This is a genomic window from Streptomyces sp. NPDC090077 (assembly GCF_044747545.1).
GTDB lineage: Bacteria > Actinomycetota > Actinomycetes > Streptomycetales > Streptomycetaceae > Streptomyces.
Window position 1 is genome coordinate 1 of sequence record NZ_JBIVEG010000008.1, and the last position, 111,874, is coordinate 111,874.

General features: G+C 74.5%; 100 protein-coding genes and 2 pseudogenes (1 of these 102 cut by a window edge). 68 read left to right on the forward strand and 34 right to left on the reverse strand.

Annotated features, from left to right (window positions below):
* Positions 1 to 148: 148 nt before the first annotated feature.
* From ACIPW5_RS15605 to dhaK, 3 genes are read right to left on the reverse strand one after another with little or no spacing between them, the layout of a single operon-like run.
* Positions 149 to 559 carry a PTS-dependent dihydroxyacetone kinase phosphotransferase subunit DhaM gene (locus ACIPW5_RS15605; RefSeq protein WP_401244890.1) on the reverse strand — a complete coding sequence of 137 codons (411 nt, stop codon included), beginning with the start codon at positions 557 to 559 and terminating at the stop codon, positions 149 to 151.
* Complete coding sequence (gene dhaL / locus ACIPW5_RS15610; protein WP_401244892.1) at positions 556 to 1,164, reverse strand: dihydroxyacetone kinase subunit DhaL; 609 nt, start codon at positions 1,162 to 1,164, stop codon at positions 556 to 558. The genes ACIPW5_RS15605 and dhaL overlap by 4 nt, the downstream gene beginning before the upstream one ends.
* 37 nt (positions 1,165 to 1,201) lie before the next feature.
* Complete coding sequence (gene dhaK / locus ACIPW5_RS15615; RefSeq protein WP_401245343.1) at positions 1,202 to 2,200, reverse strand: dihydroxyacetone kinase subunit DhaK; 999 nt, start codon at positions 2,198 to 2,200, stop codon at positions 1,202 to 1,204.
* Positions 2,201 to 2,415: 215 nt separating this feature from the next.
* Between dhaK and ACIPW5_RS15620 the strand changes: the two genes are divergently transcribed.
* Entirely contained in the window at positions 2,416 to 3,447 is a 1,032-nt protein-coding gene (locus ACIPW5_RS15620; RefSeq protein WP_401244894.1) for an MBL fold metallo-hydrolase, read from the forward strand.
* Between the two features lie 12 nt (positions 3,448 to 3,459).
* Here the strand turns inward: ACIPW5_RS15620 and ACIPW5_RS15625 are convergent, their stop codons facing one another.
* Entirely contained in the window at positions 3,460 to 3,924 is a 465-nt protein-coding gene (locus ACIPW5_RS15625; RefSeq protein ID WP_401244896.1) for a MarR family winged helix-turn-helix transcriptional regulator, read from the reverse strand.
* 120 nt (positions 3,925 to 4,044) lie between these two features.
* On the opposite strand from ACIPW5_RS15625, the gene ACIPW5_RS15630 reads away from it, so the two are divergent.
* Genes ACIPW5_RS15630 through ACIPW5_RS15640 form a run of 3 tightly spaced genes read left to right on the forward strand, consistent with a single transcriptional unit; the run spans position 4,045 to position 6,979 of the window.
* Positions 4,045 to 4,608, forward strand: a complete 564-nt coding sequence (locus tag ACIPW5_RS15630; RefSeq protein WP_401244898.1) for a DoxX family membrane protein — start codon at positions 4,045 to 4,047, stop codon at positions 4,606 to 4,608.
* 34 nt (positions 4,609 to 4,642) lie between these two features.
* On the forward strand, positions 4,643 to 5,152 hold the full coding sequence (locus ACIPW5_RS15635) for a MarR family winged helix-turn-helix transcriptional regulator (protein WP_401244900.1): 510 nt from the start codon (positions 4,643 to 4,645) through the stop codon (positions 5,150 to 5,152).
* Positions 5,153 to 5,185: 33 nt separating this feature from the next.
* Entirely contained in the window at positions 5,186 to 6,979 is a 1,794-nt protein-coding gene (locus ACIPW5_RS15640) for a glycoside hydrolase family 15 protein (RefSeq protein WP_401244902.1), read from the forward strand.
* Positions 6,980 to 7,036: 57 nt separating this feature from the next.
* Here ACIPW5_RS15640 and ACIPW5_RS15645 read toward each other — a convergent pair whose 3' ends face one another.
* Together ACIPW5_RS15645 and ACIPW5_RS15650 are read right to left on the reverse strand one after the other, a co-directional pair.
* Positions 7,037 to 8,443 (reverse strand): APC family permease, encoded by a 1,407-nt coding sequence (locus ACIPW5_RS15645; RefSeq protein WP_401244904.1) that lies wholly within the window; start codon positions 8,441 to 8,443, stop codon positions 7,037 to 7,039.
* Positions 8,444 to 8,941: 498 nt separating this feature from the next.
* Positions 8,942 to 9,241: a hypothetical protein gene (locus ACIPW5_RS15650; RefSeq protein ID WP_401244906.1), complete on the reverse strand. Its 300-nt coding sequence runs from the start codon at positions 9,239 to 9,241 to the stop codon at positions 8,942 to 8,944.
* A gap of 217 nt (positions 9,242 to 9,458) precedes the next feature.
* On the opposite strand from ACIPW5_RS15650, the pseudogene ACIPW5_RS15655 reads away from it, so the two are divergent.
* A pseudogene (locus ACIPW5_RS15655) lies at positions 9,459 to 10,142 on the forward strand (DUF6193 family natural product biosynthesis protein); the annotation flags it as partial.
* 42 nt (positions 10,143 to 10,184) lie between these two features.
* Here the strand turns inward: ACIPW5_RS15655 and ACIPW5_RS15660 are convergent.
* Positions 10,185 to 11,258: an RNA polymerase sigma factor gene (locus tag ACIPW5_RS15660; protein ID WP_401244908.1), complete on the reverse strand. Its 1,074-nt coding sequence runs from the start codon at positions 11,256 to 11,258 to the stop codon at positions 10,185 to 10,187.
* Positions 11,255 to 11,464, reverse strand: coding sequence for a hypothetical protein (locus ACIPW5_RS15665; RefSeq protein WP_401244910.1), 210 nt, complete (start codon positions 11,462 to 11,464; stop codon positions 11,255 to 11,257). The genes ACIPW5_RS15660 and ACIPW5_RS15665 overlap by 4 nt, the downstream gene beginning before the upstream one ends.
* A gap of 321 nt (positions 11,465 to 11,785) precedes the next feature.
* Between ACIPW5_RS15665 and ACIPW5_RS15670 the strand changes: the two genes are divergently transcribed.
* From ACIPW5_RS15670 to ACIPW5_RS15680, 3 genes are read left to right on the forward strand one after another with little or no spacing between them, the layout of a single operon-like run.
* Positions 11,786 to 12,622 (forward strand): heavy metal-binding domain-containing protein, encoded by an 837-nt coding sequence (locus ACIPW5_RS15670; protein ID WP_401244912.1) that lies wholly within the window; start codon positions 11,786 to 11,788, stop codon positions 12,620 to 12,622.
* 1 nt (position 12,623) lies between these two features.
* Complete coding sequence (locus ACIPW5_RS15675) at positions 12,624 to 13,481, forward strand: heavy metal-binding domain-containing protein (protein WP_401244913.1); 858 nt, start codon at positions 12,624 to 12,626, stop codon at positions 13,479 to 13,481.
* Positions 13,474 to 13,884: a hypothetical protein gene (locus tag ACIPW5_RS15680; RefSeq protein WP_401244915.1), complete on the forward strand. Its 411-nt coding sequence runs from the start codon at positions 13,474 to 13,476 to the stop codon at positions 13,882 to 13,884. Before ACIPW5_RS15675 ends, ACIPW5_RS15680 begins: the two co-directional genes overlap by 8 nt.
* 189 nt (positions 13,885 to 14,073) lie before the next feature.
* Here ACIPW5_RS15680 and ACIPW5_RS15685 read toward each other — a convergent pair whose 3' ends face one another.
* Together ACIPW5_RS15685 and ACIPW5_RS15690 are read right to left on the reverse strand one after the other, a co-directional pair.
* Complete coding sequence (locus ACIPW5_RS15685) at positions 14,074 to 16,263, reverse strand: SpoIIE family protein phosphatase (protein WP_401244917.1); 2,190 nt, start codon at positions 16,261 to 16,263, stop codon at positions 14,074 to 14,076.
* Positions 16,264 to 16,267: 4 nt separating this feature from the next.
* Entirely contained in the window at positions 16,268 to 17,680 is a 1,413-nt protein-coding gene (locus ACIPW5_RS15690; protein ID WP_401245344.1) for an MFS transporter, read from the reverse strand.
* Between the two features lie 273 nt (positions 17,681 to 17,953).
* Here ACIPW5_RS15690 and ACIPW5_RS15695 point away from each other — a divergent pair, with 273 nt between their 5' ends.
* Together ACIPW5_RS15695 and ACIPW5_RS15700 are read left to right on the forward strand one after the other, a co-directional pair.
* A complete protein-coding gene (locus ACIPW5_RS15695) occupies positions 17,954 to 18,871 on the forward strand; it encodes a LysR family transcriptional regulator (protein ID WP_401244919.1) in 918 nt (305 codons plus the stop codon).
* Positions 18,872 to 18,975: 104 nt separating this feature from the next.
* Positions 18,976 to 19,692, forward strand: coding sequence for a class I SAM-dependent methyltransferase (locus ACIPW5_RS15700; RefSeq protein WP_401244921.1), 717 nt, complete (start codon positions 18,976 to 18,978; stop codon positions 19,690 to 19,692).
* Between the two features lie 29 nt (positions 19,693 to 19,721).
* On the opposite strand, the gene ACIPW5_RS15705 is transcribed toward ACIPW5_RS15700, so the two are convergent.
* Positions 19,722 to 20,633 (reverse strand): alpha/beta hydrolase fold domain-containing protein, encoded by a 912-nt coding sequence (locus ACIPW5_RS15705; protein WP_401244923.1) that lies wholly within the window; start codon positions 20,631 to 20,633, stop codon positions 19,722 to 19,724.
* A 227-nt stretch (positions 20,634 to 20,860) separates the two neighbouring features.
* Between ACIPW5_RS15705 and tdh the strand changes: the two genes are divergently transcribed.
* From tdh to ACIPW5_RS15730, 5 genes are all read left to right on the forward strand, one after another.
* The gene (gene tdh, locus ACIPW5_RS15710; protein WP_007262513.1) at positions 20,861 to 21,889 is read left to right on the forward strand and encodes an L-threonine 3-dehydrogenase; all 1,029 of its coding nucleotides are present in this window, start codon (positions 20,861 to 20,863) and stop codon (positions 21,887 to 21,889) included.
* Positions 21,890 to 22,307: 418 nt separating this feature from the next.
* On the forward strand, positions 22,308 to 23,516 hold the full coding sequence (locus ACIPW5_RS15715; protein ID WP_401244924.1) for a glycine C-acetyltransferase: 1,209 nt from the start codon (positions 22,308 to 22,310) through the stop codon (positions 23,514 to 23,516).
* A gap of 12 nt (positions 23,517 to 23,528) precedes the next feature.
* Complete coding sequence (locus ACIPW5_RS15720; RefSeq protein ID WP_401244926.1) at positions 23,529 to 24,443, forward strand: LysR substrate-binding domain-containing protein; 915 nt, start codon at positions 23,529 to 23,531, stop codon at positions 24,441 to 24,443.
* A 58-nt stretch (positions 24,444 to 24,501) separates the two neighbouring features.
* Positions 24,502 to 25,059, forward strand: coding sequence for a chloramphenicol phosphotransferase CPT (cpt, locus tag ACIPW5_RS15725; RefSeq protein ID WP_401244928.1), 558 nt, complete (start codon positions 24,502 to 24,504; stop codon positions 25,057 to 25,059).
* A gap of 47 nt (positions 25,060 to 25,106) precedes the next feature.
* Positions 25,107 to 26,096, forward strand: coding sequence for a beta-propeller fold lactonase family protein (locus ACIPW5_RS15730; protein ID WP_401244930.1), 990 nt, complete (start codon positions 25,107 to 25,109; stop codon positions 26,094 to 26,096).
* 60 nt (positions 26,097 to 26,156) lie between these two features.
* On the opposite strand, the gene ACIPW5_RS15735 is transcribed toward ACIPW5_RS15730, so the two are convergent.
* Positions 26,157 to 27,029, reverse strand: a complete 873-nt coding sequence (locus ACIPW5_RS15735) for a LysR family transcriptional regulator (RefSeq protein ID WP_401244932.1) — start codon at positions 27,027 to 27,029, stop codon at positions 26,157 to 26,159.
* 71 nt (positions 27,030 to 27,100) lie between these two features.
* On the opposite strand from ACIPW5_RS15735, the gene ACIPW5_RS15740 reads away from it, so the two are divergent.
* The gene (locus ACIPW5_RS15740; RefSeq protein ID WP_401244934.1) at positions 27,101 to 27,469 is read left to right on the forward strand and encodes a nuclear transport factor 2 family protein; all 369 of its coding nucleotides are present in this window, start codon (positions 27,101 to 27,103) and stop codon (positions 27,467 to 27,469) included.
* Between the two features lie 38 nt (positions 27,470 to 27,507).
* Here the strand turns inward: ACIPW5_RS15740 and ACIPW5_RS15745 are convergent, their stop codons facing one another.
* On the reverse strand, positions 27,508 to 28,296 hold the full coding sequence (locus ACIPW5_RS15745; protein ID WP_401244936.1) for a DeoR/GlpR family DNA-binding transcription regulator: 789 nt from the start codon (positions 28,294 to 28,296) through the stop codon (positions 27,508 to 27,510).
* A 175-nt stretch (positions 28,297 to 28,471) separates the two neighbouring features.
* Between ACIPW5_RS15745 and ACIPW5_RS15750 the strand changes: the two genes are divergently transcribed.
* From ACIPW5_RS15750 to ACIPW5_RS15780, 7 genes are all read left to right on the forward strand, one after another.
* The gene (locus tag ACIPW5_RS15750) at positions 28,472 to 29,374 is read left to right on the forward strand and encodes an SIS domain-containing protein (protein WP_401244938.1); all 903 of its coding nucleotides are present in this window, start codon (positions 28,472 to 28,474) and stop codon (positions 29,372 to 29,374) included.
* Positions 29,371 to 30,213: a class II fructose-bisphosphate aldolase gene (locus tag ACIPW5_RS15755; protein WP_401244940.1), complete on the forward strand. Its 843-nt coding sequence runs from the start codon at positions 29,371 to 29,373 to the stop codon at positions 30,211 to 30,213. The genes ACIPW5_RS15750 and ACIPW5_RS15755 overlap by 4 nt, the downstream gene beginning before the upstream one ends.
* Before the next feature lie 152 nt (positions 30,214 to 30,365).
* Positions 30,366 to 31,538, forward strand: a complete 1,173-nt coding sequence (locus ACIPW5_RS15760; RefSeq protein WP_401244942.1) for an LLM class flavin-dependent oxidoreductase — start codon at positions 30,366 to 30,368, stop codon at positions 31,536 to 31,538.
* Positions 31,535 to 32,608, forward strand: coding sequence for a zinc-binding dehydrogenase (locus ACIPW5_RS15765; RefSeq protein WP_401244944.1), 1,074 nt, complete (start codon positions 31,535 to 31,537; stop codon positions 32,606 to 32,608). Before ACIPW5_RS15760 ends, ACIPW5_RS15765 begins: the two co-directional genes overlap by 4 nt.
* A gap of 384 nt (positions 32,609 to 32,992) precedes the next feature.
* Entirely contained in the window at positions 32,993 to 34,072 is a 1,080-nt protein-coding gene (locus tag ACIPW5_RS15770) for a hypothetical protein (protein ID WP_401244946.1), read from the forward strand.
* Between the two features lie 101 nt (positions 34,073 to 34,173).
* Positions 34,174 to 35,904: an Ig-like domain-containing protein gene (locus tag ACIPW5_RS15775; protein WP_401244948.1), complete on the forward strand. Its 1,731-nt coding sequence runs from the start codon at positions 34,174 to 34,176 to the stop codon at positions 35,902 to 35,904.
* A gap of 140 nt (positions 35,905 to 36,044) precedes the next feature.
* Positions 36,045 to 37,235 (forward strand): acyl-CoA dehydrogenase family protein, encoded by a 1,191-nt coding sequence (locus tag ACIPW5_RS15780; protein WP_401244950.1) that lies wholly within the window; start codon positions 36,045 to 36,047, stop codon positions 37,233 to 37,235.
* Here the strand turns inward: ACIPW5_RS15780 and ACIPW5_RS15785 are convergent.
* From ACIPW5_RS15785 to ACIPW5_RS15795, 3 genes are all read right to left on the reverse strand, one after another.
* Positions 37,192 to 38,421, reverse strand: coding sequence for a class I SAM-dependent methyltransferase (locus ACIPW5_RS15785; protein WP_401244951.1), 1,230 nt, complete (start codon positions 38,419 to 38,421; stop codon positions 37,192 to 37,194). The two genes, ACIPW5_RS15780 and ACIPW5_RS15785, sit on opposite strands and share 44 nt — an antisense overlap.
* Before the next feature lie 138 nt (positions 38,422 to 38,559).
* Positions 38,560 to 39,231 (reverse strand): pyridoxal 5'-phosphate synthase, encoded by a 672-nt coding sequence (locus tag ACIPW5_RS15790; RefSeq protein ID WP_401244953.1) that lies wholly within the window; start codon positions 39,229 to 39,231, stop codon positions 38,560 to 38,562.
* Positions 39,232 to 39,379: 148 nt separating this feature from the next.
* Positions 39,380 to 40,741, reverse strand: a complete 1,362-nt coding sequence (locus ACIPW5_RS15795) for a phosphatase PAP2 family protein (RefSeq protein WP_401244955.1) — start codon at positions 40,739 to 40,741, stop codon at positions 39,380 to 39,382.
* A gap of 231 nt (positions 40,742 to 40,972) precedes the next feature.
* Between ACIPW5_RS15795 and ACIPW5_RS15800 the strand changes: the two genes are divergently transcribed.
* From ACIPW5_RS15800 to ACIPW5_RS15840, 9 genes are all read left to right on the forward strand, one after another.
* Positions 40,973 to 41,803, forward strand: coding sequence for a DUF2182 domain-containing protein (locus tag ACIPW5_RS15800; RefSeq protein WP_401245346.1), 831 nt, complete (start codon positions 40,973 to 40,975; stop codon positions 41,801 to 41,803).
* Between the two features lie 159 nt (positions 41,804 to 41,962).
* Positions 41,963 to 42,625 (forward strand): DUF1326 domain-containing protein, encoded by a 663-nt coding sequence (locus ACIPW5_RS15805; protein WP_401244957.1) that lies wholly within the window; start codon positions 41,963 to 41,965, stop codon positions 42,623 to 42,625.
* Between the two features lie 285 nt (positions 42,626 to 42,910).
* Positions 42,911 to 43,756 (forward strand): class II aldolase/adducin family protein, encoded by an 846-nt coding sequence (locus tag ACIPW5_RS15810; protein WP_401244959.1) that lies wholly within the window; start codon positions 42,911 to 42,913, stop codon positions 43,754 to 43,756.
* Positions 43,757 to 43,805: 49 nt separating this feature from the next.
* Complete coding sequence (locus ACIPW5_RS15815) at positions 43,806 to 44,807, forward strand: ABC transporter permease (RefSeq protein WP_401244961.1); 1,002 nt, start codon at positions 43,806 to 43,808, stop codon at positions 44,805 to 44,807.
* A 44-nt stretch (positions 44,808 to 44,851) separates the two neighbouring features.
* Entirely contained in the window at positions 44,852 to 46,396 is a 1,545-nt protein-coding gene (locus tag ACIPW5_RS15820; protein ID WP_401244963.1) for an FAD/NAD(P)-binding protein, read from the forward strand.
* Entirely contained in the window at positions 46,393 to 46,830 is a 438-nt protein-coding gene (locus ACIPW5_RS15825; RefSeq protein WP_401244965.1) for a tyrosinase family oxidase copper chaperone, read from the forward strand. The genes ACIPW5_RS15820 and ACIPW5_RS15825 overlap by 4 nt, the downstream gene beginning before the upstream one ends.
* Positions 46,831 to 46,858: 28 nt before the next feature.
* Positions 46,859 to 47,725: a tyrosinase family protein gene (locus ACIPW5_RS15830; protein WP_401244966.1), complete on the forward strand. Its 867-nt coding sequence runs from the start codon at positions 46,859 to 46,861 to the stop codon at positions 47,723 to 47,725.
* A 65-nt stretch (positions 47,726 to 47,790) separates the two neighbouring features.
* Positions 47,791 to 48,246 (forward strand): MoaF-related domain-containing protein, encoded by a 456-nt coding sequence (locus ACIPW5_RS15835; protein WP_401244968.1) that lies wholly within the window; start codon positions 47,791 to 47,793, stop codon positions 48,244 to 48,246.
* A 71-nt stretch (positions 48,247 to 48,317) separates the two neighbouring features.
* Positions 48,318 to 49,715 carry an amino acid permease gene (locus tag ACIPW5_RS15840; RefSeq protein WP_401244970.1) on the forward strand — a complete coding sequence of 466 codons (1,398 nt, stop codon included), beginning with the start codon at positions 48,318 to 48,320 and terminating at the stop codon, positions 49,713 to 49,715.
* 59 nt (positions 49,716 to 49,774) lie between these two features.
* Here ACIPW5_RS15840 and ACIPW5_RS15845 read toward each other — a convergent pair whose 3' ends face one another.
* Positions 49,775 to 50,641 carry a LuxR C-terminal-related transcriptional regulator gene (locus tag ACIPW5_RS15845; protein WP_401244971.1) on the reverse strand — a complete coding sequence of 289 codons (867 nt, stop codon included), beginning with the start codon at positions 50,639 to 50,641 and terminating at the stop codon, positions 49,775 to 49,777.
* 260 nt (positions 50,642 to 50,901) lie between these two features.
* Between ACIPW5_RS15845 and ACIPW5_RS15850 the strand changes: the two genes are divergently transcribed.
* Genes ACIPW5_RS15850 through ACIPW5_RS15865 form a run of 4 tightly spaced genes read left to right on the forward strand, consistent with a single transcriptional unit; the run spans position 50,902 to position 55,921 of the window.
* The gene (locus ACIPW5_RS15850) at positions 50,902 to 51,282 is read left to right on the forward strand and encodes an SgcJ/EcaC family oxidoreductase (RefSeq protein ID WP_401244973.1); all 381 of its coding nucleotides are present in this window, start codon (positions 50,902 to 50,904) and stop codon (positions 51,280 to 51,282) included.
* 36 nt (positions 51,283 to 51,318) lie between these two features.
* Positions 51,319 to 52,269: an oxygenase MpaB family protein gene (locus tag ACIPW5_RS15855; RefSeq protein ID WP_401244975.1), complete on the forward strand. Its 951-nt coding sequence runs from the start codon at positions 51,319 to 51,321 to the stop codon at positions 52,267 to 52,269.
* Positions 52,251 to 54,332, forward strand: coding sequence for a tetratricopeptide repeat protein (locus ACIPW5_RS15860; RefSeq protein ID WP_401244977.1), 2,082 nt, complete (start codon positions 52,251 to 52,253; stop codon positions 54,330 to 54,332). Before ACIPW5_RS15855 ends, ACIPW5_RS15860 begins: the two co-directional genes overlap by 19 nt.
* Positions 54,329 to 55,921: a phytoene desaturase family protein gene (locus ACIPW5_RS15865; protein WP_401244979.1), complete on the forward strand. Its 1,593-nt coding sequence runs from the start codon at positions 54,329 to 54,331 to the stop codon at positions 55,919 to 55,921. Before ACIPW5_RS15860 ends, ACIPW5_RS15865 begins: the two co-directional genes overlap by 4 nt.
* 13 nt (positions 55,922 to 55,934) lie before the next feature.
* Here ACIPW5_RS15865 and ACIPW5_RS15870 read toward each other — a convergent pair whose 3' ends face one another.
* Positions 55,935 to 56,381: a nitroreductase family deazaflavin-dependent oxidoreductase gene (locus ACIPW5_RS15870; RefSeq protein ID WP_401244981.1), complete on the reverse strand. Its 447-nt coding sequence runs from the start codon at positions 56,379 to 56,381 to the stop codon at positions 55,935 to 55,937.
* 47 nt (positions 56,382 to 56,428) lie between these two features.
* On the reverse strand, positions 56,429 to 57,613 hold the full coding sequence (locus tag ACIPW5_RS15875; protein ID WP_401244983.1) for an FAD-dependent oxidoreductase: 1,185 nt from the start codon (positions 57,611 to 57,613) through the stop codon (positions 56,429 to 56,431).
* Between the two features lie 81 nt (positions 57,614 to 57,694).
* Between ACIPW5_RS15875 and ACIPW5_RS15880 the strand changes: the two genes are divergently transcribed.
* The 4 genes from ACIPW5_RS15880 to ACIPW5_RS15895 all read left to right on the forward strand — a co-directional run bounded on the left by ACIPW5_RS15880 (position 57,695) and on the right by ACIPW5_RS15895 (position 59,888).
* Positions 57,695 to 58,339, forward strand: a complete 645-nt coding sequence (locus ACIPW5_RS15880) for a TetR/AcrR family transcriptional regulator (protein WP_401244984.1) — start codon at positions 57,695 to 57,697, stop codon at positions 58,337 to 58,339.
* Positions 58,340 to 58,348: 9 nt separating this feature from the next.
* Positions 58,349 to 58,732 (forward strand): VOC family protein, encoded by a 384-nt coding sequence (locus ACIPW5_RS15885; protein ID WP_401244986.1) that lies wholly within the window; start codon positions 58,349 to 58,351, stop codon positions 58,730 to 58,732.
* On the forward strand, positions 58,729 to 59,361 hold the full coding sequence (locus tag ACIPW5_RS15890) for a DinB family protein (RefSeq protein WP_401244987.1): 633 nt from the start codon (positions 58,729 to 58,731) through the stop codon (positions 59,359 to 59,361). Before ACIPW5_RS15885 ends, ACIPW5_RS15890 begins: the two co-directional genes overlap by 4 nt.
* Positions 59,362 to 59,525: 164 nt before the next feature.
* Positions 59,526 to 59,888: a DUF4180 domain-containing protein gene (locus ACIPW5_RS15895; RefSeq protein WP_401244989.1), complete on the forward strand. Its 363-nt coding sequence runs from the start codon at positions 59,526 to 59,528 to the stop codon at positions 59,886 to 59,888.
* Between the two features lie 55 nt (positions 59,889 to 59,943).
* On the opposite strand, the gene ACIPW5_RS15900 is transcribed toward ACIPW5_RS15895, so the two are convergent.
* A complete protein-coding gene (locus tag ACIPW5_RS15900) occupies positions 59,944 to 61,914 on the reverse strand; it encodes a serine hydrolase (protein WP_401244990.1) in 1,971 nt (656 codons plus the stop codon).
* A 274-nt stretch (positions 61,915 to 62,188) separates the two neighbouring features.
* Here ACIPW5_RS15900 and ACIPW5_RS15905 point away from each other — a divergent pair, with 274 nt between their 5' ends.
* The 4 genes from ACIPW5_RS15905 (at position 62,189) to ACIPW5_RS15920 (ending at position 67,701) form a co-directional block, all read left to right on the forward strand.
* Entirely contained in the window at positions 62,189 to 63,295 is a 1,107-nt protein-coding gene (locus ACIPW5_RS15905; RefSeq protein WP_401244992.1) for a nitronate monooxygenase, read from the forward strand.
* Positions 63,296 to 63,317: 22 nt separating this feature from the next.
* Positions 63,318 to 64,877 carry an acyl-CoA synthetase gene (locus ACIPW5_RS15910; protein ID WP_401244994.1) on the forward strand — a complete coding sequence of 520 codons (1,560 nt, stop codon included), beginning with the start codon at positions 63,318 to 63,320 and terminating at the stop codon, positions 64,875 to 64,877.
* Positions 64,878 to 65,024: 147 nt separating this feature from the next.
* Positions 65,025 to 66,140, forward strand: a complete 1,116-nt coding sequence (locus ACIPW5_RS15915) for a calcium:proton antiporter (protein ID WP_401244996.1) — start codon at positions 65,025 to 65,027, stop codon at positions 66,138 to 66,140.
* A 61-nt stretch (positions 66,141 to 66,201) separates the two neighbouring features.
* A complete protein-coding gene (locus tag ACIPW5_RS15920) occupies positions 66,202 to 67,701 on the forward strand; it encodes a fatty acyl-CoA synthetase (protein WP_401244998.1) in 1,500 nt (499 codons plus the stop codon).
* Between the two features lie 15 nt (positions 67,702 to 67,716).
* Here the strand turns inward: ACIPW5_RS15920 and ACIPW5_RS15925 are convergent, their stop codons facing one another.
* Entirely contained in the window at positions 67,717 to 68,577 is an 861-nt protein-coding gene (locus ACIPW5_RS15925; RefSeq protein WP_401245000.1) for a YhjD/YihY/BrkB family envelope integrity protein, read from the reverse strand.
* Between the two features lie 100 nt (positions 68,578 to 68,677).
* Positions 68,678 to 70,003 carry a phenylacetate--CoA ligase PaaK gene (gene paaK / locus ACIPW5_RS15930; protein WP_401245002.1) on the reverse strand — a complete coding sequence of 442 codons (1,326 nt, stop codon included), beginning with the start codon at positions 70,001 to 70,003 and terminating at the stop codon, positions 68,678 to 68,680.
* Positions 70,004 to 70,143: 140 nt separating this feature from the next.
* Between paaK and ACIPW5_RS15935 the strand changes: the two genes are divergently transcribed.
* Entirely contained in the window at positions 70,144 to 70,998 is an 855-nt protein-coding gene (locus ACIPW5_RS15935) for an alpha/beta fold hydrolase (RefSeq protein ID WP_401245004.1), read from the forward strand.
* 203 nt (positions 70,999 to 71,201) lie between these two features.
* On the opposite strand, the gene ACIPW5_RS15940 is transcribed toward ACIPW5_RS15935, so the two are convergent.
* Positions 71,202 to 72,839, reverse strand: coding sequence for an acyl-CoA synthetase (locus ACIPW5_RS15940; protein ID WP_401245006.1), 1,638 nt, complete (start codon positions 72,837 to 72,839; stop codon positions 71,202 to 71,204).
* A gap of 174 nt (positions 72,840 to 73,013) precedes the next feature.
* On the opposite strand from ACIPW5_RS15940, the gene ACIPW5_RS15945 reads away from it, so the two are divergent.
* The 8 genes from ACIPW5_RS15945 to ACIPW5_RS15980 all read left to right on the forward strand — a co-directional run bounded on the left by ACIPW5_RS15945 (position 73,014) and on the right by ACIPW5_RS15980 (position 82,977).
* The gene (locus ACIPW5_RS15945; protein ID WP_401245008.1) at positions 73,014 to 73,814 is read left to right on the forward strand and encodes a crotonase/enoyl-CoA hydratase family protein; all 801 of its coding nucleotides are present in this window, start codon (positions 73,014 to 73,016) and stop codon (positions 73,812 to 73,814) included.
* Between the two features lie 1,065 nt (positions 73,815 to 74,879).
* Positions 74,880 to 75,848 carry a Zn-ribbon domain-containing OB-fold protein gene (locus ACIPW5_RS15950; protein ID WP_401245010.1) on the forward strand — a complete coding sequence of 323 codons (969 nt, stop codon included), beginning with the start codon at positions 74,880 to 74,882 and terminating at the stop codon, positions 75,846 to 75,848.
* Positions 75,845 to 76,906: a thiolase domain-containing protein gene (locus ACIPW5_RS15955; RefSeq protein ID WP_401245012.1), complete on the forward strand. Its 1,062-nt coding sequence runs from the start codon at positions 75,845 to 75,847 to the stop codon at positions 76,904 to 76,906. Before ACIPW5_RS15950 ends, ACIPW5_RS15955 begins: the two co-directional genes overlap by 4 nt.
* Entirely contained in the window at positions 76,903 to 78,096 is a 1,194-nt protein-coding gene (locus ACIPW5_RS15960) for a thiolase domain-containing protein (protein ID WP_401245014.1), read from the forward strand. Before ACIPW5_RS15955 ends, ACIPW5_RS15960 begins: the two co-directional genes overlap by 4 nt.
* Positions 78,097 to 78,220: 124 nt before the next feature.
* A complete protein-coding gene (locus tag ACIPW5_RS15965; protein WP_401245016.1) occupies positions 78,221 to 78,460 on the forward strand; it encodes a DUF397 domain-containing protein in 240 nt (79 codons plus the stop codon).
* 146 nt (positions 78,461 to 78,606) lie between these two features.
* Complete coding sequence (locus tag ACIPW5_RS15970) at positions 78,607 to 79,068, forward strand: hypothetical protein (protein WP_401245018.1); 462 nt, start codon at positions 78,607 to 78,609, stop codon at positions 79,066 to 79,068.
* A gap of 365 nt (positions 79,069 to 79,433) precedes the next feature.
* Positions 79,434 to 82,109 (forward strand): ATP-binding protein, encoded by a 2,676-nt coding sequence (locus tag ACIPW5_RS15975; RefSeq protein WP_401245020.1) that lies wholly within the window; start codon positions 79,434 to 79,436, stop codon positions 82,107 to 82,109.
* A gap of 34 nt (positions 82,110 to 82,143) precedes the next feature.
* Positions 82,144 to 82,977, forward strand: a complete 834-nt coding sequence (locus ACIPW5_RS15980; protein ID WP_401245022.1) for a maleylpyruvate isomerase family mycothiol-dependent enzyme — start codon at positions 82,144 to 82,146, stop codon at positions 82,975 to 82,977.
* 13 nt (positions 82,978 to 82,990) lie between these two features.
* On the opposite strand, the gene ACIPW5_RS15985 is transcribed toward ACIPW5_RS15980, so the two are convergent.
* From ACIPW5_RS15985 to ACIPW5_RS16000, 4 genes are read right to left on the reverse strand one after another with little or no spacing between them, the layout of a single operon-like run.
* Complete coding sequence (locus ACIPW5_RS15985) at positions 82,991 to 84,412, reverse strand: pyridine nucleotide-disulfide oxidoreductase (RefSeq protein WP_401245023.1); 1,422 nt, start codon at positions 84,410 to 84,412, stop codon at positions 82,991 to 82,993.
* Complete coding sequence (locus ACIPW5_RS15990; RefSeq protein ID WP_401245025.1) at positions 84,409 to 85,605, reverse strand: MAB_1171c family putative transporter; 1,197 nt, start codon at positions 85,603 to 85,605, stop codon at positions 84,409 to 84,411. The genes ACIPW5_RS15985 and ACIPW5_RS15990 overlap by 4 nt, the downstream gene beginning before the upstream one ends.
* Before the next feature lie 2 nt (positions 85,606 to 85,607).
* Complete coding sequence (locus ACIPW5_RS15995) at positions 85,608 to 86,138, reverse strand: toxin-antitoxin system, toxin component (RefSeq protein ID WP_401245348.1); 531 nt, start codon at positions 86,136 to 86,138, stop codon at positions 85,608 to 85,610.
* Positions 86,139 to 86,152: 14 nt separating this feature from the next.
* The gene (locus ACIPW5_RS16000) at positions 86,153 to 86,764 is read right to left on the reverse strand and encodes a hypothetical protein (RefSeq protein WP_401245027.1); all 612 of its coding nucleotides are present in this window, start codon (positions 86,762 to 86,764) and stop codon (positions 86,153 to 86,155) included.
* A gap of 448 nt (positions 86,765 to 87,212) precedes the next feature.
* Between ACIPW5_RS16000 and ACIPW5_RS16005 the strand changes: the two genes are divergently transcribed.
* Complete coding sequence (locus ACIPW5_RS16005; protein WP_401245028.1) at positions 87,213 to 87,710, forward strand: hypothetical protein; 498 nt, start codon at positions 87,213 to 87,215, stop codon at positions 87,708 to 87,710.
* A 38-nt stretch (positions 87,711 to 87,748) separates the two neighbouring features.
* Here the strand turns inward: ACIPW5_RS16005 and kstD are convergent, their stop codons facing one another.
* Together kstD and ACIPW5_RS16015 are read right to left on the reverse strand one after the other, a co-directional pair.
* The gene (gene kstD, locus ACIPW5_RS16010) at positions 87,749 to 89,566 is read right to left on the reverse strand and encodes a 3-oxosteroid 1-dehydrogenase (protein WP_401245030.1); all 1,818 of its coding nucleotides are present in this window, start codon (positions 89,564 to 89,566) and stop codon (positions 87,749 to 87,751) included.
* A gap of 200 nt (positions 89,567 to 89,766) precedes the next feature.
* Positions 89,767 to 90,891 (reverse strand): aminoglycoside phosphotransferase family protein, encoded by a 1,125-nt coding sequence (locus ACIPW5_RS16015; RefSeq protein ID WP_401245032.1) that lies wholly within the window; start codon positions 90,889 to 90,891, stop codon positions 89,767 to 89,769.
* 231 nt (positions 90,892 to 91,122) lie between these two features.
* Between ACIPW5_RS16015 and ACIPW5_RS16020 the strand changes: the two genes are divergently transcribed.
* Positions 91,123 to 92,616 carry a hypothetical protein gene (locus ACIPW5_RS16020; RefSeq protein WP_401245034.1) on the forward strand — a complete coding sequence of 498 codons (1,494 nt, stop codon included), beginning with the start codon at positions 91,123 to 91,125 and terminating at the stop codon, positions 92,614 to 92,616.
* Positions 92,617 to 92,746: 130 nt separating this feature from the next.
* Here the strand turns inward: ACIPW5_RS16020 and ACIPW5_RS16025 are convergent, their stop codons facing one another.
* Both ACIPW5_RS16025 and ACIPW5_RS16030 read right to left on the reverse strand, forming a co-directional pair.
* On the reverse strand, positions 92,747 to 94,171 hold the full coding sequence (locus ACIPW5_RS16025; RefSeq protein ID WP_401245036.1) for a PP2C family protein-serine/threonine phosphatase: 1,425 nt from the start codon (positions 94,169 to 94,171) through the stop codon (positions 92,747 to 92,749).
* Positions 94,172 to 94,454: 283 nt separating this feature from the next.
* The gene (locus tag ACIPW5_RS16030; protein WP_401245038.1) at positions 94,455 to 94,703 is read right to left on the reverse strand and encodes an SCO4226 family nickel-binding protein; all 249 of its coding nucleotides are present in this window, start codon (positions 94,701 to 94,703) and stop codon (positions 94,455 to 94,457) included.
* A gap of 299 nt (positions 94,704 to 95,002) precedes the next feature.
* Here ACIPW5_RS16030 and ACIPW5_RS16035 point away from each other — a divergent pair, with 299 nt between their 5' ends.
* Positions 95,003 to 97,234: a molybdopterin cofactor-binding domain-containing protein gene (locus ACIPW5_RS16035; protein WP_401245040.1), complete on the forward strand. Its 2,232-nt coding sequence runs from the start codon at positions 95,003 to 95,005 to the stop codon at positions 97,232 to 97,234.
* 18 nt (positions 97,235 to 97,252) lie between these two features.
* Positions 97,253 to 97,708, forward strand: coding sequence for a (2Fe-2S)-binding protein (locus tag ACIPW5_RS16040; RefSeq protein WP_401245042.1), 456 nt, complete (start codon positions 97,253 to 97,255; stop codon positions 97,706 to 97,708).
* Positions 97,709 to 97,753: 45 nt separating this feature from the next.
* Here ACIPW5_RS16040 and ACIPW5_RS16045 read toward each other — a convergent pair whose 3' ends face one another.
* Positions 97,754 to 98,113, reverse strand: coding sequence for an SHOCT domain-containing protein (locus ACIPW5_RS16045; protein WP_401245350.1), 360 nt, complete (start codon positions 98,111 to 98,113; stop codon positions 97,754 to 97,756).
* A gap of 236 nt (positions 98,114 to 98,349) precedes the next feature.
* Between ACIPW5_RS16045 and ACIPW5_RS16050 the strand changes: the two genes are divergently transcribed.
* Positions 98,350 to 100,284 carry an APC family permease gene (locus ACIPW5_RS16050; RefSeq protein ID WP_401245044.1) on the forward strand — a complete coding sequence of 645 codons (1,935 nt, stop codon included), beginning with the start codon at positions 98,350 to 98,352 and terminating at the stop codon, positions 100,282 to 100,284.
* Here the strand turns inward: ACIPW5_RS16050 and ACIPW5_RS16055 are convergent.
* The gene (locus ACIPW5_RS16055) at positions 100,208 to 101,455 is read right to left on the reverse strand and encodes a helix-turn-helix domain-containing protein (RefSeq protein WP_401245045.1); all 1,248 of its coding nucleotides are present in this window, start codon (positions 101,453 to 101,455) and stop codon (positions 100,208 to 100,210) included. The genes ACIPW5_RS16050 and ACIPW5_RS16055 overlap by 77 nt on opposite strands.
* Before the next feature lie 137 nt (positions 101,456 to 101,592).
* Here ACIPW5_RS16055 and ACIPW5_RS16060 point away from each other — a divergent pair, with 137 nt between their 5' ends.
* From ACIPW5_RS16060 to ACIPW5_RS16090, 7 genes and pseudogenes are all read left to right on the forward strand, one after another.
* Positions 101,593 to 102,156: a TetR/AcrR family transcriptional regulator gene (locus ACIPW5_RS16060; protein WP_401245047.1), complete on the forward strand. Its 564-nt coding sequence runs from the start codon at positions 101,593 to 101,595 to the stop codon at positions 102,154 to 102,156.
* A gap of 227 nt (positions 102,157 to 102,383) precedes the next feature.
* A complete protein-coding gene (locus ACIPW5_RS16065; RefSeq protein WP_362467359.1) occupies positions 102,384 to 102,779 on the forward strand; it encodes a hypothetical protein in 396 nt (131 codons plus the stop codon).
* On the forward strand, positions 102,776 to 103,570 hold the full coding sequence (locus ACIPW5_RS16070; RefSeq protein WP_401245049.1) for a transcriptional regulator: 795 nt from the start codon (positions 102,776 to 102,778) through the stop codon (positions 103,568 to 103,570). Before ACIPW5_RS16065 ends, ACIPW5_RS16070 begins: the two co-directional genes overlap by 4 nt.
* Positions 103,571 to 103,668: 98 nt before the next feature.
* Positions 103,669 to 104,130, forward strand: a complete 462-nt coding sequence (locus ACIPW5_RS16075) for a roadblock/LC7 domain-containing protein (protein ID WP_401245352.1) — start codon at positions 103,669 to 103,671, stop codon at positions 104,128 to 104,130.
* Positions 104,131 to 104,218: 88 nt separating this feature from the next.
* A complete protein-coding gene (locus tag ACIPW5_RS16080) occupies positions 104,219 to 104,590 on the forward strand; it encodes a hypothetical protein (protein WP_401245050.1) in 372 nt (123 codons plus the stop codon).
* A gap of 185 nt (positions 104,591 to 104,775) precedes the next feature.
* Positions 104,776 to 108,339 carry a CDP-glycerol glycerophosphotransferase family protein gene (locus ACIPW5_RS16085; RefSeq protein ID WP_401245052.1) on the forward strand — a complete coding sequence of 1,188 codons (3,564 nt, stop codon included), beginning with the start codon at positions 104,776 to 104,778 and terminating at the stop codon, positions 108,337 to 108,339.
* A 70-nt stretch (positions 108,340 to 108,409) separates the two neighbouring features.
* Positions 108,410 to 108,787, forward strand: a pseudogene (locus ACIPW5_RS16090) (VOC family protein); the annotation flags it as partial.
* A gap of 10 nt (positions 108,788 to 108,797) precedes the next feature.
* Here ACIPW5_RS16090 and ACIPW5_RS16095 read toward each other — a convergent pair.
* On the reverse strand, positions 108,798 to 109,520 hold the full coding sequence (locus ACIPW5_RS16095; RefSeq protein WP_401245054.1) for an SIR2 family NAD-dependent protein deacylase: 723 nt from the start codon (positions 109,518 to 109,520) through the stop codon (positions 108,798 to 108,800).
* A gap of 142 nt (positions 109,521 to 109,662) precedes the next feature.
* Between ACIPW5_RS16095 and ACIPW5_RS16100 the strand changes: the two genes are divergently transcribed.
* The 3 genes in view from ACIPW5_RS16100 to ACIPW5_RS16110 are tightly spaced (at most 42 nt apart) and all read left to right on the forward strand, a layout consistent with a single transcriptional unit that may run on beyond the window.
* Positions 109,663 to 110,124, forward strand: coding sequence for a hypothetical protein (locus ACIPW5_RS16100; RefSeq protein ID WP_401245056.1), 462 nt, complete (start codon positions 109,663 to 109,665; stop codon positions 110,122 to 110,124).
* A gap of 16 nt (positions 110,125 to 110,140) precedes the next feature.
* Positions 110,141 to 111,016, forward strand: a complete 876-nt coding sequence (locus ACIPW5_RS16105) for an ATP-grasp domain-containing protein (RefSeq protein ID WP_401245058.1) — start codon at positions 110,141 to 110,143, stop codon at positions 111,014 to 111,016.
* Positions 111,017 to 111,058: 42 nt separating this feature from the next.
* Positions 111,059 to 111,874: the 5' portion of a GNAT family N-acetyltransferase gene (locus tag ACIPW5_RS16110; protein ID WP_401245060.1), read on the forward strand. The gene runs 36 nt beyond the window's last position; the window shows 816 of its 852 coding nt (coding positions 1-816); the start codon lies at positions 111,059 to 111,061; the stop codon falls past the right edge of the window.

The window sequence follows — 111,874 nt, forward strand, 5'->3', positions numbered from 1 at the left end:
GCCGGCGGGGCTGATTAAGCCTCGCCGGCGTTTGAGGCGCGGGGGTCTGGGGGCGGAGCCCCCAGGGAACGGGCGAAGGGCGGGTAGGGGACCTCGCCCCGCGCAGCGGCACTCGCGCACCCCCCCCGCGGCAGCGGCAGGGGCACGGTCACCCCTTGCGGTACCCGTACGCCTCCTCGGCCGCCGCCACCACACCCTCCAGCGGGGCCCCCGCAGACGCGGCGACCACCGCCGCCACCGCGCCCTCCAGGAACGGGGCGTCCACCAGACGCGATCCGGGCGGGAGTTCCCCGTCCTCCAGGAGCGCCTTCACGGTCAGTACCGAGCTGCCCAGGTCCACCAGCAGCGCGACCCCGGCCCCCCGGTCCACCGCCGCCGCGGCCGCCGTGATCAGCTCCGCGCTCGTGCCCAGCCCGCCGTCGGGGGTGCCTCCCGCGGGGGACACCGGGGCCACCGCACCGCCCGCGGCGATGCCCCGGGCCAGCTCCGCCACCGACTCCGCGACCCCGGCGCTGTGCGACACCAGCACGATCCCGACCACCGGCGCCCCGCCGCTCACGCGGCCCCCTCCGCGGTGTCGGCCAGTGCGCCCAGCAGCAGGGCGGCCGAGGCGGCTCCCGGGTCCTGGTGCCCGATGCTGCGCTCCCCGAGGTAGCTGGCGCGGCCCTTGCGGGCCAGTATCGGAACCGTCGCCAGCGCCCCGCCCTGCGCCGCCTCCCCGGCGGCACGGTAGGACGTACCCAGCGCCGCGACCCCCGGGACCAGCGCGTCCAGCATCGTCTTGTCGCCCGGGGCCGCCCCGCCCAGCCGGGCCACCGCGTCCACGCCCGCGTCCAGGGCCCCGCGCAGCTCCTCGTCGGAGACCGCGGCGGCTTCCCCGAGCTCCTTGCCGGTGCGCCGCAGCAGCGTGCCGTACAGCGGTCCGGACGCGCCGCCCACCGTGGAGATCAGGGTGCGGCCGGCCAGCTGGAGCAGTGCCCCGGGCGCGGCCTCCGGGTCCGCCCCGGCCAGCGCCGCGCGCACGGCCGTGAAGCCGCGCAGCAGGTTGGCTCCGTGGTCGGCGTCCCCGATGGGGGAGTCGAGCTCGGTGAGCCGGTCCGCCTCCCGTTCCACCGCCGTCGCGGCGGCCTCCATCCAGCGCCGGAAGAACTCCGCGTCCCGCATCCCGTCTCCTCCGCCTTCCCGTACGTCCGCCATGTGCTCAGCAGCCCCAGCGCAGGGCGGCCGTCCGCACCGGCGCGTCCCACAGCCGCAGCAGCTCCTCGTCCGCCCGGCACACGGTCACCGAACAGCCTGCCATGTCCAGGGAAGTGACGTAGTTTCCGACGAGCGCCCGCGCCACCGGCACGCCCCGGGCGGCCAGGACCGCGGCCACCTCCGCGTGGAACCCGTACAGCTCCAGCAGCGGGGTCGCGCCCATGCCGTTGACCAGCAGCAGCACGGGACCGGCCGGCGGCCCCGACTGCGCCAGGTCGTCCAGTACGGCCGCCACCGCCACCTCCGCGATCTCCCGCGAGGTCATCATCGCGCGCCGCTCCCGGCCGGGTTCGCCGTGGATGCCGACGCCCAACTCCAGCTCTCCGTCGGGGAGGTCGAAGGTCGGGCTGCCCTTCGCGGGGGTGGTGCAGGCGCCGAGCGCCACCCCGAAACTGCGGGAGGAGGCGTTGACCTGCCGGGCGAGGGCGGCGACCCGTTCCAGCGGGGCGCCCTCCTCGGCGGCCGCTCCGGCGATCTTCTCGACGAAGAGGGTGGCGCCCGTGCCGCGCCGGCCGGCCGTGTAGAGGCTGTCGGTGACGGCGACGTCGTCGTCGACGAGCACCTGCTCCACCCGCAGGCCGTCCTCCTCGGCCAGCTCGGCGGCCATCCGGAAGTTCAGCACGTCGCCGGTGTAGTTCTTGACGACGAACAGCACCCCCTGACCGGCGTCGACGGCGCCGGCCGCGTACAGCACCTGGTCGGGCACCGGAGAGGTGAACACGGCGCCGGCGCAGGCGGCCGAGAGCATCCCGGGGCCCACGAACCCGGCGTGCAGCGGCTCGTGCCCGGACCCGCCCCCGGACACCAGCCCGACCCGCCCGCCGGCCCGGGCGTCGCGCCGCACGACGACCTGCCGCTCCACGTCGACGTCGAGCTCGGGGTGCGCGGCGGCCATGCCGCGCAGGGCGTCGGTGACCACGGTGTCGGGTGAGTTGAGGAGCATCTTCACGGAAACCTCCCGGTGCGATGGGGGTCGTGTCGCGACCTGCTGCCGACCGTAGGGCAGAGGACCCCGCCGAGGTGGCGGAACGCGGATGCGGCGGCCGCCTTTACCGGAGCCGGGCCGGGCGGCGCGGCGGGCGGGGGCGGGAGGCGCGGGGGCGGCGTAGCCTCGGCGGCGGGGCCCGTTGCGCCCGCGACGGCTCCGCGGGAGGAACCGTGGCCGCGCTGGGTGATCCGATCGGGATCGACGAGAGGACCGTACTGGTCGCCGGGCAGGAGCTGGACCTGGTCCACGGGCGGCCCGACGTGGCCAACGCCCTCGTCCACCGGACCGGCGAGACCCTGGTGCTGGTCGACACCGGTGTCACGGAGCCCTTCCGCGAGGCGCTCCGGGAGGCGGCCGGGCGGGTCGGCCCCTGGTCCCGGGTGCTGCTGCTGACCACCCACGGGCACCCGGACCACGTCGGCAACAACGACCTGGCCGACCTGCTGGGCGTACCGGCGGAGCACTACGTCCCCGCCGCCGACCTCGGCCAGATGCGGGACCCGGTGGCGTACTGGGTCCGGGCCTTCGAGCGCGTCGCCGGGCTGGGCGTGCTGCCCGCGCCGCCCCGGGAGGCCGCCGAGCACATCGTCTCGCTCTTCCGGCCGCTGCGGCCCTTCGGCGCGACGACCCGGACCTACGAGGAACGGCCGCCGGAGCGGATCCGGATCGGCTCGCTGCGCTTCGGCGGCTGGACCTTCGCCGACGGCGCGGTCCGGGTGCTGCGCAGCCAGGGCCACTGCGCCGGGCACGTGATCGTGCACCTCCGGGACTCCGGCGTCCTGCACCTCTCCGACGAGGCCAACGGTCCCTGCGGCCCCATGCCCGACGCCGACCAGCTCAAGATCCAGTCGGCGCTGGGTTCCGCCGCCCGCCTCCTGGAGGAGGGCGCGGCGGCCGTCCTCACCGACGGGCACACCTTCGCCCTGCGCCGGGGCCCCGGGGCGGTGTCCCATCTGGACCGGATGCTGGACCAGGCGGCCGCCCTGCACGCGGCGGCCCTCGCGCTGGCCGGCGGCCCCGGCCCGGTCCGGCCGGACGCGTTCACCGAGGGCTGCGCGGAGGCCGCCACCGCACTGGGCGTCACGGGCGCCAACCCGAACCCGCTGTTCACCGCCATGATGGCGGTCAACCTGCTGCGGGAACTGGGGCTCCGCCCCGGCTCCGACGCCCCGGGAGCCCCCTGGTCCAGGCCCAGGCCCTAGGAGCCGAGCCCGTCAGGCGCCCTGGGCGCGCAGGCGGCGGCCGACCTCGCCGAGGCCGTCGGCGAGGGCGTCCAGCTGGTCGGGGGTGAGGACGTCCACGAGGGCCTCGCGGACCGCCGTGACGTGGCCGGGGGCGGCTTCCTCCAGACGGGCGCGGCCCGCGTCCGTGAGGACGGCGAAGACGCCCCGGACGTCCGAGGGGCAGCTGCGGCGCCGGACCAGGCCGGCCTTCTCCATCTGGCCGACCTGGTAGGTCAGGCCGCTCTTGGAGTTGATCAGCCCGTTGGCGAGTTCCGTCATCCGCAGCTCCTGGTCCGGCGCCGCGGCGAGCCGCACGAGGATCTCGTACTGGGGGTGGGAGAGTCCGGAGTCGTCCTTCAGCTGCTGGTCGAGCCGTCGGTTCACCAGTGCGGAGGCGGCCAGGAAGGCCCTCCAGGCCCGCATCTCGCGGTCGTCCAGCCATCTCGTTTCACCCATGGCGCCAGGGTACACGGATCGTTCGAATTTGAATCAACGGCTCATCCGTGACTAGGGTCGGACTCAAGCAGGTTCGAATTTGAACCAAATCCCTCGGGCCGCCCGACCGGAAGGACCCCCATGAGCAGCGCCACCGTCACCGCGACGAAGACCCCCGCCGCATCCCCGGCCGTCCCCGTCCCCGCCGCCGACACCTCCGCCCACGACGCCGGACTGCTCCTGCTGCGCGTCGTCCTCGGTCTCACCGTGGCCGCCCACGGCACCCAGAAGCTCTTCGGCTGGTTCGGCGGCGGCGGGATCGGCGGAACCGGCCAGTTCTTCACCGCCAGCGGCTACCCGGCGGGCGACGCCATGGCCGTCCTCGCCGGCCTGACCGAGACCCTCGGCGGCCTCGGTCTCGCCCTCGGCCTGCTCACCCCGCTCGCCGGCGCGGCCGTCACCGGCACGATGATCAACGCCGTGGCCGTCCACGGCGCCGGCGCCTTCTTCGCCCCGAAGGGCATGGAGTACGAGCTGCTGCTCGCCGTGGCCGCCGCCGCCCTCACCCTGACCGGCCCCGGCCGCCACGCCGTCGACCGGCTGCTGCCCGTCCCCGCCCTGCGCGCCCACCGCCTCGCTCTCGGCGCCCAGGCCCTCGCCCTCGGCGTGCTGCTCGCCGTCGTGACCCTGATCATCCGCGGCTGAGGCCACCGGGCGGGCCGCCTGTAGCGTCGTGATCATGAAAACGCCCACCGGCAACACCACCGACCAGGCACCCGCCGACCCGGCCGCCTCCGACGACGCGCTCGCCACCCAGCCCATCGGCTACTGGAGCGGGCTCGCCCACGAGGCCGTCACCCGCCACCTGCGCGACGCCATGGCGCGTATCGACGTCACGCAGCCCCAGTACTGGGTGCTCAACCGGGTGAACGGCGGAGCCGGCGCACCCGTCCGCGAGGAGGTGGCCGCCCAGCTGACCCCCCTCGCGGACGGGCCCCACGAGATCGCCCGCGTCGTCGACCAGCTGCTCCACCGCGGCTGGCTCCACGCCGACGAGGACGGCCGCCTCCGCCTGACCGGCGAGGGGGAGGCGGCCCGGGTGCGGCTGCGCGCCCTCGTCACCGAGCAGCGCGCCGTCGTCCACGAGGGCATCGACGACGCGGAGTACGTCACCGCGCTCAAGGTGCTGCGCCGGATGGCCGCCAACGTCGAGGCCGCCCGCACCGCCACCGACCCCCAGGCGGGCTGATTGGCCCCCCGCGTTTGGGGGAAAAGCGGATGAATGACACAACCCATCGAAGACTACGCACTCATCGGCGACCTGATGACCAGCGCGCTGGTCGGCCGTGACGGGTCCATCGACTGGCTGTGCCTGCCGCACTTCGACTCCGCCGCCTGTTTCGCCGCCCTCCTCGGCAACAAGGAGAACGGCCACTGGCGCATCGCCCCGGCCGCCGCCGAGAACGGCGAACGGTGCACGCGGCGGGCCTACCTGGACGGCTCCCTGGTCCTGGAGTCCTACTGGGAGACCGACGAGGGCACCGTCAAGGTCGTCGACTTCATGCCGCAGCGCGACGAGGCCCCCGAGGTGATGCGCATCGTCGAGGGGGTCACCGGCCGCGTCACCGTCCGCAGCACCCTGCGGCTGCGCTTCGACTACGGCCACGTCGTTCCCTGGGTCCGGCGCAGCGAGGAAGACCGGGTCGCGGTCGCCGGACCCGACTCGGCCTGGTTCCGCAGCGAGCCGCCCGTACGGACCTGGGGCGAGGACCGCAGCACCCGCTCGGAGTGCACCGTCGGCCCCGGCGAGAAGGTCGCCTTCGTACTGACCTGGCACCCCTCGCACGAACCGCGCCCCGAGCCCGTCGACCCGTACGAGGCCCTGGAGCAGAGCCTCGCCGACTGGCGCGCATGGAGCGGCCAGTGCCGTTACGAGGGCCCGTACGAGGAGGCCGTCACCCGCTCCCTGATCACCCTCAAGGCCCTCACCTTCGCCCCCACCGGCGGGATCGCGGCCGCCGCCACCACCTCGCTGCCCGAGGAGATCGGCGGGGTCCGCAACTGGGACTACCGCTACTGCTGGCTCCGCGACGCCACCCTGACCCTCGGGTCCCTCCTGTCCACCGGCTTCCTCGACGAGGCGCGGGCCTGGCGCGGCTGGCTGCTGCGCGCCGTCGCGGGCGACCCGGCCGACCTCCAGATCATGTACGGCATCGCCGGCGAGCGCCGCATCCCCGAGACCGAACTGCCCTGGCTGCGCGGCTACGCGGGTTCCGCCCCGGTCCGGGTCGGGAACGCCGCCGTGGACCAGCTCCAGCTGGACGTGTACGGGGAGGTCCTGGACGCCCTGTACCTGGCCCGGGCCTCCGGCCTGGCCTCGGAACGGCACTCCTGGAAGATCCAGCTGGCCCTGCTCGACTTCCTGGAGCGCAACTGGCACCGCCCGGACGAGGGGCTGTGGGAGGTGCGCGGCCCGCGCCGGCACTTCACCCACTCCAAGGTCATGGCCTGGGTCGCTGCCGACCGGGCCGTGCGGACCCTGGAGAACGCCCCGCAGCTGCCGGGCGACGTCGAGCGCTGGCGGGCCATGCGGGACGAGGTGCACCGCGACGTGTGCGACAAGGGGTACGACCCCGAACGGGGCACCTTCACGCAGTACTACGGCTCCCGGGAGCTGGACGCGGCCACCCTGCTCATCCCGCGCGTCGGATTCCTCCCGCCCGACGACCCCCGCGTGATCGGCACCGTCGACGCCGTCCGGGCCGAACTGGGCAGCAGCGGCCTGGTCCGCCGCTACAGCACCGAAGGGCCCTCCGTCGACGGGCTGCCCGGCGACGAGGGCGCCTTCCTGGCCTGCTCGTTCTGGCTGGTCGACGCCCTGCACATGACCGGCCGGACCAAGGAGGCCCGGGAGCTCTTCGAGAAGCTGCTGGCGGTGCGCAACGACGTGGGCCTGCTCGCCGAGGAGTACGACACCCGGGCCGGGCGCCAGCTCGGCAACTTCCCGCAGGCGTTCAGCCACGTCGGCCTGGTCAACACCGCGATCGCCCTGTCCGACGGCGGAGCCGGCGGCTGACCCCCGGACGGCCCGGGGGGCCGCCGCGGATCGCGACGGCCCCCCGGTGCGGTGCGGCTACGCCGCCTCCGCCTCCTCCGTGTCGGGGATGCTCACCAGCCAGCGCGAGTCCGTGCGCGGCCGCAGGTACAGCGCCCAGTAGAGGGTGGCCACGGCGGTGATCCCGCCGGTCCACAGCAGGTACCGGGTCTCCTGCTGGGTCAGGATGTACGCGAACACGAGGATCAGCACGACCGGCACGGCCGGCCACAGCGGCATCCGCCAGGCGGCCTTCTCGCCGTGCGCCCCGCGCCGGCTGAACAGCGCGGCCACCGCGACCAGCAGGTACATGCCGGTCACCGACACCCCGGTCACCCCGTAGAGGGTGTCGAGGTTGACGAAGCACATCGCCGCGCCCGGCAGGCCGACCAGCAGCGTGGCCACCCACGGGGAGCCGAAGCGGCCCAGCCGCGACAGACCGCGGTTGACCGGCTCGGGCCAGGCCTTGTCGCGGGCCGAGGCGAAGAGCACCCGGGAGTTCTGGATGACCATGACGATGCCGGCGTTGACGATGGCCAGGGCCACGCACAGGCTGACGAAGGTGCCGACGGCCGAGTTCGACCAGGCCGTCACCATCGCGCCGAGGTCGCCGGAGGTCAGCGCCTCCAGGTCCGGGGCGCCCATGGTGATCGCGATGACCGGGACGAGGATGACGGCGGAGGAGATCGCCAGGGTCGCGAGCACCGTCCGCGGGACGTTGCGGCGCGGCCGCTCCAGCTCCTCGGAGAGGTAGACCGCGGTGGAGAAGCCCTGGGTGACGAACAGCGCGATCGCCAGCCCGGAGACCACCATCATCGCCGTCACCGTGGAGACGCCGCCGCCCTCGGCGGCCACCGAGCCGTGCACCAGGGCGTCGGCGCCCCGCTCGCTGTGGGCGAAGCCGAGCACGGCGACCAGCGCGGCGGCGACCACCTCCAGCACGAGGAAGATGCCGGTGATCCAGGCGTTGGCCCGCAGGTCCAGCAGGCCGGCGAGGGTGGCGAGCAGCATCACGCCGGCGCCGGCCACCGGGGCCGGTACGTCGACCACCGGGGAGAGGTAGTCGGCGGTGCCCATGGCGATCACGGGCGGCACGATCATCACCACGAGCAGGGACAGCACGAACACGAGCCAGCCGGCGAGCCGGCCCGCGAGGGTGGAGACCATGGCGTACTCGCCGCCGGCGCTGGGGATGAGGGTGCCCAGCTCCGAATAGCAGAACGCCACGCCTATGCAGAGCAGCGAGCCGATGGCGATGGTGAGCGCGGTCCAGGTGCCGAGACCGGAGAAGAGGTCGGGAACGACGACGAAGAGGGTCGAGGCGGGCGTCACGCACGACAGCGTGAGCAGGGTCCCGCCGACGACGCCGATGGAACGCTTGAGCTTCTGCGGGGTGGGACCGGTGGCCGGGGCGAGGGCCTGGGGTGCGCTGATCGTGTCAGTCATCGGTGCGGTGTTCCGATCGGCAGTGTGGTGAAGGAATGCGGGAGCGGTATCGCCTCCGTGGCGGTGGTGGGCACTTCGTTCGCGTGGCTCCCGGGCCGCTATGCAAGCTCCACGAGATCCGCAGGTCAAGAGATGTTCACCTGCGGAATCCATCGTGGACCACCCCTCCGGCGCACGGGTGCCGGCGTCAAGGCCGCGTAAATATTGGCCGGAGGGCCGGTGCGGGAACCGCACCGAGATCCAATGAATTTCCCTCCGCTTTGCCCGGAGGGCCACCTACGCCGGGGACGCGGTCCCCGCGGTCCTCGACGAGGCCCTCGCCGTGCACGAGCCCCGCGACGTCGTACGTGCACCCCGTCCCGTCTGCTCCTGAAAACCCCCGCTGCTCCGGCCGGCCGCGCGCCCGGGCCGGCCGCTGGGGGAGCCGGCGGCCCGGGCTGCTGGTGGCTACGCCGGGCAGGCCCGCAGCGGGTCCCGGGCGCCGGGTGTGAGGGTGGCTCAGTTACCGATGCCGGCGGTGCCGACCCCCGTGTTGCCGATGCCGTGGCTGCCGATGCCGGTGTTGGCGACGCCCGCGTTGCCGAGGCCCCAGTTGGCGAAACCGGCGTTGCCGATACCGCCGTTGATGACGCCCGCGTTGCCGATGCCTTCGTTGCCGACGCCCGCGTTGCCGACCCCCGTGTTCCCGACGCCCGAGCTGCCCACGCCACCGTCGGCGCAGGCCGCACCGGCACCACAGAGCGACAGCGCGGCAGCAGCGCCCACGGCGGTCACCACACGGAGAAGAGTCGTGCGCATCAGTACATACCTCCTATTTTCGGCGATATTGGCACGCTATCCCTAGCACGACCTTGCGCATCCGACGCGGGGAAGCGGGCACGCGGTCGTCGTGTCGCACGCGAGTAGGGCCAGATGACGGTTCCGAGCAGCTCGCGCGTCGCCGGGCATGGACACCGTGTCGGCCACCGAGCAGAGCTGACGGGGGCCCGTGATCGCGTCCGGGGATACTGGGGTGATGGGATTCGGGGTGGGATCCGACGGGGCCGGCTGGGGCGAGGACGGCTTTCTCCGGGCCGCGTTGGGGCGTACGGCCGAGGAACTCGGGATCGTGCTGCCCGAGTCGGACGCGGACTGGGGTCGTCTCGCGGTGTACGCCGACGCGGGGAAGGGCCGGCGCGTGGTGGTGTACCCGCCGGGTGAGGGGCGTACCTTCCAGGTGGCCTTTCAGCGCGACCGTACGCGCCTGGCCTGCGGGTGGACCCCGGACCTGGCCGAGGCCGTCAGGGCGACGGCTGCGTGGACCGGCGGCGCGGGCCTGGAGGAGACGCGGGCGCGCGCCCCGTTCGTACGGTTCAGGCCCTGGGCCCTCGCCCATGAGCGGGATCCGTTCGGCGCCGTCGAGTTGGCGTGGTGGTCGAGGCTCGACGCCGTCCACATGCCGCCCTACGACCGGCATCCGCGCGCCCATGCGCTGCTGGCGGCGGCGTACGCCCAGCCGCTGCTGCGGCGGTTGATGCCCGGCACCAGCCACCACAGCCTCTGGTTCTCCACGCGCGTCGAGGAGCCGTGGAAGGCCCGCCTCGGGTACCTCGTCCGCCCCTACGACGAGGGGTTCTACGGGGTGTGGATCGACGGCGAGCGGGTCGCGCGGACCGAGACGCCGGAGGAGGCCGTGGCACTCGTGGCGGCCGCCCTCGCGGAACAGCGGGGCGGCCTCACCCGTTCGGGGCCGCACGCGTCCTCAGCGGAGCGGGGTGCCGGGTGGCCTCCGGCAGTCCCTGACGACCTGGTTGGCGGAGCCGCTGCGGGGGCGCAGGCCCGTGACGCGGAGGGCCGGCTTCAGCATGATCCGCAAGGGCACCAGGCCGTCTTCGCATCCGTCGAGCTCCGGCTGGGGGACGTGTCCCTGCCGGAGGACCTGCTCGTCGATCCAGTCCTTCCCGACGCGCAGGTGCCGCGCGTAGTCGCCCGCGTCGGGGAAGTCCTTTCCCGTACGGGCCCTGACCTCGTCCTGGACCCGGAGGAGTGCGCCCAGGACGAGATCCTGACGAGCGGCGCGGAGGGTCAGCCCTGAGGTCTTGACCTGCCGTTGGACCACCACGACCAGGAGCAGGAGCGCGGCCAGGACCACCACCACGACGGGAAGGGTTCCGGGAGGGAGTTCCGGCAGGTTCCCGTTGCCCCCGGCAGGGCTGCCGGGATCCTCGTCCGTCCCTCCGGCGGCGTAGGCGGCCATGACGAGGAAGACGGTGGCGAAGGTGGGGCCCAGGGCGGCCAGGAGGGCCCGGGTCGCCCGTGAGACGTGCCGTGCGATGGTTCCCCTGTGGAGGCGGTTGGCCCGGGCCAGTTCCTCGTGGGAGAAGCCGACCCCCTTCGAGAGCAGGAGCAGCCGGCGTTGTTGAGGGGACATCTGCCGCAGGGCCCTTTCGACGTCGAGGCGACCGTCGACGTCCTGGGCCGGGTACGCCCACAAGACCGTACGCGGGCCGGTCGTCTCGGAGGCGCCGGCCGTGTCGAGCGGGTGGGTCACGCCCTTGCGCCTGGCCTCGTCACGGACCTGGTTCGCGATGACCGCGCAGACGTAGGCCGGGAGGTCGTCGATGGGCGTCCTGGCGTGGTTGACCAGGGCGATCACGATCGCGTCCTGGACGACGTCTTCGGCGCTCACCCGAGAAGCGGGAACGCGCCGGTGGTTCAGGCACTGCTGGGCGTACCTCACCAGCACCGGGCCCTTCGCCCGGTACATGGCGACCACCTCGTCCTCGAAGGCAGTCGGATCCGGCCTCGGGCCCTGCGCCGCTTCCCCCGCCGTCATCGCACCGTGCCCTTGCTCCGCGCCGCTCCGGCCGTACGCGCCCGGATGATCTCGGCCCTGCCCGCCGCCTCCATCATCACGGCCTCCGCGCGGGCCCTGATCAGGACGGCTTCGCCGTGCGCCCTGTTGCGATCGGCCGCGCTCTTCAGCAACTTCTTCGTGCACGAGAACACCGTCAACGCCAACACGGCCACCATGACCTCCATGCCCGGTCTCCTCCGATCCTGCCCCGGTGGTCCCTCCGCCGGGGCCGTTCGGTCAAGAAGGGGCGCCGACAGCCCGGTTGCATGACAGCCGGGCACCGGATTCTCCGGACCGAAGGGACCGGGGGCGAGGTGAAGCGGCCTTCCTCACGGACCTCGCGCGCCCGGCCTGGGCCGTTTCCTTCAGATCATCACGATCGGGCGGGCACATCAGCACGCCGCTCGCCGGACTCCACATCGCCGCCGTCTTCATCTGGTCAGCAAGGTGATCCGAAGGAAGCCCCCTGGGTGCATCCACTCGCACCTCGTATACGCTTCCGGGCGATGACGTACCAACAGGCCGACTCCACCTGGGACTCGACGCTGTCGGCCCGGGAGTTCGCGGCGGTCACCGACGTCGGGTTCGAGCCGGTCGGGCAGGTGATGGGCACGGCCGTCTTCTACCTGGGCAACACCGGTGCCTGGGGCTGCCCCGGCGCCTGGACGGCCGCCGGCGGCCCCTCGGGGCCCTCCTCGCCCTGGAGCCCGTCCCTCACCCCCTTGACGAGGGCCGTGCACGCGGCGCGCAGGCTGGCGGTGAGCCGCGCGGTGGCCGAATGCGGCACCCTGGGCGGCGACGGGATCGTCTCCGTACGACTGGCGGAACGCCCGTTCTCCCTCGACGCGACGGAGTTCACCGTCACCGGCACCGCGGTGCGGGCGCGCTCCCGCGTCCGTCCGCGGCAGCCCTTCACCTCGCACCTCGGCGGGCAGGACTTCGCGCGGCTCCTGCGCTCCGGCTGGGTGCCCACGGCGCTCGCGTTCGGTGTCTCGCACGCGATCCGGCACGACGACTGGCGCGCCGCCGGTCCCCTCGTCCGCAGGTTCGCCGACAACCAGGAGGTCGACGGCCACACCCGCCTGATCGCCCACGTCCGCCAGGACGCCCGCACCCGCCTCGCCCTCGACGCCCGCGAGCACGGCGGCGGCAGCGACGGGGTCGTCGTGGACGAGGCCGACCTGCGGCTGCGCAGGACCGAGTGCCCCGACTCCAGCGGAACCGCGCGCGACCTCATCGCGGAAGCCGTCTTCACAGGTACCTCCATCACCCGGTTCGGCCGCGGCCGGCGGCCCGCCACGGCCGGACCCCTGACCATCATGAGACTGGAGCGCGAGTACTGAGATGACCGGGCGAACGGAACACGCACCAGGATCCGCACCAGCCGAACCGAACCTGTCCGAGGACGCGATGCGGCGGCTGGCGCAACTCCGGCCGGACGACGGCGGGGGCTCCATGTTCACCTCGGACCTGACGGTGAACGAGTTCCTGCTGGTGCGCGAGGCCGGCTTCCGTCCCCTCGGCCTGGTCCTCGGGTGCTCCGTCTACCACGTCGGCTTCCAGATCGGCCGCTGGTCGAAGAACCAGGAGCTGACCAAGCTGTCGCAGGCCATGTACGACGCCCGCGAGCTCGCGATGAGCCGCATGGAGGCCGAGGCCGCCGCGCTGGGGGCGGACGGGATCGTGGGGGTGCGGCTGGACGTCGAGTTCAAGGAGTTCGGTTCGGACATCGCCGAGTTCATCGCGGTGGGCACCGCCGTCAGGGCGGACGGCGCCGATCCGGGACCGGCCGGGACCTGGCTCAACAACAAGGGCAAGCCGTTCACCTCGGACCTCTCCGGCCAGGAGTTCTGGACCCTGGTCCGCGCCGGGTACGCCCCGCTGGACCTGGTGATGGGCTCCTGCGTCTACCACGTGGCGCACCAGGGCTTCGTCCAGGCTCTGGGCAACACGGGCCGCAACGTCGAGATCGAGCCGTTCACCCAGGCCCTGTACGACGCCCGCGAGCTCGCGATGAGCCGGATGCAGGCGGAGGGGAGGGCCTTGGGGGCGGAGGGGATCGTGGCGGTGCGGCTGAAGCAGCACACGCACGGCTGGGGGTCCCACACCACCGAGTTCTTCGCCATCGGGACGGCGGTGCGGCCGCTGCGCGAGGACCACGTCATCGACCGGCCGACCATGGTGCTGGGCCTCGATGACTGACGGACGGGGGGCGGTTCCGGTGGACGTGGCACTGCTGGCAGCGGCACTGCGCCGGGACTGCGCCGACGTGGAGCTCTACGCCGGGGTGCTGTCGGCGAGCCTCGCGGACTCGCTGCCGCCCGGCGCCGTCCGGGTCAGCCGCAGGCGCTCCCTGGCGCGCCGGCTGGCCGGGCGGGAGGGGACGGTCGACGGGCTGGACGTCGTGCTCGGGGAACGGCGGCTGTCCCTCCGGACGGACGGGGGCCGGACCACCGGGGAGGTCTGCCACGAGGTCCGGGGGGTCGTGCTCTCGCGGCGCCGGGTGGGCATGGACGAGTGGATCGGCGCGCTGGCCGGGGCCCTGGCGGACGCCGCGGCCTCGAACGCCCGCGCCCGCGAGGCCCTCGAACGGTTCCTGTCCTAGGTCGTCTCTTCCGGATCTGGCTCCCCCAGCTACCGCTGGGAGGTGCCCCCAGACCCGCGCCGCCCGGCACCGCACCTCGCCGCGTTGGCGGAGCACCCGAGTACGTCCAGTACAAGGGCGCCGCGCCAACGCGCCGATGCACGGCACCGGACGACGCGGGCTTAACCGGCAAGATCCGGAAGAGACGACCTAGGCCGGCCGGGCTTCGCGGGAGGCCAGCAGCAGGGCGATGTCGTCCGGGCGGTCCGGGGTGCGGGCCGCCTCGGCGACCAGCCGGTCGGCCGTCTCCGTCAGGGGGGACGGCCGGGCCGCCGCCAGCGCCGCCCGCAGCCGCTCCACGCCGTCGTCGATGTCCGCCCCCGGCGTCTCCACCAGTCCGTCCGTGTACAGGGCCAGCACCTCGCCGGGCGCCAGCGCCAGTTCCGTCACCGGGTACCGCGCCCCGGGGTCGATGCCGAGCACCACGCCGCCCGCCAGGTCCAGCACCTCCGCCCCGCCGTCGGCGTGCCGCAGCAGGGGCTGCGGGTGTCCGGCGCGGGCGGCCAGGGCACGGCCGGAGCCCGGGTCCAGCAGGACGTAGCAGCAGCTGGCGAACTGGCCCGGGTCCAGGTCGATCAGCAGCTGGTTCGTGCCCCGCACCACCTCGTCCGGGGCGTTGCCGCTGAGCGCGAAGGCCCGTACCGCGCTGCGGAGTTGCCCCATGGTCGCGGCGGCCGCCACCCCGTGGCCCTGGACGTCCCCGATGACCAGCGCCAGCCGGCCCGCGTCCGTCTCGATGACGTCGTACCAGTCGCCGCCCACCTCCATGCCGTCCGTCCCGGGCAGGTACCGGCCCACCGTGGTGACCTCCCCCCGCACCGGCAGCCGGTGCGGCAGCAGGGCCGCCTGGAGCCCCCGGGCCAGTGCCGCCTCGCTGTCGTAGCGCCGGGCCCGCTCCAGGGCCTGCGCGATCAGGCCGGCCAGCGCCGTGAGGACCGTACGCTCCTCGGGGCTGAAGCCGCGCCGCTGGTCGAAGCCGAGGATGCAGGTGCCGACCGGGCGGCCGGAGGCGATCAGCGGCAGGAAGGCGCGGGCCCCCACCTCGGCGTCCAGCGGGATCCCCGGATAGGCCGCGGCCAGGTGCTCCATCGACTCGAAGAACAGCGGCCGGCCCGAGGTCAGGGTCTCCACCCCGGGCAGCCGCTCGTGGAGCGAGACCCCGTCGAAGCGGCCCAGGAACCCCTTGGGGAAACCGGTCTCCCAGGAGAGGTACAGGTGCCGCTCGTCGAGCATGTAGATGGCCAGCTGCCGGCCGCCGAACGCGGGCAGCAGCTCCTGGGTGACCACCGCCGACACCTGGCGCGCGGTGACCGCCTCGGTCAGAGCGATGGCCAGGGCCACCGGCCGGTACAGGGTGGAGGCCCGGTCGGCCGGCGAACCGAGGCCGGCGCCCGGCAGGGTCACCGACCCGGGCGCGTAGGCGGGCGCCTCGGCGGCCTCCAGGGTCACCGTCACTCCCGTCGGGCCCGGATACAGGCCCACCGACAGCCACTCGGCGGCCGGTCCGACGCCGGTGTCGTCCCCCGTGCCGTCGCCCGTGCCGGCCCCGGGGCCCGCGGGTGGCCGCCGGGCCGTGAAGCGCACGGGCTCGCCGGAGATGAACACCCCGCGGAAGTGGTCCTCGTAGGCGGAGTGGCCGAGCCACGGCATCACCTCCCACAGCCCGCGCCCGCGCAGCAGCGCGGCGGGCCGCCCGAGCAGCTCCCCGGCGGAGGCGTTGGCGAAGGTCACGGCACCCTGCCGGTCCACGGACAGCACCACCGTCCCGAGCCGGTCCACGGCCTCCCGGGCCTCCTCCGCGGCGGCCGCGGGCCAGGGCACGCACAGCGGGTCGCCGTCCCACAGCACCGGTTCCCCGGCGGCGCGCAGTGCGGCCAGCTCCCGGGCCAGCCCGGTGGCGACCCCCCGCAGCCGCTCCCGCTCGGCGGGCCCGAGCACCGCCCCCGGCGTCGCCGGCCGCAGCACCAGCAGCACCCCGAAGCGCTCGGGCCCTTCCCCGACCGGCTCGAAGAAGGAACCGAAGGGGAAGGGCAGCCCGGCCATCAGCTGGGGGAAGCGCCGCATCGCCGCCTCCGCGTCGGGCAGGTGCACCGCCTGCCCGGTGCGGTACGCCTCGGCGACCGGGTACGGCCGGTTGACCTGCATCCGCCACCAGGGCCGGAACAGGCTCCCCGGCAGGCCCGTGAGCACCGCCATCCGGAGCAGCCCGTCCGTGCCCGAGCGCAGGTAGACCCCGCCCGCGTACCCGCCGACGGCCTCGACGGCGCCCACCGCCGCCCGCGCGAGCGCCCGGCCCCCGGCGACGGGGACGGGGCCGACGCTGTCCGCACTCGCCGTCACACAGTCAGGATGCGCCCTCGCCCCCGGCGGCTGCACCCGTTCGCCCCGGGGCGCCCCCGCGGTACCCCCGGACCACCGCCGCCGCGGCGAGGAGCAGTACGGCCGCGACCGTGCGCAGGGCCGTCCCCATGGCGTCGGTGAAGGCGGCCGCCTGCGCGGGATCCGCCGGGTTCCCGTGGAAGCGGGAGGCCAGCACCGTGCCGACCACCGCCACGCCCAGCGCCGCGCCGATCTCCCGGGCGGCGGTGTTCAGCCCCGAGCCCAGCCCCGCCTGGTGCGGCGGCAGCTGCGAGACCACCGTCAGCGTCAGCGAGGGCGCGCACAGCCCGGTACCGACCGACAGGACCAGCAGGTAGCCGCCGTAGACGGCGTACGGGGTGTCCGCGTCGGTGGTGGACACCAGCAGCAGCCCGGCCGCGATCAGGACCAGCCCGGCGCCGACCGGCAGCCGGGGCCCGGTCCGCCCGGCGAGCCGGGCGCCCAGCCGGGGCACCACCGCCATCCCGACGGTGAGCGGGACGATCGCGAGTCCGGCCAGGGCCGGCGAGAAGCCCTTCGCGTACTGGAGGTACTGGGCGTTGACGAAGAACAGGGAGAACAGCCCGAAGAAGGCGGCGCCGATGCCCAGGGTCCCCGCGCGCAGCCCGCGCGAGGCGAAGACCCGCGGGTCCAGCAGCGGGCGGGAGGCGCGCAGCGCGTACCCGGTGAAGGCGGCCAGCAGCACCGCCCCGGCCCCGAAGGAGCCCAGGACGCGGACCGAGGACCAGCCGTACGAGGGCCCCTCGATGATCCCGTGGACCACCGCGAACAGGGCGCCGGCCAGGACCACGGCCCCGAGCGGATCGACGGCCGCGTCGGCGCGCGACGGCGTGCGCGGGACCGCGACGGCCACGGCGACGGCGAGCAGCACGGCCAGCGGGACGGCCCCCCAGAACAGGGCGCGCCAGGTCAGGAACTCCCCGGCCAGCCCGCCCGACACGTTGCCCGCCAGGCCCCCGAGGCCGGCGGACAGGGTCCAGGTGGCCAGCGCCTGCGCGCGCCGCTCGGGCGGGGTCAGCCGGACCAGCACGGACATGGTGGCGGGCATGACGAGCGCCGCTCCGGCCCCGGACAGTCCGCGTCCGGCGATCAGTACGGCCGGGGCGGTGGCGAGGGCGGTGACGGCCGCGCCCGCGGCGAACAGGCCGAGCCCGGCCAGCAGGGCGCCCTTGCGTCCGTAGCGGTCGCCGAGGGCCCCGGCCGGGATCAGCAGGGCGGCGAAGACGATCACGTACGCGTCGACCGTCCACAGCAGCTGGCCCGGGGTCGGGTGCAGTTCGGAGGCGGCGAGCTGGGGGATCAGCAGGTTCACGGCGGCGACCATGCCCTGCGCGACGAGCACGCAGGCGCACAGCACCAGCAGGGCGGGACGGGACAGGCCGGGCGCGGACGGGCCGGGTCCCGACTGGCCGGCGGCGGACGGGCCGGCGGCGGACGGGCCGGGCGCGGTGGCGCCGTCCGTGCGGTCCGTGGCTCCCCTCCGTGCGGGCGGGGACGGGGTGCGGGCATGGCGGAGCACGGCTCCTCCTCGGAGTCGGTGAAGGGCGGTGGATGAGGGGGTGCGGGGGAGGGCCGCTGCGGCCCGGTCGCCCCGGAAACCACCGTAGGGTTGGCGTGACCTGCTTTCCAGTGCAAGTTCTGCAAGGGATGAATGCGCGTGACGCAATCCGGATCCGGGCTGTCCGGAGTGGACCTCAACCTGCTCGTCGCCCTGGACGTCCTCCTGGAGGAGTCGAGCGTCTCCCGGGCCGCCGCCCGCCTGCACCTCTCCGAACCCGCCATGAGCCGGACCCTGGGCCGGATCCGCAAGGCACTCGGCGACCCCGTCCTCGTCCGCGCCGGCCGCACGATGGTCCCCACCCCGCACGCCCTCTCCGTCCAGGGGGAGGTCCGGGCCGTGGTGGAACGCGCCCGCGCCCTGTTCCTCACGGGCGGCCGGGTCGACCTGGAGACCCTGACCCGCACCTTCACCGTCCTGGCCCACGACTCCTTCGCCGCCGCGTTCGGCGCCGCCCTCTTCCGGCGCACCGCCCGCGAGGCGCCCGGGGTGCGGCTGCGGTTCCTGTCCGAGAGCCACGTGGACCTCCCGATGCTCCGCGAGGGCGTCGCGGACCTGGAGTTCGGCGTCATCGACGCCCGCTCGCCCGAGGTGCGCACCGAGCACCTCTTCGACGACCGGGTGCTCGGCGTCGTCCGCAGCGGGCACCCGCTGCTGAGCAGCCGGATCACCCCGCGCCGGTTCGCCGCCGGGGAACACCTGACCGTGTCCCGGCGCGGCCGGCTGGAGGGGCCGGTGGACGACGCCCTCGCGGAACGGGGCCTGTCCCGCCGGGTGGTGGGCAGCATGGCCTCGTTCTCGGCCTCCCTCTTCGTGCTGCGGCAGACCGACCTGATCGGCCTCGCCGCCTCCCGGACCGTCCCGCAGACCGAAGCACTGGGCCTCGTCACCTTCGAGGTCCCCCTGGAGCTTCCGCCGCTGCCGATCGGCCTGGCCTGGCACCCCCGCCACGACGCGGACCCGGCGCACGTCTGGCTGCGCGCCTGCGCCCGCGAGCTGCTGCCCGGCTGACGGCCGCGGCCACCCGGAAGCCGATCCGCCGAACGCTTCCCCGAAGGGGGGAACGGGCCGCCGGGCACGCCGTCGGCCGCGCCCCCGCCGGGGAGGCATCCGGCATGCGACACCAGTACGACGACACGCACCCGGCCCCCCGCGCGGCCTTCACGGCGGCCGACGCCTACACCCTCCGCACGGCCCTCGACGCCCTCGGCGGGGTCCGCGACCTCGACACCCTCGACGTGGCCTGCGGGCACGGTGGCACCGCCGCGCTGCTGGCCGGCGGCGGCGCCCGGCGCACCGTCGGCGTCGACAACTGCCCGGACCGGGTCCGCCGGGCCAGAGCGGCCGCGCCCCCCTCCGCCCCCGTCGAGTACGTGGTCGCGGACGCCGCCGACATGCCGCAGCTCGGCCCCTTCGACCTGGCCACCGCCGTCTACCTGTTCAGCCACGCCCCCGACCGGGCGGCCCTGCACGCCATGTTCCGCGGCATCCGCGCCAACCTGCGCCCCGGCGGACGGCTGCTGTCGCTCGTGCGCAACCCCGGGGCGTACCCGCGGGTGGACTGGTCCCCGTACGGGATGCGCATCCTCGACCGGCTGCCGGACGGCGACGCCCCGCTGCTGAAGGCGCAGTTCCTGACCGAGCCCCCGCAGCACTTCGAGTACCGCGAATGGGCGCACGCCGACTTCGCCGAAGCCGCCGTCGACGCCGGCTTCAGCACCGTCGGCTGGCAGCCCTCCCGGACCCCGCCCGCCGACGCCGCGCGCGACGAGGCCTACTGGACGGCGTACCGCGCCTGGCCGGTCAGCTCGCTCATGACGTGCACCGCGTAGGTCGCGTCCGCGGAGGACACGGCCCGGTGTCAGTCCTGGTCGGCGGCCTCACCGATCAGCGCGACGATCCGGTCGCGGGCCGCCCGCCCCTCCGGGACCGGCAGCAGCGGGTACCCGTGCGGCATGCCCGGCTCCTCGTGCCACTCCACCTGCGCCCCGGCCGCCCCGGCCCGCCGCCGCAGCTCGTGGCTGTCGGTGGCCAGCACGTCGCGGGTCCCGGTGAACACCGTCAGCGGCGCCAGCCCCTCGAACGAGCCGTGCAGCGGGCTCACCCGGGGGTCGTCCGCCGCGAGGGTCCCCGCGTACAGCCGCCCCGCCTCCGCCAGCCCGGCCCGGGCGAGCACCGGATCGGCCGCCTCCAGCGCGGCCTGGCCCGGGTGGCTCATGCTCAGGTCCAGCCAGGGGGAGATCAGCACGATCCGGGACGGCTGAGCCCCGGTCCGCTCCCGCAGCCGCTGCGCGGCGGCCAGCGCCAGCCCGGCGCCCGCGGAGTCCCCGATCAGCACCGTCCCGCCGGCCCCGCCGCCCTCGATCAGACCGCTCAGCAGATCGGCGGCCACCGGGACGTTCCGGTCGGCGGTGCCGCGCGGGGCGAGCACGTACGCCGGGACGACCACCCGGGCCCGGGCCCGGGTCACCAGGGTCCGGATCAGCGACCAGTGCGGCCGGACCAGCTCGTCGATGTACGCGCCGCCGTGCACGTACAGCACCCGCGCCACGGGCTCCTGCCCGCGCGGCGAGGCGTCGTACACCGGCCAGGCCCCCACGAAGGTCCGCGACAGTTCCGCGACCCGGCCCAGCGAGCGCGGCGGCAGATGCGAAGCGGGCCTGCGGGCCGACTGGGCCACCGCCGCACGGACCGCCTCGGCGGTCGCGAACCGTCTTCGCCGCCCCGTCGCCACCAGTGCGGCCGAAAGCGCCCTGCTGCGCAGACTCGGCACGCCCCTCACCTCCCCTTTTCCCCGGTCACGGACCCTAGCGTGCTTCCGCCCCCGGGCGCCGTCCCCGTCCAGGGAGGAGCATAGGCGTGAAGCTGTGCTGTCGACCCGCTTAAGAAAGTCTCGATGGACTGATCACCGCGCCGATCGGCAGATTGGTGCCCGTCACCGACGCCACTCGTGTCACAGCGGGGGGCGGCACCACCTTTCGCATGCCTGGAGCCACCGCCATGAAGGCACTCGTCAAGCACAAGGCCGAGCCCGGGCTGTGGCTCATGGACGTCCCCGAGCCCGAGTACGGCCCCGGCGACGTGCTGATCAAGGTGCTGCGGACCGGTATCTGCGGCACCGACCTGCACATCCGTGCCTGGGACGGCTGGGCGCAGGGCGCCGTCAAGACGCCGCTGGTGCTCGGCCACGAGTTCGTCGGCGAGGTCGCGGCGGTCGGCGCGGACGTCCGTGACATCGAGACCGGCGCCCTGGTCAGCGGCGAGGGCCACCTGGTGTGCGGCAAGTGCCGCAACTGCCTGGCCGGCCGCCGCCACCTGTGCCGCTCCACGATCGGGCTCGGGGTGGGCCGCGACGGCGCGTTCGCCGAGTACGTGGTCCTGCCCGCGCAGAACGTGTGGGTGCACCGGACCGCCGTGGACCTCGACGTGGCGGCCATCTTCGACCCCTTCGGCAACGCGGTGCACACCGCGCTGTCCTTCCCGCTGGTCGGCGAGGACGTGCTGATCACGGGGGCCGGCCCGATCGGCATCATGGCGGCCGCCGTCGCCAAGCACGCCGGTGCGCGCAACGTGGTCATCACCGACGTCAGCCCCGAGCGGCTGGAGATCGCCCGCAAGGCGGGCGCCACGCTCGCGGTGAACGTCGCCGAGTCCTCGATCGCCGAGGCGCAGACGCGGCTGGGGCTGCGCGAGGGCTTCGACGTCGGCCTGGAGATGTCGGGCCGCGCGGAGGCGATGCGCGACATGATCGACAACATGACGCACGGCGGCAGGATCGCGATGCTCGGCCTGCCGGCCCAGGAGTTCCCGGTGGACTGGGCGAAGGTCGTCACGTCGATGATCACCATCAAGGGGATCTACGGCCGCGAGATGTTCGAGACCTGGTACGCGATGACGGTGCTGCTGGAGGGCGGGCTCGACCTGTCCCCGGTCATCACCGGCCGCTACTCGCACCGCGACTTCCAGGCCGCCTTCGACGAGGCCGCGACCGCCCGCAGCGGCAAGATCATCCTCGACTGGACCGCGTAGCCCGAACCTCCGGCGGCAGAGCGGCCGGCCCCCGGCGGGGCCCGGACCTGACCCAGAGCGGCCCCACCCCGGACCCGGGACCGGACCGGACCCATGCCGGGCCGGGACCTGCCCGGACCCGGGCCCCGGACCGGCCCCACCGGGCCGGACCGCCCCACCGGGCCGGGCCGGGAGCCCCGGGCAGGCCTGGCGACGGACCCCGTCCGGGACCCGACGGCGCGGGCGGCCACGTACGGCACGCCCCGACCCGCCGCCGGCCGCTACCGTCGTCCCGTCCGGGAGCCGCCGGCCGCAACCACAAGACCATCTCCCTCCGGGCCGGGCCCCGCACACCCTCCCCCCTCCGCGGGGCCCGGCCCCACCTCCCGTCGTGCGGCAGCCGCCGGACGGCGATCCGCACAAGGAGAATTCGAAGCCCATGTTCGAGTCCGTACGCGAAGACCTCCGCACCACCCTCGACGAGATCCGCGCAGCGGGCCTGCACAAGCCCGAGCGCGTCATCGGCACCCCGCAGAACGCCGCCGTCGCCGTCACCGCGGGCGGCGCCCCCGGCGAGGTGCTGAACTTCTGCGCGAACAACTACCTCGGGCTGGCCGACCACCCCGACGTGGTCGCCGCCGCCAAGGACGCCCTCGACCGCTGGGGCTACGGCATGGCCTCGGTCCGCTTCATCTGCGGCACCCAGGAGGTGCACAAGGAGCTGGAGGCGCGGCTGTCGGCCTTCCTCGGCCAGGAGGACACGATCCTCTACTCCTCCTGCTTCGACGCCAACGGCGGCGTCTTCGAGACCCTGCTCGGCGCCGAGGACGCGGTGATCTCCGACGCCCTCAACCACGCCTCGATCATCGACGGCATCCGCCTCTCCAAGGCCCGCCGCTTCCGCTACGCCAACCGCGACATGGCCGAGCTGGAGGCGCGCCTCAAGGAGGCCGCCGAGGGCGGCGCCCGCCGCAAGCTCATCGTCACCGACGGCGTGTTCTCCATGGACGGCTACGTCGCCCCCCTCCAGGAGATCTGCGACCTCGCCGACCGCTACGACGCCATGGTCATGGTCGACGACTCGCACGCCGTCGGCTTCGTCGGCCCCGGCGGCCGCGGCACCCCCGAGCTGCACGGGGTCATGGACCGGGTCGACATCATCACCGGAACCCTCGGCAAGGCCCTCGGCGGTGCCTCCGGCGGCTACGTCGCCGCCCGCACCGAGATCGTCGAGCTGCTGCGCCAGCGCTCGCGCCCGTACCTCTTCTCCAACTCCCTCGCCCCGGTCATCGCCGCCGCCTCCCTGAAGGTCCTCGACCTGCTGGAGTCCGCCGGCGACCTCCGCGAGCGGCTCGCGGACAACACCAAGCTGTTCCGCACGAAGATGACCGAGGCCGGCTTCGAGATCCTGCCCGGCGACCACGCCATCGCCCCCGTCATGATCGGCGACGCCGCCGAGGCGGGCCGGATGGCGGAGCTGCTGCTGGAGCGCGGCGTGTACGTGATCGGCTTCTCGTACCCGGTCGTTCCGCTCGGCGCGGCCCGGATCCGCGTCCAGCTCTCCGCGGCCCACTCGACGGCCGACGTGGAGCGCGCGGTGGCCGCCTTCGTGGACGCCCGCGCGGCGCTTTCCGCTGCTCAGGGCTGACATCATGGGGGTGTGATCGACCCCCGCCGGCTGCGCATCCTGCGGGCCGTGGCGGACCACCGTACGGTGACCGCCGCGGCCGCAGCGCTCTACCTCACCCCCTCCGCGGTCTCCCAGCAGCTCGCCGCGCTGGAACAGGAGACCGGCCACGCGCTGCTCACCCGCAGCGGCCGCGGCGTACGGCTCACGGCGGCCGGGGAGATCCTGCTGGCCCACGCCCACGAGGTGCTGGCCCAGCTGGAGCGCGCCGAGGCGGAGCTCGCCGCCTACGCGGGCGGCTCCGCCGGCGAGGTCACGGTGGCGGCCTTCGCCACCGGCATCGCCGAGGTGCTGGCCCCCGCCATCGCCCGGCTCGCCCTGGAACACCCGGGCATCCGGCTCCGGGTCCGCGACGCCGAGGGAGACCAGAGCCTTCCGCTGCTGCTCGACGGGGAGGCGGACCTGGCCCTCGCGGTGGAGTACCGGGGCGCTCCGGGCGCCGACGACGGCCGGCTGTCGGTGCTCCCGCTGTACGCGGAACCCTTCGACGCGGTGCTGCCCGCCGGGCACCCGCTCGCCGACCTGCCGGCCGTGGCGCTGGCGGACCTCTCCGACGCGGACTGGGTCGGCCAGTACCCGGGCAACCCCTGCTACGACGTGACCCTGCTGGCGTGCGAGCTGGCCGGCTTCCAGCCGCGCTTCGTGCACTCCTCCGACGACTTCCGGGCGGTGACCGCGCTGGTCGGCGCGGGCGCGGGGGTCGCCCTGGTGCCGCGTTCGGCGCTGCGCGGGATGGACCTCAAGGAGGTCCGGGTGCGCCCGGTCGAGGGCCCGGCCGCCACCCGCCGGGTCTTCGCCGCCACCCGCCGCGGCGCCGAGTCCCACCCGCTGATCGCCCCGGTCCTGGCGGCCCTGACCCGTGAGGCCCAGCGGGTCCCGGCGCACTGAGCGGGCCGGAGCCGAAACCCGCTGTCCGCCGGGGGGCGGACCGTCCTACGGTGGCCGGATGACCATTCGCGTGATCGTTCTCAACGGCGCGTCCAGCTCGGGGAAGTCCGGGATCGTGCGCTGCCTCCAGGCCGAGCTGCCGGAGCCGTGGCTGGCGTACGGCTGCGACTCCTTCGTCGACTCCCTGCCCGCGCGGATGCGGGACGCGGACGGGGGGATCGTGTTCGCCGAGGACGGCCGGGTGAGCGTCGGGGCGGACTTCCGGGCGCTGGAGGCCGCCTGGACGGAGGGCATCGCGGCGATGGCCCGGGCCGGCGCCCGGATCGTCGTCGACGAGGTGTTCCTCGGCGGGGCGGAGTCCCAGGGGCGCTGGCTGAGGGCCCTGGACGGCCTGGACGTGCTGTGGGTCGCCGTCCGGTGCGACCCGGACGTCGCGGCGGGCCGGGAGACCGCCCGCGGCGACCGCACCCCGGGCATGGCCGCGAGCCAGGCGGCCGTGGTCCACGAGGGCGTCTCCTACGACCTGGAGGTCGACACCACGCACACCGAGTCCCTGGCCTGCGCCCGCGCGATCGCCGCCCGGCTGAGCCAGGTGGTCGCCGTCCGGCCGGCCTGAGCGCGGGCCTCCCACGGCTTTCCGGTCCGGAGGCCTAGCGTGCCCCTGTGACGAGCAATCAGGACAGGGGACGGCGGGCGGCCGTGGTGCTGTGCGTGGCGGCGGCGATGCTGGGACCGGTGGGACCCGGTTCCACGGCGGGGGCTTCCCCGCGGCCCGGTGCCCTCGTCTACGTCGCCGACCTCCACTCCGACACGGTGTCCGTCGTCGACGCGGGCTCCGGCACGGTCGTGGACCGTGTGCCGGTCGGGGACGGGCCGGACAGCGTGGCCGTCGCGCCGGACGGCTCCCGCGTCTACGTCACCGATTCCGCGGCGGACACCGTGTCGGTGATCGACGCCCGTACCGGGCGGGTCGTCGCCACCGTCCCGGTCGGGGACGAACCGAGCAGGGTCACGGTCTCGCCCGACGGCAGGAACGTCTACGTGGCCGACGTCGGGTCGGACGAGGTGTCGGTGATCAGCACCCGCACCCTGGCCGTGACGGACACCATCGCCGTGGGCGATGCCCCGCTGGGCGTGGCGGTGTCACCCGACGGGTGCACCCTGTACGTCGCCAACGCCGGGTCCGGCACCGTCTCGGTGGTCCGCACCGCCACCGGAACGGTGACCGGCGGCATCCCCGTCGGCGGCGGACCGACCGCCCTGGTGCTCGGCCCGGACGGCCGTCACCTGTACGTCTCCAACCTGACCTCGGACGACGTGTCGGTGGTCGACGTCCACGCCGGCGCGGAAACGGACCGCATCCCGGTGGGGGACCAGCCCGCGGGGATCGGGGTGCGCCCGGACGGCCGAGAGGTGTACGTGGCCGACATCGGGTCCGACACGGTGTCCGTGATCAGCACCCGCGCCCGTGCCGTCACGGACACCATCGCCGTGGGAGACGGCCCGAACGGCCTCGCCGTCGCCCCGGACGGCTCCCGGGTGTACGTCAGCAACTTCGACTCGGACACCCTGTCGGTCATCGACACCGCGACGGCCCGCGTGACGGGCACGGTGGCCGTGGGCGACGGGCCGACCGGCGTGGCAGCGTACTAGGGGGTGACCGTGAAGTGGCGCCGTCCGCCCGCTGGGCAGGCGAGACCTTGCGGACACCCCCTAGGACCGCAGCGCCGCGAGGAGGCTGGTCCGCAGGAACCGTACGGCCGGGGAGTGCTGGTCGGTGCGGGCGACGAGGCCGAGCCGGGCGTGTGTGGCGGCGTCGGTGAGCGGGACCGTCCGCAGGCCGGCGCCCTGCGCGGAGGAGGCGCTGAGGACGGCGACGCCCGCACCGCGCTCGGTGAGGCGGAGCAGGGCGGCGGGGGAGCTGGCGTCGAGGTCCACCCGGGGGTCGAGGCCGAGCCGGCGGCAGGAGTCCTCGTACGCGGCGCGGATGCCGGTGCCCCGGGAGAGGCAGAGGACCTTCTCCCCCCGGAGGCCGGCGAGCCGCAGTTGCGGCCGGTCGAGCGGGTGGCCGGCCGGGACGACGGCGGCGAGGGGCTCGTCGATGACGACGTCCGCCTCCAGTCCCGGGGCGGCGTCGCCCGCGTAGCCGATGAGCGCCAGGTCGAGGGAGCCGGCCAGGACCTGGGCCTGGAGGGCGTCGGAGTGGTCCTCGTGCAGGCTCAGTTCGATGCCGGGGTGGGTGCGGCCGAGGTCGGCGACGGTGTCCAGGAAGGGTCCGATCGAGCAGCCCGCGATCATGCCGAGCCGGACCCGGCCGCGGACGGCGTCGGCGAACTCGGCGGCGGTGTGCCGGATGGCGTCGAGGGTGGCGAGGGCGTTCCTCGCGAGGGGGAGGACGGCCTCCCCGGCCGGGGTGAGTTCCACCCGGCGTCCGCCGCGGTCGAGCAGCTGCTGCCCCAGCTCGCGCTCCAGCTTCGCCACTTGGGTGCTGATGCCCGACTGGCTGACGTGCAGGCGATGGGCGGCGCCGGTGAAGGTGCCCTCGTCGACGACGGCGGTGAAGTAGCGCAGCTGGTGCATCTCCATATTTCCGGATGATAGATCCCATCGCAACCATCTGTTGGACGGATGGCGGAGCCCGGCCGGAGGATGGGGGCATGACGACGACGAAGACCCCGCGAGAGCTTGCCGAGACCTACTTCACCGCCTGGGAGGCGGGCGACTTCGAGACCCTGCGGGGGCTGCTGGCCGATGACGTCGACTTCGTCGGGACGCTGGGGACGGCCTCGGGGGCGGAGGAGGCCCTCGCCGGACTGCGGCGGATGGGCCGGGTCCTGGAGCGGATCGACGTGAAGGCCCGGGTGGCGGAGGGTGCCGACGTGATCACCTGGTTCGACCTGTGCAGCAGCATCGCGCCGCCGGCGCCCACGGCGAACTGGATGCACGTCGAGGACGGGAGGATCGCCCGGATCCGGGTCACCTTCGACCCGCGCGAACAGCTGGCGGGGTTCGCGAAGCAGGGCTGAAGGGGGGGCGTACCTCCAGGTGCCCCTCCTGCGCCGCGTCAGACGCGTACGACCTCCACGCCCGCGTCCCGGAAGGGCCGGGCGGCGGCCTCCGTCAGGGCGGTGTCCGTCACCAGGACGTCCACGGCGGAGGTGGCGCAGATGCGGGCGAAGGCGCGGACGCCCAGCTTCGTGGAGTCCGCCGCGACGACCAGGCGCCGGGCCCGCTCGCAGAGCAGGGCGTTGACGGCGGCCTCGTCCTCGTGGCGGGTCGCCGCCCCGTCGGCCGGGTCGAAGGCGTCGACGCCGAGCACGGCGGTGTCCAGCGAGAGCTGACCGAGCGTCTGCTGCGCCAGCGGCCCGGTCAGTTCGTACGACTGGGGGCGCGCCACCCCGCCCGTCAGGACGATCTTGAACTGCGGCCGGATCACCAGCTCGCCCGCGATGTTGAGGGCGTTGGTGACCACGGTGAGGGCGGGGGAGCCGCCGGCCGGCGCGGCGAGGTCGGGGCGGGCCGCCAGGGCGCGGGCGACCTCCGTCGTGGTGGTGCCGCCCGTCAGGCCGATCACCTCGCCCGGCGCGATCAGGGCCGCGACCGCCTCGCTGATCCGCCGCTTCTCGGCGGCCCGGCGGGAGGTGCGGTAGCGCAGGGGCAGCTCGTACGAGACCCCGTGCGGCACCGCCCCGCCGCGGGTGCGGACCAGCAGCTGCTGCTCGGCGAGCTGGTCGAGGTCGCGGCGGATGGTCGCGGCCGAGACGCCGAGCGCCTCGGCGGCGGCCTCCACCTCCAGCCCGTCCCGCTCCACCAGCAGGTCCAGCAGTCTCTGCCAGCGTTCCGTGCGGGTCATCGCGCCCCTCCTGTCGTCCCCCGGCGTGCCGCCGGGCCCCGCCGTCGAGATTAACCCAGCGGATCACCCCGGAGATGCTTGAAGTTGCGCGAAACGGACCGCTACCTTGCAGGAACACGCAGGCGCGTCCGGTCGGTTCGCAGCCGACGTACGCATCAACGCGCAAGGAGCCCGCATGAGTCACGTCGCGTACGAGTTGGCCACGCAGCCCGACAGCTGGGAGCGGGCCGCCGAACTGGCCCCGGCCCACCGGGCGGTGCTGCCGGGGCCCGGTGAGCGCACCGCCGTCGTCGGCTGCGGGACCTCGTACTACATGGCACAGGCCGCCGCCGCCCTGCGCGAGGAGGCCGGACACGGGGAGACCGACGCCTTCCCCGCCTCGGAGTTCCCCCGCCACCGCCGCTACGACCGGGTCGTCGCCCTGACCCGGTCCGGGACCACCACCGAGGTGCTGGACCTGCTGGCCGGACTGCGCGCGGCCGGGATCCCGACCACCGCCGTCATCGGCGACCCGGACACCCCGGTGACCGGCCTCGCGGACGACCTCGTCGTCCTGGACTTCGCCGACGAGCGGTCCGTCGTCCAGACCCGCTTCGCCACCACCGCCCTCACCCTGCTGCGCGCCCACGTCGGAGCCCACACCCAGGCCGTCGTCGCCGACGCCCGCACCGCCCTCGACCTGCCGATGCCGAACGGTCTGGAGGCGCGCGGCCAGTTCACCTTCCTCGGCCGGGGCTGGAGCGTCGGACTCGCCCACGAGGCCGCCCTCAAGATGCGCGAGGCCTCCCTGTCGTGGGCCGAGGCCTACCCCGCGATGGAGTACCGGCACGGCCCCGTCAGCGTCACCGGCCCCGGCTCCGTCACCTGGTCGCTGGGCGGCACCCCCCACGGCATCGCCGAGCAGGTCCTCGGGACCGGAGCCGAGTGGGTGGACGGGGAACTCGACCCGCTGGCCGAGCTGGTCCGGGTGCAGCGCCTCGCCGTCGCCGTCGCCGCCCACCGGGGGCTGGACCCGGACGCGCCCCGCAACCTCACCCGCTCGGTGATCCTCACCGCGGCCGAGGGGGCGGTCCGATGACCCTCGCCCCCGCCGGGACCCTCGTCGCCGAGGCGGCCGCGGCCGGCGGCGCCGTGGCCGCCTTCAACATCATCACCCTGGAGCACGCCGAAGCCGTGGTCGAGGGCGCCGAACGGGCCGGGCTGCCCGTCATCCTGCAACTCAGCGAGAACGCCGTGAAGTTCCGCCGCGGAGCCCTCCTGCCCATCACCCGGGCCGCAGCCGCCTGCGCGGAAGCGGCCCGGGTGCCCGTCGGCCTGCACCTCGACCACGTCAAGAGCCCCGACCTGCTGCGGCGGGCCGCGGACGCCGGCTTCGGATCCGTGATGTACGACGCCGCCCACCTGCCCTACGCCGAGAACCTGGAGTCCACCCGCTCCGCCGCCGACTGGGCCCACGCCAACGGGCTGTGGATCGAAGCGGAACTGGGCGAGGTCGGCGGCAAGAACGGGGCCGCGCCGCTCGACCCGCACGCGCCGGGCGCCCGCACCGACCCGGACGAGGCGCGCCGGTTCGTCGCCGACTCCGGGGTCGACGCCCTGGCCGTGGCCGTCGGCAGCAGCCACGCCATGACCACCCGGACCGCCTCCCTCGACCACGCCCTGCTGGCCCGGCTCGCGAAGACCCTGGAGGTGCCGCTGGTCCTGCACGGCTCCTCCGGCCTGCCCGACGCGGAACTCGCGGCCGCGGTCGCGGGCGGGATCCGCAAGGTCAACATCGGCACCGCCCTCAACCTGGCCATGACCGGGGCCATCCGCGCCCACCTCACCCCGGCCGACCCCCGCCCCTACCTCACCGCCGCCCGGACGGCGATGGCGGAGACGGCGGAGGCGATGATCGGGGTCCTGGCCGGGCCCTGACACCGGAGCCGGGAGCTGGGGGCCGGGCCGGTGCCGAGGGCGGGATTTCCCGCTGAGCGGGAGGACCGCGCCGCCGCCGTTGAAGGCGCGGCGCACGGGGTGTTGGGTCGGACGGCGAAGGCTGGCTTCGCCGTCCGAAGGGGGCACCGCACATGCCGCAGCCGTACCTCCCCTCCCGCTTCGGGGTGTTCCTCGCCCCCTACCACCGGCCCGACCGCGACCCCGCCCTCCAACTGCGCCGCGACCTCGACCTCGTCGTCGCGCTGGACCGGCTCGGGTACGAGGAGGTGTGGGCGGGGGAGCACCACTCCGCCGGGTACGAGATCATCGCCTCTCCGGAGCTGTTCCTGGCGGCCGCCGCCGAACGGACCTCCCGGATCATGCTCGGCACCGGCGTCAACTCCCTCCCGTACCACCAGCCGCTGATCCTCGCCGACCGCATCTGCCAGCTGGACCAGCAGTCGCGCGGCCGCGCCGTGCTCGGAGTCGGCCCGGGACAGCTCCCCTCCGACGCCCACATGACCGGCGTCGACCCCCTGGAGTCCCGGGCCATGACGGCCGAGGCCCTGGACGCCGTCACCCGGCTGCTGCGCGGCGAGACCGTCACCGCCGCCACGGACTGGTTCACCCTGCGCGAGGCCCGGCTCCAGCTCGGGCCCTACCGGGGCCGGGAACTGGAGGTGGCCGTCGCCTCCGCCGTCTCCCCGACCGGCGCCCTCCTCGCCGGCCGGCACGGCGCCGGGATGCTCTCGCTGGCCGCGGCCGACCCCGCCGGGTACGCCACCCTCGACACCAACTGGGCCGCCCACGAACGGGCCTGCGCCGAGAACGGCCGGACCGCCGACCGGGCCGGCTGGCGACTGGTCACCCCCGTCCACCTGGCCGAGACCCGGGAAGAGGCCCTGGAACAGGCCGAATTCGGCACCCCCGACCTGGTCGCCTACATCGAGGCGCTCGGCGGCACCCGGCTCGACGGCTGCGCCACCGCCGCCGGGGCCGTGCGCCGCTGGACCGGGGAGGGGCTGCCCACCTTCGGCCGCGCCGTCATCGGCACCGCCGACGACGCCGTCGAGCGCATCCGGCAACTCGCCGATAAGACCGGCGGGTTCGGAACCTTCCTGATCCTCCAGACGGACGTCGCCGAGCCCGCCGCCACCCTGCGCAGCCTGGAGCTCTTCGCCGAACGGGTCGTCCCCCGCCTCACCGGCACCACCGACGCGCGCACGGCCAGCCTCCACTGGGCCGCCCGCAACAGCGAGCGCTTCACCGGGGCACTGCGGCAGGCCACCACGGAGGCCATCGCCCGCAAGGGAGAGGTGCGTTGAGGGCGGCGGTCTGGGCCGACGGCCGCTTCACCGTCGCCGAACACCCCGACCCGGTGCCCGGACCCGGGCAGGCCCTCGTGCAGACCGAGGCCTGCGGGATCTGCGGCTCCGACCTCAGCGCCGTCGCGCACACCGCCGACTTCCTGCGCGCCTCCCGCGACAGCGGCACCACGAGCTTCCTCTTCGACCCGGCCCGCCCGCTGGTGATGGGACACGAGTTCGCCGGCCGGGTCCTCGGCTACGGGCCCGGCGCGAGCGGCCCCGAACCGGGCACCGGAGTGGTCGCCCTGCCCTGGGCCGTCGACCCCGGCGGAACGGTGCGCACCGTGGGCTACAGCAACGCCTTCCCCGGCGGCTTCGGCGAGCGGATCGTCGTACAGGCCGAGGCCCTGCTGCCCGTGCCGGACACGCTGGACCTCGCCCTCGCGGCCCTCACCGAGCCGCTCGCCGTCGGCTTCGGCAACATCGCCCGCAGCACGGCCGGTCCCGGTACCCCCGCCGTGGTCGTCGGCTGCGGGCCGGTCGGGCTCGGTGCCCTCGCCGCCCTGCTGGAACGCGGCGCCGGCCCGGTCGTCGCCTCCGACCCCTCGGCGCTGCGCCGCGCTGCCGCGGCCCGGCTCGGGGCCCACGCGGTGGTGGACCCCGTCGGAGGGGAGGACCCCGTACGGCGCTGCGCCGAACTGGCCGGACCCCGCCCGCTCCCGACGGTGGTGGTCAACTGCGTGGGCGCCCCCGGCATGCTGGACCGGCTGCTGCACACCGTGCCGCGCGGCACGGAGATCCTGCAGATCGGCGGGGTGATGACCGAGGACGTGATCCGGCCGGTGGTCGGCATCTACAAGGACGTCACCATCCGGATGTGCCTGACGTACCCGCCGCGGGAGTTCGGCGCCACCCTGGCCCGGCTGGCCGACGGCCGCATCGACCCGGGCGCCCTCGTCACCGGCGAGGCCGGCTTCGGCGGCCTGGAGGCGGCCTTCGCCTCCCTGCGGCGCCCGGAGGAGCACATCAAGGTCCTGGTCCGGCCGGGCCTCCCGGGGACCGCGGTCATTCCGGCCGCAGCCGTGTAGCCCGGCCCGGGAGCCCGTCGGCGACCGGCGCAGCGCTACTCACGAGTACCGCATCTGCGAGGTCCTGGAGCGATTTCGGGCTTACATGCAGCCTTATCTGACTGCTACATTCCGCACGTGCCATCCGCGTGTCAGGCGGGTGGGGCGGGCCACGACCTGGTCCGCCCCACCCTCGGCACACGGCGCCCCACCTCCGCGAGGCCCCATCCGTCCGCTGATCCAGCGAGAGCCCGCCACGGCACCCCGGCCCGCACCGCCACGGCGGTCCTGCCCGGCCCGAACAGAGCGAAGCCCCCAGCGCCGTACCGGACACATCGTCCGGCGTCCGGTGCTGCCCGCGCGCGCTTCCGCTCCCCGATCCACCTCTCCGAAAGGGAGAACCCGATGCGTACGTTCCTCCTGCGGCGCCCCGTCGCCGGCAAGGCCCTGATCCTGGGCGCCCTGCTGGCGCTCGCCGTACCTGGAACCGCCCAGGCCAACACCGTCGGCGTGACGGTGAAGACCCCCGGCGCCACCTCCGGCCCCGGCTCCGCCTTCTCCGAGATCTCCACCAGCGCCCACTGCGCCAGCGGCCTCGTCTCCGGCGGCGGCATCAACCAGGCCATCGGCACCGGCACCTCGTCCAACGGCAACAAGATCAACGGCACCTCGCCCAGCCCCGACGGCAGCACCGAGTACACCGGCTCCACCGGGGTCGTCGGCACCGACCTCACGTACTGGCTCGGCATCGGCGGCAGCGGCGGCGCCGTCAACGCCTCCTTCTCCAGCACCCCGTACGCGATGTGCTTCACCAGCAACCTCATCAACCACACCCAGGTGGTGATGAACAAGGTCGCCGGACCCACCACCGCCTCGACGGTCGGCCTCGTCACCGCGACCTGCCCCTCGGGCACCCGGCTGCTCGGCGGCGGCGCCCGCATCACCCCCGCCGCCGTCGGCAGCCTCAAGCCGATCGCCAGCTTCCCCACCTTCAACGACTCCGCCCACGCCTACGGGCAGAAGGCCGCGGCCGACGGCGAGACCAACCCCGACTCCTGGACCGCCGTGGGCTGGAACGGCGGCGGCGGAGACAGCGGCAACACCACGTACGCGTACGCCGTCTGCAGCGGCAACGGCATCAACATCAGCGGCACGACCGTGAAGGTCCGCTTCTCCGAGGTCAGCGGCCCCACCGCCGGCACCAGCGGGGCGACCGTGACCGTGGGCTGCGGCCAGAACGACGGCAAGCTGGTCAGCGGCGGCGCCGCGATCAGCGGAGGCAGCGTCACGACCGTGAACTTCACCGGCCCCGGCTCCCAGGGCGACCACCTCAACGGCAGCTACCCCAGCGACTCCGGCGGCAGCCCGGTCGCGGACGGGGCCACCACCGCCTCGTACTGGTCCGCCTTCACCCACACCGGAGCCCCCAGCTCGCCGAACACCTACTCCGACGTCTGGGCGCTGTGCGCCGACGACGGAGTCTGAGCCGGCCGTAGCCCCGTAGCCCCGTCGCCGTGGCCGGCCGCACCCGCGGCCGGCCGCGGCCCGCACGCCCCGTCCCGCAAGCACCGTCGTTTGGACCCCCCTTGAGCACGTACCGATCGAAGATCCTGAAGGCGGCCGGTGCGGCCTGCCTCGTGGCCGCCGCGATGACACCCCTTCCCGCGGCGGCCGGCCCGGCCGCCGCCCACCCCTGCGGCACGGGCGGCGTCTTCAACGCCGCCACCCCCACCTGCACCTACACCGACGTCGGCACGGACACCTTCACCGTCCCGGCCGGGGTGACCTCCGTGACGGTCGACCTCTTCGGCGCCGAGGGCGGCAGCGCGGCCGGCTTCATCCTCCCCAGCCCCCCGAACGAGGGCGCCCCCGGCGGTCTGGGCGGCGAGACCCGCGCGGACCTGGCCGTCACTCCGGGCCAGACCCTCCAGCTCACCGTGGGCGGGGTCGGCAGCTCGGGAACCTCCCGCAAGGGCGAGTTCGCCCGTCCCGGCGGCACCGGCCACGGCTCCGGCGGTGGCGGCGCCCACGGCGGCGGCGGTTCCGGCGGCGGCGGCACCGACCTGCGCACGGGCGCCTTCGACGGCACCGACCGGGTCCTCGTCGCCGGCGGCGGAGGCGGCGCGGGCAACGGCGGACCACTGCTGCGCGGCGGTTCCGGCGGCGGCCTCGAAGCCGACCCCGGCGGCCAGGCAGCCGCTCCGGAGGGCTCCGGCCTCGCGGGCGGCGGCGGAACCCAGTCGGCCCACGGGGCGGGCGGCCTCCGCAACAACACCGTCGGCGCTCCGGGAGCCCCGGGCGCCGACACCGACTCCTGGGGCAGCAAGCCCAACCCCGGCAGCGGCGGCTCCGGCGGCAACGGCGGTGGCGGCGGCTCCGGCGCGGGCGGCGGTGGCGGCGGGTACTTCGCCGGCGGCGGCGGCTCCGGCGGCGGCCGGTCCGGCCCCGGCGCGCCCGCCAACCTCCCCGCCGCCGGCGGCGGCGGGGGCAGCAGCTACGCGGCCCCCACGGCCACCGGCGTCTCCCTCCTCAAGGGCGTCAACCGGGGCAACGGCAAGGCGGTGGTCTCGTTCCGGTACGGGACCTCGGTCACCGTCGCCGCGGACACCACCACCCCGCTGTTCGGACGGGGCGTCACCCTGACCGCCACGGTCGCCCCGGCCGACCCCGACGCGGGCACCCCGACCGGCGAGGTCACCTTCTTCGACGGCACCACCCCGCTGGCCACCGTGCCGCTCACCGACGGCCGCGCCACCACCGCCACCGGCGTCCTCCAGCCCACCACCGGCCACCCCGTCACCGCGCGCTACAGCGGGGACCCGGCGTTCACCCCGGGCACGACGGCCGGACCCGCCGACCTCACCGTCGCCTTCACCGAACCCTGCCTGACCACGGCCCACGCCGGCCCGCTGACGGTGGGCCCCGGCGAGGCCCGGTGCATCGCCGCCGGCGGCAGCCAGACCGGCCCGGTCACCGTCCGGCCCGGCGGGGCGCTCGCCGTCACGGACGCCACCCTCACCGGCCCGGTCTCCGCCGACGGAGCCCTCGCCCTCACCGTCTGCCGCTCCTCCCTGACGGGCCCGCTGTCCGTGGAGCGGAGCACCGGGCCGCTGCTCCTCGGCTCCGGTCGCGCCGAGGTCTCCTGCTCCGGCAGCACGGTCCGCGGCCCGGTGACGCTGACCGCCAACACCGGCGGCGCCGAGGTCTTCGCCAACACGGTCAACGGCCCGCTGCGCTGCGAGGGGAACACCCCCGAGCCGCTGGTGTCGGGCACCACCGGCACGGGCCCCCGCACCGGGCAGTGCCGCAAGAACTGACCCGAAGGGCACCTCAAGGGCACCACCAGGGCCGGGAGTTCCGCAGGGAACTCCCGGCCCTTCCCAATTCCTGTAACGGGTTCTACTCTGACCGCCGCCACCACAGCGACCGGCAGCGCCGCCAGACCTCCGGAGGGCCCGTGCACCTCGAATACACGCCTGAGCAGCAGCAGTTGCGCGCCGAACTGCGCGCCTACTTCGCCGAGCTCGTGCCGGAGGACGTCTACGCCCGCTACGAAGACCCCGCCGCGCAGAAGCGCTTCTACCGGGAGACCATCCGCCGCCTCGGCGCGGACGGCTGGCTCGGCGTGGCCTGGCCGCAGGAGTACGGCGGCCGCGGCATGTCGGCCATGGACCAGTTCATCTTCTTCGACGAGGCCGCGCAGGCCGTCGTTCCGCTGCCGCTGATGGCGCTGAACACCGTCGGACCGACCCTCATGCAGTTCGGCACCGACGAGCAGAAGGCGTACTTCCTCCCGAGGATCCTCTCCGGGGAGATCGACTTCGCCATCGGCTACAGCGAGCCCGACGCCGGCACCGACCTGGCCGCCCTCAAGTGCAAGGCCGTCCGCGAGGGCGACGAGGAGACCGGCACCTACGTGGTCAACGGCCAGAAGATCTGGACCACCAACGGCGACACCGCCGACTGGGTCTGGCTCGCGGTCCGCACCGACCCGGACGCCCCGGCCCACAAGGGCATCACGATGCTCCTGGTGCCCACCTCCGACCCCGGCTACTCCTGCACCCTGATCAACACCCTCGCCTCGCACGACACCACCGCCAGCTACTACGAGGACATCCGGGTCCCCGCGAGCCGCCGCGTCGGGCAGGAGAACAAGGGCTGGCGCCTGATCACCAACCAGCTCAACCACGAGCGCGTCACCCTGGCGGCCCACGGCACCATGGCCATCCGCGCCCTGCACGACGTCCAGCGCTGGGCCGCCTCGACGAAGCTCGCCGACGGGCGCCGCGTCATCGACCTGCCCTGGGTCCGCGGCCGCCTCGCCCGCACCCACACCCGCCTCGACGCGATGAAACTGCTCAACTGGCAGATGGTCAACGCCGTCGAGTCCGGCACCCTCACCCCGCAGGACGCCTCCGCCGTCAAGGTGTACGGCTCGGAGGCGCGCAGGGACGCCTACGCCTGGCTGATGGAGGTCGTCGGCGCGGCCGGCTCCCTCAAGGACGGCTCCGCGGGCGCGGTCCTGCACGGCGAACTGGAACGCGGCTACCGCAGCGCCGTGATCTTCACCTTCGGCGGCGGCAACAACGAGATCCAGCGCGAGATCATCTCCTGGATCGGCCTCGGGATGCCGAGGGTCCGCCGCTGACGGCCCGTGCCAGGAAGTGGCCGGCGGCGTCCTCGTACTCGGCCAGGGTCCAGCCCGTGGCCACCAGGGCGGAGCGCAGGTTGGGCTCCGCCAGGAGGTCGCGCGCGTCGAGGGGGCGGCCGTGGCGGGCCGCGCGTTCGGCGCGGCCCGACGGGTGGAAGAGCAGCAGGGTGCCGCCCGGGGCACTGACGCGGGCCCACTCGCGCAGGGCGGACCGGGGGTCGGGGAGGTGGTCGAGGAGTCCGGCGCTGAAGATGCCGTCCAGGACGGCGGAGGGCAGCGGCAGCCTGGTGCAGTCGGCGGCGAGCAGGCTCCCGTGGCGGGCGCGGCCGTGCCGGGCCGCGGCCACCAGCATGGCCGGGGTGACGTCGATGCCGAGGACGCTGCCGGTCTCCCCGACGTGCGCGCGCAGCGCGGGCATCGCCCGGCCGGTGCCGCAGCCGAGGTCGGCGGCCCGGTCGCCCGGCGCCAGCCGCATCCGGGCGACGGCGGCCGCGTAGGCCGGGGTCTGGTGGGCGAAGCGCTCCTCCCAGGCGTCCGCCCGGTGCGTGAAGAAGGCCCGGGCGGCGGTGTGCTCGGCGCGCACGGCCACCAGCGCGGAGAACCGGTCGAGCGTGCGCCGCCACCAGGGCGCGAGTCCGCCGTCGTCCCCGAGCCGGAAGTCCACGCCCCAGGCGCTGCCGCCGATGCGGAACGCGTGGGCGGCGTGCAGGTCGCAGGAGACGAGGGCGACGGCCTCGGACGGCAGTTCCCGGAAGCCTGCGGCCGGCCGGGGCCCGCAGACCGGCGGGGCGGCTTCCGTCAGCAGCGGGTCTCCTTCGGCGGCCGGGGTGAACCCGGTCCGTCCGCACCCGCCCCGGCCGCCCTGCCCCTCCGGGTCCACGGAACCGGCCGCCACGGCCAGCACGCACGCCCCGGGGCCCGCCGCCAGCAGCGGCACCTCGGCGGCGAGGGCGTCCCGGAGCAGGGCGGCGCCGGCACCGGGGCCGCCGCGGTCCGGGTCCGCCGCGCCGGCTCCGGCACGTCCCAGGACGATCAGCCCCTCGATGCCCGTGAGGTCCGCGGGCGGCGGCTCGCCGTCCCACAGCCGGATCGTGCGACTGCTCAGGCCCGCCGTGGTGACCGCGCCGTCGATGGCTGATGCCAGGTCACCCTGGGGCGTGTACTCGAGGACGGCTACGGGCAAGGGTGACTCCTCGGAATCGAGCCACTTCGGTGGATTCACGTGGCATCCATGCAAGGATGCCCGCTTCGTCGGCGCATATGCGAGGTGCGTTCCAGTGGGTGAGACCCGCTCCGGCTCGCCGCGGCCCGGTCCTGCGGGTCACGACCAGAGCCGGTGCCGCTCCCAGCCGCCGTCCACGCGCTCGTAGCGCAGCCGCGTGTGGACCCGGCTCTCGACCGCCTGCCAGAACTCCACCTCGACCGGTGCGAGGGTGTAGCGGGTCCAGGCGGAATCGACGAGGGTGGGCTCCCGCTCGACCAGGGCCAGGGACTTCTCCAGGGCCTGGTCCCGCTCCGCGGTGTCCGCGAGGTACTGGCTCTGGCGGGCGAGCAGGGCCTCGGCGCGCGCGGAGGCCGGGCGGGCGAGGAAGTCCGTGCCGTTCTCCCGGGCCGACCCGGGCGCCACCGGGCCGCGCAGCCGCACCTGCCGGCCGTGCTCGGGCCAGTAGAAGGTGAGCGCCGCCCGCGGGTGCACGGCCAGCTGGTGGCCCTTGGGGCTGAACGCGTGGCCGGCGAACTGCCAGCCCGAGGCGTCGACCCCCTTGAGGATCAGCACCCGGGCGTCGGGGTCGCCGGTCTCGTCGACCGTGGACAGGACCATCGCGTGCGGGTCGCGCAGCCCGTCCGCCACGGCGTCCGACAGCCAGGACAGGAAGAGCCGTACGGGGTCGGCGGGGGCGTGCTCCGGCAGGAACTCCGGGAGCGGTCCCTCGAAGACCGCGAGGCCCCGCAGCCATGCGCGGACGGGGCCGCCGCCCATGTCGTCACCCATCAGCCACCTCCTCGGGAACCAACAGGGCTCATCTTGCATCTGCCGTCGTTGTTCGACAATCGTCTGGCAGATGCTTGGCGGAAGTGCCGAAGGGCCTGGTGTGTGCCGGGGTCGTGTTTGGAGGTGGCTACGAGGCGCGGACGCCCCGTCAGACCAGCTCGGGCTCCTGCGCGCGGCGCTGGGCGGGCACCCGGGCCGCCGCCGGCCGCCGGTCCCACAGCCTGGTGGTCCGTACGTAGCCGTAGACGACCGAGGCCGTGGCCAGGAGGGCCAGGGGCCCGAACACCCACGGGTGTCCGGCCATCTCCATCGACAGGTACCGGTACGACAGCAGCAGGGCGACGAAGACCGCGGTGCCGTGGCCGACCAGCAGGGTCGCCCGCCGGTCCCAGCCGCGGGCCTGCGCCCGCAGGGCCGCCTCGATCGTGAGGGTGAACACCACGCCGGAGATGATGTCCGCCCCGTAGTGGTACCCGAAGCCGAGCGTCGCGCCGAGCGTGGCGACCAGCCAGAACGCGCCGAGGAAGCGCAGCGGCCAGGGTCCCTTGCGGGAGTGGATGAAGATCGCGGTGGCCCAGGCCGTGTGCAGGCTGGGCATGCAGTTGCGCGGGGTGAACTCGTCGAACGGCATCGGCTGGGGGACGCCGAGCGGCGGCGCGGTGTGCGGCCACAGGTCGGCCAGCGCCCACTGCCCGCCGTCGGCGCCGTAGGCCAGGATCGGTCCGACCACCGGGAACACCATGTAGATGCCCGGCCCGAGCAGGCCGACGAGCAGGAACGTGCGCACCAGGTGGTGGGCCGGGAAGCGGCGCTCGGACGCCACGTTGCGCAGCTGGTAGAGGGCGACGAGGACCGCGCCCACCGCGAGCTGGATGTAGACCCAGTCGAGGACGTGGTGGCCGATCGCTCCGGTGGCCTCCACGATCCGGCCGGCCACCCAGGAGGGGTTGCCCAGGGCGTGGTCGGCGGCCGCCACGTACTGGTCGAGGACCATCGGGCGGGTCTTCGACGTGATCAGCAGCCAGGTGTAGCCGGTCTTGCGGCCGGCGACCAGCAGCAGGGCCAGGCCGACGCCCTTCAGGAGCAGGGCGCGTTCCGGTCCGGTGCGGCGGACGAGCGCGAAGACGGCACAGCCGAGGGTGACCCACAGGGCGCCGCTGCCGAACATGTTCTCGGCGCCGGCCGCCGACCGCACGATCCAGAGGAGCAGGTCGATGCCGACCGCGGCGCCGAGCGCGACGAACCGCTGCCGCCAGGTGAGCACGACCATCATCAGCGCCATGCTCGCGTACAGCACGGTCCCCGACCGGGGGGCGAAGACGACCTCCCGCGCCTGGCTGACGAGGGGACCCGCGACCCCGTAGCGGCGTGCGGCGATCTCCAGGCCGACGAGGAACCCGAGGCCCGTCACGCTCACCGCGGCCCACAGGAGGACGCGTGGCCGGCGCCAGGTTCCGGACGCGGGTGCGCTGGTCGTGCGCGGAAGCGCTCGTCGTTCCTCAGGTATCAATTTTCAGCCGATGTTCATATTTCAACCGGTCAGTGTTGGCTCGAACATGTTAGCTGAGGGGGCCGCGCCGACCGGAAGAGTGAGCGAACCGGCGCCCTCCCGCCAGGGCGGGAGGGCGCCGGACATGATCGTCACCCTAGTGCGGAGCCGGGGCGCGGAGCCGCCCGTTCCGTGCTGAGCTGGAAGGGTCCTCGGGCCACCGCGTCCCCCGGGAGGCGTACCGTGCCGCACCTGCGCCCGGGCCCGCGCGCACCGGACCCGCCGCCGGTCCTGCTGTCCCGGCGCGAGCTGGCGGTGGGCTGGACGCTGATGCTCCTGATCGCCGTACTCGCCTGGGCCGTCACCGTCACGCAGTCCCGGCGGATGGGGACCGGGCCCGGCACCATGGGCCTGGCGCCGCCGCTCTTCCTGGCGCTGTGGGTGGTCATGATGGCGGCGATGATGCTCCCCTCGGTGGCGCCCGTGGCCATCACCTGGGTCCGCGGCATCGGCCGCCGCTCGGCCGGCCCCGCCCGGGTGCTGCGCACCGCCGGGTTCGTGAGCGGCTACCTGCTGGCCTGGACCGCCTTCGGACTGCTGGTCTACGCGGTGCTGACGGTGACCGCGAGCCTGGTGGGGGAGAGCCCCGGCGCCGCGCGCTGGATCGGTGCCGGGGCCTTCCTCCTCGCGGGGATCCAGCAGTTCGGGCCGCTGAAGCGGATCTGCCTGCGGCACTGCCGCAACCCGATGTTCCAGCTCGCCCGGTACGCCCGCTACCGGCGGTGGGCGAAGGACCTGCGGGTCGGCGCCCACCACGGCCTGTACTGCGTCGGCTGCTGCTGGGGCCTGATGGCCGTGCTGGTCCCGCTCGGGGTGATGAACGTGGCCGCGATGGCGGCCGTGTCCGTGGTGATCTTCCTGGAGAAGCTCTGGAGCCGGGGCCCCTGGCTGGCCCGGGCCGTCGGCATCGCCTTCCTCGTCCTCGCGGTCCTGGCCCCCTTCCAGGACTGGCTGCTCCCGGGCCTGGGCAGCACACCGATGGGGGACATGGACCCGATGGGTGACACCGCCCCGGCGGGGTGACGGCTCCGGCGGGGACACCGCACCGCTTCCGCCGGAGCGGCGGCGGGAGGAGAATCGAGGTGACGACCCGAGCCGCCGAACGCCGCGGCGAGTCCCGCCGGGGCAGTGCCGGCCATGTGCGACCCGCCGCGCGGCGCGGGGTCACGTGGAGGCGACGAGATGTCCGAGACCACAGCGACCGTCCCGGCCTGGCACGCGGCCGGGGACTGGTTCGACACGTGCAGGTGCGACGTCCCCTGCCCCTGTTCCTTCGCCCAGCGGCCCACCTACGGCGCCTGCGACGGGGTCCTCGCCTGGCACGTACGGGAGGGCAACTACGGCGAGGTGGTGCTGGACGGCCTGAACGTCCTGATGCTCGGCTCCTTCGTCGGGAACGTGTGGGCGGAGCACAGCGACACCTACGCGGCGGTCTTCCTCGACGAACGCGCCGACGACGCGCAGCGCCAGGCCCTCATGATGATCTTCGGGGGCCAGGCGGGCAGCTGGCCGGCCGAGATGGTGGCCATGATGGGCGCGGAGATGCGGGGTATGGACTTCGCGCCCGTCCGCATCGAGGTCGACGAGGACCTCGGCGGCTGGCGGGCCACCGTCCCCGGCCGGGTCGAGGCCGGCGCGGTGGCGCTCACCGGTCCCACCACCCCGGCGGGCGCGCGCGTCCAGTCGACGAACCTGCCCGGCTGCGAGACCGGACCGGGGCAGGTCGCCACGTGGGGCCGCTCGACCGTGGACCGCGCCGACGCCTTCGGCTTCCACTGGAGCCGGGAGGGGCAGTCCAGCAAGCACATCACCTTCGACTGGACCGGCCCCGACGGCCGGTCCTGACCCCCGGCCGGGCCGGTCTGTGGCGCTATGCCCGTAATCGGGCGCGCTGCGCAAAGGTGAAACGCACGCTTATGAAGCCGCGAGGAGCCGTCGGAGGCCGAAAAGCCACCCCTCCGTGGGACAGGATTCAGGTGCAGGAGCTGACGCCCTCCTCGCCGCAACACCCCGACTGACCAGGGGTTTCGGCATCATTCCCCCGACCCGCAGCGGGCTTCGCGCTGCCCTGGCGCGGGTGGGGGAGTGGGGGACGGGCGGGCCCGAATCCGACCTCCCAGGAGACCCGACGTGTCCACCACCGCACCCGAAACCACCGCACCCGAAACCCTCGCCCCCGACTCCACCGCCCCCGAAGCCTTCCTCGCCGACACCCACACCGGCCTGCCGATCCCGGCCGACCCCGTGTTCGCCTCCGCCGACGCCGAACGGCGCCACCGCAAGCAGCGCCTGGCCGCCGCGATGCGCCTGTTCGGCAAGGCGGGCTACGCCGAGGGGATCTCCGGCCACATCTCGGTCCGCGACCCCGAGGACCTGGACACCTTCTGGGTCAACCCGTTCGGCGTCTCCTTCAACCGCGTCCGCGTGGCCGACCTGATCCGCGTCGACGCCACCGGCCGCGTCGTCGACGGCACCGGCAAGGTCAACCCGAGCGCCTTCACCATCCACTCCAAGATCCACGAGCGCCCCGAGGCCAACGCCATCGCCCACGGCCACACCGTCCACGCCCGCGCCCTCGGCGCCCTGGAACGGCTGCTGGAGCCCTACGACCAGGAGTCCGCCGCCTTCTACCAGGACCAGGTCCTCTACGGGGACTACGACGGCCCGGCCATCAAGATCGAGCACGGCCAGGACATCGCCGACCGCCTCGGCGCCAAGCGTGCCATGCTGCTGCGCCACCACGGCCTGATCACCGTGGGCGGCTCCCTGGAAGAGGCCGTCCACTGGTTCTTCACCTACGAGAGCTGCGCCCAGGTCCAGTTGCTCGCCCTCTCCGCCGGACGCCCCGTCCCGATGTCCCACGAGCAGGCCCTGCTGGCCCGCGACGGCTTCGGCGACGAACAGCTCGGCCGCTACAGCTTCCAGATCATGTGGGACGAGATCACGGCCGAACAGCCGGACCTGCTCGACGAGTAGCCGCCCGCGCCCCCACGCCCCCGGCCGCACCGGATCCCAGGAAGCAATCATGAGTTCAACTGCCTCACCGCGCGCGGAAGCGCGCACCATCCTCGTCATCGTCGCGCTCGTGCAGTTCGTGATCGGCGGCTGGTTCTCCTGGACGGCGTCCCACGCCGCGCCCCGGGACCTGCCCGTGCTCGTCGTCGCCGCACCCGGCGCCCCGCAGAGCGCCGGACAGCTCGCCGACCGGCTGCGCGAGGCCCACCCCGGCGCCTACGCGGTCGAGACCGCCGCCGGAGTCGAGGAGGCCGACGCGGCCCTGCGCGACCGCAAGGCGTACGGGGCCCTCCTGCCCACCGCCGGCGGGCTCGAACTGCGCCTGGCCTCCGCCGCCTCGCCCACCGTCGCCCAGACGCTGACCGGGCAGGCGCAGGCGCTCGCCGGCGGCCCGGTGCTCGTCACCGACGTGGTGCCCGCCGACGCCGACGACCCGCACGGCGCCGGCCTGTCCACGGGCTTCCTGCCCCTGCTGATCACCGCCGTGATCGCCGCCCTGCTCTTCGTCCTCAAGGTGCGCGCCACCGGAGCCAAGTTCCTCGGCGTCATCGGCTTCGCCGTCGCCTCCGGACTCCTCAGCTCCCTGATGCTGACGCACTTCAGCGGGGTGGCCCCCGGCAACTACTTCGTCAACGCCGGGATCGTGGCCCTGCTGGAGCTGGCCATGGTCTCCGTGATCACCGGGCTCGGCTCGCTGATCGGCCCGCCCGGCATAGCCGTCGGCGCCGTCCTGATGTTCGTCGTCGGCAACCCGCTCTCCGGACTGGCCTCTGCCCCCGAGATGCTGCCCCAGCCGCTGGGCGCCATCGGCCAGTTCCTCCCGGCCGGCGCGGGCGCGACCCTGCTGCGCACCTCGGGCCCCTTCGACGGCGCCGGCGCGGCCGGCCCGGTCCTGGTGCTCGCCGTCTGGGCGCTCATCGGCCTCGGCCTGCTCTACGCGAGCTCCCGCCGCCGCCCCGCCGCCGCTCCCACGGCCCCCGTCGCCGAGCCGCAGCCCGCCGCCGCGCACTGACGGGGCCGGCCCCTCCCGCCGACTCCTCTCACGAAAGGCCGACCATGACCACCGACACGAACCACCGCCCGCCGACCCGCATCGGCCTGGTCGGCGGAGGGGCCGCGGCCGTCTGCCTGCTGGACCGGCTCTCCCGCACCCCGGGCCGCGGCCGGGGCTCGGTCACCGTCTTCGAGCCCTCCGGCAACCTCTGGCGCGGCCGCGCCTACCAGCACGACACCGACGCCGTCCTCGCCAACATCATCCCGGCGGAGATGAGCGCCCGCACCGGCGCCCCCGACGACTTCCTCGACTGGCTGCGCGCCGCCGGACTCCCCTACGGAGAGGGCGACTACGCCGCCGACGGGTACTTCCCGCCCCGCCACGTGTTCGGCAGCTACCTGGAGCGCACCGCCGAGAACGCCGTCGGCGAACTCTCCCTCGGCGGCTGGCCCGTCGACCTCGTCCGCGACACCGTCGTCGCCGCCCGAGAGGCGGACGGGGAGGTGGTGCTGACCACCCGCGACGGCCGCACCCGCACCTTCGACTACGTGATCTGCGCGGTCGGCGCCGGCCGGCCCGCCGACCACTACGAACTCGCCGGGAACGAAGGCTACTTCGGCGACCCCTACCCGCTGCGCGACACGGTGGCCGCGATCCCCGCCGACGCGGACGTCACCGTCCTCGGCACCGGCCTCGCGGCGGTGGACACCGTGGTCTCCCTCGCCGCCCGCGGCCACCGCGGCCGGATCACCATGGCCTCCCGCAACGGCGCCCTCCCGGCCGTCCGGCAGCGGCCGGTCTTCCCCGAGATCCGGCACTTCACCCCCGCCGCCCTGCACGCCCGTGCCGCCGCCGCCCACGACGGCCGGCTCGCCCTGGACGACGTACTGGAGCTGCTGGAACGGGAGCTGGCCGCACACGGTGCCGACCCCTCGGCGGTGGTCGCCGAACTGACCTCCCTGGGCGGGGAATCCCCCCTGGAGCGGCTGCGCCGCCAGTACGACCGCATCGACGAGGCCGACACCGGCATGCGGGTCATGCAGCACGCCGTACCCGAGAGCGGACCCGATGCGTGGACCCTGCTGCGCGCCGCCGACCAGGACTTCATCCGCGACCACCACTACCGGGCCGTGATGAGCCTGTGCTGCCCGATGCCCCCGGCCAACGCCCGCCGGCTGCTCGAGCTGCACGATGCGGGACGGCTGCGCGTCCTGCGCGGCCTGTGGAACGTCAAGCCCCTGGCCGGCGCCGGGTTCCACGTCGCGGCCGACGGCGGCGAGTACGAGAGCGACGTCGTCGTCAACGCCGTCAGTGCACCCTCCCACCGGGTCCCCGCCCAGGCCCGCCCGTTCGTCGACTCCCTCGTCGAGGACGGCATCGGCGAGTACCACCCCTACGGCGGCCTGCACATCGAACCGTCCACCAGCCGGGCCGTCGGCGGCGGCCGGGCCCACCGCCGGATGCACGCCATCGGCGACATGGGCGCCGGGACGCTCTTCTTCACCTCCGGCATGCCCTCCGTCCTCGAACGGGCCGACGACATAGTCCGGGCGGTCGTCCAGGACGTCACCGCCCCGGCCGCCGCACCCCAGGAGCAGCACGCGTGAACACGATCACCCGCAGGGACATGATGCGGGCCGCCCTGACCACGGCCGTCGTCGTCGGCACCAGCGCCGCCGTCGCCCCGATCGTGCTGGCCGACCCCGCCCGCCCCGAGGCCTCCGCCGGAGCCGGCACCGCCGCCGGGCCGGGCCCGCTCCCCGGCTCCTTCGACGAGGTCTACCGGGGCCGCCGCATCCAGGGGGGCCCGGTGGCCGTGCGCTACGCCTCCGCCCGGGGCGCCGCCGCCCCGGCCTCCGGGCCCGGCATCGAGATCAGCATCGACGGCCGCCCGCTGCACGTCATGCGCCGCGCCGACGGCAGCTACCTGAGCCTGGTCAACCACTACCAGTCCTTCCCCACCCCGCTGGAGGTGGCGCGGGCGGCGGTGGACGAGATCGGCACCGCGCAGCTCTCGACGGCCCGGCTCCACCACCACTGACGTCCGACGACCCGAGGAACCAGCACACGTGTACACGCGCAAGAACCAGAAGGACCTGGACGCCGGCGAGCGCGCGAGGTTCGTCGCCGCCCTCCTGGAGGTCAAACGGCGGGGCGTCTACGACGAGTTCGTCCGGCTGCACGGCCAGTACTTCGTCTCCGACGGCGAGGGCGGGCAGCGGGTGGGGCACATGTCCCCCTCCTTCTTCCCCTGGCACCGCCAGTACCTGCTGGAGTTCGAACGCGCCCTCCAGCAGGTCGACCCGCGGGTGACCCTGCCCTACTGGGACTGGACCGCCGACCAGTCGCCCACCGCCGGCCCGTGGACCGACGACTTCCTCGGCGGCAACGGCCGCCCCGGCGACCGCCGCGTGATGACCGGCCCGTTCGCCTTCGACCGGGGCGACTGGCCGGTGAACGTGGGCGTCACCGAAGAGAAGTACCTCATGCGCGACTTCGGCCGCCCCGCCGACCCGGTCGCCCTGCCCACGCCCGCCGAACTGGCACGGGCGGTCGACGACCCGGTGTACGACGCCGCCCCCTGGGACTCCACCTCCACCACCGCGGGCTTCCGCAACAAGATGGAGGGCTGGACCGTCGGGGAGAAGGAGGGCTGGCACAACCACAACCGGGTCCACCTGTGGGTGGGCGGCCAGATGACCGGCGGGACCTCTCCCAACGACCCGGTCTTCTGGCTCCACCACACCTTCATCGACCTCGTCTGGGCCCGCTGGCAGCGCGCGCACCCCGGCTCGGTCTACGAGCCGCGCCGGCCCCTGCCCGCCTCCGACCCCCAGCACGGCCGGGTCATCAGCCTCGACGAGCCGATGTCCCCGTGGCAGGTGCGGCCCTCGGAGCTGCTCGACCACACCCGCTTCTACCAGTACGCGCAGTGACGCGCCCCGCGCGCCCGCTGCCCGTACCCCGTCACCGGCACCACCACCACAGAGAAGGAACAGCCATGCGCCTGCGCACCACCGTCCCGGCCCTCGCCGCCGCGGCCCTGATCGCCCTCGCCGCCGCCCCCTCCGCCCAGGCGGCGGGCCCGGCCCCGGCTCCCGTCCCGGCCGCCGCCTCCGCGGCCGCTGCCGTCCCGGCCTTCGCCGGCCACACGTACGTCCTCACGCTCGACAACGGCGCCGTCCTGCGCAACTCCTACTCCGCGGACGGCACCACCCTCGACTGGACCGCCCTGGAAGGCCCGATGGCCGGCCGCAGCGGCCAGGAGAAGCTCTCCGTCCGCGCGGTGGGCGAGGGCCTGTACTTCGTCAACTGGGTCGAGGCCTCCGGCATGACCGTCAGCCACGTGATGGACCTCGGCCACGGCACCGTCAGCGTCTACTGGACGTACGGCACCCCCGACGGCGGCCGCGCCGGCGAACTGCACACCGCGACGCTCCAGCGCGTCTCTTCTTGACCTGCACGGTGACGCGGGGCCGGCGCCACGGACGCCGGCCCCGCGCACCTCTGTCCACGGGGGAACCGCACATGCCCGCTCCACTCACCCAGACACCCCGAACGCCCGCGGCGCCCGCCCCGGCCGACGGGGAACTCGCGGGCGCCCTGCGCCCCCGCCACCTGACCATGCTGGCCCTCGGAGGCGTCATCGGAGCCGGACTGTTCGTCGGCTCCGGGACCGGCCTGCGGATCGCGGGCCCCGCCATCATCCTGTCGTACGCCCTCGCCGCCGCCCTGGCCCTGCTGGTCATGCGGATGCTCGGCGAGATGGCCGCGGCCATGCCGGCCAGCGGCTCGTTCTCCGTCTACGCCGACCGGGCCCTCGGCCGGTGGGCCGGCTTCACCGCGGGCTGGCTGTACTGGGCGGTGACCGTCATCGCGATCGCCATCGAGCTGATCGCGGCCGCGACGATCCTGCACCAGTGGATGCCGGCCGTGCCGCAGTGGGCGATCGCCCTCGTGGCACTGGCCGTCTTCACCCAGTCCAACATGCTCTCGGTCTCCTCCTTCGGGGAGGCCGAGTTCTGGTTCGCGGGCATCAAGGTCGCCGCCATCATCGCCTTCCTCGCCCTCGGGGTCGCCGCCGTGTGCGGGGCGGTGCCCGGGGTCGACCCGCCCGGGATGGACAACCTCACGGGGCGCGGCGGCTTCCTCCCGCAGGGCTGGGACAGCGTCGTGGCCGGTCTGCTGACGGTGGTGTTCGCCTTCGGCGGCATGGAGGTCGTCACCATGGCCGCCGCCGAGTCCGGCGACCCCGCCCGCTCCGTCACCAAGGCGGTGAGCAGCGCGATCTGGCGGATCAGCCTCTTCTACCTCGGCTCCATGGCGGTGATCGTCACCCTGCTGCCCTGGGACGCGGCCACCCCCGGACGCAGCCCCTACGTGGCCGTCCTCGACCGGCTCGGGATCCCGGGCGCCGGGCGGCTGATCGAGGTCGTCGTGCTCATCGCCCTGCTGTCCGCGATGAACGCCAACCTGTACGGGGCCTCGCGCATGGCCCACTCGCTGGCCGCCCGGGGCGAGGCCCCGAAGGTGCTGCTGCGCACCTCCGCCCGGGGCGCGCCGCGCGCCGCCGTCGCCGCGTCGGCGGCCTTCGGCTTCGTCGCGATCGCCCTCGACCACCGCTGGCCGGAGCGGATCCTGCCGTTCCTGGCCAAGGCCATGGGCGGTTCCATGCTGTACATGTGGCTGGCGGTCGCGGCCGCCCACCTGGTGCTGCGGCGCCGGCTGGAGCGGGACTCCCCGCACCTGCTGGTGGTGCGGATGCGCGGCTTCCCGTACCTGTCGTGGCTGGCGGCGGCCGGCATCGTGGCCGTGCTGGTGCTGATGGCCTTCGACCCGCAGGCGCGGGCCCAGCTGGGCTGGTCCACCCTGCTGGTCGTGGTGCTGCTGGCGGCGGCCGGGGTACGGGCCCTGCGCGCCCGCTGAACGGCGAGCCCGGCCGGGGAGGTTCCCGGCCGGGCCTTCGGGTGCGCGGAGGGGCGGGGTCAGGCCGACAGCGGGCCGCAGTCCGTCTCGGCGGGCTCGTCCACGGGCAGCAGCCCGCCGGTGGCGATGAGGTAGCCGAGCTGGGCCCGGCTGCGGCTCTGCAGGGCGGCGGCGATCCGGCTCACGTGGGCGGCGACGGTCCGCCGGCTGGTGCCCAGCCGGCGGGCGATGGCCTCGTCCGTGTGGCCGGCCACGAGCAGCCGCATCACGGCCCGCTGGATCTCGTCGGCGATGTCGGGTTCGACGGTGCGCGAGGCGCCGGGGTCGATGACCGATCCCCGTTCCCAGGCCTCCTCGAAGACCTGCACGAGGAAGGAGACGATGGAGGGCTGCCTGATCTCCAGTACGGAGGTCCGGGCCTCGCCGGGGCCCGGTACGTAGGCCACGGCCCGGTCGATGACGATGAGGCGGTCGAAGACGTGGTCGAGGGTGCGGACCTCGCAGCCGGCCTCGGTGAGCCGTTCGATGTGGCGCAGCGTGGCCGCGTGGGTCCGGGCCGCGTGCGGGTAGAGGGTGCGGTGCCGGGCGGGGCCGCGGACGTGGTCGAGCTCGTCCAGGTCGTAGGAGACGCGCGAGCCGCCGGGCTGCACCGTCATCAGTTCCGCCCGGCATTCGCGGACCGCGTGCGCCAGGGTGGAGTGGACGACCTTCTCGCCGTCGATCGCGGTGGCCCAGCCGGTGTGTTCGCGCTTGGCGGCGGTGTAGATGGCGGCCACCGGCACGAAGCTGCCGGCGATGGCGTGCGCGTCCAGCCGCTGCCGCTCCAGCGACTGCTCGATGGGACGGACCAGTTCGGCCTTGGCCACTTCCGGTGCCACGGGCACGAGGACGGTCGGGTCGTCCGGCGGGGCGACGAGCAGCCCCATCCGCAGGAGACAGGCGGGTGCGCCCTCCCTGGGCGTACACCCCTTCACCACGGCCTGGCGGTAGACCGTCAGGCCCTTACCGCATGCGCCGCCCCCCTTGTCTGCAGAGTCGTCACGTTCACAACATTCCCCCGGGTACTGCCTTGCATGATCCTGCATGACCCAATTATGCACTTGGAAAAGTAGCCGGTTTCGGTACTTAGGCTGCCAACATGGTGTCTTAACAAGGTATTGACCATGGAACCGGAGGTAACGGGCGCATGTCGAACGGATACGGAGTACTGGCCGACGTCCTGGAGCAATGGCGCGAGGCCTTCGACCGGCGCCGCGTGGACGACCTCGTCGGCCTCTTCGCCGAGGACGCCCTCTTCCAGGGGCTGTCCCCCCGGCTGCTGAACGGCCGCGCCGAGATACGCACCTACTACGAGAACGTCCCGCCCGGCACCACCGCCGCCGTGGAGGTCCTGCACTCCCGCCCCCTCGCTGCCGAGGCCCTCGCCGGGTTCGCCACCGTCACCTTCCGCACGCCCACCCCCGAGGACCCCGCCGGGACCCCGCTCCCCGTCCGCCTCTCCCTCATCGCCCAGCACACCGGCGCCGGCTGGCTGATCCGCCAGTACCACGTCTCGCGGCTTGGCTGACCCCCGCCGGGGTAGGTACCCCGGCGGGAGGTCCCGATGAGCTACGAGGACGCCGACCCCGGGCTCTACGGCCCCGGGTCGGTCACCTGGCACTGCCACGGCGACCCGGTGATGTGGATCGCCGGGGTCCGCGCGCTCTACCTCCAGGCCCTGCACCCGCGCGCCGTCCGGGCCGTCCGGGAGAACTCCACCGCCTTCGAGGGCGAGCAGGGCGGCGGCGACGCCTGGGGCCGCCTGCTGCGCACCGCCGACTTCGTCGGCACCCTCACCTACGGCACGGCCGGGGCCGCCGAACGGGCCGGGGCCCGGGTCCGCGCCATCCACCGGAAGCTGTCCGCCACCGACCCGGACACCGGGGAGACCTACCCCGTCGACGACCCCGAGCTCCTGCTGTGGGTGCACTGCGCCCAGATCGACAGTTTCCTGCACGTACTGCGCCGATCGGGTGTTCCCCTGACCGCCGCACAGGCCGACCGCTACGTGGCCGAGAACCGGACGGGCGCCCGCCTGGTCGGACTCGACCCGGCCGCCGTACCCGGCACCACCGCGGCCCTCGCCGCCTACTTCGACGCGGTCCGGCCCCTGCTCACCGCCGGGGCCGACGCCCGCGCCGTCGACGACTTCCTGCGCGCCCCGCCCCTGCCCCGCTACCTCGCCCCTGGCCGAAACCTGCTGTGGAGACCCCTCGTTGGGCTTGCCTACGGATCGCTGCCGGGCTGGGCGCACCAGCTGTACGGACGCCCGGCACCGCCCCCGCGCACGGTCACCCGCCGCCTGCGTCTCACGGGTCGCGTGCTGCGCACCATTCCCGCAGGTCTACGCTGGCAGCTGCCTCCAGGTCACATCTTGAAAGCGATGCGCCGACTGGGCCCCGGCAGCCGCCCTTCCGCGTACACACTGCGAAAATCAGCGGCCATACTGGACCGGCCGGGGAGGGCGCGGCACGACGACGGGGGCGGCTTTAAGACATGGCGGAGTCCAGACTGATCCAGGGCCGGTACCGGTCACTCGATCTGATCGGGCGCGGCGGCATGGGCGAGGTGTGGCGCGCCCGCGACGAGTCGCTGGGCCGGCAGGTCGCGGTGAAGTGCCTCAAGCCGGTCGGCGTCGAACAGGACGCCCACTTCACCCAGGTGCTGCGCGAGCGCTTCCGTCGCGAGGCGCGGGTCGCCGCCTCGCTCCAGCACCGGGGCGTCACCGTCGTGCACGACTTCGGCGACGACAGCGCCGCCGGCGGCCCCCTCTACCTGGTCATGGAGCTCCTGGAGGGCCGCAACCTCAGCCAGCTCATGGAGGAGAACGAGGCGCGCCCGCTCCCGGTCGACGTGGTCCTCGACATCGCGGAGCAGATCGCCGCCGCCCTCGGCTACACCCACGACCAGGGCGTGGTCCACCGGGACCTCAAGCCCGCCAACATCATGCGGCTCACCGACGGAACGGTGAAGATCTGCGACTTCGGCATCGCCCGCCTCGCCCACGACATCGGCTTCACCGCCAAGCTGACCGGCGGCGGCATGGCCATGGGCACCCCGCACTACATGTCGCCCGAGCAGATCGCGGGCGGCGAGGTCGACCACCGCAGCGACCTCTACTCCCTCGGCTGCGTCCTCTACGAGATCGCGACCGGGGCCCCGCCCTTCGACGGCGACTCCTGGTCCGTGCTGGTCGGCCACCGCGACACCGCGCCCCTGCCGCCGCGCGACCACCGGCCCGAGCTGCCGGGCTACTTCGAGCGGCTCGTGCTGGACCTGCTGGCCAAGCGCCCCGAGGACCGGCCCGGCGACGCCCGCCACCTGCACCGGCGCCTGGTCGAGGCCCGGTTCGGCCCCGGCGGGCGGCCCGCCGCGCAGCCCCCGCTGCCGGCCTGGGCCGAGGGGATGACCGCCGGGCGCAAGGCCGGTGTGGACGCCCGCCCCGCCAGCGGGGAATGGGCCCTGCTCACCGGCTCCTGGACGGCGGCCCGCCCGGCCGCAGGCTCCGGTTCCTTCCCCGCCACCGGCGGACACCACATCACCCGGCCCGCCCCCGCCGAGGACCCCCGGCTCACCGCCGCCTACGGGCTGGCCCTGGGCACCCCGGCCGCCGGCGAGCCCGACGAGCTCGCCGCCGGGCACACCCGCGCGTTCGCCCTCAGCCGGGCCGGCCGGCCCGAGGAGGCCCTCGCCGTGTACGTCGCCGTCGCCCAGGGCCGGGCCCGGGTGCTCGGCGCCGACCACGCCGAGACCCTCGCCGCCCGCCAGGAGGAGGCGTACGAACTGGGACGGCTGGGCCGGCACGGAGAGGCGTACGAGATGTACCGCGCCGTCCTCGCCGCCCGCGTCCGCACCACCGGCGCGCTGCACCCCGACACCCTGCGCTGCCGCCACAGCCTGGCCTGCGCGCTCAGCGCCCTCGGCCGGCACGCCGAGGCGCACTCCACCGCCGCCGCGGTGGCCGCGGACCGCGCCGCCGTGCTCGGCGCCGAGCACGCCGACACCCTGCAGAGCCGGTACGAGGCCGCGTACTCCCTGGGCCGGCTCGGCCGCTGGCCGGAGGCGCTGGCCGGCTTCCGCCAGGTCGCCGCCGCCCGGGACCGCGTACTCGGCCGCGACCACCCCGACGCCCTCGCCGCCCGCTACGAGACCGGCATCGCCCTGGGCCGCACCGGCCGCGCCGCCGAAGCCCTCGACCTGTTCCGGTCCCTGGTCCGCGACCGCACCCGGGCCTACGGCGCCTGCGACCCGGAGACCCTGCGCGCCCGGCACGTCCTCGGCGTCAACCTGGGCCGCCTCGAACGCTGGGAGGAGGCCGTCGCCGAGGCCCGCGAGGTCGGCCGGCTCCGCGCCAAGGCCCTCGGCGCCGAACACCCCGACACCCTGGTCAGCCGCCGGGAACTCGCCGTCGGCCTCGGCCGGCTCGGCCGCTGGGACGAGGCGCTGCCCATATACCGGGACCTGTCCGGCATCCGCGAACGCTCCCTCGGCGACGAGCACCCCGACACGGTGCTCGCCCACGCCGACGAGGCGCACTGTCTGGAGCGGCTCGGCCAGGTGTGCTACCAAGAGCCATGACCGCCAACTCAGGCTCCCGGGGCTTCGCGCAGGACGTGTACGACGCGGTGATCGTGGGAGGCGGCCACAACGGCCTCGTCGCCGCCGCCTACCTGGCCCGGGCCGGCCGCTCGGTACTGGTCCTCGAACGGCTCGGCCACACCGGTGGCGCCGCCGTCTCCACCCGGCCCTTCGCCGGGGTCGACGCCCGGCTCTCGCGCTACTCCTACCTCGTCTCGCTGCTCCCCGCGAAGATCGTCCGCGATCTGGGGCTGCGGTTCGAGGTGCGGCGGCGCACCGTCTCCTCGTACACCCCCTACGACCGCGGCGGCCGCCCCGGCGGACTCCTCGTCGGCGGCGGCGAGGACCGCACCCGGGAGTCCTTCGCGGAACTGACCGGATCCGACCGGGAGTACGAGGCCTGGCGGGAGTTCTACGGCACCACCGGCCGACTGGCCCGCAAGGTCTTCCCCACCCTCACCGAACCGCTGCCCACCCGTGCCGCACTGCGGGCCCGGATCGACGACGAGGCGGCCTGGCGGATGCTGTTCGAGGAGCCCCTCGGCCGGGCGGTGGAGCGGCACTTCGCCGACGACCTGGTCCGGGGCGTGGTCCTCACCGACGGGCTCATCGGCACCTTCGCCGACGCGGACGACCCCTCGCTCGTACAGAACCGCTGCTTCCTCTACCACGTGATCGGCGGCGGCACCGGGGACTGGGACGTGCCCGTCGGCGGCATGGGGGCCCTCACCGACGCCCTCGCCGGGGCCGCCCGGGCGGCCGGCGCGGAGATCGCCACCGGCCACGAGGCGCTGCGCATCCACACCGACGGCACCGCCCCCGCCGAGGTCGCCTTCCGCACCGCGACGGGCGAGGGCGCCGTCGTCGGGCGGAACGTCCTCGTCAACGCCTCTCCGCAGGCCCTGGCCGAACTCCTCGGCGAGGCCCCCGGCGACGGCGGCCCGGCCCCCGAGGGGGCCCAGTTCAAGGTCAACATGCTGCTGAGCCGGCTGCCCCGGCTGCGCGACGCCTCCGTCGACCCCCGCGAGGCCTTCGGCGGCACCTTCCACATCGCCGAGGGCTACGAGCAGCTCCGCCGCGCCCACGGCGAGGCGGCCGCCGGGGAACTGCCCTCCGTCCCGCCCTCGGAGATCTACTGCCACTCGCTGGCCGACCCCTCGATCCTGGGGCCCGAGCTCGCCGGGCAGGGCTACCAGACGCTCACCCTCTTCGGGCTGCACACCCCGGCCCGGCTGTTCGAGAAGGACAACCGGCAGGCCCGCGAGGTGCTGCTGACCGCCACCCTGGCCCAGCTGGACGCCCACCTGGCCGAGCCGCTCACCGACTGCCTGGCCTTCGACGGGGACGGCCGCCCCTGCATCGAGGCCAAGACCCCGCCGGACCTGGAGCGCGAACTGCGGCTGCCCGGCGGGCACATCTTCCACCGGGACCTGTCCTGGCCGTACGCGGACGGGCCGGAGGCGGGGCGCTGGGGCGTGGAGACCGCCCACCGCAACGTCCTGCTGTGCGGTGCGGGGGCGGTCCGCGGCGGCGGGGTCAGCGGGATCCCGGGGCACAACGCGGCGATGGCGGTCCTGGAGCGGGGCTGAACCGCCGCCCCCGTCAGACGGGCTCGATGACCACGACCGGGATCTCGCGGTCCGTCTTCGCCTGGTACTCGTCGTACGCCGGCCAGTGCCCCACCATCACCGGCCAGTACGCCTTCCGCTCCTCGGCGGTCGCGGTGCGGGCGGTGCCCTGGAGGACCTGCGGGCCGACCTGGATGCGGACGTCGGGGCGGGCGCTCAGGTTCCGGTACCAGAGCGGGTGCTCCGCGTCCCCGCCCTTGGAGGCGACGACCAGGTAGCGGCCCTCCGCCTCGCCGTAGATCAGGGGGGTGCGGACCGGCTTGCCGGAGACCCGGCCCACCGTGGTCAGCAGCAGCGTCTGCGTGCCCCGCCAGAACTGGCCCTCGGTGCCGCCGGACTCCACGTACTGCCTGACGTGGTCCAGCTGCCAGCTCCCCGGCTTGGGGTCGGCGGGGTGCTCCCAGTCGATGTCGGTCGTCATCTCGGCCTGCCTTCGTGCGTAGCGGTCAACAACGTCGATGACCGGCCTCAACGCCCCGGGCCGCGGACCGCATTCCCTGCCGGTTCGGCCGGAAGGGTGAATCCGTCGAAGAGGTCGTCCAGCGCGCGCCGCGTGGCGCTCGCGGGGGTGGCCCGGAAGGCGAGGTCGCGGGCGGCCACGGCCAGCGGGTGGGTCAGGGCGGCGAGGCGGCCCATCCGCCGGGCCCGGACCCGGATGGCGTCGGTGCGGGCGAGCCGGGCCCGGGTGTAGGCGGCGAGGGCGGCCGGCACGTCCGGGCCGCGGAGCAGGTGGGCCAGGACGACGGCGTCCTCGACGGCCTGGCAGCCGCCCTGGCCGAGGTTGGGCGTCATGGCGTGCGCGGCGTCCCCGATCCACGCGGTGCGCCCGTCGTGCAGCCGGGGGAGCGGGCCGGCCAGGTCGTACAGGTCGTGCTGGAGCACCTGCTCCGGGTCGATCCGGTCCAGCAGGGCGGGGACCGGGTCGTGCCAGGTGCCGAACCGGCGCAGCAGCTCGGCGCGGACGTCCGCGGGCCGGTACCCCTCGGGGACGACGGCGGTGGCGTACAGGTAGACCCGCCCGTCGGCGAGCGGGACCGTGCCGAAGCGCTCGCCCCGGCCCCAGGTCTCGGCCGCCTCGGCCGCCGGACCGGACGGCAGCACGGTCCGCCAGGCGGTCTCCCCGCTGTAGTGCAGGCCCGGGTGGTCCGGGAAGCGGCGGCGGCGCAGCGGGCTGTGGATGCCGTCGGCGGCGACCACGGCGTCGGCGGCGAGGTCCCCGGCGGCGGTACGGACCACCGTGCGGCCGCCGTCCTCGTCGACGGCGGTGACCTCGGCCCCGTACACCAGGGCGCCCCCGGGCAGGGCCGCCGCCAGTGCGGCGGTGAGGTCCGCGCGGTGCACGGCGAGCGGGGGCCGCCCGTGGCGGGCGGCGAGCGCGGCGGTGTCGGCGCGGGCCAGCCGGGTGCCGCCGGGGCGGCGGATGCCCATCGAGGCCGGTACGGCGCGGCCGGCCGCGCGGGTGGCGTCGAAGCCGATGGCGTCGTAGGCCCGCAGGGCGTTGGGGGCCAGCACGATGCCCGCGCCGACGGCGGTGGGAGCGTCCGCCCGCTCGCACACCGTGACCCGCCACCCCTGGCGGTGCAGGGCCAGGGCGGCGGTCAGACCGCCGATCCCGGCACCGGCGACGACGGCGTGGCGCTGGGTTTCGGGCATGGCACGGCCTCCTGGCGTCCGCGGAGACCCTCTACAGATGTAGAGGGCCTGCTCTGCACTCTACAGCTGTAGAGTGGGGGCATGTCCACCCCGGAAACCCCGCCCCCCGCCGCGGACCGCCGCACGCTGATCGCGGACACCGCCATCGCCCTCGTCGCCGCGAGCGGACTGCGGGGCCTCACCCACCGGGCCGTCGACGGCGCCGCCGCGCTCCCGGCGGGCAGTACCTCGTACTACTTCCGCACGCGGACCGCGCTCATCGGCGCCTGCTACCGGCGCCTCGCCGAACTGGACCTCGGCGACCTCCCCGCTCCCGGCGGACCCGACGGCGCGGCCGCCGGGCCCGACGGCGGCCCGACGGCGGCCCCGGCGGACCGGGAGGCCGCCGCGCGGATGCTCGGGGTGCTGCTGCACGAGTGGCTGACGCGCGGGCGCGAACGGCAGCTGGCCCGCTTCGAACTCAGCCTGGAGGCCGCCCGGAACCCGGAACTGGAACCGGCGCTCCGGGAAGCCGGCCTGGCCGCCCGCGCCCGCGCCGCCGCGGTCCTCGCCGCCCTCGGCGCGCCCCGGCCTGCGGAGTCCGCCGAACTCCTGGCCGCCTGGACGGACGGCCTGCTCTACGACCGCCTGGCGGGCGCCCTCGCCCACTCCCGGCCCGCCCCCGACCGGGCCGAACTGACCGCGGCCGCCCGCCGGATGCTCGACGCCGCGCTCGCTCCCGCCTAGGATCCCGGCATGATCGCCGAACTGCAGTGCGTGGTGCTCGACTGTCCGCAGCCACTCGAACTCGCCGAGTTCTACGGGCAGTTGCTAGGAGGCGAGGTCAACCGCCCGGACCGGCGCTGGACTCTGGACGCGCACTGGGCCACCCTGCACACCCCCTCCGGGGCCGTCCTCTGCTTCCAGCAGGTCACCGACCACCGCCCGCCGAAGTGGCCCGACCCGGCCCACCCCCAGCAGGCCCACCTGGACCTCGCCGTGGCCGACCTCGACCGCGCCCAGGAGCAGGTCCTCGCCCTCGGCGCCGCCCTGCTCGACGACTCCCGCGACGCCGAGGGCTGGCGCGTCTACGCCGACCCGGCGGGCCACCCCTTCTGCCTGATCCGGGACGGGCAGTGAGCCACCCGCCCCGTCTCGCCCCGCTGCTCCGGCAGTTCGAGTTCGCGGCCACCCGGCTGTCCACCCGGCTGGACGGCCCCGTGACGGACAGCGGGGACGGCACGGACACCCGCGTACCGCCCCTGACCGACGAGGAGTACCTCTGGGAGCCGGTGGCGGACTGCTGGTCCGTCCGGCGCCGCACGCAGGGCCCGGGCCCGCGCGCGACCCTGCTGGCCGGCGCCCGCACCGGCGAGTGGGGCCGCGACGCCGCCTCCTACCCGCACCCCTGGCCGCCGCCCTTCACCACCCTGGCCTGGCGGCTGAGCCACCTCACGGAGATGCTGACGCTGCGCGCCGACCACACGGCCGGCAGCCGCAGCCTCACCCGCGACGACCACCCCGTCACCGGCGACGCCGCCGGTGCCGTGGCCGCCTTCGCCAAGGCCGCCGACGCCTGGCGCGGGGCCCTGCTCGCCGTCGACGAGGCCGCACTCGACACCGTCGGCTACTGCACCTACCCGCACGGCAGCGACGCGGAGGAGCCGTTCGTGGACATCGCCTGGTGGGTCAACCAGGAGGTCCTCCACCACGGCGCCGAGATCGCCCTCCTCCGCGACCTCTACCGGGACCGCCGCTCGATGCCCTAGGGACCGGGACGGGGCGTCCCACCCCGGAGGGCCCGGCCACCCGGACGACCGGCGGCGGCGGAGCCGTCGTCGGCGCCACCTCGGGCCCCGGCGCCCGGCGCCCCGGCCCGCCCTGCCGGAAAACGCCTCGACCGCACCGCCACCGGGATCTAGCCTCGGCCCGTATGAGCATCCTGCAGACCATCCACGACGTGCCCGTTCTGATGTGCGACCCCGACGGCGAGTGCATCGGGGGCGAAGGGGACGTCATGGACCTGGTGGGCAACGCCGCCTGGCAGGGCGCCCGGTGGGTGGTCGTGCCGGCCGGGCGGTTCGGCGAGGACTTCTTCCGGCTGCGCACCCGGATCGCCGGGGACATCGTCCAGAAGTTCGTCAACTACCGCGTGGGCCTCGTCGTCCTCGGCGACATCTCCCGCCACACCGACGGCAGCGAGGCCCTGCGGGACTTCGTCCGCGAGTGCAACCGCGGCCGCCAGACCTGGTTCCTGGCCGACCTGGAGGAGCTGCGCGCACGGCTGGCGGGCTGACGGACCGGTGGACCGGTGGAGTGGCGGACTGGCGGACCCCTGATCCGGGGGCCCGTCAGTCCGCCGAGCGGGTCCAGCCCGCGGCCTCGATGCGGGACGCGTCCGCCGGCCGGTCCTCCGAGAAGAGCAGCCGGGCCGGCTCGGCGACGCGCAGCACGTCCACGTACACCCCGCGCCCCACGTACCGCCCGGTCGACGCGTGGCGGAAGCGGAGCCGGACCTCGCGGCCGGCCGACCAGGCGGGCAGCGGGGCTTCGAGACGGTGCCAGATGCGGCCCGACCAGCCCCCGGCCGAGCCCGCCGGCCACTCCTCGGGGGCACCGCCGGTACTGCGCACCGTGCTGAAGGGGACCGGCTCCCAGGTGCTCCCGTCCGCGGAGGCCTCCAGGTGGAAGGCGCCCGCGCCGGGCACCGTGTCCCACCACACCGCGCAGCGCAGCCGGGCGCGCGCCGTCGCCGGGGTCAGCGGGGGCAGGGTGAGGGTGCCCGAGCCGCCGGTCTCCATGCCGGAGAACCAGGCCGCCCCGCCGTGCTTCGTACGGACCGGCACGGCCCGGGCGAAGCGGTTGCCGGTGGCGACCCGGGGCGCGCTGCCGGCCCGCCAGGTCCGCACCGGGTGGACGGAGTTGCCGAGCAGGACCAGGAAGGAGTCGGTGGAGGGGTCCAGCACCAGGGAGGTGCCGGTGAAGCCGGTGTGCCCGGCGGAGTGCGGGGTGGCCAGGGCGCCCATGTACCAGTGCTGGTAGAGCTCGAAGCCGAGGCCGTGGTCGTCGCCGGGGAAGGCGGTGTTGTAGTCGGTGAAGAGCAGTTCGACGGAGGCGGGGCGCAGGATGCGCCTGCCTGCGTAGACCCCGCCGTCGAGCAGGGCGCGGGAGAGGACCGCGAGGTCCCAGGCGGTGCCGAACACCCCCGCGTGGCCCGCCACCCCGCCGAGGGCGTACGCGTTCTCGTCGTGGACCGCGCCCCACACCAGCCCCCGGTCCAGGCCCGACCAGGGCGGTCGCTGCACCTCGGTGGCGGCGGTGATCCGGCGCCAGGAGAGCGGCGGGTTGTACCGGGTGCGGTGCATCCCGAGCGGAGCGGTGATCTCGTCGCGGAGCAGGACATCCAAAGTGCGGCCGGTGATCCGTTCCAGGAGCAGCTGGAGCGCGATCAGGTTCAGGTCCGAGTACCGGTAGACCGTCCCCGGGGTGTCCTGTGGCCGCACCGACCACAGCAGCCTCAACTGCCCCTCCCGGGTGGACTCCTGGTAGAACGGCGCCCACGAGCGCAGCCCCGAGGTGTGCGTGAGCAGCTGGCGGACCGTGACGTCCTCCTTGCCGCCCCCGGTGAACTCCGGGAGGTACCGGTCCACCGGCGCCTCCAGCTCCAGCCGGCCCCGCTCCATCTGCTGCACCGCCAGGATGGAGGTGAACAGCTTGCTGAGGGAGGCCAGGTCGAAGACGGTGTCCTCGGCCGCCGCGATCCGCTCGGCCGCCGGGAACTCCGCCGGCCGGTCGGTGCGGCCGTCGTAGTCCGCGTACCGCACCGCGTACCCCATCGCCCGGTGCAGGGCGACCGTCCGGCCGCGCCCCGCCAGCACCACGGCCCCGGCGTAGTACGGGTGCTCGGGGGAGGGGCCGAGGAAGCGCCGGGCCTCCTCCGCGACCCCCTCCAGGTGCCGCTCCAGCAGCCCGGCCTGCCGTGCCGACCCGTACCGCAGCCGCAGCCCCTGGAGGGCCCGCCGCTCGGCCGCGCCGACGGACGGCCCCGGCAGCGCCGCGTGCAGCACGAGCACCCCGCCCAACGCCAGCAACCGCGCCCCGAGCCGCCTCCGACTCAACCCCCCGCCGGCCGCCCCTGCCCCGCCTCCGGCCTCCGCCCCGTCTCGGGCCTCCGCCCCGACTCCTGCCCCGTCTCCGGCTTCTGCCCCGGCCCTGCCCCGTGCCCCGGCCCGGGCTACCGCCCCGCCCCCTGTCGCGCCCGGGGCCCGGCCGTCACCCCCGGGTCCGTCCGCGCCCGTCTCCGCCCCCGTCGCCTCCACCATGACCGGCCCTCCTGTCCGACCCGAACTGCCCGTCGTCCGCCGTCGCCTGCCGCCGGGACCGCGGTGCCGCGCCCGGACCGGTCCGGGCGTCGGGCCGCGGACGTTCCCGCCCGGGGGAGCCCCGCACCCCGCCCGGCCCGCCGCAGGCGCTCCGCACGCTACTGGGTATCTGCCCGCCCGCCCGGGACCCTCCGCACCGGCCCGCCCGGAAGAATCTGACACCGCATCAGAAAACCTCTTCCCTCGGCCGCCGCCCTGCGGCATCCTCACCGCCATGGAGACGGAGCTGAGCAAGAAACTGGGAGTCGAGCACGCCATCTTCGGCTTCACGCCCTTCCCGGCGGTGGCCGCGGCCATCACCCGCGCGGGCGGGTTCGGCGTCCTCGGCGCCGTCCGCTACACCGCTCCCGACGACCTCCGGCGCGACCTCGACTGGATGCAGGAGCACACCGGCGGCAAGCCGTACGGGCTCGACGTCGTCATGCCCGCCAAGAAGGCCGTCGACGGCGTCAGCGAGGCCGACATCGAGGCGATGATCCCCGCCGGACACCGCGCCTTCGTCCGCGACACCCTCGCCAAGCACCACGTACCCGAACTCGCCGAGGGCGAGGCCTCCGGCTGGCGGATCACCGGCTGGATGGAGCGGGTGGCCCGGGACCAGCTCGACGTCGCCTTCGACTACCCCGTCAAACTCCTGGCGAACGCCCTCGGTTCCCCGCCCGCCGACGTCATCGCCCGCGCCCACGACAACGGCGTCCTCGTCGCAGCCCTCGCCGGCAGCGCCAAGCACGCCCGGCGGCACGCCGAGGCCGGCATCGACATCGTCGTCGCCCAGGGCTACGAGGCGGGCGGCCACACCGGCGACATCGCCACGATGGTGCTGGTCCCCGAGATTGCCGAGGCCGTCGCCCCGCTCCCCGTCCTCGCCGCCGGCGGCATCGGCAGCGGAGAGCAGATCGCCGCCGGACTCGCCCTCGGCGCCCAGGGCGTCTGGCTCGGCTCGCTCTGGCTCACCACCACCGAGGCCGACCTGCACTCCCGCGCCCTCACCGAGAAGCTCCTCGCCGCCGGCTCCGGGGACACCGTCCGCTCCCGCGCCCTCACCGGCAAACCCGCCCGCCAGCTGCGCACCGAGTGGACCGACGCCTGGGACGACCCGGAGGGGCCCGGCGCCCTCCCCATGCCGCTCCAGGGCCTGCTCGTCGCCGAGGCCGTCTCCCGGATCCAGAAGTACGAGGTCCAGCCGCTGCTCGGCACCCCCGTGGGCCAGATCGTCGGCCGGATGAACAGCGAGCGCAGCGTCCGGGCCGTCTTCGACGAGCTCACCGGCGGCTTCGAACGCGCCATCGACCGCATCAACCGCATCGCCGGCCGGTCCTGAGGCCCGAGGAGTGAGAAGCAGCATGACCGACACCCAAGCGCTGCCCAACGGATTCTGGGCACAGGCCGCCGCAGACCCCGCCCGCACCGTCCTCGTCACCCCCGCGGGCGAGGAATGGTCCGCAGGCCGGCTGCACGCCGAAGCCAACCGCCTCGTGCACGGCCTGCGGGCCGCCGGGCTGGAGGAGGGGGACGCCTTCGCCGTCGTCCTGCCCAACGGCGTCGAGTTCTTCACCGCCTACCTCGCTGCCTCCCAGGCGGGCTTCTACCTGGTCCCCGTCAACCACCACCTCGTCGGCCCCGAGATCGCCTGGATCGTCTCCGACTCCGGCGCCAAGGTCCTCATCGCCCACGAGCGCTTCGCCGAAGCGGCGACCGCCGCCGCCGAGGAGGCCGGACTCGACCCCGGCCGGCGCTACGCCGTCGGCGCGGTCCCCGGCTTCCGGCCGTACGCCGCACTCCTCGACGGGCAGAGCGGCGAACCGCCCGCCGACCGCACCCTCGGCTGGGTCATGAACTACACCTCCGGCACCACCGGCCGACCCCGCGGCATCCGCCGCCCGCTGCCCGGCAAGCTCCCGGAGGAGACGTACCTCGGCGGGTTCCTCGGCATCTTCGGCATCCGCCCCGCCGACGGCAACGTCCACCTGGTCTGCTCGCCGCTCTACCACACGGCCGTGCTCCAGTTCGCGGGCGCCTCCCTGCACATCGGGCACCCGCTGGTGCTGATGGACAAGTGGGGTCCGGAGGAGATGCTGCGCCTGATCGACCGCCACGCCTGCACCCACACGCACATGGTCCCCACCCAGTTCCACCGCCTCCTCGCCCTCCCGCAGGAGACGAAGGACGCCTACGACGTCTCCTCGATGCAGCACGCGATCCACGGCGCCGCCCCCTGCCCCGACCACGTCAAACGGGCGATGATCGACTGGTGGGGCCGGTGCGTGGAGGAGTACTACGCGGCCAGCGAGGGCGGCGGGGCCTTCGCCACCGCCGAGGACTGGCTGAAGAAGCCGGGCACGGTCGGCAAGGCCTGGCCGATCAGCGAGCTCGCCGTCCACGACGACGACGGCAACCGGCTCCCCGCCGGGGAGCTCGGCACCGTCTACATCAAGATGAACACCGGCGGCTTCAGCTACCACAAGGACGAGGGCAAGACTCGCAAGAACCGCATCGGGGACTTCTTCACCGTCGGCGACCTCGGACTGCTCGACGAGGAGGGCTACCTCTTCCTCCGCGACCGCAAGATCGACATGATCATCTCGGGCGGGGTGAACATCTACCCGGCCGAGATCGAGTCCGCCCTGCTCACCCACCCGGCCGTCGCCGACGCCGCCGCCTTCGGCATCCCCCACGAATCCTGGGGCGAGGAGGTCAAGGCCGTCATCGAACCCGCCGACGGCTTCGAGGCGGGCGAGGCGCTGGCCGCCGAGATCCTGCACCACTGCGAACGCCGGCTGGCCGGCTACAAGCGGCCGAAGTCGGTCGACTTCGTCGAGACGATGCCCCGCGACCCCAACGGCAAGCTCTACAAGCGCCGACTGCGCGACCCCTACTGGGAGGGCCGCGAGCGCGCCGTGTGACGGCACGGGCCCGGTCCCGGCCGCCCTCGGCCGGGACCGGGCCCCGATGTCCGCAAGACCCGCATATTTCGTGAGAAGTACCACTCCAGGGCTCCGGATGCGCGCCCCACGGCGCACCCGGCCGCCAGTTCTGGCAACTTGGCTGGCATGAGTACGGCAACGCGCAGATCCCCCCTGACCGACTGGACCCTCCTGGTCCCCGTGGTGGCGCTGGTCGCGCTCGTCCTCAGCTGGGGACGCGACCTGCCCGGATTCGCCGTGGCCCTGGTCGCCCTCTGCCTCGCGGGGGCGGTCCTCGCCGCCGTGCACCACGCCGAGGTCGTCGCCCACCGGGTCGGCGAACCCTTCGGCTCGCTGGTCCTCGCCGTCGCCGTCACCGTCATCGAAGTGGCCCTGATCGTCACCCTGATGGCCGATGGCGGCGACAAGACCGCCTCGCTCGCCCGGGACACCGTCTTCGCCGCCGTCATGATCACCTGCAACGGCATCGTCGGCCTGTCCCTGCTCGTGGGCGCCCTGCGCAACCGGGTCGCCGTCTTCAACGCCGAAGGCTCCGGAGCAGCCCTGGCCACCGTGGCGACCCTCGCCGTGCTGAGCCTGGTGCTGCCGACCTTCACCACCAGCAAGCCCGGCCCCGAGTTCTCCTCCGCCCAGCTGACCTTCGCCGCCGTCACCTCCCTGGCCCTCTACGGGCTGTTCGTCGCCGTCCAGACGGTCCGCCACCGGGACTACTTCCTGCCCGTGGACACCGGGACCACCGGCCCCGGATCCGGCAACGGCGACGACGACCACGCCGAACCGCCCACCGCCCGTGCCGCCCTCGTCAGCCTCGGCCTGCTCCTGGTCGCCCTCGTCGCGGTCGTCGGCAACGCCAAGGCCGTCTCCCCGACCATCGAGAAGGGCGTCTCCGACGCCGGACTGCCGCACGCCGTCGTCGGCGTGATCATCGCCCTGCTCGTCCTGGCCCCCGAGACCCTGGCCGCCGTCCGGGCTGCCCGCCGCAACCGCGTCCAGACCAGCCTCAACCTCGCCTACGGCTCCGCCATCGCCAGCATCGGCCTGACCATCCCGGCCATCGCCCTCGCCTCGATCTGGCTGACCGGGCCGCTGCTGCTGGGCCTGGCACCGCTCCACATGGTGCTGCTCGCCCTGACCGTGGTGGTCGGCGCCCTGACGATCGTCCCGGGCCGCGCCACCCTCCTCCAGGGCGGCGTCCACCTGGTCCTGCTGGCCGCCTACCTCTTCCTCGCCGTCAGCCCGTAGGGCCGGAGCGCCCGGTGCGGCGATATTGACCTGCGGGCGGGGCGGGGCGAGGATCGCGGCCATGACGGCAGTGCGGCACCAGACGGTCGACGGGCTCGTACGGGACAGCGCGCGGCGGGTACCCGACCGGGTCGCCCTGCGCTACCGGGAGCGGAGCTGGACGTACGGGGAACTCGACGCGGCCGTCTCCACCGGCGCCGCCGTGCTGCGGCAGCGGTACGGGCTGGCCGCGGGCGACCGGGTGGCGGCCTTCGCCCACAACTCCGACGCCTACCTCATCGCCTTCCTCGCCTGCGCCCGGGCCGGGCTCACCCACGTCCCGGTCAACCAGAACCTCACCGGCGAGGACCTCGCGCACATCCTCGACGACTGCGCCGGCGCCCTGGTCCTCGCCGACCCGGACCTGATCGCGCGGGTCCCCGCGGGACGGCCCGTACGGGCGCTGCGCGACGCGCCGGGTTCCTTCCTGTCGGAGCTGGCCGGGCCGCTGGCCTACGAGCCCGCAGGGGATCCGGACGCCGTGGTGCAGCTGCTCTACACCTCGGGCACCACGGCCCTGCCCAAGGGCGCGATGATGACCCACCGGGCGCTGGCGCACGAGTACGAGAGCGCGATCGAGGCCCTGGACCTGGGGGAGGCCGACCGGCCGCTGCACTCGCTGCCGCTCTACCACTCGGCGCAGATGCACGTCTTCCTGCTGCCCTACCTGGCGGTCGGCGCGTCCAACACGGTCCTGGACGCGCCGGTCGCCGAGGAGGTCTTCGACCTGGTGGAGGCCGGCCGGGCGGACAGCCTCTTCGCGCCGCCCACGGTGTGGATCGCGCTGGCCAACCACCCGGAGTTCGGGCGGCGTGAGCTCGGCGCCCTGCGCAAGGCGTACTACGGGGCCTCGGTGATGCCCGTTCCGGTCCTGGAACGGCTGCGGGCCCGGCTCCCGGGGCTGGGCTTCTACAACTGCTTCGGGCAGAGCGAGATCGGTCCGCTGGCCACCGTCCTGGGGCCCGCGGAGCACGAGGGGCGGATGGACTCCTGCGGGCGGCCCGTGCGGCACGTGGAGGCCCGGGTCGTGGACGAGGCGGGCGCGGACGTGCCCGACGGCACCGCGGGCGAGGTCGTCTACCGGTCCCCGCAGCTCTGCCTGGGCTACTGGAACGACCCCGAGGCCACCCGGAAGGCCTTCCGGGACGGCTGGTTCCGCTCCGGCGACCTCGCGGTACGGGATGCCGACGGGTACTTCACCGTGGTCGACCGGGTGAAGGACGTCATCAACTCGGGCGGGGTGCTCGTCGCCTCCCGGCAGGTGGAGGACGTGCTGTACACCCATCCGGGGGTGGCCGAGACGGCCGTCGTCGGACTGCCCGACGAGCGGTGGATCGAGGCCGTCACGGCGGTGGTCGTGCCCCGCGGGGAGGTCACCGAGGCGGAGCTGATGGCCCACGCCCGGGAGCGGCTCGCCCACTTCAAGGCGCCCAAGCGGGTGCTGTTCGTGGACGCCCTGCCGCGCAATGCCAGCGGCAAGATCCTCAAGCGGGAACTCCGCGACCGGTTCGGCACCGGCTGAGGCACCGCCGGCCGGTCACCCCGGCCCCGGACCGCCGGCATGCCCGTGCCCGGGTGCGGGCGGCAGGACCCCGCCGGCACGCAGCCGGCGCAGCGTCAGGTGCTCGTGGACGAGGCGGCCGACCATGGCCCCGCCGTAGACCACGAAGCCGACGCCGACGAGCCAGGACTGGACGACCAGCAGCGTTCCGAAGGGGCCGTACGTGACGGCGTTCGAGGCGATCAGCGGGGAGAACACCAGCTGCGAGAAGACCCGCAGGCCCAGCAGCCCGAGGCTCGTCGCCACCGCGCCGGGCAGCAGCGCCCGCCAGCGGACCCGGCCGCCCAGCAGGAGCCGCCCGGAGCTCCAGAAGAACAGGCAGGTGCCGACGGTGTCGCTGACGGTGCCCACCACGGTCCCGGCCACGCTGTCGGACGGGGCGGGGATCCACACCAGCAGCCCGAGGTAGCAGACCAGCAGGGCCAGCCACACGACGTGCCGCCACATGGTGTGCCAACGGGCCGTGGGGAGGTCCCAGACCTTCTCGTAGCCGGTCTGCACGGCGGAGCCGAAGGTCAGTCCGAACACCGCGAGGGCCGCGAGGCCGAAGGCGGTGGTCCGCTCCAGCGCCACGTCCGCCGCCCCGAACAGCATCTCGACCCGGGCCCGGGAGGACGCCGTCACCCCGAGGGCCTGCCCCAGCCAGCGGCCGAAGTTGGAGCCGCTGCCCGGAGCGGCCGCCGCCACGACGACGAGCAGCGGCACCAGGGTGAGGAAGCCGAGGGCGGCGAAGCCCATGGCCCGGTGCATCAGCTCGATCTCCCGGCCGCGGCTCCAGGCCAGCCCGGCCGGGGAGCCCAGGAGCCGGTCGTGGAGGCGCCGGAGGGTCGAGGTCACACCTGGTGCCCTACCCGGACGCGGTCGGCCGCTCCCGGAACGGGCCCCGAAATGAGCCCGAACGGGTGGTTTCGGCCGCCCGCCGGTGTACCGGGGCCGCTCAGGAGGAGCGCGGTTCCCGCGGGTCCCTCACCCGCTTGATCTTGCCGACCGAGCGTTCCAGGCTCTCCGGCTCCACCACCTCGACGGCGACGGACACCCCCACGGACTCCTTGACCGCCCGCACCAGCTCGGCGGCCGCCGCCCGCCGCCTGTCGTCACCGGCCTCCCGGCGCGCCTCCACCCGTACGGTGAGGGCGTCGAGCCGGCCCTCCCGGGTCAGCCGCAGCTGGAAGTGCGGGGCGAGGCCCTCGATGCGCAGGAGCATCTCCTCGATCTGGGTCGGGTAGAGGTTCACCCCGCGCAGGATGATCATGTCGTCGCTGCGGCCGGTCACCTTCTCCATCCGGCGGAAGGCCGGCCGGGCCGTCCCCGGGAGCAGCCGCGTCAGGTCCCGGGTGCGGTAGCGGACCACCGGCATGGCCTCCTTGGTGAGGGAGGTGAACACCAGTTCTCCGGGCTCCCCGTCCGGCAGTACCGCCCCGGTCAGCGGATCGACGACCTCGGGGTAGAAGTGGTCCTCCCAGATGTGCAGGCCGTCCTTGTGGGAGGCGAACTCCTGGGCGACGCCCGGTCCGATCACCTCGGACAGGCCGTATATGTCCACGGCGTCGATGTCCAGCCGGTCCTCGATCTCCCGGCGCATCTCCTCGGTCCAGGGCTCGGCGCCGAAGATCCCGGTGCGCAGCGAGGTGCTGCGCGGGTCGATGCCCTGGCGCTCCATCTCGTCCAGCAGGGTGAGCATGTAGGAGGGGGTCACCATGATGACCTCGGGGCGGAAGTCCTGGATCAGCCGGACCTGGCGGTCCGTCATGCCCCCGGAGGCCGGGACCACCGTGCACCCCAGCCGCTCCGCCCCGTAGTGGGCGCCCAGGCCACCGGTGAACAGGCCGTACCCGTACGCGACGTGCACGATGTGCCCGGGGCGGGCGCCGGCCGCGCGCAGCGACCGGGCCACGACGTCGGCCCAGGTGGCCAGGTCCCCGTCGGTGTAGCCCACCACCGTGGGGCGGCCCGTGGTGCCGCTGGAGGCGTGGATGCGGCGGACGTCCGCGCGCGGTACGGCGAACATGCCGAAGGGGTACTGGTCCCGCAGGTCCGCCTTGGTGGTGAGCGGGAACAGGGACAGGTCGGCCAGCGAGCGGCAGTCGTCGGGATGGACGCCCGCCTTGTCGAACGCCTGCCGGTAGAAGGCCACCCGGTCGTAGGCCCGGTGCAGGGTCGCCCGCAGCCGTTTCAGCTGGAGCGCCGCCAGCTCGTCGCGGCTCAGCCGCTCGCCTTCGTCCTGGAGGTCCCCGAGGTCTTCGAGACCCGCACGCGCCGTCATTGCCGTCACCTCATCGCCATCGTCATCGTCGCCGAGAGTCGTACCGCCAAAGGCCAACCGAACGTTCATTCGGTAGATTGCCGGACCCTGCCGGGGAAATCAATGACTCGAACGAGTGATCGTCTGATCTGATGGCCCACATGCCTGTATTCACCACCTATGACGGAACCGAACTCGCCTACCGCGTCGAGGGCGAGGGCGAACCGCTCGTCTGCCTCCCCGGCGGCGCGATGCGGGCCTCCCGGTACCTGGGCGACCTCGGCGGGCTCTCCGCCGGCCGCCGCCTCATCCTCCTCGACCTGCGCGGCACCGGCGACTCCGCGACGCCGTCCGACGGTTCCACGTACCGCGTCGACCACCAGGTCGCCGACGTCGAGGCGCTCCGCCTGCACCTGGGCCTGGACCGCATGGACGTGCTGGCCCACTCCGCCGCCGGCAACCTCGCCCTGCTGTACGCCGCCGCGCACCCCGAGCGGGTGCGCCGCCTGGTCCTCGTGACCCCGACGGCCTGGGCCGTGGACCTCGCGCCGACCCCGCAGGAGAGCCTGGAGGCGGTCCGGGTCCGGGCGGGCCGGGAACCGTACGACACGGCCATCGCCGCCTACGAGCGGATGTGGGCGGCCGGTGCCGACCCCTCTCCGGAGGACCGGCGCCGGGCCATGGTCCTCGCCTACGGCCGCTGGGACGAGCGGGCCCGCGCCCACCTCGCCGCGAGCGACGGCGAACGCAACCAGGCCGCCGCGGCCGTCTTCGCCGGCCCCGGGGCCTTCGACCCGCCCGCCACGCGCGCGGCCCTCCGCCGGTTCGACGGCGACGCGCTGGTCCTGGCGGGGGAGTTCGACGGCTACCCCACCGCCGCCGTCGCCGCCGCACTCGCCGCCCTCCTGCCGCACGGCACCGCCGACGTCCAGCGGGGCGCGGCCCACTTCCCGTGGCTCGACGACGCCGGATGGTTCGCGGCCCGGGTGGAACGCTTCCTGGCCGCCGGGGCCTGACCCCCGCCGGCACGCGGCGCACGGCTAGGTCGTCTCTTTCGGATCTTGCCGGTTAAGCCCGCGTCGTCCGGTGCCGTGCATCGGCGCGTTGGCGGGGCGCCCTTGTACTGGACGTACTCGGGTGCTCCGCCAACGCGGCGAGGTGCGGTGCCGGGCGGCGCGGGTCAGGCATGATCCGGAAGAGACGACCTAGCCGGTACCGGCTAGCCGGCCGTCCCCGCGTCGGCCTCCGTCGCCACCGCCTTCGCCCAGCGGTAGTCCGCCTTGCCGCTCGGGGAGCGCTGCACCGCGGGCGTGATCACCAGCTGGCGCGGGATCTTGTAGCCGGCCAGCCGCGTCCGGCAGTGGCGCTGGATCTCCTCCAGCGTCGGCTCCGGCGCCCCCTCCCGCACCTGCACCACCGCTGCCACGTGGCTGCCCCACGTCGCGTCCGGGACGCCCGCCACCAGGGCGTCGTACACGTCCGGATGGGACTTCAGGGCCTGCTCCACCTCCTCCGGGTAGACCTTCTCCCCGCCGGTGTTGATGCACTGCGAGCCGCGTCCCAGCACGGTGACGATGCCCTCCTCGTCGACCGTCGCCATGTCGCCGAGCAGCACCCAGCGTTCGGCGCCCTTGCGGAAGAAGGTCTCCGCCGTCTTCACCGGGTCGTTGTAGTAGCCGAGCGGTACGTGCCCGCGCTGTGCGAGGCGGCCCGGAACGCCGACCGGCACGGGCTCGTGCGTCACCGGATCCACCACCTGCGTACGGTCGTTGACCTGGAGGCGGAACCCCTTCTGCGGTCCCGAGTCGTCCGTCGCCCTGCCGTTGGAACCGGACTCGGACGAGCCGAAGTTGTTCAGCAGCAGCACGTTCGGGACCAGCCGCTGGAACTCCGCGCGGACGGTCTCCGACATGATCGCCCCGGAGGAGGAGACGCTGAACAGCGAGGACAGGTCCGTCCCCCTGAGCGGTCCGTTCAGGGCGTCGATCAGCGGCCGCAGCATCGCGTCGCCGACCAGCGACACGCTCGACACCTTCTCCTTCTCTATGGTGCGCAGCACCTCCTCGGGCGCGTACTTGCGGTGGATCACCACCCGCTGGCCGTAGTTGAAGGCGATGAACGAGGTGAGGGTGGAGGTCCCGTGCATCAGCGGGGGCGCGGGGAAGAAGGTGAGCCCCGCACCGCGCGCCGCGACCCGCTCGGCCAGTTCCTCCGGCCGCTTCACCGGCTCGCCCGACGGCTCCCCGCCGAACAGCCCCGCGAAGAACAGGTCCTCGGCCCGCCACATGACGCCCTTGGGCATCCCGGTCGTGCCGCCGGTGTAGATGATGAACAGGTCGTCGGGGCTGCGCCGGGGGAAGCCGCGCTCCGGGGAGCCGGCCGCCTCGGCGTCCTCGTACGCGACCGGCGGGACCGCCGGCTCCGGCGCGTCGGCGGGCGCCCCTCCCACCCGGACGAGGTGGCGCAGCTTCGTCGTCTGCGGCAGCGCCGCCGCCACCCGCCCGGTGAACTCGCCCTCGAAGACGAGCGCGGCGAGGTCGGCGTCGTTGTAGAGGTAGACCAGCTCCTCCTCCACGTACCGGTAGTTGACGTTCACCGGCACCAGGCGGGCCTTGAGGCAGGCCAGTACCGTCTGCAGGTATTCGATCCCGTTGTAGAGGTGCAGCCCCACGTGCTCGCCGGGCCGCAGGCCGCTGTCCAGCAGGTGGTGCCCGACGCGGTTCGCGGCCGCGTCCAGTTCCGCGTACGTCAGGCGGCGTTCGGCGCCGGTCCCGGGGTGGTCGACGTACACCAGCGCCTCGCGGTCCGGGACCACGTCCACGACCGATTCGAACAGGTCGGCAAGGTTGTACTCCACCGTTCCTCCTGACCCGAAAGTGCTCACGGCTGGGCTGCTCGGCGGTCATTAGAGCGCCGCCCGGTCCAAGTGGGAAGGGAGCACGCCAAGAAATCTGACTGGGTGTCAGAAAACTATTGAACTGCACCCGGCCCTCCTGCAACCTGTTCTAGGTCTTGAGACGGGAGGACGGCAATGGGTGGGACGGAACACCTGACGGTGGAACGCCGCGGCGCCACGCTGGTGCTCACCATGAACAGGCCGGAGGCGAAGAACGCGCTCTCGCTTCCCCTGCTCGTGGGCCTGTACGACGGCTGGCTGGAGGCCGACGCGGACGACACGGTGCGCTCCGTGGTCCTGACGGGCGCGGGCGGCGACTTCTGCGCCGGCATGGACCTCAAGGCGCTGGCCGGCGGGGGCATGGCGGGGGAGCAGTACCGGGACCGCCTCAAGGCCGATCCCGACCTGCACTGGAAGGCGATGCTCCGCCACCACCGGCCGCGCAAGCCGGTGATCGCGGCGGTCGAGGGCCACTGCGTCGCGGGCGGCACCGAGATCCTCCAGGGCACCGATATCCGGGTCGCGGGCGCCGGGGCCACGTTCGGGCTGTTCGAGGTCAGGCGGGGCCTGTTCCCGATCGGCGGCTCCACGGTCCGGCTGCCCCGGCAGGTCCCGCGGACGCACGCGCTGGAGATGCTGCTGACGGGGCGTCCGTACTCGGCCGAGGAGGCGGCGCGGATCGGGCTCGTGGGGCGGGTGGTGCCGGACGGGACGGCCCTTGACGCGGCGCTGGAAACGGCGGAGCTGATCAACGCGTGCGGGCCGCTGGCCGTGGAGGCGGTGAAGGCCTCGGTGTACGAGGCCGCCGAGCTGACGGAGACGGAGGGCCTGGCGGCCGAACTCGTGCGGGGCTGGCCGGTCTTCGAGACGGCCGACGCGAAGGAGGGGGCGCGGGCCTTCGCGGAGAAACGGCCGCCGGTCTACCGCCGAGCCTAGGCGCTGGCCGCGCGTGTCACCGGACCCCCTCGGGCCCGCCCCCGCCCCGGGCCTGCGGCCCGGTCCGGCGTCGGGCCTGCGGCCCGAGCCCGCCCCGGGCCCTGCCCCGGCCCTGCGGGCCGGTCGCCGGGTCGGGGGCCAGCCCCCGGGGGGCTGCGGCGCCCGCCCCCGGACTTGCGGCCCGGACCTGCGTCGGGCCTGCGGCCCAGGTCCAGGGGTGGGCCGTCGGCCCGGCCTGGGGCTGCGGCCTGGGTTCCGTACCGGACCTGCGCCCGGCCCACGGGACTGGGCCTGCGCCTGGCCCGCAGGGCCGGGCCTGTGCCTGGCCAACGGGACTGGGCCTGTGCCTGGCCCACGGGACTGGGCCTGCGCCTGGCCCGCAGGACCAGGCCTGCGCCGAGCCGACGGGGCCGGGCCTGCACCTGGCCCGCGGGGCCGCGCCTGCACCGGGCCGACGGGACCGGGCCTGTGCCCGGGCCGGGCCTTGCCCCGGGCTTGTGGGCCTGCCGCAGGCACCGTCTGCTTCCGGTCCGTGGACGTCGGCCCGGGGTCCGGACCCCGGGCCGCGGTCCGGTCTCGGCACCGGGACGCACCGCAGGTGCGTGGCCCGCGGCCTCCTCCCGGCCCGCAGTCGGCGCCGGACCTGCCGTCCGGCCAGGACCGGTGGTCCGGGGCGGCAGCCACCTCACCGGTGCGAACGGGACCGTTGGCGTCGGAGCCCGCCGCACGGCCCGGTGGCCGGTCGGCCACCGTCGGCCGCACCAAGCGGACCGGCAGTCGGCGGACCGGCGCGAACAGTCCGGTGCTTGCCGGAGCGGGCCGCACGGCCCGGCAGCCGGCGGCCATCGGTCCGCACCGAGCGGCCCGGCGGCCATCGGCCCGCACCCAGCGGGTCGGCGGCCGGCGGCCAGGCGGCTGCCGGACCGGTGTGGACGGCACGGCCGGAGTCGGGCCGTGCCGAGCGGTCCGGTGGACACCGGACATCGCCCGTACGGTTCGCCGGCCCGCCGGGCCGGTGGAGTGCGGGTGGCGAGACAGATCCCCCCGAGCATCGGAGAGACAACCATGACAGCCGCGTCCCCGCCCGAGGTGCTGCGTGCGCCCCTCGTCGTCGAGTTCCCCTTCACCCGGTCCCTCGGGCCCGTGCAGAGCGCCTTCCTCACCGGGCTCCGGGAGGGCGTCGTGCTCGGCGTCAGGGCCTCCGACGGGCGGGTCGTGGTGCCGCCCGCCGAGTACGACCCCGTCACCGCCGAGGAGGTCCGCGAGCTCGTCGAGGTCGCCCCCACCGGCACCGTCACCACCTGGGCCTGGAACGCCGAGCCCCGCCCCCAGCAGCCCCTCGGCACCCCCTTCGCCTGGGTCCTCGTCCGGCTCGACGGCGCCGACACCGCGATCCTGCACGCCCTCGACGCCCCCGGCCCGGACGCCGTGTCCACCGGGATGCGGGTCCGCGTCCGCTGGGCCGCCCCCGCCGAGCGCACCGGGGCCATCACCGACATCGCCTGCTTCGAGCCCCACGACGGGGACGGACCCGACGGCGGGCCCGCCCCGCACGACGGGGTGTTCGACGACCCCGTCACCGGCATCGTCGCCGAGGCCCGCCTCGACTACACCTACAGCCCCGGCCGCGCCCAGACCGCCTACATCAACGCGCTCTCCGAGCGGCGCACCGTAGGCGAGCGCTGCCCCTCCTGCCACAAGGTGTACGTCCCCCCGCGCGGCGCGTGCCCCACCTGCGGCGTGGCCACCACCGACCGCGTCGAGGTGGGCCCGGCCGGCACCGTCACCACCTTCTGCATCGTCAACATCAAGGCGCGCAACCTCGACATCGAGGTGCCCTACGTCTACGCCCACATCGCCCTCGACGGCGCCGGCCTCGCCCTCCACGGCCGGATCGGCGGCATCCCGTACGACCAGGTCCGCATGGGCCTGCGCGTCGAACCGGTGTGGACCGACGGCGGCCGCTACCCCGACCACTACCGCCCCACCGGCGAGCCGGACGCGGACTACGACGCGTACAAGGAGCTGCTGTGACGACCCGATACGCGCGCGAGGTGGCCGTCGTCGCCTTCGCCCAGAGCGACCACCTGCGCCGCACCGACGAGCTCAGCGAAGTCGAGATGGTGATGCCCGTCCTCCACCAGGTGCTGGCCGCCACCGGACTCAAGGCGGGGGAGATCGGCTTCACCTGCTCCGGCTCCAGCGACTACCTCGCCGGCCGGGCCTTCTCCTTCACCATGACCCTCGACGGGGTCGGCGCCTGGCCGCCGATCTCCGAGTCGCACGTCGAGATGGACGGCGCCTGGGCGCTCTACGAGGCCTGGGTCAAGATCCAGACCGGCGAGGCGGACACCGCGCTCGTCTACTCGTACGGGAAGTCCTCGCCCGGATCCGTACGCGACGTCCTCACCCGCCAGCTCGACCCGTACTACCTCGCCCCCCTGTGGCCCGACTCGGTGGCCCTGGCCGCCCTCCAGGCACAGGCGCTGATCGACGCGGGGGAGACCGACGAGGCCGCGCTCGCCGCGATCGGCGCCCGCAGCAGGGCCTCCGCCGCGGCCAACCCGCACGCCCAGCTCCGCGGCCCCGTCCCCCAGGGCGGCTACCAGGTCCGGCCGCTGCGCACGGGCGACTGCCCGCCCATCGGGGACGGCGCGGCCGCCGTCGTCCTGGCCGCGGGCGACACCGCCCGGCGGCTGTGCGAACGGCCCGCCTGGATCACCGGCATCGACCACCGCATCGAGGCGCACGGCCTCGGCCTGCGCGACCTGACGGACTCCCCGTCCACCCGGACCGCCGCCGAGCGCGCCGGGGTCTTCGACGCCCCCGTCGACACGGCGGAACTGCACGCGCCGTTCTCCTCCCAGGAGGTCGTCCTGCGCAAGGCGCTCGGCCTCGGCGAGGCAGTGGCCGTCAACCCCTCGGGCGGGGCGCTCGCCGCCAACCCGATGATGGCCGCCGGCCTGATCCGGATCGGCGAGGCGGCCGCCCGGATCCACCGCGGCGAGTCCCACCGGGCCGTCGCGCACGCCACCTCCGGCCCCTGCCTCCAGCAGAACCTGGTCGCCGTCCTGGAAGGGGACCGCGCATGAACGCCTCCGGTACACCGGCCGCACCGGGCAAGGAGCCCGTGGCCGTCGTCGGGATCGGCCAGACCAAGCACGTCGCCGCCCGGCACGACGTCTCCATCGCCGGCCTGGTCCGCGAGGCCGCCGTCCGCGCCCTCGCCGACGCGGAGCTGACCTGGGCGGACATCGACGCGGTCGTCATCGGCAAGGCCCCCGACTTCTTCGAGGGCGTGATGATGCCGGAGCTCTACCTGGCGGACGCCCTCGGCGCGGTCGGCAAACCGATGCTCCGCGTCCACACCGCCGGATCGGTCGGCGGGTCCACCGCCCTCGTCGCCGCCAACCTGGTCGCGGCCCGGGTCCACCGCACCGTGCTGACCCTGGCCTTCGAGAAGCAGTCCGAGTCCAACGCCATGTGGGGGCTCTCGCTGCCCGTCCCCTTCCAGCAGCCGCTGCTGGCGGGCGCGGGCGGCTTCTTCGCCCCGCACGTGCGCGCGTACATGCGGCGCACCGGCGCCCCCGACGCCGTGGGCTCGCTCGTCGCGTACAAGGACCGGCGCAACGCGCTGAAGAACCCGTACGCACACCTGCACGAGCACGACATCACCCTGGAGAAGGTCCGGTCCTCGCCGATGCTCTGGGACCCGATCCGCTACTCCGAGACCTGCCCGTCCTCGGACGGCGCCTGCGCGATGGTCCTCACCGACCGTGCGGGCGCGGCCCGTTCGCCGAAACCGCCGGCCTGGGTGCACGGCGGGGCGATGCGCAGCGAGCCGACGCTCTTCGCGGGCAAGGACTTCGTCTCGCCGCAGGCCGGGAAGGACTGCGCGGCCGACGTCTACCGGCAGGCCGGGATCACCGACCCGCGCCGGGAGATCGACGCGGTCGAGATGTACGTGCCGTTCTCCTGGTACGAGCCGATGTGGCTGGAGAACCTGGGCTTCGCGCAGGAGGGCGAGGGCTGGAAGCTCACCGAGGCGGGGGTGACCGAACTGGACGGAGACCTGCCCGTGAACCCCTCCGGCGGGGTGCTGTCCACCAACCCGATCGGGGCCTCGGGCATGATCCGCTTCGCCGAGGCGGCCCTCCAGGTCCGCGGCCTGGCCGGGGAGCACCAGGTCCCGGGGGCCCGCCGGGCGCTGGGGCACGCGTACGGGGGCGGCGCGCAGTTCTTCGCCATGTGGCTGGTGGGCGCGGAGCCGCCGAGCACCTGACCGGTGCGGGGCGGCGGGGTGCCGGACCGGCTCCGGGGGTGACGCGCCGTGGCCTGTGCGGCACCCGCCGCGATCGCTACCCTGGGCCCCCGGACGACGTACCCGTACCGGGAGGAGCACGCACGTGGCCGAGAGCACGACTCCGAAGCCGTTCGCCGGCTGGGACAAGCCCGAGCTCGATCTCAGCGCGGCCGACTGGCGGTCGAGCAGCCGGGGCGTGGGCGACGCCCAGATCGCCTTCGTGGAGGGGTTCATCGCGATGCGCAACGGCGAGCGCCCCGACGGCCCCTCGCTGGTCTTCGCGCCGCGCGAGTGGCGCCAGTTCGTCCTGGGCACGCGGGGCGGCCGCTTCGGCCCGAACTGAACCGGCCGGGCGGCCCGGGGCGGGCCGGGCCGGGCCGAGGTGGCCGGGCCGGGGCAACAGGGTTGCCGCCCGGGCCGGCACGGGCCCGGGCCGTCGCCGGGGAAATCCGGTGGCGGCCGCCGCCGGCCCGTCCTACCGTCGCCCCGGTGGACATCTCCTTCCGGAAGCTGCCGGGAAACCAGCACGAGATCACGGTCACCGGCCGCCGCGGCCCCGACGTACGGCTGCCCGCACAGCCCACCGGCCCGACCGTCCCGCACGACCTCGCCCACGCCGCCGTCGAGGAGGCGCTCGGCATCACCGACGGCTTCTGGGGCGCGATGGCGGCCGGTGCCACCTTCCAGGGCTTCGAGCCCACCGGGCCGAGCCGCCACCGCAGGTCGGGCCTCAAGGTGCTGCGCCGCGGCGGCGACGCCGTGATGGCGGCGGAGATGGCCGTCAACTGGGCCTACCGCGCCTGGTCCGGACTGCCCGTCACGGGCCGCGGCGTGGGTCGGCCCCCGCTCGGCGAAGCCGAACTGGAGCGGGCCCGCACCGCCCTCGACGCGGCCTCGGCCCGCTGGACGGAGCTCCCGGAGGGCGCCGCCCTCACCTGGAGGTGGCGCTGACGGCAGACCCCGCCCCTGCGGCGGCGGTGCGTCGGCAACGGGCGACTCCCCGCGGCCCGGCCGCCGGGGACGCCGTGCGCGCACCAACCCGCCGTCGGCACCCGGCCGGCGCCGCCGATCCCCGCCCCACCGGGGAACGCGTCCGCCGCACGGTGCGCCGCCGGGCCGGCCTGCGTCGCCGCCGATCCCCGCCCCGCCGGGCCGGCGGGCGGCAACGCCGCGGCGGACACCCGGCCCGCCCCGGCCCGGACCAGGCGTCCCACCGGCCCGAAAACAGAAGATCGGATTGTTTCCCGATTGTGGGATCCATCGGCCCGTGCGCGGGCGTACGCTGATCTCCCGAGCCGGCCTGGGGGGTACGAGCCATGACGGAACGCCGGACCCGCACACGGCGCACGCTCTTCGAACGCGAAGCCGAACTCCTCGCCGTGGACGAGGCGCTGGACCGGCTCACCGGATCCGGCCCCGACAGCGGCGGCGGCCTCCTCGCCCTCTCGGGCCCGGCCGGCCTCGGCAAGACCACCCTGCTCGCCGAAGTGCGCCGCCGCGCCCTCGCCCGCTCCTGCACCCTGCTCGCCGCCCGCGGCGGCGAACAGGAGCAGACCCAGCCCTTCCACGTCGCCCGGCAGCTCATCCAGCCCCAGCTGGCCGGCCGCCCCGAGGCCGAACTCCGCGCCGCGCTCGGCAGCTGGTACGCCATCGTCGGGCCCGCGCTCGGCCTGTGCGCCCCCGCCCAGGGAGCCCCGCCCGACCCGCAGGGCCTGCGCGACGGCCTCGACTGGGTCCTGACCCACCTCACCGTCCAGCGGCCCCCCGTCGTCCTCGTCCTGGACGACGCCCACTGGGCCGACCCGGAATCCCTCGGCTGGCTCGCCGGCTTCGCCCCGCGCGCCGAACACCTCCCCCTGCTCCTCGTCACCGCCTACCGCCCCGACGAACTCCCCGCGGACGCCGAGGCCTTCCGCACGCTGCCCGGCCGCGCCGGACAGCGCCCCCTCGTCCTCGCCCCGCTCAGCGCGGACGCCGTCTCCACCCTGGTCCGCGAGAGCGTCGGCGCGCACGCCGAGGACGCCTTCTGCCGCGAGGCCTGGGCCGTGACCACCGGGAACCCCTTCGAGGCCGTCGAACTCACCGCCAAGGTCCGCGCCAAGGGCCTCGACCCCGTCGAGGCCAGCGCCCCGCTGCTCGCCGACCTCGTCGCCGCCCAGCGCGGCAGCGGACTCGTCGCCCGCCTGCACAGCCTCGGCCCCTCCACCGTCCGCTTCGCCTGGGCCTGCGCCGTCCTCGGCACCGCCATCCCGCGGCGCATCGCCGCCCGCGTCGCGGTCCTCGGCGCGGAGGAGGCAGCCGACGCCACCGGCCGGCTCCGCGACGCCCGCATCCTCTCCGCCCCGACGGCGGAGGCCGCACCCGGCGAAGACGAGGGCGCCGGGCTGGAGTTCGTCCACCCGCTCATCGCCACCGCCATATACCGGGCCATCCCCGACGCCCTGCGCGTCGCCCTGCACGGCAAGGCCGCCGCGGCCGTCGTCGACGCCGGCCTCGGCTCCTCCGCCGCCGCCCGCCACCTGCTGGAGACCCGGCCCGAGAACGACCCGTGGGTGGTGCGCACCCTGCGCGAGGCCGCCGCCGAGAACCTCCGGGCCGGCGCCCCCGAAGCCGCCCGCCGCCAGCTCGCCCGCGCCCTCGAAGAACCCCCGGACTTCGACGAACGCGCCGCCGTCCTCTACGAACTGGGCTGCGCCTCCCTGCTCACCGAACCCGCCAACACCGTCAACCACCTGCGCGCCGCCCTCGCCGAACCCTTCGACGACCCCGCGCTGCGCCAGGGCATCGTCATACGCCTCGCCCAGGTCCTCGCCCACAGCGACCACCTCGCCGCCGCATCCGAGCTCCTCGGCCGCGAGATCCCGCGCACCCACGACGCCCGCGCCCGGCTGCGGCTGCAGTCCGAGCAGTTCATGTGGGACGCCTTCAACGCCGCCGAAGCCGACTCCCCGGCCCGCTCGCGCCGGCTGGCCCGGCTGGCCGACCGCCTCCCGGGCCGGGACCTCACCGAGCGCTACGTGATCGGACTGCGCGCCTGGGACGCCTGCCTGCAGGGCGAACCCCTCGACGTGGTCCTCCACCACGCCGACCGGGTCCTGCGGGAGCCCTTCAGCTGGGCCCACGAGGACCGCGGCTTCGAGGTCCCCGTGCTCGCCGCCATGGTCCACATGTACGCCGACCGGCCCGGCCGCGCCGAGGAGCTCTTCGAGGAGGGCACCGCCGAGTTCGAACGACAGGGCTGGCACGGCGCCCACCTGTCCTTCGCGTACAGCCTCCGCGCCTACATCCGCTACCGGCGCGGACGGCTCGTCGAGGCCGAGGAACTGGCCCGGGCCGGACTGCGGCTCGCCGAGCGCGTGGGCCGCCGCACGCCCGTGCACTGGTACGCCATCGCCATCCTCCTGACCACCCTCGTCGCCCGCGGCCGCGTCGACGAGGCCTGGGGCCTGGCGCGGGAGCACGAGTACGGGGAGCCCTTCCCCGCCGCCGTGGTCTTCCCCGACTCGCAGACCGTCTACGCGGAACTGCTGCTGGCCGGCGGCGACCGGAAGGCCGCCGCCGCCGAACTGGAGGCCGTCGGGCGGCGCCTGACCCCGCGCGGCATCCAGAACCCGGCCTGGTGCCCCTGGCGGCTGCTGCTGGCCCGTGCCGTCGCGCCCGAGGACCCCGCCAGGGCCCGCGCCCTGACGGCCGAGGCCGTACGCCGCGCCCGTGCCTTCGGCGCGCCCTCCGCCATCGGCCAGGCCCTGCGCGTCGCGGCGGAGGTGGCGGCCCCGCAGGACCGCGCCGGCCTGCTGCGCGAGGCCGTCGCCCTGCTGGAGGACTCCCCGGCCGCCTACGAACTGGCCCGTGCCCTGGCCGCGCTGGGCACCGAACTCCAGGACCCCGGGCTGCTCGCCCGCGCCCACCTCACCAGCCGCGCATGCGGAGCGGGCGCCCTGGAGGCGAGCACGGCCCAGGCCCTGGCGTCGTTCGCCCAGCGCGCAAGCTGAGTCCCCGGGGACACCGGCGGGCAGGGTGGACCCCATGGACCCCATGGACCACCTCACCCGGCTCGACCACTTCCGCAGCGAGGCGGCGGCCTTCGACAAGGCCGTCCGCCGGGCGGCCGACGGCGGGCGGGAGGCACCGCCGGTGCCCTCCTGCCCCGGCTGGTCGGTCGCGGACCTCGTCGGGCACCTCGGCAGCGTCCAGCGCTACCTGGCCCACGTGCTCCGGGAACGGCTCGCCGAGCCCTGCGACCCCACCGACCCGGAGCTCTACGCCCTCCCCGACGACCCGGCGGTACGGGCGGCCTGGCCGCTCCCGGACCGCACCCCGCACCGGGGACCCGTGCCCGAGGAGCTCTTCGACTGGTCGGCGGCGGCCGCCCGGGACCTGATCGCGCTCCTGGCCGAGACGGGCCCGGACGCACCGGTGTGGACCTGGTCGCCCGACGGGGACCGCACCAGCGGCTTCTGGATCCGCATGCAGACCATCGAACAGGCCGTCCACCGCTGGGACGCCGAAGCCACCACGGGGGACCCGGCCCCCTTCGACCCGGCCCTCGCGGCGGACTCCGTGGCCCAGGCCCTCCAGGTCATGGCCCCCGCCCGGCGGGGCATGCGGCCCGCCCCGCCCGGAGCCGGGGAGCGCTACCGCTTCCGCCGCACCGACGGACCCGGCACCTGGACGGTCGCGTTCGAGGGCGACCGGGTCCACCTCGACCCCGACACCACCGCCCCCGTCCACGTCGAGGCGGCGGGCACCGCCTCCGACCTGATGCTGTTCCTCTGGCAGCGGATCCCCGCCGAGGCGCTCCACGCCACCGGTGACACCGCACTCCTGGAGCGCTGGTTCACCCTCGTCCCGCCGGTCTGAGCACCGCCGCCCGCTACCCCCGCAGTGCCGCCACCGCGGCCAGCTCCGCCGGCCCCAGCGGCGGCCCGGTCAGCTGCGCCCGGCCCGGGCCCAGCAGGGCCGCCAGCAACACCGGCGGGGTGAACAGCCGGGTGGCGGGCCGCTCCAGGGTCATCACGTCGGTCACCGCCCGGGCCACCCGCCCGTTGCCGGTGCTCGTGCGCATCAGCCGCCGCACGTACGCCGCGGCGGCCCGCTCCGCCGCCGTCGGGCCGCTCTCGGTGGCGCCGGGGTAGAAGACGTCGTTCCCCGTGGACAGCGCCCACGCGGCGGACACCGGACCGGCGACGGCCCTCTGGGCGCGGGCCGCGAGCCGCCCGTCGGACAGGCCGTACCGGGCGACGGCGGCCCGCAGGGCGAGGGCGCTCTGCGCGGCCACCGACATCCCGTGCCCGTACACCGGGTTGTAGGCGGCGACCGCGTCCCCCAGCACGAGGAACCCCGCGGGCAGCGCGGCCTTTTCGTAGTGGTGCCTGCGGTTGACGGTCGTCCGGGTGAGCACCACGTCCGTCAGCGGCTCCGCCCCGGCGATCAGCTCGCTCACGATCGGGTGCCGCAGCGCCCCGGCGAAGGCCCCGAAGGCCTCCGGGTCCGTGCCCGGCTCGCCGCCGCGCGTCCCGGACAGGGTGACGAGCCAGCGGTCGCCCTCGATCGGGACCAGGGTCGCCGACCGGCCGGGACCGGGCCGGCGGGGGTCGCCCGCCTGGACGTTCACGACGACCGGGAAGGTGTTCCCGAGGTCCTTCGGGGCCCGGAAGATCCGGCTGGCGTAGACGAGCCCGGGGTCGACCGTCCGCACGGCGGCCGCCGGAACGCCGAACTCCGCCAGCCACAGCGGCGTGCGCGAGGCCCGCCCGGAGGCGTCCACCACCAGGTCCGCGTCCAGCACCCGCTCCGCGCCGTCCCGCCCGCGCAGCCGCACCCCGGTGACCTGCCGGGCGCTCCCCGTCAGGCCCAGTACCTCGGTGCGGTCGGCGACGGTGACGTTCGCCAGCCCCGCCACGGCCCGCCGGACGTGCCAGTCGAGCAGGTCCCGGCTGGCGATGAGCACGTAGTGGGACGCGTGCTCCCAGCGGCGGAACCAGCCCTCGGGAGAGAAGCCGACCATGTTCGTGGGCAGCGAGATGCGGTGCGCCCCGTCCCTCCTCAGCGCCGCGACGGTGCCGGGCAGCAGGGAGTCGACGGCCGCGGCCCCGCCGGACCACAGCAGGTGCGCGTGGTGCGCCTGCGGGAGCCCCTTGCGGGGGAGCGGCCCGTCGGGCAGGGCGTCCCGTTCGACCACGAGGACGTCGCCCGAGCCGGCCCCGGCGAGCGCGGCGGCCGTGAGCATGCCGGCCAGGCTGCCCCCGATGACGACCGAGGTGTGCCGGCCGGGGGACCGCGGTGGACTGCTCATGGCCTCACGCTCTCTGGCTGGTCGGCCGGCCCGCACCGGGCGCGGAAGGAGGAGACGGCGGGGGACCGGCGCAGGGCCTTGGCCACCGCGACCAGGTCGGGCGCGTTCGCCGGGCGCGGTACCGGCACCGGGGCCTCCGCCACCCCGGCCTCGGCGCCGCTGCGCAGGGCCGCGACCGCCGCGACCACGGCCACCGCCTCGGCGGTCGCCGCCGCCCGGCCGGGCGCCTCGCCGCGCTCCCGGGCCTCGGCGAGCGCCCGCTCCCGGATCTCCGGGTCCATGTACGGCTGGATCCGCAGCAGCCCGTCGCTGATCTGGGTCCTGCGGTGGACCAGCCGGCGGCTGACGGGCGACCGCCGGGGCAGCCGCATCGTGGCGGTGTCCAGGTCCGCCAGCTCCCGTGTGAACGGGGCCAGACACCGGTAGTGGTAGTAGTCGGTGCAGAGCGCCTGGAGCGCCTGGCCCGCGTGGGGCAGGATGAACCCCAGGGCGATGAACAGGGCGCACACGGAGGCGATGGGCGGGGCCACGTACGTGCTGAGCCAGTCCAGGTCGCGGCCGTTCCAGCGGGCGAAGACCGCCGTCAGCTTCACGGTGTCGTAGCAGAGGTTCAGGATGAAGCCGACGACCAGGAGCACCAGGCCGGCCCGCAGCCAGCCCGTCACCTCCCGCAGCCAGGACCAGGTGACGACGGCGGTGATGGCGCAGGCGGTGGTGTGCGCCCCCAGGTAGAGCACGATGTGCTCGCGCATCCAGGGCGTGTTGGCGTAGTACGTGTCCAGGTCCCGCAGCCGCTCCACCGGCACTTCGGCGAACGCGAAGGTGGTCCACAGGCCGGCCACGACGGCCGCGTAGAAGACGCCGATGGTCCAGGTGGCCCGGCGTACCCGCCGGGGATCGCCGCCCCGCCAGTGGATGATCATGACGAGGCAGGAGGCGCAGAACATCATGAGCAGCGTGTAGACCAGCGGCGCCGCGAAGTTGCTGATGCCCGTCGCGGCGTTCAGCACTACGAGGGTCTTGGGGCGGCCGAGGTAGAAGACGGCCGACGCCAGCAGGAGCAGGCCGCCGACCGAGCGCACGTTGGGGTCGATCCGCCAGAACCGCATCATCACCGGCAGGCGGATCGCGAAGGCGAGGGTGAGGATCACCGCCGGTATGAGGTACGGGATGTAGTACTTGTCCGAGGTCACCGTCAACCGATCGGTCCGCGGTAGCCCAGGGCGTTGCCTATCCGGCCGGCGACGTCGCTGCGGCGGGCGGCCCCCGCCGCCTCGCCGCCCGTCAGCCACGGCCGGCACCGGTCACCGAGCATCAGCCCGAAGGTCTCGGCCTCGATCTCCTGGGCGTCCTCGTAGTGGGACCGCGCGGCCACGCTGGCGTAGGTCAGGTCCGAGGCGTCGGGCAGGGCGCGCGCGGCGTCGGCCGCCCCGCCGCCGTGGCCGGTGCAGTGGCCGGCCTTCATGTGCCACAGCTCGTGCCCGAGGATGACCAGTTGGTGGTCGGGCGTCGTGTACTTCTCCACCACGACGATGTCGTAGTCCGCCATGTTCAGCCACAGGCCCGAGGTGGTCAGCCCGGACGGGAAGCGCTCGAAGCGCAGCACGATCGGGCGGCCGCCGCGGCTGCGGCTCATGGCGTCGCACAGGGCGCGGAAGAGGGTCTGCGGCTCGACCGGGGCCTCCAGGTCGAGCGAGGAGGTCAGTGCGGTGCACAGCTTGCGCATCGAACGGGACAGGTTCACCGGGCCACCTCGGAGGAGAGGATGCCGGTGATCATGCCCAGGAGCAACGTCTCCTGCGTCCGGCTGAGGGCTCTTCCCCGGGTGGAGATGGAGACCAGCCCGTACTGGTTCGTGAGGTCGGCCATCAAGTCGCCCGATCGGTAGTTGAGGGATTCGACCGCGGGCCACAGGGCCCTGTTCACCGCCTGGGCCGGCGTGTCCGTCAGGAAGGTGACGGCACGGCCGAAGAAGGCGGCGAACTCCTCGCAGTGCCGCAGGTGCGGGGGCCTGCCGCCGGACACCAGGTCGCCGACCCACCGGGGGTCCGCGCCGATGGCCGCCGCGATCTCCGTGACCGCGTACGGCTGCCCCTGCGGGTCGCGCGAGACGGCGTACAGGAAGGCCGCGCGACGGCGGACCGTCTCCTCGGCCTCCTCGGGCGCGGGGTCGGCCGGCTCCTCGCCGCGCAGCAGCGCCGCCGTCACTTCCAGGGGGACGCCGGTCCGCTCGGAGAGGGACACGGGGTCGAGGATCTCGTCCACGTCCAGTCCTCTCTCCGCGGCGAGTGCCCGGAGCCGGGCGAGCGTCGTGGCGAGGGCGAGCGGAGGACCGCCAACGGGGCCAGTCATCTGTCTGTGCTCCCATACGTCCGAAGGGCCGATCCGTCTGCGCACCGGGGACGACGGTAGGTCCCCCCGGGCCACAAGATCCCCTGCATCGTGCCGATCGTTGTCTAATCGAAAACGATCGATGACCGGACGCGGGGACGCACAGCAAGATACAGCCAGCGCGGCGGCCTGTGGCGGGAAAGGAGGCCATGACCGCAGCTCATGGCGTCGGCCCGCCGCGCAGGTAAGGACTACCCGGGGGCTCCGCCCCGTACCCGGGGGTCCGGCGGGCCGGGCCGTTCCCCGGCCCGGTCTCCCGGCGCCCCCCGCACCCCTCGCGCCCCTCGTGTCCCGGCCCCCGGCACCTCTCCGGACCCCGCGCCGCTCCCTCCCGCCGCCGCCGTGCCCCGTTGCGCCGGTAGGGAGCCCCCGGCGCCGGAAAACCCGCGCGGCCACGTACCATGGCGGCATGTCCTTCCTCCGCCGCCGCAGCGCCGCCACACCCGCGGGCCCGGACTTCGACGTCCTGGCCATGGACCCCGGTGACTGGCCCGGCAACCTCGGAGCCGGCCTGCTGCCCGCGCCCGACGGCAGCTGCCAGGGCGTCTTCCTCCGCTACGACCTCTTCGGCGGCCGCGGCCCCGCGATGATCATCGGCAACCTCCCCGAGGGCTCCCCGGCGCGGGAGCTCGGCGAGGGCCAGGTCCCCTTCGAGGTGGCCCAGCTCCTCGAAGCCCTGGAGAACGACGAGGAGGTCGAGGTCACCGGGACCGAGGACTGCCCCGTCATGCAGGGCGACAACCTCCTCATCGTCCGCAAGATCAAGCTCTCCGAGGGCCGGATCTCCTGCGTCCAGTTCGACCGCAGCGACAACGTCCTCGTGACGATCGCCAGCTGGGACCGCCCGATCACCGACGACCTCTACGCCCTCCTGAAGCCGCTCCCCGCCGAGCTCTTCCAGGCCTAGCAGGCTCTTCCAGGCCTGGCAGCCGGGCCGGGGGCGCGTCAGGCGCCGTCCGCGATGTCGTTCGCCGCCACGTAGCCGAACGTCATCGCGGGCCCGATCGTCGATCCGGCCCCCGCGTAGCTGTGGCCCATCACCGCCGCGCTCGCGTTGCCCGCCGCCCACAGGCCCCGGATCACCGACCCGTCCTCCCGCAGCGCCCGCGCACGGGCGTCCGTGACGATGCCGCCCTTGGTGCCCAGGTCGCCGGGGACGATCCGGAACGCGTAGAACGGCGGCGCCCAGACCGGCGCCAGGCACGAGTTCGGCAGCACGTTCGGATCCGTGTAGTAGTGGTCGTACGCCGTGTCCCCCCGGTGGAAGTCCACGTCGTTCCCGCTCCAGGCCTGCGCGTTGAAGCGGTTCAGCGTCGCCCGCAGCGCCGCCGCCGGCACCCCGATCTGCCCGGCCAGCGCGTCCCAGGTCCACGCCTTGCGCGCCGCCCCCGACGCGAACCACGCGTCCGGGAGGGGCAGGGTCGGCAGGACGTCCTTGAACAGGTACCTGTTGCGGTAGTTCTGGTCCACGATCAGCCACGCCGGGATGTGCGAACCCGCGGCGCCCCGGTCCTTCTCGTACATCACGTGCACCACGTCGCTGTAGGGCGCGGCCTCGTTCACGAAGCGGGTGCCCGCCCGGTTCACGATCAGACCGCCCGGCAGGGTCCGCTCCGCCAGACAGAAGTACGGCTCCCCGGGCAGCGGGATCGTCGGCCCCCACCAGGCGTCCTCCATCAACGCCAGCGCGGCGCCCGCCCGTTGCCCGGCCCGGATGCCGTCCCCGGTGTTCTCCTTCGCACCCACCGACCACTCGGTCCCGATGGGCTGCTGCTGGTACTGGGCCCGCATCTGCGCGTTGTGCTCGAAGCCGCCCGAGCCGATCACCACACCCCTGCGGGCCCGTACGACACCCCGTACGCCCTCCTTCTCCACCACCACCCCGGTGACCGCCCCGCCCTCCTGGACCAGGTCGACCAGCGGGCTGTTCAGCCACACCGGCACCCCCGCCCGCAGCAGCCCGGCCCGCAGCCCCGCGGCCAGCGACTGGCCCATCGTCAGCGGCTTCTGCCCGAGCAGCGCGGCCTTCGTGCCCCGCGCCAGGCACTCCGCGGACACCGCGAGCCCCCTGGCGGTGACCGCCGCGAGGTTCAGCCACTTGTAGTCCTGGCTGAACACCACCATCCCGGCCGGCACCGGCATGTACGCCGGGTTCAGCCGCGCCAGTTCGGCGCCCAGCACGTTCCCGTCGAGCTGGTCGGGCTCGATGGACCGGCCGTTCGGCAGCCCGCCCGGCAGGTTCGGGTAGTAGTCGCTGTAGCCGTCCATGAACCGGAACCTCAGCGGGCTGTTCGCCATCACGAAGTCCAGCATCCGGGGCCCGTTGTCCAGGAACGCCCGCTGCCGGTCGGCCGGCACCTCCGGTCCCACCACCGCCGACAGGTACGCCGCCGCCTTCTCCGGGGTGTCCGGTACGCCCGCGCCCAGGATCACCGAGTTGTTCGGCAGCCAGATCCCCGCGCCGGAGCGCGCCGCCGAACCGCCGAAGGTCGGGGCCTTCTCCACCACCAGCACGCTCAGCCCCCGCCCGGCGGCGGTCAGGGCGGCCGTCATCCCCGCCGCCCCCGAGCCGACCACGACGACGTCGTACGCCCCGAGCGGGGCCTCGGCGGCCCGGGCGGCCGCACCCGGCAGCACGGCGGCGGCCAGTACCCCGGCCCCCGTCCCGGCGAGGACCGTGCGGCGGGAGGGGAGCGGGGGACCCGGCCGGTCGGGGCTCCCGGTCACGGGCAGGGGTTCGGTCACGGGCGTGGCCTCGGTCATGGCGGGGCTCCAGCGGGGTGGGAGGGCGGGAGGGCGGACTCCGGCACATCTGATGCCGAGTCAGAGAAACTGTTCGCGGGATCATGTGAAGTCAAGTCCCGCGCGCAGACAACCGCCCCGACCCCGGACAGGCCGGATCCCGTGCCCCGCACACTGGGTGTGCGGCACACGGGATCCGTAGGGTCCGTACGGGCCGGCGGTCAGCGGGTGCCGACCGCCGCCCGGACCGCTCTGCGGGCCATCCCCGCGTCATCGTGCAGGCGGCGCAGCAGAAGACGCTGCTCCTCGCCCGAGGAAAGGGCGCCCGCGGGCAGCGGCCGGTCCGGGGCCGACGCCAGCATGGACCGCTGCACCGCCGTCTCGCACATCCGGATCTCCCGCGTCAGCACCAGCATCAGGTTGACCAGGAAGGCGTCCCGGGCCGCCGGGCCGGCCGACTGGGCCAGCCGGCTGATCTGGCCGCGCGCCGCCGGGGCGTCGCCCAGCACCGTCCACAGCGTGGCCAGGTCGTAGCCGGGCAGGTACCAGCCCGCGTGCTCCCAGTCGAGGAGCACCGGGCCGGCCGGGGACAGCAGCAGGTTCGACAGCAGCGCGTCCCCGTGGTTGAACTGCCACTGGATCCCCGAAGGCCGCAGCCCGTGCAGCAGCTTCTGGAGGTCGCCGAAGTCCCGGTCGGTCAGCAGGCCCTGCCCGTGGTCACGCGCGATCCGCCGCGCGTAGTCCACCGGATGCCCGAACAGGTCGGCCGGGGGCCGCCACTGGTTCACCCGGCACACCGCTCCCAGCGCCGCCCGTACGTCGGCCCGCGGCGGCGCCTCCACCGGGTGCCGCTGGAGCGCGGCGACCCGGCCCGCCATCCGCTCCACCACCAGTACGCAGTTCTCCGGGTCCGCGGCGATCAGCCGGGGCACGCGGACCGGCGGGCGGTGTCGGACGAAGGTCCGGTACGTCCCTATTTCGTGCCGGTACCGCTCGCGCCACTCGGGCGATTGGTCCAGTAAAACCTTCGCGACCGCGGTCATCCGTCCGGTCGTCCCCACCAGGAGGACCGACCGGCCGCTGCGCCGCAGGACCTGGACGGGCGCGAACTCCGGACAGATGCGCTGCACCGACGCGAGCGCGGTGCGCAACTGCGCCCCCTGCGGCCCGGACAGGTCGATCCGTCCGCTGAGCTGCTGCGGTGCGCCGGCCGGCATCCGCCGGGCCCGTACGGCGCCCTGCGCCGGGACCGGCGGGCGGCCGGGTTCGAGGTAGGAGCCGCCGCCCGCCTGGAGGGTGCGGTGCTGGCGGACCGGGGCGGACACGGAGGACGTTGCTGCGTACATGGCGTTTACGGTTCCCTTCGTGCGCCGACGAGTGCGTACGCCGCCCCGCCGGATCCCGTACTTCACCCTGGGGAGTTCCGCCGGTGAACCGGGTCGGGGAGGCGCATTCCTACCTGACACCCGCCCGCAGGTGGCGAACCACGGGGCGGCGGGTGGCGAACCCTGGCGAATAGTCGCTGGGCATCTGACGGGCAGCTACTGTCAACTCAGCCGAGAACCTGGGGGCTTGACGTGAGCAAAGGTCCAAACACCCGTCTGAACGACCTGTTCGGCCTGGCCGGCTGGTCGAAGGGCGAACTCGCGAGGATGGTGAACCGGCAGGCGGCCGCCATGGGCCACCACCAGCTGGCCACCGACACCTCGCGGGTGCGGCGCTGGATCGACATGGGGGAGACCCCGCGCGAACCGGTTCCCACGGTACTGGCAGCACTGTTCACCGAGCGGCTCGGTCGTGTCGTGACCATCGAGGACCTCGGGTTCGTACGGCAGCGGCGCACCACCAAGAGGCAGCCGGACGGGGTTCAGGAGAACCCCGACGGAGTGCCCTGGGCGCCCGAACGCACAGCCGCGGTCCTCACCGAATTCACGGGAATGGACCTCATGCTCAACCGTCGCGGCCTGATGGGCGCGGGAGCCGCGCTCACCGCCGGCTCAGCCCTCAGCAACGCCATGTACGACTGGCTGCACACCGAGCCCGCGGGCGCCAAGAACGCGAAGGCCTTCGGAGACCCCTACCAGGCCGATCCCGCGGGCTACGACCGCTACGAGGCCGCACCCATCGGCTCCCAGGAGATCGAGGCCCTGGAGCGCTCCGTCGAGGTCTTCCGGGCCTGGGACGCCTCCAGAGGCGGCGGCCTCCAGCGCAAGGCCGTCGTGGGCCAGCTGAACGAGGTCGGCGGCATGCTGGCCTACCACCACCCCGACCACCTCCAGCGCAGGCTGTGGGGGGTGGCGGCCAACCTGGCGGTGCTGGCGGGCTGGATGTCGCACGACGTGGGCCTCGAACCCACCGCGCAGAAGTACTTCGTCATCGCCGCGCACGCGGCCCGCGAGGGCGGCGACCGGCCGCGCGCCGGCGAGGCGCTCTCCCGCGCCGCCCGCCAGATGGTCCACCTCGGCAAGCCGAACGAGGCCCTGGACCTGATGAAGCTGGCGCAGTCCGGATCCGGCGAGCAGACCCTGCCGCGCACCCGTGCCATGCTGCACACCATCGAGGCCTGGGCGCAGGCCGCCATGGGCAAGGGCCAGGCCATGCGGCGCACCCTGGGCGAGGCGGAGGACCTCTTCGTCTCCGACAAGGGCGACGTACCGCCGCCCTCCTGGATGCAGCACTTCGACGAGGCCGACCTGCACGGCATGCAGGCCCTCGCGTACCGCACCCTCGCCGACCACGACGCCACGGCGGCGCCCATCGCCGCCCGGCACGCGCGGGAGGCGCTGCGGCTGCGCGGCGACGGCTACCAGCGCTCGCAGATCTTCGACTACATCTCCATGGCCTCGGCCTGCTTCATCGCGGACGACCCGGAGCAGGCGGACCGCTACGCCCGGCTCGCCCTGGTCTCGATGAGCGAGACCTCTTCGCACCGGACGTGGGACCGGCTCCGCGAGATGTACCGCCTGACCGGGCAGTACGCCGGCTACGCGGGCATCGAGGACCTGCGCGAGGAGATCAAGCTGGCCCTCCCCAACAGCCCCGCCCCCGTGGCCCGCGGAGCGGAGGTGTAGGCATCCCGGATGTCGCCGTGGACCGGGGCCGGGCAGGCGGGAAGCCGGGAAGGACAGCGAAGAGGGGGCCGCGCCTCACCGGCGCGGCCCCCCTGGAACGGGCGGAGGAGCGAGCGGACTCCCGTGGGCGTCAGCCGCCGATCCGGGCGACCAGGACGCAGGCGTCGTCCTCCCGCTCGCTCTCGCCGAACTCCTCCGTGACCATCCGTACGCAGTCCCGTGCCGACCGCGCCTCCGAGAACCTCGGGGCGAGCGCCAGCAGCCGCTCGGTGCCGTCCGCCCGGCTGAACTCGATGCTCCGCGGGGTCAGTCCGTCGGTGTGCAGCACGAGGACGTCACCCGGTTCGAGCCGCTCCTCGGCCTGCCCGTACACGGCCCCCGAGGTGGCCCCGAGCAGCACGCCCTCCGGGGGTTGCAGGGCCCGGCCCTGTCCGCGCCGGAAGAGCAGCGGCGCGGGGTGCCCGGCCTGGGCCCAGGAGAGCACCCGGCGGGCGGGGTCGTAACGGCAGCAGACGGCCGAGCCGAGGGCGGGCTGCACGGAGGTCTCCAGCAGCTGGTTGAGCCAGCCCATCAGCGGGCCCGGCTCGATCCCGGCCATGGCCATGCCCCGCAGGGCGCCGAGCATCATCGCCATCCCGGAGGTGGCGCTCACCCCGTGTCCGGTCAGGTCGCCGACCGTCAGCAGGGAGCGTCCGTCGGGGAGTTCGAGGGCGTCGTACCAGTCGCCGCCGATCAGCGCGCTGGTCGCGGAGGGCAGGTAGTGCGCGGCCACGTCCATCGTGCCCGCGTTCTCGTGCGGGAACCGCAGGGAGCCGCGCCACGGGGGGAGCACGGCTTCCTGCAGCTCGACCGCCAGCCGGTGTTCGGTCTGCGCGATCTCCCGCTGACGCTGGAGCGAGTCCCGTGACTCGCGCACCGCCCGCTGGCTCCGTCGCAGTTCACTCACGTCCCGCAGCACGGCCCACATGGAGGCCGTGCAGCCGTCGGAGTCGAGCACCGGCTCGCCCCTCATGTGCAGCGTCCGGACCCGCCCGTCGGCGCGGACGATGCGGAACTCGCCGTCTATCGGCTTCCCGTCGACCAGGCAGTCCGTGACCATCGCGGTCATCAGGGGCTGGTCCTCGGAGAACAGGGTGGAGCCCAGCTCGTCGAGCGGCAACGGGCCCGCCTCGGCCGGCCGCCCGAAGATCTGGAAGAGTTCCTCGGACCAGGTGACCTCGTCCGTCAGCAGGTCCCACTCGGCGCTGCCGACGCGGGTCTGCCGGTCCTCCTGGGCGGCCTCCGGGGCCGCCGGCGGGAGTTCGGCCGGCTCGGGAGCGGGCGGCAGCCCCTCCTTGAGCTGGCCCAGGTGCTGGCCGAGGTCGTCGAGGTGGTGCACGGCGAGGTCGCACAGCGCGCGCTGCCAGCGGCCCTGGGCGTCGTCGTCGTCCACGACGGTGTCGCGGCGCACCGCGTCCACCTCGCCGCGCAGCCGACGGGTCTGCGAGATCAGTGCGTCCACCGATCCCGGCTCGGGCGGCTGCGCGGGACGGTCCGCGTACAGGTGGGACGGCATGAAGACTCCGATGCAGGCGCGGCGATACAGGCGCGGCTCGGCCGGATCCCGGAGGACGACCGGTGACGACTGTGGACCGACTACGACTGTGGCACAGCCGCAGAGTGCCTGTAAGGCGTTTGGCAACATCCGTAACGGTCTTGCTCGCGGCATATGCCGAAGGCCTCCCGATCGCCTCCGGTCCGTACGAACATTTCCGGTCAGCCGTGGTCGTCGTTTCCTCGCCGTTCCTGCCCGCTCCGGGCCCGGTTCACGCCGTGTCCGGCCGGAGTCCACCACCCCGTCAGACCATCAGCGGCACCGGGTGGACCTCGTCGGCGGGGTGTCCCGCGCGCTCGTGGATCCGGCGGACGGCGTCCGCCGAGGGGGCCTCGGACAGGCAGTAGACCTCGCCGGAGGCGGGGTCCGCCCAGGCGCGCTCGAACTGCACCTTCTCGTCCGCCTGGATCGCCAGGTCCGCCCGGTGGGCGGCCATCAGCTCGTCCGCCGTGATGCCCTTCATCCCGTGGTGGACGTCCATGTACTTGGCCACCGCGAACACCTCCTCACGTGTCGCGACGTGTACGGGTCTGCTTCCATCGTGCGCCCGAGGCCGGAAAAGGGCCCTCCGGAGGGCGGCGGTCGATCACGCGGTCGACGCGTGCGAGCCGCCCGGGCCGCGGTTCCCCTCCGCCACCGCGGTCGGCCGCCCGTCAGGGGCACCACTCGAACGAAGGACCCCGTTCCGCCCCGCGCTTCCCACCCCTCCCGGTGATCGCTACCCTACGTGTCGGTAATGAGCCGGGGGAGGTCCGCGTCCGTGGACCCCGGGAACGTGGGGGGCACGACGGGATGACCGAACAGAGCAGCGCGCCGAGAGCGCGGAGCCGCCGTTCCTTCCTGACCCACCTGGTCGCGGCGCCCACGCTGGCCCTGGTCACCCGGGCCGGCGCCGACCTGCTCGCCCCCCAGGCGGCGCACGCGGTGATACCGACCCTGCCCGCCATCGCGGACATCGTGGACCTGGGCGACCTGTTCATCCTGGCCGGCGCCCCCACCTCCGCCCTGCTGGCGCTCGCCGTGGAGACGGACGGCACCGTCCGCTTCCGGCTGCCGCGCGAGGAGGTCGGCCAGGGCCTCACCACGGCCGTGGCCATGCTGGTCGCGGAGGAGCTGGACGCACCGCTGGACACGGTCCGGGTGGAACTGGACGACGCCCGCCCCGAGCTGCTGTTCAACCAGCTCACCGGCTCCTCCAACTCGATCCGCTCGCTCTACGGGCCGGTCCGCCAGTGCGCCGCCACCGCGCGGGCCCGCCTGGTCGCCGCGGCCGCCGCCCGCTGGAGCCTCTCCGCCGCCACGCTGACCACCGCGAACGGCGCGGTACGGGCCCCCGACGGCCGCACCGCGAGCTACGGCAGCCTCTCAGCGGCCGCCGCCTCGCCCGGCCTGCTCGTCCTCGGGGCCTCCCCGAAGCCGGCTGCCCGGCACAGCCTCGTCGGCACCCCGACCCGCCGGATCGACGCCCGGGCCATGGTCACCGGCGCCCAGAAGTACACCCTCGACCTCGACGTACCGGGTGCCAAGCCCTGCGTGGTGCGCCGCCCGCCCTCCGTCGGCGGCACCGTCCGCGCCGTCACCAACCTCGCGGCGGTCCGGGCCATGCCGGGCGTCCTGGACGTGGTGACCGTCAGGACCGGCGTCGCCGTCGTCGCCGAGACCTTCGGGCAGGCCCTCACCGCCAAGGCCGCCCTCACGGTCGAATGGGGCCCGGGCCCGGCCGACCAGCTCTCGGACGCGCAGATCCGGGCGAAGCTGCGCGCCGCCACCCCGCCGCTGCTGGTGCCGCCGCTGCTCACCCCGTACGTGGACGCCGAGTTCGACTTCGCCTTCGTCAGCCACGCCCCGATGGAGACCAACTCGGCCGTCGCCGACGTACGGGACGACCGGGCCGAGATCTGGTCCGGGCTCAAGTCCCCCATCGTCGCGCGGGAGACCATCGCCGCCGAGCTCGGACTGCCGCTCGACAAGGTGAAGGTGCACGTGGTCCAGGCCGGCGGCTCCTTCGGCCGGCGGCTGTTCTTCGACGCGGCCCTGGAGGCCGCCCGCGTCTCCAAGGCCTGCCGCCGCCCGGTGAAGCTCATGTGGACCCGGGTGGACGACACCCGGCACGGCCGGATGCGGCCCGCCACCCACCACCGGATCCGGGCCACCCACCTGCTCGGCGAGGTCCTCAGCTTCGAGCACCGGGTGGCCGCCGCCGAGACCGACTTCCGGCACGGACTCGGCGAGATCATCACCGCCACCGCCGCGAGCCTGCCCTCCGGGATCGGCAACGCCACCCTCGCCCAGACCCTGTTCCTCACCACGGTGAAGTCCCCGTACCACTTCGGGCTGACCACCCAGGCGCTGAGCGAGGTGCCGACCGGCATCCCGACCGGGTCCTGGCGCTCGGTGTACTCGGCCAACACCCGGGGCGCCGAGGAGATCGTGGTGGACGAACTCGCCGCGGCCACCGGAAAGGACCCGTACCGCTTCCGGCGCACCTTCCTCAAGACCGACGCGCAGCGCGCGGTGCTGGACAAGGCGGCCGCCGAGGGGGAGTGGGGCCGCGCCCTGCCGGCCGGCTGCGCGCAGGGCATCGCGTTCCACGAGGAGTACAAGTCCCGCACGGCCTGCCTGGTGGAGATCGACGCCCGCGACCCGGAGCGGGTCCGCGTCACCAAGGCGGTCATCGCCGTCGACGTGGGCCTGCCCGTCAACCCGCGCGGGCTGGAGGCCCAGATGATCGGCGGCCTCACCGACGCCATCTCCACCACCCTGCGGGCCGGGTTGCACCTGGACAAGGGGCTTCCGCTGGAGGGCAGTTACAGCCAGTTCCACTGGGCCACGCAGCGCGACACCCCGCAGGACGTACGGGTCTTCGTGCTGCCGGCCACCGGCACCGAGCCGGGCGGCGCGGGCGAGCTCGGGGTGCCCGCCGCCGTGGGCGCCATCGCCAACGCCTGGGCCCGCGCCACCGGTTCCAAACCCCGCAGCTTCCCCCTCGACTTCGACGTCGACTTCACCCCCTACCCGCGCTGACCGCTGGAGTTCGCCGCCGTGCCCCTGCACACCTTCACCGTCAACGGCCGGAGCGTCACCGTCGACGCCCCCGACGACCTGCCCCTGCTGTGGGTGCTCCGCGACATGCTGGGCGTCACCGGCCCCAAGTACGGCTGCGGGGTCGACGTCTGCAAGGCCTGCACCAGCCACCTCGACGGCGCCGACGTCCGCCCGTGCGTGGTGCCCGTGTCCGCCTGCGCGGGCAAGCGGGTCACCACCATCGAGGGGCTGGCCGACGGCGACCGGCTGCACCCCGTCCAGGAGGCCTGGCTCGAACAGGACGTCGCCCAGTGCGGCTTCTGCCAGCCGGGCCAGATCATGGCCGCCGTGGCGCTGCTGAAGCGGACGAGCGAGCCCACCGACGAGGACATCGACGCCATCGCCAACATCTGCCGCTGCGGCACCTACTTCCGCATCCGCGAAGCCATCCGCTCCGCGGCCGCCAGGATGTGACGGCCGCGGAGCGGAGGGTGCGCGGGGCGGGGCGGGGCCGCCGGGTCAGGCGAGCAGCTTCGCCTTCGCCTTCTGGAACTCCTCCTCGCTCAGCTCGCCCTTGGCCTTGAGCTCGGAGAGCTTGAGCAGTTCGTCGGCACCCGCCTTGGCGGGAGGGGCCGAGCCGGCGGTCTCCCGGATGTAGGCGTTGAACGCCTCCTGCTGTTCCTGCGCGTGCTTGATCTCCCGCTTGCCCATGTTCTTGCCGCGGGCGATGACGTACACGAGCACGCCCAGGAACGGGATCAGGATGAGGAAGAGCAGCCACACGGCCTTGAGCCAGCCGCTCATCTCGTGGTCCCGGAACAGGTCCACCACGATCCTGAAGAGCAGGATCAGCCACATGACCCAGAGGAAGACCCACATCACGGTCCAGAACGCGCCCAGGACCGGGTAGTCGTAGGCCAGGTCGACAGCTGCGTACACGGCCGTCTCCTTCCGTCGGGGCGGTCGCCGGGTTGGGGAAGATCGTGCGACAGCCGACCCGATCACCATGGCAGTGCCCCCGCAAGATCGCCACTGGGCCGTACGGCGCAACGCGCCGCCCCGGGACACAGCCCGGTAGCACCTGATATCCGGTCGAAATGGATGATTATGCCGGAATGAGGCGAATCAATGCGAAACGCGTGCTGGTCGGTGAACCGCTCGACACCGCGCGCCTGGGCGAGACCCTGCTGCCCAAACGGCTCGCGCTGCCGATCTTCTGCAGCGACCCGCTCTCCTCCGTGGCCTACGCCACCGAGGAGATCCTGCTGATCCTCGCCCTCGGCGGAGTCGCCCTGCTCCACCTCACCTGGTACGCGGCCGCCGCCATCGTCTTCCTGCTCGTCGTCGTCATCGCCTCCTACCGGCAGACCTGCCACGCCTACCCCGGCGGCGGGGGCGCCTACGTGGTCAGCTCCGAGAACCTGGGGCAGACCGCCGCCCTCACGGCCGCCAGCGCCCTGCTCGTCGACTACGTGATGACCGTCGCCGTCTCCGTCGTCTCCGGGGTGGCCGCCATCACTTCGGCGATCCCCTCCCTCAGCGACCACGAAGTCGCCCTGTCCGTGGGCTTCGTGGTGCTGCTCACCCTGATGAACCTGCGCGGCGTGCGCGAGTCCGGGCGGGTATTCGCCGTCCCCACCTACGGGTTCGTCCTCGTCATCTACCTGATGTTCGCCGTCGCCGCCGTCCGGCTCGCCACCGGCGACACCATCCGGGCCGAGTCCGCCGACCTCCCGATCACCGCCACCGGCACCTACACCGGCATCGCCGTGGTCTTCCTCGCCCTGCGCGCCTTCGCCTCCGGCTGCACCGCCCTCACCGGAGTCGAAGCCATCAGCAACGGCGTCCCCGCCTTCCGGAAGCCCAAGGCCAAGAACGCCGCCACCACCCTGGCCGCCATGGGCGCGCTCTCCGTGACCATGTTCGCCGGCATCACCGTCCTGGCCATGACCTACCGGGTGCACGCCGCCGCCGACCCCACCGAACTGGGCCTGCCCCCCGGCACCCCGATGTCCACCGCCCTCGCCCAGATCGGCCGGGCCACCTTCGGGAGCTGGCACTTCCTCTTCTACCTGCTCCAGGCCGTCACCGCCGGAGTCCTGATCCTCGCCGCGAACACCGCCTTCAACGGCTTCCCGATGCTGGCCTCGATCCTCGCCAAGGACCGGTACGCGCCCCGCCAGCTCTTCAACCGCGGCGACCGGCTCGTCTACTCCAACGGCGTCGTCCTGCTCGCCCTCGCCGCCATCGCACTGATCGTCGCCTTCGACGCCCAGCTCACCCGCCTCATCCAGCTCTACATCATCGGCGTCTTCGTCTCCTTCACCCTCTCCCAGTCCGGCATGGTCCGGCACTGGAGGCGCGCACTCGCCTCCGCCGCGACCCCCCGCTCCGAACGCGTCCACATCCACCGCCGGCTCGCCATCAACGCCGTCGGCGCGGTGATGACCGCCCTGGTCCTCGTCATCGTCCTCATCACCAAGTTCACGCACGGGGCCTGGCTGGTCGTCATCGCGATGCCCGCCCTCTTCCTCGGCATGAAGGGGGTGCGCCGCCACTACGACCAGGTCGCCCGCCAGGTGGACGTGCCCCCCGGGGTCAGACCCCGCATGCCCTCCCGCCACCACGTCGTCGTCCTCGTCGCCAACGTGCACGCCCCGACCCTCAAGGCCCTCGGCTACGCCCAGGGGCTCCGGCCCGACACCCTCACCGCACTGTCCGTCGCCGCCGACGAGGAGGACGCCCGGCGGCTGCGGGAGGCCTGGGCCGAACACGACCCGGGCGTCCCGCTCAAGGTCCTGCACTCCCCCTACCGGGAGGTCGTCGGACCCGTCCTGGAGTACATCGAGGAGGCCGCGGCCGCCGAGGGCACCGACGCCCTCTCGGTGGTCATCCCGGAGTACGTCGTCGGGCACTGGTGGGAACAGCCCCTGCACAACCAGAACGCGCTCCGGCTGAAGGCGCGGCTGCTGTTCACCCCGGGGATCGCGGTGATCGACGTGCCGTACCTGCTGGAGTCGGCCCGCCGCGACGAGCCGCAGGAGCGGTAGCACCGGCGGGGGAGGGGGCCTGGGCCGCCGCCGCGTGCGCGAGGGCCAGTTCCACCACGTGCGCAGGGTCGGAGAGCGCGCGGCCGGTGAGCCGCTCCAGACGGCGCAGCCGGTTCGAGACGGTGTTGCGGTGGCAGTACAGCCGCTGCGCGGCGTGCGTGGTCGAGCCCTGGCAGTCCAGCCAGGTGCCCAGCGTGGTCAGCAGCAGCCGGGCGTCCTCGGCGGGCAGTTCCAGCACCGGCCCCAGCACCACCCGCCGCAGCCGGCCGGCGAGTTCGGGATCGGCCGCCACCAGCGCCGCCGGGAGCCGCTCGTCCAGCAGGGCGGTACCGGGCGCGGCGGACGGGGGTGCGGTGCGCAGGGCGAGGACCGCCAGCCGCCGGGCCCCGGCCAGCTCGGCCGGGGCCCCGACCACCGGGCTGACCCCGGCGCGCACCGCGAGCGGGGCCAGCAGCGCGCGCAGGGCCTCCAGCGGCTGGTGGCCCAGGTCGGCGAGGCCGGTCTCCCCGTCGGCCCGGACCCGCCAGAGCAGCCGGGGGGCGCCGGGCCCCGCACCCGGCCCGCCCTCCGGCCGGGGCGGGCCGCCGGGGCCGGCCGGCCCGAGCGCGACCACCGCGAAGCGCCCCCGCTCCGGCAGCCCCAGCTGCGCCGCCGCCTCCGCCGCCGGGGCCGAGCCGTCGAACAGCGCGTCCAGCAGGGCGGCCCGGCGCTCGCGTTCGCGCCCGCCCCGCTCGGCCTCGGCCAGCCGGTACGCCTCCGAGGCGGCCTCCGCCATCTGGTCCAGTACGTCCCACAGCGCGCCCGCCCCCGGCAGCAGCCGGGGCAGTGCCGCCCGGTCGTGCGCGGCCACCGCCTCGGTCAGGCTCTGCCACAGCAGCCGTCCGCCGTACCGGTAGGTCCGCCGCAGCGAGTCCAGCGGCAGCCCCTGTCCGGCGCGCAGGGCACCGGTGGCCCGGGCGCCGGCCAGCTCGACGGGCAGCCCCCGGGAGCTGCGTACCAGGCCCTCGACGGCCTGGTCGAGGGTGTGGTGGATCCGCTCGCGCAGCTCGGCCCGGCCGGTCAGGGCGGCGTAGGCGGGATCCTCGGTCAGCGTCCGGTCGGTGAGCCGGTCCGCCGCGACGGCGATCCGGCGGCTCAGGTCCTCGCGTATCTCCTCGATGATCCGGTCCATGACGGGCAGGGTGACACGGGAGACGGCGCCGTGGGGAGGCTTCGGAGTCCTGTGGTCCGGTCCGCCGGCGCGCGCAGAGTACGGTGGGTGCAGTGCTCACGGGCACACGCCCACGCCGCCGCGACCCCGGGGACCCTATGCGCCAGAACCCGCAGCGCCGAGCCGCGCTGCTCGACGCCGCCATCGAGGTCCTCGCCCGCGAGGGCTCCCGCGGCCTGACGCTGCGCGCCGTGGACGCCGAGGCCGGGGTGCCCACCGGAACCGCGTCCAACTACTTCGCCAACCGGGGCCAGTTGCTGGTCCAGATACTGCACCGCACCCGCGAACGCCTCACCCCCGAGCCCGCGGAACTGGCCGGCCCCCTCGACACCGAGGTGCTGCTCGGCCGCCTCCTCGGCCGGATCCGCCGCGAGCGCAGCGTCCACGTCGCCGTGCTGGAGCTGCGCCTGGAGGCCACCCGCAGGCCCGAGCTCCAGGCGGAGCTGTCCGCCTTCCTCGCCGCCGAGCTGGAGGAGAACATCGCCTGGCACCTGGACGCGGGCCTGCCCGGGGACCGGGTCGGCGTGGCCCTGGTCTACCTCGCGATGCAGGGCCTGATCGTGGACGACCTCACCGTCCCCGCCCTGCTCGAAGCCCACCCGGTGGACGGCCTCCTCGGGGTGATGGTGGAACGCCTGCTCCCGCAGCGGCCCGCCGGCTGACCGCGGGCGGCGCCGGTAGGACGGGCGTTCGCCGGGGGCGGGGAGGGCGCCGGATTTACATGCTTGATCAAAAACGAACGGGTTCCGGCCAAGCTGTCGCGCGGGACCGCGCATGTTCCAGCGGAAAATGCCAGAACCCCCGTCCACAGTGTGGAACTTGAGTAAGTTCCCTCCTGTCACGCCGTACGACCGTGCGACCAGCACGTCCGGCCGGGAGGGGAGCCCGCGTGCCTGGGATCGACGAATGCCTGCTCGAAGCCATGGCGCTGCCCGGTGCGCGGGGCGCCGCGCTCGTCGACTGGAGCAGCGGACTGGCCCTGGGCACCGCCGGGGACTCTCCCGTCGGAGACCATGAGACCACGGCTGCCGAGACCGCGGAACTGGCCCGGGCGGCGGCCGAGTACGAGTCCTTCGCGCCCGGCCCGGACGACGCCGGCGCCCCGGGGCCGCCCGTGGAGGACCTCATCGTCACCACGCGCACCGGCTACCACGTGCTCCGCTTCGTCGAGACGAGCTTCGACAGCAGCGTCTTCCTGCACCTGTGGCTCGACCGCACCGACGGCAACCTCGCCCTCGCCCGGCACCGACTCCGCGCACTCGCCGAAGGACTGGTCCTGAGATGACCGCCCCCGCTCCCACCGCCGCCACCGCCGTCTCCCCCCTGCTCACCCGGCTCGCCGCCGAACGCGCCACCGGCGCCCTGCTGCGCGACCGGGGCACCCTGTTCCTGGAGGACGGCCGCGTCGTGCACGCCGAGAGTCCCTCCACCCCGGGCCTCGACGTCCTGCTCACCGCCGGCGGGGGCCTCGCCCCCGAGCGCTGGACCGAGGCGGTCAACGAGGCGGGCGCCCGTCGCCAGGTCGGCCGCTTCCTCGTGGACAACGGCCGGCTGGCCGGCGGGGAACTGGAGATCTGCCACCTCGCGGCGATCTTCGACGCGGCCTTCTTCGCGCTCTCCCCCGGCAGCGGCCCCTCGCGGTTCCGCCGCGGCGCCACCCACTGGATCGGCTCCGGCCGGTCCGTCCCGGCGGCCGCGGTGGAACGGGAGACCTGCCGGCGCCGCGAACTGCTGGACTCGGTGTGGCCCTACCCGCTGCTCGACATCTGCCCGGTGGTGCCGAGGGCGGCCGCGCCGGGCCAGACCGTCACCGCCCGGCAGCGGATCCTGCTGGAACAGGCGGACGGCGTACGGACCCCCGCCGACCTCGCGTGGGTGCTGGGCCGGCCCGCCTTCCACACCCTGCTGGAGGTGCGGAGACTCGCCGCCGCCGGTCTCGTCGAGACCCCGCAGCCGGCCGCGCCGGCCGCCGCGCCGCCGCCCCCCGAACCCCTGCCCGACTGGATGACCCAGGCCCAACCCCCGGACGTGGCCCTGCTCCGCCGGTTACGCGACGCACTGGAGGCAAGTCTGTGAGGCTCCCGCTGCGACCGGTTCTGCGAGCCGACCGCTCCGAGCGGAGGCAGCCCGAGGAGAGGCGGCCCGAAGAGAGGAAGGCCGAGATGCGCCCCCCGATGGTCCCCGCCGAGGCGGAGGCCGACATCCTCGCGGAGCTCCGGCGCCTGCGGGCCCGCGTACCCCAGCTCACCGGGGTGCTCGCCGCCAGCGCCGACGGCCTGGTGCTCGCGCAGGAGAGCGCCGCCGCCGAGGCCGAGTCCCTCGCGGCCCTGACCGCGGCCGCCCTCGGCGTGGCCCAGCGGCTCAGCGACTGCACCGGGCAGGGCGGCTTCCGCGAGCTGCTCGTACGGGGTGAGCGCGGCTACGTCGCCACCTACGCCGCGGGCGACTCCGCCGTCCTCACCCTGATCGCCGAGCCGCGGGTCAACGTGGGCCGCCTCCACCTGGAGGCCCGGCGGTCCACCCTGTACATCACCGAGCTCATAGAGCAGAGCCTCGGCCGCCGCGGCCCCGAGGCTCCGCCCGGCGGCGCCGCACCCCCGGGCCGCGAGCCGGACCGCCTGCCGGACCGGCCCTGACCTTCTCTGACAGCACACGAGCGATACGCAAGAGCAAATCACCCGGCCCGTATCGGTTACGGGCCACTGCGGAAAGAGGAAGAACCAGATGATCAACGTGGAGACCGCGCTCAAGGAAGCCGCCGGCATCGAGGGGACCCTCGGTGCGGCCCTCGTCGACTACGGCAGCGGGATGCCCCTCGGCACGGTCGGGGGCAACAAGGACCTGGACCTCTCGGTGGCCGCCGCGGGCAACACGGACGTGGTCCGGGCGAAGGTCCGGACGATGGAGATGCTCGGGCTGAAGGACGAGATCGAGGACATCCTGATCACGCTGGGGGGTCAGTACCACCTGATCAGGCTGCTGAAGGGGCGCGCCGGCGAGGGCTTCTTCCTCTACCTCGCGCTCGACCGCAGCCGCGCCAACCTCGCGATGGCGCGGCTCCAGCTGAAGAAGATCGAAGCCGAGCTGGACATCTGACGGTGGTCCCGGGGCCGTGACGGCGCGGTGGCGGGCGGCGGAATTCTTTGCCGTCCGCCCCGGCGGACCTTGGGCATATGTCCGAATTGGGCGGACTTTATCATCCTGTTACAGAGTAAGATGCTGTAATCAGCTGATCTTCGAGCCCGTCGACAAAGCCATAAACGCTGGAGAACCCGTCACCCATGCCCCCGCGCCTGAGCATCGTCGTACCCGTCTACAACGTCGAGCTCTATCTCGACGAGTGCCTGGAATCCATAGCAGCTCAGACGTTCACCGACTTCGAGGTCGTGATCGTCGACGACGGGTCAACCGACACCAGTGCGGTGATCGCCAAGGCCTTCGCTGAGCGTGACAACCGCTTCCGGGTGGTCCTCCAGGAGAACGCCGGCCTCGGAGCCGCACGGAACGTGGGCTTCCGGCACGCGACGCCGGGCAGCGAGTACATCGCCTTCGTCGACAGCGACGACACCATGCCGACGTACGCCTACCAGCGGATGATCGACTCCCTCGACGAGACCGGCTCGGACTTCGCCGCCGGCAACGTCACCCGTTTCCGCTCCGTCGGCATGCAGCAGTCCTGGGGCCACCGGGTCGCGTTCGCGAACGACCGGCCGAAGACCCACATCTCGAAGTTCCCGGCGCTGGTCACCGACCGCACCGCGTGGAACAAGGTCTACCGCCGCAGCTTCTGGGAGGAGCACGGCTTCCAGTACCCGGAGGGCATCCTCTACGAGGACGCCCCCGTCAGCATCCCCGCGCACTACTTCGCCGAGAGCGTCGACGTCATCAGCGACGTCGTCTACCACTGGCGGGTTCGCGAGACCGGCGAGCGCTCCATCACCCAGCGCTCCACCGACCCGGTCTCCGTCATCGACCGCGTCACCTCGGTCCGCCTGGTCCGCGAGGCCCTGCTCGCCAAGACCGGCGAGAAGTACGCCCGCTACCTGCGCGACTACGACCACAACGTGCTCAGCGAGGAACTCCCCCTCATCTACAAGTACGTCGGCGAGGGCGGCCCCGACTTCCGCGCCGCCTTCGTCAAGGAGGTCGGCGGCCTCGTCCGGGAGATCGGCACCGAGCCGTGGTCCGAACTGACGGTCGCCGACCGGCTCAAGGCCTACCTGGCCCGCGAGGGCCGCGTGGACGAGTTCATCGCCCTCACGCGCCACCAGAGCAAGTTCAGCTACAGCGTCCCGGTCAAGGGACTGGCCCGCCCGCAGGCCGACTACCCCTTCCTCAAGGCACCCGTGCCCCCCAAGCTGCTGACCCTCGGCACGCGCGAGCGCCGCGTCGTCAGCCGCCTGGAGCAGGCGGTCTGGAGCGACGGCAAGCTCCTGCTGCGCGGCTACGCCCTGCCCGGGCACATGGGCGCCGAGAGCCGCCTCGGCTCGCGCAAGATGCTGGTCTTCCGCGAGCAGGGCAAGCGCCGCCGCAACGTCGTCAGCACGCGCACCGTCGCCTCCCCGATGGCCACGGTGAACACCCCGCACCTCGCCCTGCGGCACGCCGACTGGGCCGGGTTCACCGCCGTGGTCGACCCCACCGTCTTCCAGTCGGGCGGCAAGTGGCACGACGGCACATGGACCACCTCCATCGCCGTCACCGGAGCCGGGGGGCTGCACCGCGCCCGCCTCAAGGGCGGCGAGCACGACAGCGGCATGGCCCCGCCGGCCCACTGGGCCACCCCCGACGTGCGCATCCTGCCGACCGTCGCCGGCTCCCTGACCGTCCGCGTCGAGGTCGTCCGGGCCCGGGTCCTGGACGTCCGCCGCGGCGACGGCACCCTGGAACTCGTCGGCGAGCTCGCCGCCGAGGTCGGCTCCGGCGCCACCCTGCACGCCCAGCACACCCTCACCGGCACCGCCGTCAGCGTCCCGCTGACCACCGGCGGCGCCGCGGCCGGCGGCCGGACCGCCTTCACCGCGGTCGTCCCGCTCGCCGAGCTGGGCGCCGTGCCGGCCGCCGAGACGAAGCCCGGCGGCTGGACCCCGGAGCCGTGGGAGCTCTCGGTGGTCCGCGCCGACGGCACCCGCCACCCCCTGGCCCACGACGAGCGCAGCGGCTTCCACGGCCTCGTCGCCCCGCTGCCCGGCACCGGCGGCGAGCGCGCCGTCTTCGCCAAGCGCGGGGCCACCGGACACCTCGTCCTCTCGGTCCAGCCCTCCCCGCCGCTCGTCGACTCCGTCACCGCGAGCGACGGCACCCTGACCCTGGGCGGCGTCTTCCACGCCCCGGAGGCCCACGCCGACGCGGCGTACGAGCTGGTCTTCCACGACCAGCACGGCACCGAGTTCTGCTACCCCGTCACCCGGGACGGCGAGCGCTTCGAGACCTCCTTCGAGCCCGTGCTGCCCGAGGCGTACGCCGGCCGCACCACCATCCCGGCGGGCCGCTGGTGGCCCACCCTGCGCCCGGTCTCCGAGGGCGGCACCACCGCGGGCCTCCTGGGCATCGACCGCGGCGCGCCCGTCCAGCTGATCGCGCCCGCCCTGAACTCCGGCCCGCACGCGGTCACGGTCCTGGGCCGCCGGATGCGCGTCGAGGCACGCCTGCGCGACCGCATGGTCCTGGTCAGCGACCCGCTGATCAGCCCGCACGACCGCTCCCGCCACGCCCAGCGCATCGCCCGCGACGAGACCTACCCGGCCCAGCGCCGGCTGCCGGTCAAGGACATGGTCGTCTACGACACCTTCCAGGGCCACAGCACCGGCGACTCCCCCCGCGCCATCCACGAGGAGCTCGTGCGCCGGGGCGAGAAGCTGGACCACGTCTGGCTGGTCCGCGACGGCCGTGCCGAGGTCCCGCCGACCGCGCGCGCCGTCCAGTACGACAGCCTGGAGGCCTGGGAGGTCCTGGCCCGCGCCCGGTACTACGTCGTCAACGACAGCGTGCCGTCGCACTTCCTGCGCCGCCCGGGCCAGACGGTCGTCCAGACCTGGCACGGGACGCCGGTCAAGCAGATCGGCTACGACTACACGCACGACTACTACACCAGCCCCGAAGTGCTCGAGGGCCTGGAGCACGACAGCGCCCAGTGGACGCTGCTCGCCTCCCCGGGCTCCTACGCCACGCCCGTCCTCAAGCGCGCCCTCGGCTACCAGGGCGAGGTCATCGAGGTCGGCAGCCCGCGCACGGACGCCCTCGTCCGCCCGGACGCCGAGCGGATCGCGGAGGTCCGGCGGCGGCTCGGCCTGCCGGAGGGCAAGAAGGTCGTCCTCTACCTGCCCACCTGGCGCGAGAACCGCGAAGGGTTCTCCGGCGGCTACAAGCTGGACCTGCGGATCGACCTGGACGAGGCCCGCCGCGAGCTGGGCGAGGACCACGTCCTGCTGGTCCGCGGCCACTACCGGGTGACCGAGCAGCTCCGCGACGGGGTGCGCGACGGCTTCGTCGTCGACGTCTCGCGCTGGCACGACACCACCGATCTGCTGCTCGTCGCCGACGTCCTGATCTCGGACTACTCCTCCGCGCTCTTCGACTTCGCGCTGACCGACCGGCCGATCCTGCTGTTCACGTACGACCTGGAGCACTACCGCGACACCCTGCGCGGCTTCACCTTCGACCTGGAGGAGAAGGCCCCCGGCCCGCTGCTGGCGGACTCGGCGAGCCTGATCGCGGCCGTGCGCGACGCGGACGCCCTGGGCGCCGAGTACGCCGGTGCCCGTGCCGCGTTCCGTGCGGAGTTCTGCGACCTCGCCGACGGCCGGGCCGCCGAGCAGGTCGTCGACCGCATGCTCGGGATGTAGCCCCCACGGGTGAACGTACGGACCGGCCCCGCGCCCCGATGAGTTTCGGGCGCGGGGCCGGTCCGTAGCCGGCCGCTGTACCGAGGCGGGACCGGGCCCGGCCGGGTCGGTGCTGGTCGTGGAGTTCGAGATCAACGGGCAGCGGTTCGTCGGGCTCAACGGCGGCCCCGCGTTCCACTTCAGCGAGGCCGTCTCCTTCCAGATCCACTGCGCCGACGAACCGGAAGCGGACTACAACTACGCCGCGCTGACCGCGGACGGCGGCCAGGAGTCCGCCTGTGGCTGGGTCAAGGACCGGTTCGGCCTCTCCTGGCAGGTCATCCCGCCCGGTGCCATCGACCTGATCGGCGACGAGGACCCGGGCCGCGCCGCCCGTGCCACGGCCGCCATGCTGCGCATGAAGAAGCTGGACGTGGCCGAGATGCGGCGGGCGGCCGACGCGGGTTAGGGGGTGTCCGCTAGGAGAACCGGGCCAGGAGGGCCGGGAGGGCGGTGCCGATCGGCTCGCGGACCAGCTCGTCCGCCAGTGCGTCGTACGGGGTCTCCTCCGCGTTCACGATGATCAGCCGCGCGCCCGCCTCGGCCGCCATCCCGGCGAGCGAGGCGGCCGGCTGGACCTGGAGGGTCGACCCGACGGCGATGAAGACCTGGCACCCCTTGGCGACGGCCACCGCCTGCGCGAGCACCTCGGTGTCCAGGTGCTGCCCGAACATCACCGTCGCCGTCTTCAGGATCCCGCCGCACGCCAGGCAGGCGGGATCCGGGTCCCCGGCGGCCACCCGGGCCAGCGCCTCAGCCGTCTCCGAACGGGCGCCGCAGCCGGTGCACACCACCTCGCGCGCCGTCCCGTGCAGCTCGAACACCTTCCGCGCGGGCATCCCGGCGAGCTGGTGGAGCCCGTCCACGTTCTGGGTGATCACCCGCACCGGGGTGCCGGAGCGCTCCAGCCCGGCCACCGCCAGGTGCGCCGCGTTCGGCCGGGGGTCGAGGGACCAGAGCTCGGCGCGCATCAGCCAGGACCGGCGGCGGATCTCCGGGTCGGCCATGTAGTACGCGTACGTCACGAGCTTCTCGGCGTCCGGATCGCTGCGCCACAGCCCCTGCGGACCCCGGTAGTCCGGGATCCCGGAATCGGTCGACATCCCGGCCCCACTGAACACTGCGACGAGCGGCTTCCCCATGCGCCGACCCTACGCGCGGCCGCCCCGGCCCGGCGAACGGATTACCGGGAGGGGCGTTCCTGCGGTGAATCTCCGCGCCCACCGGAGTGAGCCCGCGCCGCGCCCCTGAATGCCGACGGGAACGGGCGGCTACAAACCGGACATGACGCTCATCCCGTACCGCCCGGGCCCCCTGCTGCTCGCCCTGTCCGCCGCGCTGTTCCCGCTGGTCGCGTCGTCGGTCCCGGCAGCCGCCCTCGCCGACCCGGAGCCACGCCGGTCCCTCCACCAGCACGGCCACCGCCACCACACCGCCGAGGAGATCACCACCTTCCTCACCGCCTTCTACGGGGACCACGGCCCCTCCGCGCGGGACCGCAGCCAGCGGATCTCGACGCAGCTGAAGGAGAAGCAGGCCCACAGCCCGGACGCCGACGTCGTGCTCTGCGCCCAGGGCGCCCCCCGGGACATCGCCATCGGCCCGGCCACGGTGGCGCAGGCGGCCGGCGTCGGCTGGGCCACCGTCACCACCACCTGGGACTCCGGAGCCACCGACACCTTCACCGCGTACGTCCGCCTCGACTCCCGGCCGATCGCCCTCGACGACGTGATCTGCGCGGGCTGATCACTATCGTGGGGGAGTGAACACGACCACCACCGTCCTCTACTGCCACGACCCGCTCCACGAACGCCGGGCCGACTCCCACTTCGCGGCCGAGGCCCGGCAGGTGCGCGCCGCGGGCGGGACCGTCGCGCTCGTCGACCACGACGCCCTGCTGGCCGGGGACGCCGGGCGGGCGGTGGCCCGGGTCCCCGCCGGGGCCGGAGCCGTCTGGTACCGGGGCTGGATGGTCCCCGCCGAGCGGTACGCGGAGCTGGACGCGGCCCTGCGCGGCCGCGGCGCCCGGCTGGCCGTCACCCCCGAGGCCTACCGGCGGGCGCATGAACTCCCCGGCTGGTACGAGACGTTCGCGGACCTCACCCCCGCCAGCCGCTGGCTGCCCGGCGCGCCGGGCGAGATCCCCGGCGCGGAGCGGCTCGCGGCCCTCGCCGCCGCCCTCCCGGCCGGGGCGGGCATCGTCAAGGACTACGTGAAGTCCCGCAAGCACGAGTGGCGGGAGGCCTGCCACCTCCCCGACCTCGCGGACCGCCCCGCCGTGCACCGCGTGGTGAGCCGGTTCGTCGAACTCCAGGACGAGTTCCTGGCGGGCGGGATCGTCCTGCGCGCCTTCGAGCGGTTTACCGGTCCCGAGGTCCGCGTCTGGTGGCGCGACGGGGAACCCCGGCTGATCACCGCCCACCCGGACCACCCCGCCCCCGCCGCCGAGGTCCCCGCCGCCGCCCTCGAACCGGTCCGGTCCGCGGTCGGGGCGCTCGGCTGCCGCTTCGTCACCACCGACCTGGCGCTGCGCGAGGACGGGGTCTGGCGGGTCGTCGAGGTGGGTGACGGCCAGGTCAGCGACCTGCATCCGGCGGCCGACCCGGGCGCCCTGACCGGGCTGCTGACGGCCGGTTAGCGCTCCTGCGCACGCCCCCGGGCTTCTGGTACAACACCGCCCATGACGGGATTCGAGATCACCGGCGCGAGCGCCGCCGACATGGAACTGCTGCGGATCTGGGCGGAGCGGGAGGGCTGGAACCCGGGGGTCGGCGACCGCTTCGCCTTCGCGGTCGCCGACCCGGACGGCTTCCTGGTCGGACGCCGCGACGGGGAGCCGGTGGCCTGCATCTCCGCCGTCCGCTACGGCACGGGCTTCGGCTTCATCGGCTTCTACATCGCCCGGCCCGACGTGCGCGGCCAGGGTTACGGGATCCGGCTGTGGGAGGCCGGGATGGACCGGCTCCGCGGGCGGCTCGTCGGACTCGACGGGGTGGTGGAGCAGCAGGACAACTACCGCAAGTCCGGATTCCGTTCGGCCTGGACCACCATGCGCTACGAGGGCGTGCCCCGGGCCGTCGGGGCCGGTGCGGACGACGGCGTGGAGATCGTGGACGCGGCCTCGCTGCCCTTCGGGCTGCTCGCCGCCTACGACCGCCGCTTCTTCCCGGAGGCGCGGGACGCCTTCCTGGCCGCCTGGACCTCGCTGCCCGGCAGGACCGCGCTCGCGGCCGTCCGCGACGGCCGGATCGAGGGCCTCGGCGTGGTCCGCGCCTGCAGTGGCGCCTCCCGCATCGGCCCGCTCTACGCCGCCGGTCCGGAGACGGCCGCCGCCCTCGTCCGGCGGCTCGCCGGGCACGCCCCCGGCGGGGAGGTGGCGGTGGACGTGCCCGACGTGAACCCGGCGGCGGCAGCGGTGGCCGCCGGTCTGGGGCTGGCCCCGTCGTTCGAGACGGCCCGGATGTACACCGGCCCGGCCCCGGAGGTCGAACTGTCC

Coding starts and splice junctions, on each gene's coding strand:
- dhaL (WP_401244892.1), bottom strand. CDS start 1,164: ATGCGGGACGCGGAGTTCTTCCGGCGCTGGATGGAGGCCGCCGCGACG.
- dhaK (WP_401245343.1), bottom strand. CDS start 2,200: ATGCTCCTCAACTCACCCGACACCGTGGTCACCGACGCCCTGCGCGGC.
- ACIPW5_RS15625 (WP_401244896.1), bottom strand. CDS start 3,924: ATGGGTGAAACGAGATGGCTGGACGACCGCGAGATGCGGGCCTGGAGG.
- ACIPW5_RS15630 (WP_401244898.1), top strand. CDS start 4,045: ATGAGCAGCGCCACCGTCACCGCGACGAAGACCCCCGCCGCATCCCCG.
- ACIPW5_RS15635 (WP_401244900.1), top strand. CDS start 4,643: ATGAAAACGCCCACCGGCAACACCACCGACCAGGCACCCGCCGACCCG.
- ACIPW5_RS15640 (WP_401244902.1), top strand. CDS start 5,186: ATGACACAACCCATCGAAGACTACGCACTCATCGGCGACCTGATGACC.
- ACIPW5_RS15645 (WP_401244904.1), bottom strand. CDS start 8,443: ATGACTGACACGATCAGCGCACCCCAGGCCCTCGCCCCGGCCACCGGT.
- ACIPW5_RS15650 (WP_401244906.1), bottom strand. CDS start 9,241: ATGCGCACGACTCTTCTCCGTGTGGTGACCGCCGTGGGCGCTGCTGCC.
- ACIPW5_RS15660 (WP_401244908.1), bottom strand. CDS start 11,258: ATGACGGCGGGGGAAGCGGCGCAGGGCCCGAGGCCGGATCCGACTGCC.
- ACIPW5_RS15665 (WP_401244910.1), bottom strand. CDS start 11,464: ATGGAGGTCATGGTGGCCGTGTTGGCGTTGACGGTGTTCTCGTGCACG.
- ACIPW5_RS15670 (WP_401244912.1), top strand. CDS start 11,786: ATGACGTACCAACAGGCCGACTCCACCTGGGACTCGACGCTGTCGGCC.
- ACIPW5_RS15675 (WP_401244913.1), top strand. CDS start 12,624: ATGACCGGGCGAACGGAACACGCACCAGGATCCGCACCAGCCGAACCG.
- ACIPW5_RS15680 (WP_401244915.1), top strand. CDS start 13,474: ATGACTGACGGACGGGGGGCGGTTCCGGTGGACGTGGCACTGCTGGCA.
- ACIPW5_RS15695 (WP_401244919.1), top strand. CDS start 17,954: ATGCGCGTGACGCAATCCGGATCCGGGCTGTCCGGAGTGGACCTCAAC.
- ACIPW5_RS15700 (WP_401244921.1), top strand. CDS start 18,976: ATGCGACACCAGTACGACGACACGCACCCGGCCCCCCGCGCGGCCTTC.
- tdh (WP_007262513.1), top strand. CDS start 20,861: ATGAAGGCACTCGTCAAGCACAAGGCCGAGCCCGGGCTGTGGCTCATG.
- ACIPW5_RS15715 (WP_401244924.1), top strand. CDS start 22,308: ATGTTCGAGTCCGTACGCGAAGACCTCCGCACCACCCTCGACGAGATC.
- cpt (WP_401244928.1), top strand. CDS start 24,502: ATGACCATTCGCGTGATCGTTCTCAACGGCGCGTCCAGCTCGGGGAAG.
- ACIPW5_RS15735 (WP_401244932.1), bottom strand. CDS start 27,029: ATGGAGATGCACCAGCTGCGCTACTTCACCGCCGTCGTCGACGAGGGC.
- ACIPW5_RS15740 (WP_401244934.1), top strand. CDS start 27,101: ATGACGACGACGAAGACCCCGCGAGAGCTTGCCGAGACCTACTTCACC.
- ACIPW5_RS15745 (WP_401244936.1), bottom strand. CDS start 28,296: ATGACCCGCACGGAACGCTGGCAGAGACTGCTGGACCTGCTGGTGGAG.
- ACIPW5_RS15750 (WP_401244938.1), top strand. CDS start 28,472: ATGAGTCACGTCGCGTACGAGTTGGCCACGCAGCCCGACAGCTGGGAG.
- ACIPW5_RS15755 (WP_401244940.1), top strand. CDS start 29,371: ATGACCCTCGCCCCCGCCGGGACCCTCGTCGCCGAGGCGGCCGCGGCC.
- ACIPW5_RS15760 (WP_401244942.1), top strand. CDS start 30,366: ATGCCGCAGCCGTACCTCCCCTCCCGCTTCGGGGTGTTCCTCGCCCCC.
- ACIPW5_RS15770 (WP_401244946.1), top strand. CDS start 32,993: ATGCGTACGTTCCTCCTGCGGCGCCCCGTCGCCGGCAAGGCCCTGATC.
- ACIPW5_RS15790 (WP_401244953.1), bottom strand. CDS start 39,231: ATGGGTGACGACATGGGCGGCGGCCCCGTCCGCGCATGGCTGCGGGGC.
- ACIPW5_RS15805 (WP_401244957.1), top strand. CDS start 41,963: ATGTCCGAGACCACAGCGACCGTCCCGGCCTGGCACGCGGCCGGGGAC.
- ACIPW5_RS15815 (WP_401244961.1), top strand. CDS start 43,806: ATGAGTTCAACTGCCTCACCGCGCGCGGAAGCGCGCACCATCCTCGTC.
- ACIPW5_RS15820 (WP_401244963.1), top strand. CDS start 44,852: ATGACCACCGACACGAACCACCGCCCGCCGACCCGCATCGGCCTGGTC.
- ACIPW5_RS15835 (WP_401244968.1), top strand. CDS start 47,791: ATGCGCCTGCGCACCACCGTCCCGGCCCTCGCCGCCGCGGCCCTGATC.
- ACIPW5_RS15840 (WP_401244970.1), top strand. CDS start 48,318: ATGCCCGCTCCACTCACCCAGACACCCCGAACGCCCGCGGCGCCCGCC.
- ACIPW5_RS15845 (WP_401244971.1), bottom strand. CDS start 50,641: ATGGGGCTGCTCGTCGCCCCGCCGGACGACCCGACCGTCCTCGTGCCC.
- ACIPW5_RS15850 (WP_401244973.1), top strand. CDS start 50,902: ATGTCGAACGGATACGGAGTACTGGCCGACGTCCTGGAGCAATGGCGC.
- ACIPW5_RS15855 (WP_401244975.1), top strand. CDS start 51,319: ATGAGCTACGAGGACGCCGACCCCGGGCTCTACGGCCCCGGGTCGGTC.
- ACIPW5_RS15860 (WP_401244977.1), top strand. CDS start 52,251: ATGGCGGAGTCCAGACTGATCCAGGGCCGGTACCGGTCACTCGATCTG.
- ACIPW5_RS15865 (WP_401244979.1), top strand. CDS start 54,329: ATGACCGCCAACTCAGGCTCCCGGGGCTTCGCGCAGGACGTGTACGAC.
- ACIPW5_RS15870 (WP_401244981.1), bottom strand. CDS start 56,381: ATGACGACCGACATCGACTGGGAGCACCCCGCCGACCCCAAGCCGGGG.
- ACIPW5_RS15875 (WP_401244983.1), bottom strand. CDS start 57,613: ATGCCCGAAACCCAGCGCCACGCCGTCGTCGCCGGTGCCGGGATCGGC.
- ACIPW5_RS15880 (WP_401244984.1), top strand. CDS start 57,695: ATGTCCACCCCGGAAACCCCGCCCCCCGCCGCGGACCGCCGCACGCTG.
- ACIPW5_RS15885 (WP_401244986.1), top strand. CDS start 58,349: ATGATCGCCGAACTGCAGTGCGTGGTGCTCGACTGTCCGCAGCCACTC.
- ACIPW5_RS15895 (WP_401244989.1), top strand. CDS start 59,526: ATGAGCATCCTGCAGACCATCCACGACGTGCCCGTTCTGATGTGCGAC.
- ACIPW5_RS15900 (WP_401244990.1), bottom strand. CDS start 61,914: ATGGTGGAGGCGACGGGGGCGGAGACGGGCGCGGACGGACCCGGGGGT.
- ACIPW5_RS15905 (WP_401244992.1), top strand. CDS start 62,189: ATGGAGACGGAGCTGAGCAAGAAACTGGGAGTCGAGCACGCCATCTTC.
- ACIPW5_RS15910 (WP_401244994.1), top strand. CDS start 63,318: ATGACCGACACCCAAGCGCTGCCCAACGGATTCTGGGCACAGGCCGCC.
- ACIPW5_RS15915 (WP_401244996.1), top strand. CDS start 65,025: ATGAGTACGGCAACGCGCAGATCCCCCCTGACCGACTGGACCCTCCTG.
- ACIPW5_RS15920 (WP_401244998.1), top strand. CDS start 66,202: ATGACGGCAGTGCGGCACCAGACGGTCGACGGGCTCGTACGGGACAGC.
- paaK (WP_401245002.1), bottom strand. CDS start 70,003: ATGACGGCGCGTGCGGGTCTCGAAGACCTCGGGGACCTCCAGGACGAA.
- ACIPW5_RS15935 (WP_401245004.1), top strand. CDS start 70,144: ATGCCTGTATTCACCACCTATGACGGAACCGAACTCGCCTACCGCGTC.
- ACIPW5_RS15945 (WP_401245008.1), top strand. CDS start 73,014: ATGGGTGGGACGGAACACCTGACGGTGGAACGCCGCGGCGCCACGCTG.
- ACIPW5_RS15950 (WP_401245010.1), top strand. CDS start 74,880: ATGACAGCCGCGTCCCCGCCCGAGGTGCTGCGTGCGCCCCTCGTCGTC.
- ACIPW5_RS15960 (WP_401245014.1), top strand. CDS start 76,903: ATGAACGCCTCCGGTACACCGGCCGCACCGGGCAAGGAGCCCGTGGCC.
- ACIPW5_RS15975 (WP_401245020.1), top strand. CDS start 79,434: ATGACGGAACGCCGGACCCGCACACGGCGCACGCTCTTCGAACGCGAA.
- ACIPW5_RS15980 (WP_401245022.1), top strand. CDS start 82,144: ATGGACCCCATGGACCACCTCACCCGGCTCGACCACTTCCGCAGCGAG.
- ACIPW5_RS15985 (WP_401245023.1), bottom strand. CDS start 84,412: ATGAGCAGTCCACCGCGGTCCCCCGGCCGGCACACCTCGGTCGTCATC.
- ACIPW5_RS15995 (WP_401245348.1), bottom strand. CDS start 86,138: ATGCGCAAGCTGTGCACCGCACTGACCTCCTCGCTCGACCTGGAGGCC.
- ACIPW5_RS16000 (WP_401245027.1), bottom strand. CDS start 86,764: ATGACTGGCCCCGTTGGCGGTCCTCCGCTCGCCCTCGCCACGACGCTC.
- ACIPW5_RS16005 (WP_401245028.1), top strand. CDS start 87,213: ATGTCCTTCCTCCGCCGCCGCAGCGCCGCCACACCCGCGGGCCCGGAC.
- kstD (WP_401245030.1), bottom strand. CDS start 89,566: ATGACCGAGGCCACGCCCGTGACCGAACCCCTGCCCGTGACCGGGAGC.
- ACIPW5_RS16015 (WP_401245032.1), bottom strand. CDS start 90,891: ATGTACGCAGCAACGTCCTCCGTGTCCGCCCCGGTCCGCCAGCACCGC.
- ACIPW5_RS16025 (WP_401245036.1), bottom strand. CDS start 94,171: ATGCCGTCCCACCTGTACGCGGACCGTCCCGCGCAGCCGCCCGAGCCG.
- ACIPW5_RS16035 (WP_401245040.1), top strand. CDS start 95,003: ATGACCGAACAGAGCAGCGCGCCGAGAGCGCGGAGCCGCCGTTCCTTC.
- ACIPW5_RS16045 (WP_401245350.1), bottom strand. CDS start 98,113: ATGTGGGTCTTCCTCTGGGTCATGTGGCTGATCCTGCTCTTCAGGATC.
- ACIPW5_RS16050 (WP_401245044.1), top strand. CDS start 98,350: ATGAGGCGAATCAATGCGAAACGCGTGCTGGTCGGTGAACCGCTCGAC.
- ACIPW5_RS16055 (WP_401245045.1), bottom strand. CDS start 101,455: ATGGACCGGATCATCGAGGAGATACGCGAGGACCTGAGCCGCCGGATC.
- ACIPW5_RS16060 (WP_401245047.1), top strand. CDS start 101,593: ATGCGCCAGAACCCGCAGCGCCGAGCCGCGCTGCTCGACGCCGCCATC.
- ACIPW5_RS16070 (WP_401245049.1), top strand. CDS start 102,776: ATGACCGCCCCCGCTCCCACCGCCGCCACCGCCGTCTCCCCCCTGCTC.
- ACIPW5_RS16075 (WP_401245352.1), top strand. CDS start 103,669: ATGGTCCCCGCCGAGGCGGAGGCCGACATCCTCGCGGAGCTCCGGCGC.
- ACIPW5_RS16080 (WP_401245050.1), top strand. CDS start 104,219: ATGATCAACGTGGAGACCGCGCTCAAGGAAGCCGCCGGCATCGAGGGG.
- ACIPW5_RS16085 (WP_401245052.1), top strand. CDS start 104,776: ATGCCCCCGCGCCTGAGCATCGTCGTACCCGTCTACAACGTCGAGCTC.
- ACIPW5_RS16095 (WP_401245054.1), bottom strand. CDS start 109,520: ATGGGGAAGCCGCTCGTCGCAGTGTTCAGTGGGGCCGGGATGTCGACC.
- ACIPW5_RS16100 (WP_401245056.1), top strand. CDS start 109,663: ATGACGCTCATCCCGTACCGCCCGGGCCCCCTGCTGCTCGCCCTGTCC.